Annotated in this window: 100 protein-coding genes and 4 pseudogenes (1 of these 104 running past the window's edge); 46 read left to right on the top strand and 58 right to left on the bottom strand. The window is 70.8% G+C overall.

Annotated features, from left to right (window positions below; genetic code table 11):
• Positions 1-333: the start of an alpha/beta fold hydrolase gene (locus BMW99_RS25770; protein WP_069462691.1), read on the bottom strand. Its footprint begins 498 nt before the window's first position; only the first 333 of its 831 coding nucleotides appear in the window; its start codon is at positions 331-333; its stop codon lies off the left edge, out of view.
• Positions 334-722: 389 nt separating this feature from the next.
• Between BMW99_RS25770 and BMW99_RS25765 the strand changes: the two genes are divergently transcribed.
• Genes BMW99_RS25765 through BMW99_RS41440 form a run of 3 tightly spaced genes read left to right on the top strand, consistent with a single transcriptional unit; the run spans position 723 to position 2,391 of the window.
• Positions 723-1,736 (top strand): aldo/keto reductase, encoded by a 1,014-nt coding sequence (locus tag BMW99_RS25765; protein WP_069462692.1) that lies wholly within the window; start codon positions 723-725, stop codon positions 1,734-1,736.
• A 56-nt stretch (positions 1,737-1,792) separates the two neighbouring features.
• Positions 1,793-2,209: an SRPBCC family protein gene (locus BMW99_RS25760; RefSeq protein WP_069462693.1), complete on the top strand. Its 417-nt coding sequence runs from the start codon at positions 1,793-1,795 to the stop codon at positions 2,207-2,209.
• A gap of 32 nt (positions 2,210-2,241) precedes the next feature.
• Positions 2,242-2,391: a hypothetical protein gene (locus tag BMW99_RS41440; RefSeq protein ID WP_177226104.1), complete on the top strand. Its 150-nt coding sequence runs from the start codon at positions 2,242-2,244 to the stop codon at positions 2,389-2,391.
• 72 nt (positions 2,392-2,463) lie between these two features.
• On the opposite strand, the gene BMW99_RS25750 is transcribed toward BMW99_RS41440, so the two are convergent.
• On the bottom strand, positions 2,464-3,522 hold the full coding sequence (locus BMW99_RS25750; RefSeq protein ID WP_245791623.1) for an HTH domain-containing protein: 1,059 nt from the start codon (positions 3,520-3,522) through the stop codon (positions 2,464-2,466).
• Between the two features lie 384 nt (positions 3,523-3,906).
• Between BMW99_RS25750 and BMW99_RS25745 the strand changes: the two genes are divergently transcribed.
• The 5 genes from BMW99_RS25745 to BMW99_RS25725 all read left to right on the top strand — a co-directional run bounded on the left by BMW99_RS25745 (position 3,907) and on the right by BMW99_RS25725 (position 12,729).
• Complete coding sequence (locus BMW99_RS25745) at positions 3,907-7,869, top strand: S8 family serine peptidase (protein ID WP_069465231.1); 3,963 nt, start codon at positions 3,907-3,909, stop codon at positions 7,867-7,869.
• 149 nt (positions 7,870-8,018) lie between these two features.
• A complete protein-coding gene (locus tag BMW99_RS25740) occupies positions 8,019-8,690 on the top strand; it encodes a peptide deformylase (RefSeq protein ID WP_069465230.1) in 672 nt (223 codons plus the stop codon).
• Positions 8,691-8,916: 226 nt separating this feature from the next.
• Complete coding sequence (locus BMW99_RS25735; protein ID WP_069465229.1) at positions 8,917-11,094, top strand: glycoside hydrolase family 2 protein; 2,178 nt, start codon at positions 8,917-8,919, stop codon at positions 11,092-11,094.
• Positions 11,095-11,197: 103 nt separating this feature from the next.
• A complete protein-coding gene (locus tag BMW99_RS25730; RefSeq protein ID WP_069465228.1) occupies positions 11,198-12,136 on the top strand; it encodes an oxidoreductase in 939 nt (312 codons plus the stop codon).
• Positions 12,136-12,729 carry a TetR/AcrR family transcriptional regulator gene (locus BMW99_RS25725; RefSeq protein WP_069465227.1) on the top strand — a complete coding sequence of 198 codons (594 nt, stop codon included), beginning with the start codon at positions 12,136-12,138 and terminating at the stop codon, positions 12,727-12,729. The genes BMW99_RS25730 and BMW99_RS25725 overlap by 1 nt, the downstream gene beginning before the upstream one ends.
• Before the next feature lie 6 nt (positions 12,730-12,735).
• On the opposite strand, the gene BMW99_RS25720 is transcribed toward BMW99_RS25725, so the two are convergent.
• The 4 genes from BMW99_RS25720 to BMW99_RS25705 form a co-directional block, all read right to left on the bottom strand.
• Positions 12,736-14,325 (bottom strand): GMC family oxidoreductase N-terminal domain-containing protein, encoded by a 1,590-nt coding sequence (locus tag BMW99_RS25720; RefSeq protein ID WP_069465226.1) that lies wholly within the window; start codon positions 14,323-14,325, stop codon positions 12,736-12,738.
• A complete protein-coding gene (locus BMW99_RS25715) occupies positions 14,322-15,008 on the bottom strand; it encodes a DUF5987 family protein (RefSeq protein WP_245791622.1) in 687 nt (228 codons plus the stop codon). The genes BMW99_RS25720 and BMW99_RS25715 overlap by 4 nt, the downstream gene beginning before the upstream one ends.
• A 5-nt stretch (positions 15,009-15,013) precedes the next feature.
• Positions 15,014-15,637, bottom strand: coding sequence for a hypothetical protein (locus tag BMW99_RS25710; RefSeq protein WP_069465225.1), 624 nt, complete (start codon positions 15,635-15,637; stop codon positions 15,014-15,016).
• Positions 15,638-15,739: 102 nt separating this feature from the next.
• Positions 15,740-18,304, bottom strand: a complete 2,565-nt coding sequence (locus tag BMW99_RS25705; RefSeq protein ID WP_069465224.1) for an FG-GAP-like repeat-containing protein — start codon at positions 18,302-18,304, stop codon at positions 15,740-15,742.
• A 371-nt stretch (positions 18,305-18,675) separates the two neighbouring features.
• Between BMW99_RS25705 and BMW99_RS25700 the strand changes: the two genes are divergently transcribed.
• Complete coding sequence (locus BMW99_RS25700) at positions 18,676-20,691, top strand: hypothetical protein (RefSeq protein WP_075017617.1); 2,016 nt, start codon at positions 18,676-18,678, stop codon at positions 20,689-20,691.
• A gap of 302 nt (positions 20,692-20,993) precedes the next feature.
• Positions 20,994-23,420 carry a TIGR03767 family metallophosphoesterase gene (locus tag BMW99_RS25695; RefSeq protein WP_069463421.1) on the top strand — a complete coding sequence of 809 codons (2,427 nt, stop codon included), beginning with the start codon at positions 20,994-20,996 and terminating at the stop codon, positions 23,418-23,420.
• 78 nt (positions 23,421-23,498) lie between these two features.
• Here the strand turns inward: BMW99_RS25695 and BMW99_RS25690 are convergent, their stop codons facing one another.
• A complete protein-coding gene (locus tag BMW99_RS25690) occupies positions 23,499-23,951 on the bottom strand; it encodes a hypothetical protein (RefSeq protein WP_218108411.1) in 453 nt (150 codons plus the stop codon).
• Entirely contained in the window at positions 23,948-24,337 is a 390-nt protein-coding gene (locus tag BMW99_RS25685; protein ID WP_218108410.1) for a MarR family winged helix-turn-helix transcriptional regulator, read from the bottom strand. Before BMW99_RS25685 ends, BMW99_RS25690 begins: the two co-directional genes overlap by 4 nt.
• A 208-nt stretch (positions 24,338-24,545) precedes the next feature.
• On the opposite strand from BMW99_RS25685, the gene BMW99_RS25680 reads away from it, so the two are divergent.
• Positions 24,546-25,010: a DUF5709 domain-containing protein gene (locus BMW99_RS25680; RefSeq protein WP_069463419.1), complete on the top strand. Its 465-nt coding sequence runs from the start codon at positions 24,546-24,548 to the stop codon at positions 25,008-25,010.
• Between the two features lie 215 nt (positions 25,011-25,225).
• Here the strand turns inward: BMW99_RS25680 and BMW99_RS25675 are convergent, their stop codons facing one another.
• From BMW99_RS25675 to BMW99_RS25660, 4 genes are all read right to left on the bottom strand, one after another.
• Entirely contained in the window at positions 25,226-25,663 is a 438-nt protein-coding gene (locus BMW99_RS25675) for a TIGR03618 family F420-dependent PPOX class oxidoreductase (protein ID WP_069463418.1), read from the bottom strand.
• Positions 25,664-25,812: 149 nt separating this feature from the next.
• Positions 25,813-26,988 (bottom strand): MFS transporter, encoded by a 1,176-nt coding sequence (locus tag BMW99_RS25670; protein ID WP_176735474.1) that lies wholly within the window; start codon positions 26,986-26,988, stop codon positions 25,813-25,815.
• A 284-nt stretch (positions 26,989-27,272) separates the two neighbouring features.
• Positions 27,273-27,596 (bottom strand): GNAT family N-acetyltransferase, encoded by a 324-nt coding sequence (locus BMW99_RS25665; protein WP_069463416.1) that lies wholly within the window; start codon positions 27,594-27,596, stop codon positions 27,273-27,275.
• Complete coding sequence (locus BMW99_RS25660; protein WP_069463415.1) at positions 27,593-27,859, bottom strand: DUF2630 family protein; 267 nt, start codon at positions 27,857-27,859, stop codon at positions 27,593-27,595. Before BMW99_RS25660 ends, BMW99_RS25665 begins: the two co-directional genes overlap by 4 nt.
• A 469-nt stretch (positions 27,860-28,328) precedes the next feature.
• On the opposite strand from BMW99_RS25660, the gene BMW99_RS25650 reads away from it, so the two are divergent.
• The 4 genes from BMW99_RS25650 (at position 28,329) to BMW99_RS25635 (ending at position 32,088) form a co-directional block, all read left to right on the top strand.
• The gene (locus BMW99_RS25650) at positions 28,329-28,799 is read left to right on the top strand and encodes a YbhB/YbcL family Raf kinase inhibitor-like protein (protein WP_069463413.1); all 471 of its coding nucleotides are present in this window, start codon (positions 28,329-28,331) and stop codon (positions 28,797-28,799) included.
• Positions 28,800-28,973: 174 nt separating this feature from the next.
• The gene (locus BMW99_RS25645) at positions 28,974-29,747 is read left to right on the top strand and encodes an SDR family NAD(P)-dependent oxidoreductase (RefSeq protein WP_069463412.1); all 774 of its coding nucleotides are present in this window, start codon (positions 28,974-28,976) and stop codon (positions 29,745-29,747) included.
• Between the two features lie 130 nt (positions 29,748-29,877).
• Positions 29,878-31,335 (top strand): MFS transporter, encoded by a 1,458-nt coding sequence (locus BMW99_RS25640; protein ID WP_218159314.1) that lies wholly within the window; start codon positions 29,878-29,880, stop codon positions 31,333-31,335.
• Between the two features lie 126 nt (positions 31,336-31,461).
• The gene (locus BMW99_RS25635) at positions 31,462-32,088 is read left to right on the top strand and encodes an isochorismatase family cysteine hydrolase (RefSeq protein ID WP_069463410.1); all 627 of its coding nucleotides are present in this window, start codon (positions 31,462-31,464) and stop codon (positions 32,086-32,088) included.
• Between the two features lie 173 nt (positions 32,089-32,261).
• Here the strand turns inward: BMW99_RS25635 and BMW99_RS25630 are convergent, their stop codons facing one another.
• The 3 genes from BMW99_RS25630 to BMW99_RS25620 form a co-directional block, all read right to left on the bottom strand.
• Positions 32,262-33,530, bottom strand: coding sequence for an MFS transporter (locus BMW99_RS25630; RefSeq protein WP_107451555.1), 1,269 nt, complete (start codon positions 33,528-33,530; stop codon positions 32,262-32,264).
• Positions 33,531-33,642: 112 nt separating this feature from the next.
• On the bottom strand, positions 33,643-33,933 hold the full coding sequence (locus BMW99_RS25625) for a type B 50S ribosomal protein L31 (protein WP_069463409.1): 291 nt from the start codon (positions 33,931-33,933) through the stop codon (positions 33,643-33,645).
• 43 nt (positions 33,934-33,976) lie between these two features.
• Positions 33,977-34,675 carry an SDR family oxidoreductase gene (locus BMW99_RS25620; protein WP_069463408.1) on the bottom strand — a complete coding sequence of 233 codons (699 nt, stop codon included), beginning with the start codon at positions 34,673-34,675 and terminating at the stop codon, positions 33,977-33,979.
• 274 nt (positions 34,676-34,949) lie between these two features.
• On the opposite strand from BMW99_RS25620, the gene BMW99_RS25615 reads away from it, so the two are divergent.
• From BMW99_RS25615 to BMW99_RS43150, 3 genes are all read left to right on the top strand, one after another.
• Positions 34,950-35,798 (top strand): alpha/beta fold hydrolase, encoded by an 849-nt coding sequence (locus BMW99_RS25615; RefSeq protein ID WP_107451554.1) that lies wholly within the window; start codon positions 34,950-34,952, stop codon positions 35,796-35,798.
• A 213-nt stretch (positions 35,799-36,011) separates the two neighbouring features.
• Entirely contained in the window at positions 36,012-36,782 is a 771-nt protein-coding gene (gene ppgK / locus BMW99_RS25610; protein ID WP_069463407.1) for a polyphosphate--glucose phosphotransferase, read from the top strand.
• Complete coding sequence (locus tag BMW99_RS43150; RefSeq protein ID WP_079138387.1) at positions 36,779-37,126, top strand: transposase; 348 nt, start codon at positions 36,779-36,781, stop codon at positions 37,124-37,126. Before ppgK ends, BMW99_RS43150 begins: the two co-directional genes overlap by 4 nt.
• Before the next feature lie 26 nt (positions 37,127-37,152).
• On the opposite strand, the gene BMW99_RS25600 is transcribed toward BMW99_RS43150, so the two are convergent.
• The 9 genes from BMW99_RS25600 to BMW99_RS25555 all read right to left on the bottom strand — a co-directional run bounded on the left by BMW99_RS25600 (position 37,153) and on the right by BMW99_RS25555 (position 46,093).
• Positions 37,153-37,818, bottom strand: a complete 666-nt coding sequence (locus tag BMW99_RS25600) for a hypothetical protein (protein WP_069463405.1) — start codon at positions 37,816-37,818, stop codon at positions 37,153-37,155.
• 731 nt (positions 37,819-38,549) lie between these two features.
• Positions 38,550-38,978, bottom strand: coding sequence for a VOC family protein (locus BMW99_RS25590; RefSeq protein ID WP_075017615.1), 429 nt, complete (start codon positions 38,976-38,978; stop codon positions 38,550-38,552).
• A 163-nt stretch (positions 38,979-39,141) separates the two neighbouring features.
• Positions 39,142-39,891: an SDR family NAD(P)-dependent oxidoreductase gene (locus BMW99_RS25585; RefSeq protein ID WP_069463403.1), complete on the bottom strand. Its 750-nt coding sequence runs from the start codon at positions 39,889-39,891 to the stop codon at positions 39,142-39,144.
• A 139-nt stretch (positions 39,892-40,030) separates the two neighbouring features.
• Positions 40,031-40,378 carry a UBP-type zinc finger domain-containing protein gene (locus tag BMW99_RS25580; RefSeq protein ID WP_069463402.1) on the bottom strand — a complete coding sequence of 116 codons (348 nt, stop codon included), beginning with the start codon at positions 40,376-40,378 and terminating at the stop codon, positions 40,031-40,033.
• 177 nt (positions 40,379-40,555) lie between these two features.
• Positions 40,556-41,416, bottom strand: a complete 861-nt coding sequence (locus BMW99_RS25575) for an enoyl-CoA hydratase/isomerase family protein (RefSeq protein WP_079138386.1) — start codon at positions 41,414-41,416, stop codon at positions 40,556-40,558.
• 64 nt (positions 41,417-41,480) lie between these two features.
• On the bottom strand, positions 41,481-41,909 hold the full coding sequence (locus tag BMW99_RS25570; RefSeq protein WP_069463401.1) for an OsmC family peroxiredoxin: 429 nt from the start codon (positions 41,907-41,909) through the stop codon (positions 41,481-41,483).
• Positions 41,910-42,196: 287 nt separating this feature from the next.
• The gene (locus tag BMW99_RS25565; protein WP_069463400.1) at positions 42,197-43,843 is read right to left on the bottom strand and encodes a Na+/H+ antiporter; all 1,647 of its coding nucleotides are present in this window, start codon (positions 43,841-43,843) and stop codon (positions 42,197-42,199) included.
• A gap of 140 nt (positions 43,844-43,983) precedes the next feature.
• Positions 43,984-45,390, bottom strand: coding sequence for a dihydrolipoyl dehydrogenase (lpdA, locus tag BMW99_RS25560; protein WP_107451553.1), 1,407 nt, complete (start codon positions 45,388-45,390; stop codon positions 43,984-43,986).
• A gap of 70 nt (positions 45,391-45,460) precedes the next feature.
• Positions 45,461-46,093 carry a cysteine hydrolase family protein gene (locus tag BMW99_RS25555; RefSeq protein WP_069463398.1) on the bottom strand — a complete coding sequence of 211 codons (633 nt, stop codon included), beginning with the start codon at positions 46,091-46,093 and terminating at the stop codon, positions 45,461-45,463.
• A 217-nt stretch (positions 46,094-46,310) separates the two neighbouring features.
• Here BMW99_RS25555 and BMW99_RS25550 point away from each other — a divergent pair, with 217 nt between their 5' ends.
• Entirely contained in the window at positions 46,311-46,919 is a 609-nt protein-coding gene (locus tag BMW99_RS25550; protein WP_069463397.1) for a TetR/AcrR family transcriptional regulator, read from the top strand.
• A gap of 35 nt (positions 46,920-46,954) precedes the next feature.
• Here the strand turns inward: BMW99_RS25550 and BMW99_RS25545 are convergent, their stop codons facing one another.
• Genes BMW99_RS25545 through BMW99_RS25525 form a run of 5 tightly spaced genes read right to left on the bottom strand, consistent with a single transcriptional unit; the run spans position 46,955 to position 52,342 of the window.
• On the bottom strand, positions 46,955-47,662 hold the full coding sequence (locus BMW99_RS25545; protein ID WP_069463396.1) for an alpha/beta fold hydrolase: 708 nt from the start codon (positions 47,660-47,662) through the stop codon (positions 46,955-46,957).
• A 14-nt stretch (positions 47,663-47,676) separates the two neighbouring features.
• Positions 47,677-48,921, bottom strand: coding sequence for an MFS transporter (locus BMW99_RS25540; RefSeq protein ID WP_407640318.1), 1,245 nt, complete (start codon positions 48,919-48,921; stop codon positions 47,677-47,679).
• Between the two features lie 50 nt (positions 48,922-48,971).
• Complete coding sequence (locus BMW99_RS25535; RefSeq protein WP_069463395.1) at positions 48,972-49,811, bottom strand: enoyl-CoA hydratase/isomerase family protein; 840 nt, start codon at positions 49,809-49,811, stop codon at positions 48,972-48,974.
• A 52-nt stretch (positions 49,812-49,863) separates the two neighbouring features.
• Positions 49,864-50,667 (bottom strand): alpha/beta hydrolase, encoded by an 804-nt coding sequence (locus BMW99_RS25530; RefSeq protein ID WP_069463394.1) that lies wholly within the window; start codon positions 50,665-50,667, stop codon positions 49,864-49,866.
• A gap of 43 nt (positions 50,668-50,710) precedes the next feature.
• Positions 50,711-52,342, bottom strand: a complete 1,632-nt coding sequence (locus tag BMW99_RS25525; protein ID WP_218108408.1) for an FAD-dependent oxidoreductase — start codon at positions 52,340-52,342, stop codon at positions 50,711-50,713.
• Positions 52,343-53,825: 1,483 nt separating this feature from the next.
• Here BMW99_RS25525 and BMW99_RS25520 point away from each other — a divergent pair.
• Complete coding sequence (locus BMW99_RS25520; protein WP_069463392.1) at positions 53,826-54,320, top strand: winged helix-turn-helix transcriptional regulator; 495 nt, start codon at positions 53,826-53,828, stop codon at positions 54,318-54,320.
• A 19-nt stretch (positions 54,321-54,339) separates the two neighbouring features.
• Here the strand turns inward: BMW99_RS25520 and BMW99_RS25515 are convergent, their stop codons facing one another.
• Positions 54,340-56,325, bottom strand: a complete 1,986-nt coding sequence (locus BMW99_RS25515; protein ID WP_218159313.1) for an ATP-binding SpoIIE family protein phosphatase — start codon at positions 56,323-56,325, stop codon at positions 54,340-54,342.
• A 470-nt stretch (positions 56,326-56,795) separates the two neighbouring features.
• On the opposite strand from BMW99_RS25515, the gene BMW99_RS25510 reads away from it, so the two are divergent.
• Together BMW99_RS25510 and BMW99_RS25505 are read left to right on the top strand one after the other, a co-directional pair.
• Positions 56,796-57,806: a lipocalin-like domain-containing protein gene (locus tag BMW99_RS25510; RefSeq protein ID WP_069463390.1), complete on the top strand. Its 1,011-nt coding sequence runs from the start codon at positions 56,796-56,798 to the stop codon at positions 57,804-57,806.
• A gap of 80 nt (positions 57,807-57,886) precedes the next feature.
• Complete coding sequence (locus BMW99_RS25505; RefSeq protein ID WP_075017613.1) at positions 57,887-58,168, top strand: helix-turn-helix domain-containing protein; 282 nt, start codon at positions 57,887-57,889, stop codon at positions 58,166-58,168.
• 142 nt (positions 58,169-58,310) lie between these two features.
• Here BMW99_RS25505 and BMW99_RS25500 read toward each other — a convergent pair whose 3' ends face one another.
• Positions 58,311-59,081, bottom strand: coding sequence for a hypothetical protein (locus BMW99_RS25500; RefSeq protein ID WP_141726113.1), 771 nt, complete (start codon positions 59,079-59,081; stop codon positions 58,311-58,313).
• 101 nt (positions 59,082-59,182) lie between these two features.
• On the opposite strand from BMW99_RS25500, the pseudogene BMW99_RS25495 reads away from it, so the two are divergent.
• Positions 59,183-59,443, top strand: a pseudogene (locus BMW99_RS25495) (thiolase family protein); the annotation flags it as partial.
• Between the two features lie 44 nt (positions 59,444-59,487).
• On the opposite strand, the gene BMW99_RS25490 reads toward BMW99_RS25495, so the two are convergent.
• Complete coding sequence (locus BMW99_RS25490; RefSeq protein WP_069463387.1) at positions 59,488-60,975, bottom strand: MFS transporter; 1,488 nt, start codon at positions 60,973-60,975, stop codon at positions 59,488-59,490.
• 145 nt (positions 60,976-61,120) lie between these two features.
• Between BMW99_RS25490 and BMW99_RS25485 the strand changes: the two genes are divergently transcribed.
• The 6 genes from BMW99_RS25485 to BMW99_RS25460 all read left to right on the top strand — a co-directional run bounded on the left by BMW99_RS25485 (position 61,121) and on the right by BMW99_RS25460 (position 66,674).
• Positions 61,121-61,687, top strand: a complete 567-nt coding sequence (locus BMW99_RS25485) for a TetR/AcrR family transcriptional regulator (RefSeq protein WP_069463386.1) — start codon at positions 61,121-61,123, stop codon at positions 61,685-61,687.
• Between the two features lie 514 nt (positions 61,688-62,201).
• Entirely contained in the window at positions 62,202-63,866 is a 1,665-nt protein-coding gene (locus BMW99_RS25480) for a sensor histidine kinase (protein ID WP_069463385.1), read from the top strand.
• A gap of 145 nt (positions 63,867-64,011) precedes the next feature.
• Complete coding sequence (locus BMW99_RS25475; protein WP_069463384.1) at positions 64,012-64,425, top strand: roadblock/LC7 domain-containing protein; 414 nt, start codon at positions 64,012-64,014, stop codon at positions 64,423-64,425.
• Positions 64,422-64,820, top strand: a complete 399-nt coding sequence (locus tag BMW99_RS25470) for a DUF742 domain-containing protein (protein WP_069463383.1) — start codon at positions 64,422-64,424, stop codon at positions 64,818-64,820. Before BMW99_RS25475 ends, BMW99_RS25470 begins: the two co-directional genes overlap by 4 nt.
• Positions 64,801-65,409 carry a GTP-binding protein gene (locus tag BMW99_RS25465; RefSeq protein ID WP_069463382.1) on the top strand — a complete coding sequence of 203 codons (609 nt, stop codon included), beginning with the start codon at positions 64,801-64,803 and terminating at the stop codon, positions 65,407-65,409. The genes BMW99_RS25470 and BMW99_RS25465 overlap by 20 nt, the downstream gene beginning before the upstream one ends.
• Positions 65,406-66,674, top strand: a complete 1,269-nt coding sequence (locus BMW99_RS25460) for a cytochrome P450 (RefSeq protein WP_069463381.1) — start codon at positions 65,406-65,408, stop codon at positions 66,672-66,674. Before BMW99_RS25465 ends, BMW99_RS25460 begins: the two co-directional genes overlap by 4 nt.
• 50 nt (positions 66,675-66,724) lie before the next feature.
• Here BMW99_RS25460 and BMW99_RS25455 read toward each other — a convergent pair whose 3' ends face one another.
• Entirely contained in the window at positions 66,725-67,939 is a 1,215-nt protein-coding gene (locus BMW99_RS25455) for a cytochrome P450 (RefSeq protein WP_069463380.1), read from the bottom strand.
• A gap of 457 nt (positions 67,940-68,396) precedes the next feature.
• Between BMW99_RS25455 and BMW99_RS25450 the strand changes: the two genes are divergently transcribed.
• The 3 genes from BMW99_RS25450 to BMW99_RS25440 all read left to right on the top strand — a co-directional run bounded on the left by BMW99_RS25450 (position 68,397) and on the right by BMW99_RS25440 (position 71,105).
• Positions 68,397-68,990, top strand: coding sequence for a hypothetical protein (locus BMW99_RS25450; protein WP_069463379.1), 594 nt, complete (start codon positions 68,397-68,399; stop codon positions 68,988-68,990).
• A 56-nt stretch (positions 68,991-69,046) separates the two neighbouring features.
• Positions 69,047-70,006: an ADP-ribosylglycohydrolase family protein gene (locus BMW99_RS25445; protein ID WP_075017612.1), complete on the top strand. Its 960-nt coding sequence runs from the start codon at positions 69,047-69,049 to the stop codon at positions 70,004-70,006.
• Between the two features lie 322 nt (positions 70,007-70,328).
• Complete coding sequence (locus BMW99_RS25440; protein WP_079138381.1) at positions 70,329-71,105, top strand: YqjF family protein; 777 nt, start codon at positions 70,329-70,331, stop codon at positions 71,103-71,105.
• A 63-nt stretch (positions 71,106-71,168) separates the two neighbouring features.
• Here the strand turns inward: BMW99_RS25440 and BMW99_RS40845 are convergent, their stop codons facing one another.
• Positions 71,169-71,465, bottom strand: coding sequence for a hypothetical protein (locus BMW99_RS40845; RefSeq protein WP_079138380.1), 297 nt, complete (start codon positions 71,463-71,465; stop codon positions 71,169-71,171).
• Between the two features lie 259 nt (positions 71,466-71,724).
• Between BMW99_RS40845 and BMW99_RS25435 the strand changes: the two genes are divergently transcribed.
• The gene (locus tag BMW99_RS25435; protein WP_069463376.1) at positions 71,725-73,662 is read left to right on the top strand and encodes a S9 family peptidase; all 1,938 of its coding nucleotides are present in this window, start codon (positions 71,725-71,727) and stop codon (positions 73,660-73,662) included.
• A 70-nt stretch (positions 73,663-73,732) separates the two neighbouring features.
• On the opposite strand, the gene BMW99_RS25430 is transcribed toward BMW99_RS25435, so the two are convergent.
• The gene (locus BMW99_RS25430) at positions 73,733-74,125 is read right to left on the bottom strand and encodes a winged helix-turn-helix transcriptional regulator (protein ID WP_107451552.1); all 393 of its coding nucleotides are present in this window, start codon (positions 74,123-74,125) and stop codon (positions 73,733-73,735) included.
• Positions 74,126-74,278: 153 nt separating this feature from the next.
• On the opposite strand from BMW99_RS25430, the gene BMW99_RS25425 reads away from it, so the two are divergent.
• Positions 74,279-75,142 (top strand): SDR family oxidoreductase, encoded by an 864-nt coding sequence (locus tag BMW99_RS25425; protein WP_069463374.1) that lies wholly within the window; start codon positions 74,279-74,281, stop codon positions 75,140-75,142.
• Positions 75,143-75,305: 163 nt separating this feature from the next.
• On the top strand, positions 75,306-75,971 hold the full coding sequence (locus tag BMW99_RS25420; protein WP_069463373.1) for a Type 1 glutamine amidotransferase-like domain-containing protein: 666 nt from the start codon (positions 75,306-75,308) through the stop codon (positions 75,969-75,971).
• Positions 75,972-76,129: 158 nt separating this feature from the next.
• Here the strand turns inward: BMW99_RS25420 and BMW99_RS25415 are convergent, their stop codons facing one another.
• Entirely contained in the window at positions 76,130-76,903 is a 774-nt protein-coding gene (locus BMW99_RS25415) for a class I SAM-dependent methyltransferase (protein ID WP_069463372.1), read from the bottom strand.
• Between the two features lie 355 nt (positions 76,904-77,258).
• Between BMW99_RS25415 and BMW99_RS25410 the strand changes: the two genes are divergently transcribed.
• From BMW99_RS25410 to BMW99_RS43145, 4 genes and pseudogenes are all read left to right on the top strand, one after another.
• Complete coding sequence (locus BMW99_RS25410; protein ID WP_069463371.1) at positions 77,259-77,996, top strand: flavodoxin family protein; 738 nt, start codon at positions 77,259-77,261, stop codon at positions 77,994-77,996.
• Between the two features lie 220 nt (positions 77,997-78,216).
• Complete coding sequence (locus BMW99_RS25405) at positions 78,217-78,900, top strand: NADPH-dependent F420 reductase (RefSeq protein WP_069463370.1); 684 nt, start codon at positions 78,217-78,219, stop codon at positions 78,898-78,900.
• Between the two features lie 396 nt (positions 78,901-79,296).
• A complete protein-coding gene (locus BMW99_RS25400) occupies positions 79,297-81,081 on the top strand; it encodes a SpoIIE family protein phosphatase (protein ID WP_107451550.1) in 1,785 nt (594 codons plus the stop codon).
• A 147-nt stretch (positions 81,082-81,228) separates the two neighbouring features.
• A pseudogene (locus BMW99_RS43145) lies at positions 81,229-81,370 on the top strand (IS5/IS1182 family transposase); the annotation flags it as partial.
• A 65-nt stretch (positions 81,371-81,435) separates the two neighbouring features.
• Here the strand turns inward: BMW99_RS43145 and BMW99_RS25395 are convergent.
• The 6 genes from BMW99_RS25395 to BMW99_RS25370 form a co-directional block, all read right to left on the bottom strand.
• A complete protein-coding gene (locus BMW99_RS25395) occupies positions 81,436-83,067 on the bottom strand; it encodes a YncE family protein (protein WP_141726112.1) in 1,632 nt (543 codons plus the stop codon).
• Positions 83,068-83,248: 181 nt separating this feature from the next.
• Positions 83,249-83,986, bottom strand: coding sequence for a response regulator transcription factor (locus BMW99_RS25390; protein WP_075017611.1), 738 nt, complete (start codon positions 83,984-83,986; stop codon positions 83,249-83,251).
• Positions 83,987-84,006: 20 nt separating this feature from the next.
• On the bottom strand, positions 84,007-86,661 hold the full coding sequence (locus tag BMW99_RS25385) for an ABC transporter permease (RefSeq protein ID WP_075017610.1): 2,655 nt from the start codon (positions 86,659-86,661) through the stop codon (positions 84,007-84,009).
• Positions 86,658-87,353, bottom strand: a complete 696-nt coding sequence (locus tag BMW99_RS25380) for an ABC transporter ATP-binding protein (protein ID WP_075017609.1) — start codon at positions 87,351-87,353, stop codon at positions 86,658-86,660. The genes BMW99_RS25385 and BMW99_RS25380 overlap by 4 nt, the downstream gene beginning before the upstream one ends.
• On the bottom strand, positions 87,340-88,038 hold the full coding sequence (locus BMW99_RS25375) for an ABC transporter ATP-binding protein (RefSeq protein WP_069465061.1): 699 nt from the start codon (positions 88,036-88,038) through the stop codon (positions 87,340-87,342). Before BMW99_RS25375 ends, BMW99_RS25380 begins: the two co-directional genes overlap by 14 nt.
• A complete protein-coding gene (locus BMW99_RS25370; protein ID WP_069465062.1) occupies positions 88,035-88,706 on the bottom strand; it encodes a hypothetical protein in 672 nt (223 codons plus the stop codon). Before BMW99_RS25370 ends, BMW99_RS25375 begins: the two co-directional genes overlap by 4 nt.
• Before the next feature lie 114 nt (positions 88,707-88,820).
• Here BMW99_RS25370 and BMW99_RS25365 point away from each other — a divergent pair, with 114 nt between their 5' ends.
• Positions 88,821-90,110 (top strand): sensor histidine kinase, encoded by a 1,290-nt coding sequence (locus BMW99_RS25365; protein ID WP_069465063.1) that lies wholly within the window; start codon positions 88,821-88,823, stop codon positions 90,108-90,110.
• Here BMW99_RS25365 and BMW99_RS25360 read toward each other — a convergent pair.
• The 5 genes from BMW99_RS25360 to BMW99_RS25340 form a co-directional block, all read right to left on the bottom strand.
• Positions 90,012-91,478, bottom strand: a complete 1,467-nt coding sequence (locus tag BMW99_RS25360) for a sensor histidine kinase (protein WP_069465064.1) — start codon at positions 91,476-91,478, stop codon at positions 90,012-90,014. The genes BMW99_RS25365 and BMW99_RS25360 overlap by 99 nt on opposite strands.
• Positions 91,475-92,152 carry a response regulator transcription factor gene (locus tag BMW99_RS25355; RefSeq protein ID WP_069465065.1) on the bottom strand — a complete coding sequence of 226 codons (678 nt, stop codon included), beginning with the start codon at positions 92,150-92,152 and terminating at the stop codon, positions 91,475-91,477. The genes BMW99_RS25360 and BMW99_RS25355 overlap by 4 nt, the downstream gene beginning before the upstream one ends.
• Positions 92,153-92,201: 49 nt before the next feature.
• The gene (locus BMW99_RS25350; protein ID WP_069465066.1) at positions 92,202-94,364 is read right to left on the bottom strand and encodes an MMPL family transporter; all 2,163 of its coding nucleotides are present in this window, start codon (positions 94,362-94,364) and stop codon (positions 92,202-92,204) included.
• 206 nt (positions 94,365-94,570) lie between these two features.
• Positions 94,571-94,918 (bottom strand): DUF1707 SHOCT-like domain-containing protein, encoded by a 348-nt coding sequence (locus tag BMW99_RS25345; RefSeq protein ID WP_075017608.1) that lies wholly within the window; start codon positions 94,916-94,918, stop codon positions 94,571-94,573.
• A 9-nt stretch (positions 94,919-94,927) separates the two neighbouring features.
• Complete coding sequence (locus BMW99_RS25340) at positions 94,928-95,491, bottom strand: ArsR/SmtB family transcription factor (RefSeq protein ID WP_079138657.1); 564 nt, start codon at positions 95,489-95,491, stop codon at positions 94,928-94,930.
• Between the two features lie 439 nt (positions 95,492-95,930).
• Between BMW99_RS25340 and BMW99_RS25335 the strand changes: the two genes are divergently transcribed.
• The gene (locus tag BMW99_RS25335; protein ID WP_069465068.1) at positions 95,931-99,812 is read left to right on the top strand and encodes a S8 family serine peptidase; all 3,882 of its coding nucleotides are present in this window, start codon (positions 95,931-95,933) and stop codon (positions 99,810-99,812) included.
• Between the two features lie 136 nt (positions 99,813-99,948).
• Here the strand turns inward: BMW99_RS25335 and BMW99_RS25330 are convergent, their stop codons facing one another.
• Positions 99,949-100,284, bottom strand: a complete 336-nt coding sequence (locus BMW99_RS25330) for a GNAT family N-acetyltransferase (RefSeq protein ID WP_069465069.1) — start codon at positions 100,282-100,284, stop codon at positions 99,949-99,951.
• Positions 100,281-101,300, bottom strand: coding sequence for a pirin family protein (locus tag BMW99_RS25325; RefSeq protein ID WP_069465070.1), 1,020 nt, complete (start codon positions 101,298-101,300; stop codon positions 100,281-100,283). The genes BMW99_RS25330 and BMW99_RS25325 overlap by 4 nt, the downstream gene beginning before the upstream one ends.
• A gap of 119 nt (positions 101,301-101,419) precedes the next feature.
• Between BMW99_RS25325 and BMW99_RS25320 the strand changes: the two genes are divergently transcribed.
• Both BMW99_RS25320 and BMW99_RS25315 read left to right on the top strand, forming a co-directional pair.
• The gene (locus BMW99_RS25320; RefSeq protein ID WP_069465071.1) at positions 101,420-101,923 is read left to right on the top strand and encodes a carboxymuconolactone decarboxylase family protein; all 504 of its coding nucleotides are present in this window, start codon (positions 101,420-101,422) and stop codon (positions 101,921-101,923) included.
• A 169-nt stretch (positions 101,924-102,092) separates the two neighbouring features.
• A complete protein-coding gene (locus BMW99_RS25315) occupies positions 102,093-102,536 on the top strand; it encodes a tetratricopeptide repeat protein (RefSeq protein ID WP_069465072.1) in 444 nt (147 codons plus the stop codon).
• A 198-nt stretch (positions 102,537-102,734) separates the two neighbouring features.
• Here the strand turns inward: BMW99_RS25315 and def are convergent, their stop codons facing one another.
• Positions 102,735-103,409, bottom strand: a complete 675-nt coding sequence (def, locus tag BMW99_RS25310) for a peptide deformylase (RefSeq protein ID WP_075017607.1) — start codon at positions 103,407-103,409, stop codon at positions 102,735-102,737.
• A gap of 185 nt (positions 103,410-103,594) precedes the next feature.
• A complete protein-coding gene (locus tag BMW99_RS40840) occupies positions 103,595-105,277 on the bottom strand; it encodes a hypothetical protein (RefSeq protein WP_176735375.1) in 1,683 nt (560 codons plus the stop codon).
• Positions 105,278-105,714: 437 nt separating this feature from the next.
• On the opposite strand from BMW99_RS40840, the gene BMW99_RS25300 reads away from it, so the two are divergent.
• Positions 105,715-108,483, top strand: a complete 2,769-nt coding sequence (locus tag BMW99_RS25300) for a glycoside hydrolase family 130 protein (RefSeq protein WP_143080564.1) — start codon at positions 105,715-105,717, stop codon at positions 108,481-108,483.
• 157 nt (positions 108,484-108,640) lie between these two features.
• Here the strand turns inward: BMW99_RS25300 and BMW99_RS25295 are convergent, their stop codons facing one another.
• From BMW99_RS25295 to BMW99_RS25280, 4 genes and pseudogenes are all read right to left on the bottom strand, one after another.
• A complete protein-coding gene (locus tag BMW99_RS25295) occupies positions 108,641-109,075 on the bottom strand; it encodes a hypothetical protein (protein ID WP_069461928.1) in 435 nt (144 codons plus the stop codon).
• A 2-nt stretch (positions 109,076-109,077) separates the two neighbouring features.
• Positions 109,078-109,557 (bottom strand): MarR family winged helix-turn-helix transcriptional regulator, encoded by a 480-nt coding sequence (locus BMW99_RS25290; RefSeq protein WP_069461929.1) that lies wholly within the window; start codon positions 109,555-109,557, stop codon positions 109,078-109,080.
• A 72-nt stretch (positions 109,558-109,629) separates the two neighbouring features.
• Positions 109,630-109,731, bottom strand: a pseudogene (locus tag BMW99_RS40245) (IS5/IS1182 family transposase); the annotation flags it as partial.
• A gap of 181 nt (positions 109,732-109,912) precedes the next feature.
• A complete protein-coding gene (locus BMW99_RS25280) occupies positions 109,913-110,788 on the bottom strand; it encodes a MurR/RpiR family transcriptional regulator (RefSeq protein ID WP_069461931.1) in 876 nt (291 codons plus the stop codon).
• 76 nt (positions 110,789-110,864) lie between these two features.
• Between BMW99_RS25280 and BMW99_RS25275 the strand changes: the two genes are divergently transcribed.
• The gene (locus BMW99_RS25275) at positions 110,865-112,178 is read left to right on the top strand and encodes an MFS transporter (protein WP_069461932.1); all 1,314 of its coding nucleotides are present in this window, start codon (positions 110,865-110,867) and stop codon (positions 112,176-112,178) included.
• Between the two features lie 269 nt (positions 112,179-112,447).
• Positions 112,448-112,576: pseudogene (locus tag BMW99_RS43140) on the top strand (helix-turn-helix domain-containing protein); the annotation flags it as partial.
• On the opposite strand, the gene BMW99_RS41800 reads toward BMW99_RS43140, so the two are convergent.
• From BMW99_RS41800 to BMW99_RS25260, 3 genes are all read right to left on the bottom strand, one after another.
• The gene (locus BMW99_RS41800; protein ID WP_069461933.1) at positions 112,532-112,726 is read right to left on the bottom strand and encodes a hypothetical protein; all 195 of its coding nucleotides are present in this window, start codon (positions 112,724-112,726) and stop codon (positions 112,532-112,534) included. The pseudogene BMW99_RS43140 and the gene BMW99_RS41800 sit on opposite strands and share 45 nt — an antisense overlap.
• Before the next feature lie 370 nt (positions 112,727-113,096).
• Positions 113,097-113,516, bottom strand: coding sequence for a PPOX class F420-dependent oxidoreductase (locus BMW99_RS25265; protein ID WP_069461934.1), 420 nt, complete (start codon positions 113,514-113,516; stop codon positions 113,097-113,099).
• Between the two features lie 1,068 nt (positions 113,517-114,584).
• Positions 114,585-114,860, bottom strand: a 276-nt coding sequence (locus tag BMW99_RS25260) for an ATP-binding protein (RefSeq protein ID WP_177226103.1), incomplete at its 5' end; no start/stop codon positions are given.

Raw genomic sequence — 114,860 nt, 5'->3', positions numbered from 1 at the left:
GACTCCGAGGTAGCGCGCGATCTCACCGCCGCCCATGGAGTGCCCGGCCAGGTCGACGTCGGTCAGGTCCAGCGCGGTCAGCAGCTTGTCCAGGTCCGCCGCGAACGTGTCGTACTCGTAACCGGTGACCGGCTGGCTGGAGCGTCCGAACCCCCGCCGGTCATACGTGATCACCCGGCGTCCCGCGGCGAGCAGCGCACGCTCCTGCCGCTCCCAGGCGCGGCCGCCGAGAGGGAAGCCTGCGATCAGCACGATCGGCCGACCCGATCCATGGTCCTCGTAGTACAGCTCGATCGGCCCGGAGTTCTCCTGGCCGACGGTCACGAAGGGCATGACATCTCCTTGGAAGGTCTCGCGCATCTCCGGCAGGAAGTCGGAACATCCCGCAACCGGGGCATGAGCCATGGGAGTCCTGATGAGCGCCATTGAGCCTCCGGCACCCGCATCAGTCGGCCACCGCAGTACATAACAACGCTAGAACTGCTCCTGGTTGGCAGCAACTCGACCGTCCCGTCCCACTTTCTCCGCTCATACCGCACGGATATCCATGGATGTGGCTCCCCGTTCAATTGCACATCAGGGGACGGCCGGCTCCGTCGTCATGAGAGCCACCTCTTGCCCCTTTCGGGTGGACGCACGGCAGGTCAATTCCTCGGGCGACCCCTTCTCACGGTGGCGCTGTTAGCTTTCCACCCTGTCCCATCCCGAGAGCGAGGGACCTCATGAACCTCAGTCAGCTTCTCCCCGCACGTATCGGTTTCGGGACAGCGCCGATGGGCAACATGTTCCGCGCTGTCCCGGACGACGAAGCGGGCGCCACGTTGGACGCGGCCTGGGACGACGGCATCCGGTACTACGACACGGCTCCGCTCTACGGTGCGGGCCTGGCGGAAATCCGCCTCGGCGGCCTGCTGTCCGGCAAGCCGCGCGACAGCTTCGTGCTCTCGACCAAGGTCGGTCGCGTGATCCTGGACGAGACGGAGGACGGGGCCCGCGACCTGGGGGAGAAAGGCGGCTCCCTGTTCGAGCACGGCCGGCCCAACAAGATCCTTCACCAGTGGACGGCCGAGGCGACCGAGCGTTCCCTCGAGGGCAGCCTCCAGCGACTCGGAGTCGACCGCCTCGACATCGTGTGGGTGCACGACATCGCGCAGGACTTCTACGGCGATCTGTGGCTGCAGAAGTTCGAGGAGGCCCGCACAGGTGCCTTCAGGGTCCTGTCCCGGTTGCGGGACGAGGGCGTCATCAAGGCGTGGGGACTGGGCGTCAACCGCACCGAGCCCATCGAACTCACGCTGGAGCTGGACGAACCGCGGCCCGACGGGTTCCTCCTGGCCGGCCGGTACACCTTGCTCGACCACGCCCACGCCCTGGAGCGGCTCTTGCCCATGGCCACGGAACAGCACGTCGGCATGGTCGTCGGAGGCCCCTACAGCTCGGGCATTCTCGCGGGCGGAACCACCTTCGAATACCAGGCCGCGCCTCCGGCCGTCCTGGACAAGGTCGCCAAGCTCAAGGAACTCGCGGCACGGCACGGCGTGGGCATCAAGGCAGCTGCCGTCCAGTTCTCCCTCGCCCATCCGGTCGCCGCGGCGGTGATCCCGGGCGCCACCAAGCCGAGTCGCATCGCCGAGGACCTCGCCGCTCTCAACGAGCGGATCCCGACCGCATTCTGGCGAGACCTGCGGGCAAGCGGCCTGGTCAGCCCCCTCGCGCCGCTTCCTGACGGTGTGTGAGTAACGGGAGCGGAGATCCCGCCCCGAGAGCAGTCGCCCCACGCGCAAGGAGTCTCATGGCATCCACCTCCGTGAGCCGGACCATCCCGGCCAGCCCCGCCCGTGCCTGGCACACCGTGGGCGGCTTCGGGTCCCTGCCCGACTGGCTGCCGTACATCCCCGAGAGCACCCTCGAAGAGGGCGGTCGCGTACGGCGCCTGAGGGACCCCGACGGAGGCGCCATCGTCGAGCGCCTCGTGGACTTCAACGAAACGGAACGGCACTACAGCTACACCATCCTCGAAGCACCGTTCCCGGTCGTCGGGTACGTCTCGACGCTGCGGGTGCACAGCGTGGTCGGCGACGCCGGCCTCTGCGAAGTGGAGTGGTCCGGCAGGTTCACTCCTCAGGGTGCGACCGAGGAGGAGGTGATCGCCCTCTTCACCGGTATCTACCGCGACGGCCTGGAAGCCCTGGACCAGGCCCTCCGCTGATGCTCCGCGTCCCCAGCCGTGTCCTGGGCGGCGTGGAGGACCTTGGCTGCCTCGTTGAGCCAGGCGACCTTCCCGGGGTCGTGGTGGTCGACGATCACCGCGGACAGGCCCGACGCGCCGTCGCCGATGACGGTGACGGTCTCAGCGCGCTCGACGCCGGCGGTGTGCTCGCCGCCTCCTGACCCGGATCGCACCGAACAGGCGGCCCGGCGACGGCCGCGGGGGGTCGGCGGCCCGGGGTCGGTGGGCCGGGGTCAGCGGCCCGGGGTCAGCCAGCCGCGCTCCTGGGCGAGCAGCGCGATCTGGAAGTGGTTGCGCGCGCCCAACGCCGTGCCGATGTCGCTGATGTCCTTCTGCACGGTGCGCCGGCTCACCCCCAGCGTGCGGGCGATCGTCTCCTGCTTCATGCCGAGCGAGAGCAGCCGCAGCACCTCGCGGGTCCTCGGGTTCGGCGTGTCGGCGGCGGGCGCCGGCGGCACCGGGCGGGACCCCTGTCCCCAGGGCACCCCGTGCCCCCACAGGCTCTCGAACAGCGCCGCCAGCACGTGCAGCAGCGTCGGGGAGTGCACCAGCAGCGAGCCGGCCGCCGCGTCGTCCCGCCGCAGCGGCATGATCGCGGTGCTGCCGTCGAAGATCACCAGCTTCATCGGCAGGCCCCTGGACAGCCGCACCGCGCCCCCGATCTCGACGCCACGCCGCGCGGTCTCCAGCGACACCTCGTCGGTGAGGGTGTCGCTGTCGTACACCGACCGGAAGCGCACTCCCACGCGAATCGCCGCGGCCTGCACGGCGAGCCTGTCCGGCACCCCGTCGACCGCCGCCACGTACGGCGGCATCACCAGGTGCAGCACCTCGTGCCGGGCCGCACGCAGCTGATGGACGTAGCGCGCGGTGACCCGTTCCTCGGTGTCGAGGATCTCGAACTGGTCCGACGCGAAACGGTGGTTGGTCACCGAGATGTGCACCTCGTGCAGCAGTTCGGCGTGGGTCTCCAGACTCGCCAGCTCCTCGCGGCGGCGGGCCAGCAGGCTGCCCAGCGCGGGGCGCGGCGGGCTGGCGCTCCAGCGGGCCCCGCGCCCGCTGACCCGGACGGCGAGCAGTTCGGACTCCAGCAGCCGAAGGGCCCGCGCGGCAGCGGCCGTCGACGTGCCCAGGGCCGCCGCCGCCTCGGCGGGAACCGTCTCCGGGTGCCCGACCAGGTACTCCAGGATCCGCCCCGCCAGCGGTGGCAGCCCCAGGCCGCTCCAGGGGACCTGCGGGATCTGCGGCACCTGCGGCTCCGCGGCCATCGGGCGGCCCCTGCTGTCGTTCACCGGTGGGAGTGCAGTGATCCTAACCCCGTTCCCCCGCACACGAGTTCGGCGGGGGGAGCGTTCCCACGGCGTCGCGACCGGGCCCGCAAAGTGGCGCTATCCGGGGCGTTCAGGGGTCAACTGCCCGCCGGTGCACGGCTCCCGCGCCGCTCGCGCATCGCGCCAAAGCGCAACTGCGCTCAGCCGCACCGGCATTCCCTTGTCCCCACCGGCACACCCGCCGCAAGGTGATCAGCGACCTTCCGCCGAGCACTCTGGTACACCGCCACGCCAACCCCCGTGTCCCCGGCGTTCGCGGCGGAGGGGACCGGCAGGAGCTCCCCCCACGCAGACGGACCCGCACCCGCGCCGCCACCGAAGTCCTCCCGCGCAAGGAGCACGTTGATGCACCGACATGTCAGAGGGGCAGCCGCCGCGCTGGCTCTGCTGGTCCCCCTGGTGACGGCCGGCCCGGCCGTCGCCGCGCACGCCGGCGAACCCGCGCCGGCCGCACCCGCGACCCACCACCTCACCCTCGCCGACGGCTCGAAGGTGGTCTGGGCCGACGACGGCACCGGCACCCTCACCGACCCGCAGGGCCGCACCCGCGCCTTCCCCGTGCCGCGCTCGGCCGGCCGCACCGGGCTCGGGGCCACGATCACCCCCTCCACGACGGCGATGACCGCCCGCGCCCAGGTGAGCCGTGCCGCCTCGTACGTCCTCGGCGCGAAGTCGGGCGCCGCCGCCCAGCAGGCTCCCGTTCAGGCGATGAACACCGGCCCCGTGAAGCTGCCGACCGCCGCGAAGGCCGCGCTGCGGCAGGACGCGCGCCAGGCACCCCAGCCCGGCTCGACCACCGGCCTGCCCGCCAACGACGGCCTGAGCACGTCCTTCCAGTCCGCCCTCAACGCCCAGGGCGTGGACGCCGCCAGCGCCTTCGTGGACGCGGACACCTACCTGCACGCCCTGCCCGGCGCCGGGCAGATCGTCACCAACGTCTCCGTCGGTGACCTCACCGACCAGTCGATGGCCGACAACGGTGACGACTACGTACGCGCCTACGGCCCCACCACCGTCGTCCGGAACGGCCAGCGCTACCTCGACGAGCCGTCGATGCCGCTCATCCCGACCTACACGGCTGACAACGATGGCACGCTGGATCCTCTGGGCTCGGCCGAGGGCGAGGATCCGAACCTCGGCGAGGTGCTCCTCGACTTCTCGATGATGGCCCCGCTCCCGCACGACCGGCAGCGCCCCGGCGCCACCGGCAGCGGCGCCACCGACCTGCTCGGCATCGCCCCCGGCGCCCAGTACCGCCTGGTCGTGCCGCAGGAGGCCAGCTACGCGGGCATCGCCGCCGCGCTGAAGGCCGCCGCGAACCAGAAGCCCCGGCCGAACGTCATCACGGCCAGCCTCGGCTTCGGCACCGACGAGCAGATCGGCTTCCCCGGCCGCTACCTGGAGGACGACCCGACGATCCGGGCCACCCTGACCTCCATCGTGAAGTCCGGCATCGCCGTGGTCGTCTCCTCCAACGACGGCACCCGGCTCGCCCTGCCCGTCTCCGTCGGCCCCGACGGCGGCAGCACCCCCACGGACACCACCACCAAGGCGAGCGCCCAGACCGACATCGACGACGTGGAGCCCACCACCACGCCCTCGAAGGTGGTCGACAGCGGCGTCATCGCGGCCGGCGCCACCACCACGGACGACACGCTGAGCTCCGCCGACACCAGGCAGGGCGTCTACCCGACGACCCGCTACAACGGCTCGGCCGCCTACTCCTCCGGCTTCGGCACCCGCGTGGACCTCGCCGCCCCCGGCGACGACCTGCCGTCCCTGATGCACGTCTGCACCTCGAACCCGTGCGCCGCGCAGGACGTCGAGGTCGTGCTCAACGGCGGTACCTCCGCCTCGGCACCCGAGATCGCCGCCGCCGTCGCCGACGTGCTCCAGGCCGCCAAGGCCACCCACCAGGACCTGACCCCGCGCCAGGTCCGCGACCTGCTGGTGTCCACCGGCAGCCCGATCGCCCAGCCGCCGCAGGCCGACCAGCCGCTCACCATGGGCACCCAGCTCGACGTCACCGCCGCCGTGGAGAAGGTCCTCGCCAAGCGCTACCGCATCGCGGCCCGGCCCGTCCGGCTCTCCGTCGCCCAGCGGCAGCTGCTGCCCACCGGCTCCGGCACCGCCTTCACCGAGTCCACCGACCCCGCGGCGATCGACCTGTCCGGGCCCGCCGACGGCAACGGCACGCCCACCGGCCAGAACGCCGTCTCGCCGATCACCCTCGGACTGGACATGACCGGCGACCGCGGCGGACTGACCTACCGGGTCCGGGTCGGCGGCGCCTCCTTCACCACCGGGCAGCCGAGCCTGCGCCTGACGCCCGCGCAGATCCTGGGCGCGGCCCACCTCCCGCTCGCCTCCGGCACCGCCCGCAGCGTGCCCGTCACGTTCCAGGCGCTGCGCGGCGGCGAGGTCGTCGGGCAGCTCTCGCAGACGCTGACCTTCCTCGCCGACGACGGCACTTACGCGCAGGCGCTCGCCCCCGCGGCCCCCGGCGCCACTCCGCTCGGCCGGCCGGTCACCGTCTCCTACGACCTGACCGGCGTGCGCGGCGTGGACAGCCCCCGCCTGGTGCTCTCCTCCGTCGGCCACTACACGCCGAGCGCGGCCGTGGACGACTTCAACGTCCAGTGGTCCGCCCCGCTCACCGCGACGAAGGGCACCGTGACGATCCCCGCGTCGGCCTTCACCGCCGGCGGCGCCGGACTCTACGGCGTCGGTGTCGAACAGGCCGAGATCGCCGGGGTGCTGCCGGTCTACGGCGACTTCCGCGCCCTGCGGATCGGCCCCGCCGCCGACCAGCGGCCGACCGCCCCGCTGCTGACCACGGCCGGCTACACCGCGGCCCACGCCGCCGACACCGCCCGCAGCACCCCCAGGGCGACGGTGAGTTGGGACGCGAGCGGGGTGTCCGGCGCGGACGGCGCCGCGTTCGAGGTGATGTCGCCCGGGCCGACGCTCTACGGTTCCCTGAACACCGCCACCAACCAGAACGGCAGCCGCCGTGACGACGACGGCTTCAACCACGCCTCCACGCTCACCGTCAAGCTGCCCTCGGTGAAGGGCCGTACCGTGCTCGACCTCGCCGCCCTCGGACTGCCCACCGGGCTTCAGTACCCGGTGCGGGTGCTCGCCACCCGGCACGGCTCGCCGATCGGCCAGGCCTCCCCGACCTCGTTCCTGCAGTACCGCGACGGCGACCAGCTGACCGGCACCGTCGAGAGTTTCACCGTCTCCGGCAGCAAGGCGCTGATCTCCACCGACGCCTTCACCTACACCGGCGGCACCGAGGTGTTCCACCTGGACCGCTCGGCCACGACCGGCTACGACCTGGCCACCGGCACCCTGGGCGCCTCCGTCGCCGAGTCCACCGACGGGCAGACCATGCAGGAGGTGCTCGGCACCGACCCGGCCAGCGGTCACGCCCTGATCATCCACACCCCGTTCGCCGGCTCCACCGCCGAGATCGACGTGGAGAACCCCGCCACCGGGGCTCCCGTGAAGGTCACCGCGCTGTCCGACCTGATCGCCGGCAGCGGCTACCTGGAGGGCGGCACCGTGGACGCCGTCCGCCACCGCGGGCTGGTCACCACCTACGAGCCCGACAGCGGGCTGAGCCGCCTGTGGCCCGTCGACATGACCACCGGGCAGGTCGGCACGCCGCTGGCGCTCAACCCGCACAACCTGTACCGCTCGTACAACAGCGTCTCGGTGGACGCCTCCACCGGTGAGGCGTTCGTCGCCACCGGCGGCACCATGGGCGCGTGCCTGGGCGGACGTGTCCCCTACGGCGCGGTCGGCGCGGACTTCACCACCGGCACCGTCACCGCCGTCACGTCGCTGCCGCTGTGCGTCTCGGCGCTGCTGCCCGACGGCAAGGGCGACAAGCTCTACGGGGCCGTGGGCGCCGCCCAGCCCGATGCCGAGAGCGGCACCTTCCCCACCAGCACCTGGCTGACCGCCGACCAGAAGACGCTCACCACCGCCGCCACGGCCGACACCGGCACCCGCGGCCCGGTCTGGCCGGCCCTCGACACCGCCCACCGGGTCGCGGTGGAGGCGAGCCTCTACGAGAAGGGAGTCGAGACCGACAACAACGCCATGAGCGAGATCACCGTGCTGGACCCCGCGACCGGCACCGTGCTGGCGCGCCACCCGGTGGCCAACCTCGTGAACTCCACCGTCGCAGGCTCCAACTTCGACTTCACCGGCCGTCAGGGACTCTTCCTCGACCCGGGCACCCGCACCGGGTGGGTCGTGAACGGCTGGGGCACGGGGCTGGAGCAGTTCTCCTACTGACGTCCGCACCGGGCGTGTCGTGACGCGCGTGGTGCAGCCCCGCCCTTGGCGGGGCTGCACCACTGTCACGACACGCCCGGCCGGCGGAACGCGCGGCCCCTCGCGAGCGGGCGGGCAGGCGGTGACGGAGCTTCTGCGATTCTGGATCAATGCAAAGCGACGCACTCAACGATCTTGTCGACGAACTCCTGTCCGCTCCGGGGCCACTGGCCATCGTCCGCGCGGGCGTCCCGGTGCTGCGCCGGCCGGCACTGCGGTACGAAGGTCAGCTCGGCACGGAGCGCCTGGCCCGTCTCGTCGAGGCGATGAAGGAGTGCATGCGCGCCGCGCCCGGAGTGGGCCTGGCGGCGCCGCAGATCGGGATCCCCCTGCGGATCGCGGTGATCGAGGACCCGGTCGACGTGCCTGCCGAGCTCCGGGGCACGCGCCCGGAGGTGCCCGCGGAGGTGCGGGCGGCGCGGGGCAGGATGCCGTTGCCCTTCCGGGTGCTGGTCAACCCGTCCTACGAGCCGGTGGGCGAGCGCAGGGTCGCGTTCTTCGAAGGATGCCTGAGCGTGCCCGGCTTTCAGGCGGTGGTGGCCCGGCCCGAGCGGGTCCGGCTGCGCGGGGAGGACCAGAACGGCACCGGCGTGGACGAGGAATTCTCCGGCTGGCCCGCCCGGATCGTCCAGCACGAGACGGACCACCTCGACGGCACCCTGTACCTGGACCGCGCCGAGACGCGCTCGCTGGCGACCCACGAGGCCGTGGCCGAGCTCTGGCGGCAGCCCACGCCCGCCGCCGCGGCCGAGGCGCTCGGCTTCCCGCTGCCGGAGCAGTGACCCGGGCGCCCACCGACAGCAGGCACACCACCCGCCCGCCGCCCCGACGTCGACACGTCACGGCGGCGGGCTCTTCCGTGCCCGCCCTCTGGACTCCGGCCCACCACTTGGCTAGGTTCACACCGGGATTCGACCCTTTGAATCTGGTCCATGTATGTGGACAGCTGTATGTGGACGACGTGCGACCTCTCCCGGCCCCCCACCTTTCCCGGATGCAGGTGACGAGATGTCAGACCTCCCCTCACGCAGGCAGATACTGGGTGGCGCGGCCGCCGGTGTGGCGGCGTCATTCGTCGGCGTACCCGCCGTGCCCGCCGCACACGCCGCCGACGGTGCGACGCGCCCGTCCCGCCGTACGCCGGCCGCTGCCACGGGTGGCACGACGGCCGCCTACTCGGCCCCCGACCCGCGCACCCGACTCGACCTCGACACCGGCTGGCGGTTCGTCAAAAGCGACGTCAGCGGCGCGCAGGCGTCGAGCTTCGACGACTCGGCCTGGGCGGCGGTGAGCACCCCGCACACCTGGAACGCCACCGACGGGGCCGACGGCGGCAACAACTACTACCGCGGCGTCGGCTGGTACCGCCGGCACCTCACCGTCCCCGCCGGCCTGGCGGGACGGATGCTCTTCCTGCAGTTCGCCGGCGTGAACCAGGTGGCCGACGTGTGGGTCAACGGCGTCCACCTGGGCCAGCACAAGGGCGGGTACTCCCGGTTCCGGTTCGGCGCGACCGACGCCCTGCTGCCGGGGAAGGACAACGTCATAGCGGTCAAGGTGACGAACGCGGCCGACCCGGACATCGCCCCGCTGAGCGCCGACTACACCTTCGCCGGCGGCATCTACCGCAACGTCAGCCTGTGGGCCGTCGACCGGCTCCAGGTCCAGATGCTCGACTACTCCGGCCCCGGCATCTACCTGCGGCAGAGTGCGGTGACCACCGCCTCCGCGACCGTGGGCATCACCGCCAAGCTGTGGAACAACAACACCGGCGCGAGCAGGTCGGTGGCGGTCCGCACCGTCGTCGCCGACGCCGACGGGACGGTCGTCGCCGACCGGACGAGCGCCCCCCAGTCCCTCGCCGCGGCGGCCGGCACGCAGCTCACCCAGTCCGTCACCGTCACCAACCCCCGCCTGTGGAACGGCCGGAGCGACCCCCACCTCTACAGCGCCACCGTCGAGATCCACGACGTGACCGGCGGCGGGGACACGGTCACGGACGCCGTCACCGAACCGCTGGGGCTCCGCAGCCTCGCCGTCGACGCCGCCACCGGGTTCTCGCTCAACGGCCGGAACCTGGCGCTGCGCGGGGTCAACCTGCACCAGGACCGGGCCGGGAAGGGGTGGGCGATCTCCGACGCCGACCACACCCAGGACTTCGACCTCATCGAGGAGATCGGCGCCGACGCCATCCGCATGGCGCACTACCAGCACGACCAGAAGGACTACAACCTCGCGGACGAGCGGGGGTTCGTCGTCTGGGCCGAGATCCCCCTCGTCAACGCCACCACGAACTCGGCCGCGTTCACCGCCAGTACCGAGAACCAGCTCCGCGAGCTGATCCGGCAGAACTACAACCACCCGTCCATCGCCTTCTGGAGCATCGGCAACGAGCAGAACAGCGACGACACCCCGACCAACACCCTGCTCGCCGCGCTGGCCGGCATCGTCGCCGCCGAGGATCCCGACCGCCTGTCCACCTACGCCTCCGACCTCGGCGACACCGCGGGCGTGGGCAAGCACACGCAGGTGTGCGCGTGGAACAAGTACTACGGCTGGTACGGCGGTTCCAAGGACGGCAACCTCGGCAGCTGGGCCGACGGTCTCCACGCGAGCCAACCCGCCCTGAAATTCGGCGTGTCCGAATACGGCGCGGGGGCCAACACGACCCAGCACGCCCTCGACCCCGCCGCTCCGGCCCCCTCCGGAAGCTGGCATCCGGAGGAGTACCAGGCGCTGTTCCACGAGGCGGCCTGGAAGCAGATCGAGGCCCGGCCCTTCCTCTGGGGCACCTTCGTGTGGAACATGTTCGACTTCGCGTCCGACGGCCGCAACGAGGGCAGCCAGCCCGGCATCAACGACAAGGGCCTCGTCACCCGCGACCGCGTCACGCGCAAGGACGCGTTCTACTTCTACAAGGCCACCTGGTCCACGGCGCCCACCCTCTACATCACCAGCCGCCGCTGGGCGCAGCGCACCGACGCCGCCACCCAGCTCAAGGTGTACTCCAACGCCGCGCAGGTCACGGCCAGCCTGAACGGCGTCTCCCTGGGCACGGTCACCGGCAGCGACCACGTCTTCGTCTGGAACGGCGTGACCCTGCGCCAGGGCCAGAACACGGCGTCCGTGACCGCCACGATCAACGGCACCCCGTACACCGACACCGTCACCTGGACCCTGGCCTGACGGGGCCGCACGCACGGGGCCGTCCGCGGGGCGCGGGACGGCCCCGTTTGCGGGCAGGCGCACGGCCCCGTAGGATGAATGAACATTCATTCGGAGGTGTGCGATGACCTGGACCGCGACCGACATCCCCGACCAGCACGGCCGCACGGCCGTCGTCACCGGTGCCAACGGCGGGCTCGGACTCGTGACCGCGAAGAACCTGGCCGCGAAGGGCGCGCACGTGGTGATGGCCGTGCGCAACCAGGAGAAGGCGGCCGCCGCGGTGGAGGAGATCCGGGCGGCCGCCCCGGACGCCTCGCTGGAACCGGTCGCGCTCGACCTGTCCTCGCAGGCGTCCGTGAAGGAGGCCGCGGAGCGGATCCTGGCCGCCCACGACCGTCTCGACCTGCTGGTCAACAACGCCGGGGTGATGGGAATCGCCGAGGCGCGGACGGCCGACGGCTACGAGATGCAGTTCGGCGTCGACCACCTGGGCCACTGGACGCTGACCGCGCTCCTGCTGCCCGCGCTGCTGCGCACGCCCGGATCCCGCGTGGTGACCGTGACCAGCACCGCCCACCACATGGGCCGCTCCGTCGACGTCGCCAACCCCCATCTGAAGGGCCGCTACGGACCCTGGCGCGCCTACGGCCAGGCGAAGCTGGCCAACTACCACTTCGGGCTCGGCCTGCAGCAGGAACTCGAACGGGCGGGCGCGCGGACCATCAGCCTGATCGCGCACCCGGGCCTGTCCGACACCGACCTGCAGACGGTCAGCGTGGAGGGCTCGGGCGGCGGGGTCTCCCAGCGCTTCTTCCACGCCATGGCCCGGCACACCGGCATGTCGGCCGACGACGGCGCGCTGCCGCAACTGCGCGCCGCCACCGACCCGTCGGCCAAGGGCGGCGAGTTCTACGGTCCGGTGTTCGTGAACAACGGCGCTCCGGTCCGCAAGCCGGTGCTGCGCCGGATCGGGATGGACGGGGCCGTCGCCAAGCTCTGGCAGGTGTCCGAGCGTGAGACCGGCGTCGCCCTCGACCCGCGTGCCCCGGCCGGTCCGTGATGGCGGCGACCACCGACCGCGCGGCCACCGACCGCGCGGCCACCGGCCGGGCGGCCGCCGTCCGCGCGGCCCTGCGCGGCCTGGTGGCGCGCAACGGCTTCCACGGTGCGTCCATGAGCGCGGTCGCCCGCGAGGCCGGCGTGGCCACCGGCACCGCCTACACCTACTACGCCTCCAAGGACGAGCTGGTGCTGGCCGCGTACGGCGAGACGAAGGCGGCACTCGGCCTCGCCGCCACCGCCGGCCTGGACCCGGACGCCCCCGCCGAGGAGCGGTTCCACGCCCTGTGGCTGGCCTGTTACCGGTACTTGAAGGCCCACCCCACCCACGCGCAGTTCCTCCTCCAGGTGGAGCACTCCCCCTACCGCGCCGCCGCCCACGCGTCCGCCCTCGCCGACGCGAACGACCCGCTGCCGGCCCAGGTGGCCCTGCCGGACGTGGCCGCGCGACTGCTCCCGCTCCCCCTCGACGTGCTCTACGAGCTGTCCCTCAGCCCGGCCGTCCGCCTCGCCTCCGCCGGTACCGAACTGGCCCAGGCCCAGCTCGACGAGATCGCGGGCGCCTGCTGGCGTGCCGTCAGCCGACCGGGCTGACCCTCGCTACGGGCGCGGCAGCGGCGCACCGTAGGTGACGTCGACCGCCGCTTCCCTGGCGCGGAACACGATCGCGGGGACGGCGCGTTCCGCGAGGGCCGCGATGGTCAGCGACGGGTTGACGGTGAGGGACGCCGGGACCGCCGAGCCGTCGGTGACGAACAGGCCGGTGTGGCCCCGGAGTTCGTGCGTGTCGCTCAGCGCGCTGCCGGCCGGGTCGTCGCCGATGCGCACTGAGCCGATGGGGTGGGCCGTGACGGTCCCCGCCACGTCCTCGGACCAGGGGCGGACCTGGGCCAGTCCGTCCTTCTCCAGGATGGCGCGCAGCGCGTCGTCCGCGGTGTTCCATCCGCCGCGCGTGCGGGCGGTGGGGTGGTAGGCCATGGTGCCCCTGCCCAGTCCGGGGGCGAGGCGGAGGAAACCGCCGGTGAGGGGCGGCGGGCCGAAGGTCCCTTCGTTGTCGTCCTCCGTCATGGCCAGCAACGTCAGCCAGGACGGCCACCTGCCGCGCAGAGAGCGTTTCGCCACACCGAACCAGTCGGGTGCCGAGGCGGTGCGGGCCAGCAGATTGGTCAACGGCGGGAAGTAGATCTGCTGGAGCATGAAGCGGCTGTACTCGGGGGCCGCCGGGTCCAGGTAGTCGTACGTGGCGGCGGTGATCGGGCGGCCGATCGGCAGACCCTCGTATGCGGCACCGTCGGGCCGGGACAGGCCGAGCAGCGTCCGCACCTTGGTCTCGTCGACGTCGGCGACGCTCACGCGGTCTCCGTTGCCGGAGAAGTAGCGTCCGACGGCCGGCGGTATGCCGCCGAGGGGCAGCGCGGACCGCTGGAGGATCACCGGACTGCCGACGGCTCCCGCGGCGAGGACCACCACTTTGGCGTGGATGACGCCGACTTCGGCCGTGCAGCTGTAGTCGCCCGGGTCCAGCACGGTGTAGGCGGCGGCGTACCGGTAGCCGGATTCCGTGCTGGGGCCGAGGAGTTGCACTTCGTGCAGGGGGCGGATCACGGCACCGTGGGCCTCGGCCCCGGGAAGGTAGTTCAGCAGCATCGAGCGCTTGGCGTCGAAACGGCAACCGGACAGCATCCAGTTGCAGTTGGTGCAGCGACCGGTGTCCACCGCGACCGGCACGGGGTTGCAGGTGTGGCCGGAGCGCCGGCAGGCCGCGGCCAGGACCCCGCCGGCGTAGGAGACGTCCTGCCAGCCGGTCCTGGCCACGGGCAGCGCCTCCTCGACCCGTTCGTACCAGGGGTCGAGCGCGGCCCGGGTGAGCGCGGCCGGCCAGATCCGCCTGCCGAGACTGCCGGACCGTTCGAAGGCGAAGGCGGGCGCGCGGAGCGAGGCGGCGAAGTAGACGACGCTGCCGCCGCCGACGCAGTTGCCCGCCACGACGGAGATGCCGTCGCCCTGGATGACGTCGACGATGCGGTTGTAGGTGCCCAGGCGCATCGAGTGGGCGAAGTCCTCGGCCGCCAGGCGGGGCCCGCGTTCCAGGACGGTGACCCGGGCGCCGCCGGCCGCGAGGTGGTAGGCGGGGATGGCGCCGCCGAAGCCGCTGCCGATGACGAGGACGTCGGTGGTCTCCTCGCTCATGCCGGGCTCCCGGACGCCGTGGTTGCGGGGTGGGTGTCCGCCAGGGCGCGTCCGTAGGAGAACTGCGGGAAGCGCCACAGTCCGTCCGCGTCCGGCGGGGGGAAGTGCAGCCAGGCGAGGCCCGGATGGGCGGCTGCCACCGCCTGCGCGGTGTCGAGCGTGGCGGCGGTGTCGAAGGCCAGGCCGGTGACGAGGCCGAGGATCTGCCACACGGGGCGGTCGGGCGTCCCGGGCCGGAACAGTCCGGCGACCAGATCGGTGCGCTGGGCGAACGACAGGCCGACGAAGGGCGGGGACGTCACCGGCAGCAGGACGAGGTGGTCCAGTGCGTAGGCGACGGCCCGGGCGTCGAGCAGGGCGGCGATCTCCGGCAGCAGGGGCGCCAGCGGCAGGTCAGGGGACGTGAGGACGTCGACCACCCCCGCCTGGACCGCTCCCGGCCCGGTGACGGCGCCCGCCACGGCCAGGTCGCCCGGGTACCGGCGCTGCCCGGGGATGAGGGTGTCGGCGAAGGCTTCGAGGGTCTGCGTGGTCCAGCTCTCGCCGGCGGCTTCCGCCCGGCCGCCCGTGGAGCCGAGCGCGTCGGCCGCTCCGGGACGGATCACCTGCCCGGCGGCCAGCGCCGTCAGCGTCGCGGTCAGCGCTGTGACGACGTCGCGTCGCCGCATGTCCCGTGAGGTCATCGGGGTCACCCGGCGAGCGCGCAGGTCAGGTCGAACGGCAGGTCCACGGTGCCCCCGGTCTCGCCGGGCGCCTGGCCGTAGGCGTCGAGGGCGTCGGCGACGTGCGGAAAGCCGCTGTCCCGGAGGGCGAGGGCGGCGTCACCGATGCCGACGGTCCGCCCGTCGATCCGGAAGTTCGCCAGGCGGGCGCCGGCGTGGCCGCCGGACTTGTCCCACCAGTACTGGCCGTCCCAGGCCACCAGGGGCGTCGCGCCGGACGTGGTCTGCACGCTCCAGTGGTCCTTCTGGTAGTACCGGCAGGTCGGGAGCGCGATGGCGAACCGGGACGGCTCGGCGAGCAGGAACGTCAGGGCGCCGCCGTCGTCGAAGGTGATGTCGCGCTTGCTGTACTCCACGCAGAGCGGGTTCACGAACATCAGCCACAGCGGCGGCTGTTCCCCCTCGCCGAAGGTGTGCCACGCGCAGGTGGCGGCGAAGTCCGGCTCCCGGAACGGTGCCAGGACCGAGCGGCTCGCCGTACCGGCGGGCCGGGCCGCGGCGGCGGGCGCGCCGGCGGACAGCACGCCGGCGCACGCCGCGAACGTCATGGTCAGGGCGGTCAGCGTGGTGCGGACGCGTGGCAGTGACACAGGAACCCTCCTGGAAGCGGAACGTGCGTGGAACCGGGTCGTGGAGCCGTCGCGCTCAAAGGGCCGTCGGGCGGTGCCGCGGGCGGAACACCGGGGTGCCCGTCATGTCCCGCTCGTGGCCTGCGCGTCCGGACTCGACGGGTCGGGGGTGTGCGCGGGGGCCGATGCCCACCGGTCGAACCGGTCGGCGGCGGCGTTGGTGATACGGAAGGTGCCGTCCCCGCTGGAGAAGGCCACCGGCAGGGTGTACCACCACGGAGTGTCGGGGCCCCGGACGAGGGCGATGTCCGTCCGTCCGTCCCCGTCGAAGTCGCCCACCCGTGCCTTCACTCCGGGGACGGCCGCCCAGCCGGCGAAGTCGACCGACGACGCGTTGGTGACGCGGAACGTGCCGTCGCCGTTCGAGAACGCCACCGGCACCGAACCCCAGCCGCCGCCCCCCACCAGCGCGAGGTCGGTCCGGCCGTCGTGGTCGAAGTCACCGCTCACCACCTGCGCCCCCGGCACCTGCGCCCACCCGGCGAAATCGGCCGAGGGCGCGTTCGTGACGCGGAACGTGCCGTCCCCGTTGGAGAACGCGACCGGGAGGGTGTACCACCAGGGGGTGTCGGGCCCCGGGACGAGGGCGATGTCCGTGCGGCCGTCCCCGTTCACGTCGCCCACCTCGATCCTCGCTCCGGGGACGGCCGCCCAGCCGGCGAAGTCGACCGACGACGCGTTGGCGATGCGGAACGTGCCGTCGCCGTTCGAGAACGCCACCGGCACCGAACCCCAGCCGCCGCCCCCTACCAGCGCGAGGTCGGTCCGGCCGTCGTGGTCGAAGTCACCGCTCACCACCTGCGCCCCCGGCACCTGCGCCCACCCGGCGAAGCTGTCCACGGACGCGTTGGCGACCCGGAACGTGCCGTCCCCGTTGGAGAACGCCACGGGCACCGAACCCCAGCCCCTTCCGCCGACCAGCGCGATGTCCGACCGGCCGTCGCCGTCGAAGTCGCCCACCTGCGCCTTCACACCGGGCAGGGACGCCCACGCGGCGAAGTCGCCGACGCCGGAACGCGTGTCCCGGAACGTCCCGTCGCCGTTCGAGAACGCCACCGGCAGGGTGCTCCAGCCCTGCGCGCCCAACGCGGCGAGGTCGGTGCGGCCGTCGCCGTCGAAGTCCCCGGTGAAGGTCCGGGCTCCGGGGGTGGCCGCGAGGCGGGGGAAGTCGCCGGACGCGGCCTGGTCCGTGGAGAAGGTTCCGTCACCGTGGGAGGAGGCGACGGGCAGGCCCTGCCAGGTGTCCGAGGCGCTGAGCGCCAGGTCGGTGCGGCCGTCGCCGTCGAAGTCGCCGCTGGAGACCGTCGCGGTCGCGGTGGTCGACGAGACGCCCTGGCCCGGGTTGACGAACACCCCGCCGGGATAACCCACGTCGCACAGGCCGTCGTTGTCGACGTCGCCGAGCGAGACGTCCGCGAGCCTCGTCGTCGACTGGTCGAGGTACACCCAGCGGCCGCCGAGCGCGCTGGACTGGTACCACCAGGTGATGCCGGTGGCGATGAACGCGTCGTCGGTGCCGTCGCCGTCGAAGTCGCAGTACTTGCGCTGGTCGCCGGTGTACGAGTCCAGGGTGTTGGCGGACTGGTGCAGCCCGGTCTCGGTCTGGTCCAGCGCCGCGTGGAGGGGCAGGATCGACCCCACCCAGAGGTCCTCGTGCTGGAAGACGTTGTGCGACACCGTCATGCCGATGCTGGGGGTGCCGCGGAGTTTGACGCCTGTGCCGTTGGTGTACCAGACGGTGTTGTACTCCACGTCCATGTACTCGCCCGCCGAGCCGCACTCGTAGCTGCACGACGAGTCGCTGCCGTGCATGTCGATCTCGTGGGTGTGCCAGACGTAGGAGTTGTCCCCGCCGCCGCCCCAGATCAGGTTGCGGTACGCCAGGTAGCCGTCGCCGGCCGAACCGTCGCCGGTGATCGCGTGCCGGTTGTCGTCGAACACGTTCCGCTCGACCAGGGCGTAGGCGCCGTGGCTCGTCTCCACGCCGTAACCGGCGCCGTGACCGCAGCAGATGGTGCCGGTGGGGTGCTGGTTGTGGTGGATGTAGTCGTCGTGCACCCACACGGTCCGGGCGTTCTGCAGGCCGATCCGGTTCTGGCCGTCGACGATGCTCACCGCGGCTCCGCGCCAGTGGTCGATCTCGCTGTGGTCGATCTCCACGTTCACGCTGGAGTCCACCCGGATGCCGTCGGAGTCGCTGGTGCCGACCGCCGAGAAGGGATCGTCGCTCTCCGCGCCCTGCAGCCGGATGCCGCTGATCCGCACGTCGTCGCTGTGCGTGCCGGCGCCGTCGTTCCCGACGCTGAGGAGGAGGGACGGGAAGGAGGTCGTGAACAGCCGTGGTCCCTGCGGACGCAGCGTCCGGTCGCCCAGGATCCGGACCCCGGGGGCGACCGGCAGGGACTCCCGGCCGGTCAGGTCGAGGTCCACGTTCCCGGCGATGTGCACCACGGCGTCCGGAGTGGCGATCGCCTGGACGAAGAGGTCCTGCTGGTTGTCGGAGGTGATGGAGAACGCCGGTGCCGCGGCGGACGCGGTGGTCGCCCCCGGACCGCCACCGAGCGCGAGCCAGAGCGCGAGCGCCACGGCGCCGCCGAGTGCGGAGCGCCGATGCCCGAAAAAGCCCACGGCTGAGTCCCCTTCGAAAGGAATGGGCGACAGGATGTGCCGCTGCCAGGTGGGCGTTCCGATGCGTGCCGTCGCGGGACGTGGCGTGCCGTCGGGTGCCGTGGCGTGCCATCGCGCCCGCGCACCTGGTGTGCGGCATGCGGCGGTTCCCCCGCCGAGGGGCGCTGCGCTACCTTGTTCGGCGTCCTCCGCCTGTGGCAAGGCCACCGATCACGACCGACACGGCGGTCCGGCCGGCTCCCCCTGGCGCTGTCGAGTGCACCCAGGAGAGAAGTGCCGCCGTGAACGATGCCGAAGCGCCGGCGCGGAACGTGCCGGGTCCCCCCGGGCCGGACGCGCGGCCGGACGTCGAGCCGGACGTGAGGCCTGACATGAACCGGCTGCCGGAACTCCGGACGCTGCTCGACGAGGGGACCCGTGCCGTCGTCGAGGACGGTGATCTGCGGTCGGGCCGGGACCGGTTCGACCGGGCCTTCCGGATCGCCGAGTCGGCCGGCGACGCGGGGGCGATGGCGGTGGCCGCGCTGGGCTTCGGCGGCCTGTGGGTGCACGAGCACCGCACGGTCACGGCCTCGGTGCTCCTGGAGTCGCGGATACGCCAGGCGCTGGACGTGCTGGAGCCCGAGTCGTCGCTGGCCCTGCGGCTGCGGATCCGGCTGGCCGGGGAGGGCGACTACCGCCGCAGCGACCATACGGCCGTGCTGGCGCTGCTCGAGGAGGCCACGGCGCGGCGCGCTCCGCTGGCGCGCGCGGAGGCGCTGAGCCTCACCCATCACTGCCTGGTCGGCCCCGAACACGGCGCGCTCCGCCGGAAGCTGGCCGCCGACCTCGTCGCGGAGAGCTTCCGCACCTCCCGCCGCAGCGATCTGCTGATGGGCCTGCTGTGGCAGACCGTCGACATGTTCCTCGACGGCGATCCGCACGCGGAACGCTGCCTGGCCGAACTGCGTGAGCTGCTGACCGAACGGGACCACCTCGCGGTGGGCTTCGTGGCGAGCGCGATGAGCGTCATGCTCGCCGTCCGTGCGGGCCGCCTCGACGAGGCCGAGGAGCTGGCCCGCACCTGCGCCGAGCGCGGGATCGCCGCCGGCGACGTCAACGCGACGGTGTGGCAGGCCGCGCAGCTCGTGACCGTCCGCTGGTACCAGGGCCGGGTGGCGGAGCTGGTACCGCTGCTCGGCGATCTGGTCAACTCCCCCACGCTGAGCGCCGTGGACGATCACGCCCTGGCGGCGCTCGCGGTCGCCGCGGCGACGGCCGGGGACCGGCGCAGGGCGGTCGGCGCGCTGGCCACCCTGTGCGGCGGCGACCTCGGCGACCTGCCCCGGTCGAGCAGCTGGATGGTGACGATGCACGGTGTCGCGGAGGCCGCCTACCTCCTCGACGACACCGCCACGGCGGCGCGGGTCTACGAGCTGCTGAGCCCGTACGGGCATCTGCCCATGGTGGGCAGTCTCGCCGTCGCCTGCTTCGGCTCGGCCCACCATGCCCTGGGTGTCGCCGCGTTGACCACGGGAGACGTCGACCGGGCCGTGACCCATCTGCGGGACGCGCTCCGGCAGAACCTGGCCTTGGCGCACTGGCCCGCGGCCGCGGCATCCCGCGACCGGCTCGCGCTGGCGCTGGAACGGGCCGGGCGGCCGGAGGAGGCCGACGCCGTCCGGGCCGAGACGGACGTGCTCGCGGGAGAGGCCACGGCGCCCCTGCCGGGGGGCGACGGACTCGGCGGAGGCGGCGGACTCGCCCGTGCGGACGGGCAGGGCGGGGGCATGCGGGGCGCGGGCAGGCTCGTCGGGGACGGATCCCGCGGGGACGAGCTCGGCGGCGACGGGCCGAGCGGGGACGAGCGCCGACCGCCCACGGCGGTCTGCACCCGGCTCGGCCGCAAGTGGCGGATCGGGCTGGGTGATCGCAGCGTGCTGGTGGAGCACAGCGTGGGGATGCTCCACCTGGTGGTGCTGATCGGCAATCCGCGCCAGGAGATCCGGGCCGTCGACCTCGTGGCGGGGCTGGCCGCGCTCAACGAGGCCGCTGAACGGCCCGCCCTGTCCGGACAGCCGGTGCTCGACCGGGTGGCGGCGCAGCAGTACCGGTACCGCCTGGCCCGGCTGCGTACGGAGCTGGACGAGCTCACCGCGGGCGGCGACCCCGACCGGGCTGCCGTCGCGCGGGCCGAACACGACTGGCTGGTGGGCCAGTTGGCGGGCGCCACCGGCCTGAGCGGACGTGTCCGCACCTTCCCCGAGGGCGAGGAACGCTCCCGGGTGGCCGTGAGCAAGGCGGTCCGCCGGGCCATGGACCGGATCGCGGCGGCCGACTCCGCGATCGGGGCACACCTGCGGCAGGCCGTGCACACCGGGATCCGGTGCTCCTACTGGCCCGAGTGACGGCCTGTCAGGATCGCTCCGCGATCCCCTCGTCGGCACTGGCCGGGGCCCGACCTCCCGGTGTTCCACGGACGTTCCGTCACCGTGACACCGGCGTTCCACATTCGGCACATATGGCCGCAAGGCGAACCCGCGATGGCCGAAAGATCCGCAGAGGCTGAGTGGCTCAGCCACCTCTTGCGCAGGACGTCCGGGGTGCCCCATCCTCTCCATGCCACGCCGCCGCGTCCCACCTTCACGCCGGTTCGGACTGGCATCCCCTCTGCCTTCCCGCGCGCTACCGCGCCGCGATTGGAGTCGAAGTGAACCTGTCCCGGCGAAGTCTTCTGGCGGCGGGCACCCTCGGGGTGCTCGTCACGGCTCTCGACCCCCTCGGCCGCGCCTGCGGAAAGGCGGCCACCGCCGCGGCCGCCACCCCTCAGGCGGGGCCGGCGGTGACCACCTTGGACCGCACCCTGGTGCGCACCGACCTCGGCAACGGATACTTCGGCATCACCACCGGCCCCGGCGAACCGCACCTGGTCCGCCGCCTCTTCCCGAGCGGCACGCCGCCGCAGATGACCCGCTCGCTGATCGCCTTCGCGCAGATCTCCGACATGCAGATCATGGACCAGAAGTCACCGGCGCGGGTCGAGTACCTGGACGAGTACGACGACGCCGGCGCCCCGCACTTCGCCAGCTGGGGCACCGACTCCGCCTACCGCCCGCACGAGATGCTCTCGGCCCAGCTCGCGGACTCGATGTGCCGGGCGGTGCAGCGCGTCGGCAGCGGCCCGGTGACCGGTCTGCCCCTGAAGCTCACACTGGTGACGGGCGACGCCGTCGACAACGCCCAGTACAACGAGACCCGTTGGTACATCGACCTGCTCGACGGCGGCACGGTGCAGCCGGACTCCGGCATCATCGGCGGCGGCGACCAGAGCGTGTCCGGCGGGGTCCGCGGGCCCGACGCCCGGTACTGGATCTGCGAGGACCAACCCCAGTTCCAGGGACCCAAGTACGCGAACTTCCCGACCGTGCCCGGCCTGCTCGGCGCCTCGCGCAAGGCGTTCTCCGCCAACGGCCTGGGCATGCCCTGGTACGCGGCCATCGGGAACCACGACCTGCTCGTGCAGGGCAACGCGGACCTCGGGATGGTGGACTTCTTCTCCGAGGACCTGCTGAACCACATCGCCGTCGGCTCGTCCAAGATCGCGCGCGTGACCGGCCTGCCCGATCAGCTCGGCAGCACGCTGTCGGCCCTGGAGGACGTGCTGGAGTCGGTGTTCACCGGGGACTTCTCCATCGAGAGCCACACCGTGAGGGCGGACGCGAACCGGCGGTTGCTGAGCAAGAGCGAGTTCATCCAGGAGCACTTCACCACCGCCGCCCTCCCGGGACCGGCCGGCCACGGTTTCGGCACCAGCGGCGGCAACGGCTACTACGCGATCCCGTCGGGCCCGGACGACCTGTTCCAGTTCCTCTGCCTGGACACCGTGGACGAGACGAGCTTCGGCGCCGACGGCATCATCGACGACACCCAGTTCGCCTGGCTGGAAGCGCAGTTGAAGGCGAACAGCTCCCGCTACCGGCCCGACCTGACCAGCGGCACCTTCGTCGCCAACCCCGGCGTCCAGGACAAGCTGATCGTGCTGTTCTGCCACCACACGCTCGCCACCATGACCAAGGACAGCCCGGGACGGCAGGGCCCCGCCGTACGCGACCTCCTGCTGCGCTTCCCCAACGTGATCATGATGGTCAACGGCCACACCCACGCCAACAACCTGTGGCCCCACGTCGTGGAGTTCGACGACACCGGCAACCGCAACGGCTTCTGGGAGGTGAACACCGCCTCGCACATCGACTGGCCGGTCCAGAGCCGGCTCATCGAGGTCGCCGAGGGCGACGGCGTGCTCTCCCTCTACACCACCATGGTCGACGCCGACGCCCCGCTGAGCTTCGGCGGAGACATCAGCACGCCCGCCGGTCTCGCGTCCCTGGGCCGTGAACTGGCCACCAACGACCCGCAGGAGGTCTCCCGCGGCATCGATCTGCGCCGCGACGGCGAGACGGCTCCCGGCGACAACCCCGCGCAGAACCGCAACGCCCAGCTCCTGATGCCGTGCCCGTTCCCGCTGTTCTCCGTACGCCCGGTCGCACCGGTCAGCCGCGACCTCAACGTCCCGCTCGACGGCGCCCGTCAGATCGCCCTCACCGCCACCGGAGCGGTGGGTGCGGTGACGTGGTCGGCGCAGGGCCTGCCGCCCGGACTCTCCCTCGACCCGGCGGCCGGGACGATCACCGGGATCCCCACCCAGGCGGGCACCTACACGGTCACGGCGACGGCGACCGACAGCCTGCCGGAGAGCACCACCACGACCTTCACCCTCACCGTCGTGGCGTACGAGTCCTGGACCACGATGACCGACCACCGCGTCCTGGCCATCCCCGACCTGTCCACCGTCTACCGCGACGCGCCCAACAGCGCCGCCGGCTTCGCGTCCGCCAGCTCCTTCGTCCATGTCGACATCACGCACACGTATGTGGGCGACCTGATCATCAACCTCATCGGCACGTCCGGCCGTGTCTACCCCTTGCGCTACCGGCTGGGCGGCAGCGCCGACAACATCGACGAGAGCTACGCCGTGGACCTGTCCTCCGAACGTCGGGCCGGCCTGTGGCGCCTTCAGATCACCGATGCCGCGGCCCAGGACTCCGGGAAGCTCAATCTCGTGACGTTCTCCCTCTGACGGCAGTTGACGTCAGAGGCGCCACTGGCGAACGCCGGAGGGGCCCCGGGCAGGACCGGCGTGCTGCGGCCGCGAGCCTCAGCCGCCGGCCTGCTGCCAGGGGAACGGATCGAGGTCCGGCTCGACCCAGCCGGTCCTGGCGCGGTCACTGGCCAGGGTCGAGGACCGGTAGAACCGGGCGAGCAGCCTCTTGTCGAGCAACGCGGGGTTCCGGTCGGCGAATTCGGCGAAGTCGGCGGCGTCCGACTCCCCGGCGTGGTGGCCCACCAGTTCCACCCAGGCCCGGCTGACGGTGACGTGGTACTTCTGCGGAGCGCCCGCGTAGCGCGCGGTGCGCTGGATGCCGTCGCTCACCAGGCCGACCGCGGCGGCGGTGCCGTGGCGCCGGACGGCCAGCCAGGTCAGGTGGACGTGCTGGCGGTGCCCGAACCGCTCGGCGGTCGCCATCACCTCCTCCATCAGCTCGGCGAACGGCGACGACTCCTCGTGGCCGCCGTGAGCGGTGTGCGGGCCCTGGTCCTGTGGAATCACGGCCCCTCCTCGACCAGCGCGTCCAGGACGGCGTGGAAGCCGGCGAGCGCTTCCGCGGGCAAACCGTCCAGCGCGCGGTTCTCGATGCCGGCCAGGGTCCGGGTGATGACGGCGGCCGTCGCCCGCCCGGAATCGGTGAGTTCGATGAGCACCGAGCGGCGGTCGCCGGCCCGCGTCCCGCGGGTGATGTGGCCGCGGCGTTCCAGCCGGTCCAGCACGCTGGTCAGCGTCGTCGGGCGGGTGCCGACGGCGGCTCCGAGCTGGGAGACGGTGCGCCCCTGGCCGTCGGCGAGGTTGGCCAGCGCGTTGATCTCGGAGCCCGTCAGGTCGAGGTCGACGAGTTCGGCGGCGATCAGCTGCAGGGTGGCGTGGGTCGCACGCTGCAACGCCAGGAGTGCGGACCGACCCGGTCGTACGGATTCGGACTTCATGCTTTCGGATATTACGATATCGGAGCATCGACGCCAAGATGCCGGCCCGGCCGCTCGGGGTCGGGCGGCGGTTGGGGCCGCGGCGCCCGTTCGTGGCCGTGACCTCCTACGCTTTCCGATGGAAGGCCGTCGAGCTGACGGCCCGAGTCACGATGGAGCGCGCATGACCGACGAAGTGATGGGTGACGAGGTCTACCAGCCGGACGGTTCGGAGGTGCAGGACGACGCGGGCGTGCTGGACGCTTCGGACACCCTGGACTACCGAGCGGGCGCGGAGGCCCTGGACGAGGGCTACTCGCCGCCGGAGCGGCCGTGGGCCGTGGAGCACACGGGCGTGACCGCGGCGGAGGCGCGGCGCGGGGAGACGCTGGCCGAGCGTCTCGCGGAGGAGGTGCCGGACCTCGGCGTCCCGTTCGGCGACGGCATAGGCGACACCTGGGACACGGACGGCGAACTCCTCGACGACGAGGTCGGCGACGCCCGTGCGGGACGTCTCGTCGCCCTGGACGAGGGCGCACACGCGGTCACCGACTCCGACCTGTTCGCCTCCGACCGGGGCCTCGACGGCGCCGGCGCGTCGGCGGAGGAAGCGGCGATGCACGTGATCCCGGAGTCCGAGAGCTTCTGACCCGGCCCGCGGGCGGGGCGCGGGGACGTCAGCCGTCCCCGCGCCCCGACGCCCGGTGCGGCCCGAACTCCGCCGAGTTCATAGGCTGCCGGCTGGCCCACGCGCCCTGACGCCAACCCGGCCGAGGCCCGGTTCGGCCCGAGACCCGGTTCGGCCCGCTGCGGCAGTTCACCGTCGCCCGCCATTGAGCCCGGCGAACCTTCTCCGTCATGGCCCTAGCTGGAGTAGATCCGTGAGGGTGTGATCAGGACGGCGGTTCGGCGCTGCTCGGTCATCACCCGGTCGTATTCCTCCCAGTTGTCATGATGTCCTCCCGCAGCAGTGAATATCTGCCGCAGCAGCCCTGGCAGGGCCTCCGGTTGCAGCCACGGCCGGGGGTCGTCGGGGCCTGCCAGTTCCGCGGTGCCCTCGACGGTGGCCCACCGCGTACCGTGCCGGAAGGTGGCGCCGAGCTGTGGCCGGGCGCGCAGGTTGCCGAGTTTCACCCGGCCGGATGTGACGAACGCGAGCACCTGCCGGCCGCTGTCGGGGTGGACCAGAATTCCGGCATTGACCAGGGACGACTGGATCGTGAGGTCAGCGCGCAGGGTCGAGACCACCGCCAGGTAGTCCTCGCGTTTGCCGATGGATACAGCTTCTTGCAGGCGTGTCATCGCTACCTCTTCGGGGCCGGCGCGGTCTTCACCGCAAATGCCGGGAGTACTGGGAGTTGGAGGGATCCGTGTCCTGCCGGGGTCGGAGCTCGGCGGCGCTTTCAGGTGGCGCCGCTCCTCGCAGGCTCCCGTGCAACCCCTTGCGATGGTCAGGCGACCGATTCCGTCAGTTCGGCCGGCTCGCCGGCTTCCTCTGGCGTTCCGCGGTCCTTGAGCACCGTGCCGATGGCCAGGAGCGCCGATACGGCGACGATGGCGGCCCCGATCCAGGTGACCGACCCCACCCCGAGGGTGGAGACGACGACTCCGCCGAACACCGACCCGCCGGCAATGCCGAGGTTGAACGCGCTTGCCGCCAACGATCCGGTGATGTGCGCGATTTCCGGGGCTGCTCGCGTGGCGAGGTTCTGCAGTACCGGGCCGAGGCCGAAGCCGGTGGCGCCCCACAGCACTATCACGACCACAGCACCCACTTCGGTGCGTCCCGCGAAGGTCATGGCCAGGAGTACCAGCGCCAGAATGGACAACCCCGCCGCGGCGGAAACGACGGGCCACCGATCGGCCAGGGGCCCCGCGGCGAAGTTGCCGATCGCGGCCGCCACTCCGAAGACGAAGAGCAGCACGCTCAAGCTCGACTGGGGGAAGCCGGAGATCTTCTCGAGGAACGGTGCCACATAGGTGTACGCGAGGATCTGGCCGCCGAAGCCCAGGAGGATGGTCACCAGGGCCACGACGAGCCGGGGGCGTGCGAGCGTTCGCAGTTGCTCGCCGAGTGCCACGGCCGGCGGCGGCGCCGTTGCGGGCAGGAGCAGCACGTCGGCGGCCAGCGCCAGGGCGCCGAGTCCGGCCACCGCGAAGAAGGGGACGCGCCAGCTGAACGCATTGCCCAGGAAGGTCCCCAGAGGCACGCCGATCACCAGAGCGATGGTCAGGCCACCGAAGATCGCTGCGATGGCGCAGGCGCGGTGTTTGTCGTCGACCAGAGTGATCCCCAGAGCGATGCTGGAGCTCAGGAACACCGCGTGGGTGAATGACGTGAGCAGGCGGAAGACCAGCAGCAGCCCGAAGTTCGGCGCGAGGCCCGCCAGGACGTTGCCTACGACGAACAGTGCCATCAGGCTCACGAGGAGCTTCTTGCGCTCTGCTCTGGCCGCCACCGCCGTCAGGAACGGTCCGCCGATCGCGATCCCCAGCGCGTAGCAGGTCACCAGGAGCCCTGCCGTGGAGATGCTGACACCAAAGCTGCCGGAAAGATCGGGGATCAGCCCGACGACGACGAACTCGGTGGTACCGATCGCGAACATGCTGACCGCCAGGGCGATCACGGCTATAGGCATGGTGGACCCTTCGGCGGGACGGGCCCTTCACCTCTCTTGGCGCTGGCCCGCATGAGATCGGTCAGGCAGCGAAGCCGGCCGCGGGCTCCTCGAGCTGCGGCATCGGCAGCCGGCGGCGGGCCCCAGAAGACGGCAGTGCGCCGTCAATAAGGACACCTGAGTTTGTTTCTACAATCTAGCATGCTCGCGGGCGGGCAAGCGCGACGTTCTCCCGCCGCCCGCGTTCTCCAGGCATCCTTCAGCCCTGTCCGCTCAACCGGCCGGACGAACCGCTAGTCCTTCACGCGACTGGCCGGCACGTAGAGAATGTCCTGGTAGGCGGGGTGCCGGTCGATCCAGCCCGCGACGAAGGGGCAGACCGCGATCACCCGCAGATCCTCGGCGCGCGCCTGGTCCAGCGCGAACCGAATCAGGGTGGAGCCGATCCCGCGGCCCTCCCAGGCGTTCTCGACCTCGGTGTGCACGAAGGCGATCACTCCGGGCCGGCGCAAGTAGACAGCGCGTCCGACCATTTCGCCGTCGACACGCGCTTCGTACTGCCGCTTCTGCTGATGGTCGGTGACAACGATGGCCTCGGCTGCCTCACCCGCGGTCACGACTGGTACCCCTCGACGGTCGAGGAGGGGCGAACTCGGGCGCCACCCGGGTTCTCTCCCACGTCGGCCAGGGCGCGGCGCTGGCGCAGCAGGTCCCAGCACTGGTCGAGTTCACGTTCGAGCGCGGCGAGGCGCTGACGTTCCGTCGTGCCGTCGATGCCACCGCTTTCCATCAGGGCGCGCAGCGTTTTCTCGTCTCCGACCATGGCACTGATGCGGCTGAGTATGGCCTGTTCGGCGCTGGTCTCAGGTGGCTGCTGCATGGAAACCTCCGGGTCCGGGGCCGTCCACGGGTTCGGGCCGGCCTTCCGCGATGATCGTCAGGGATCGAGTGCGGCGGTCACCGTGATGCTTGACGCTGAGAGCCTTCGAGATCGCGCACGTACGTACGGCCCGTTCCGCGAGTTCCCGGAACCGCCGCTGCCTCACATCGGGCAGCTGCGCCTCGACGGTCATGCGCACGCCTTCGATTTCGGTCCGGGCCGGGACGGGACCCGGTGAAGCTCCCCGCTGGCTCATCAACCTGGCGCCATGATCCTCATCTACAACTCAGGCTAAGCACCCAGGGAAGCCATCGCAAGTCCATTCCTCCAGCGAGCCGACTCATTTGTCGTGGCGCGGGTTGACCTGTAAGTTGATCTGAGTCGTTATTCACGACTCAGACTCTGGCATGGAGCCACGTTGGCGTTCACCCGCGGCGGGGTCTGCCACCTCCCCGAGAGGACGTCTTCGATGGACGCGCCCAAGCTGAACCTCGGCGACCTCGACATCACCAGCCCGGCCTTCGGTCATGGCGAGCGGATCCCGCAGCGCTACACCGACCTCGACCGTCCGGTACCCCCGCCCCTCCGGTGGACCAATGCGCCTTCCGGGACGGTGTCGTACGCCCTGGTCATGCACGATCCCGACGCGCCGCTCACCTACGGCTTCACCCACTGGGTCGTCTACGGAATCCCCGCGGGCACCACCCAACTGGACGACGACGGCGCTGCCTACACCGCCGGGATCAACTCACTGGGCCAGCCCGGATACTTCGTGCCGCTGCCCCCGCCCGGCCGCAGCCACCACCACTACCACTTCGACCTCTACGCGCTCGAGGGCGGGCTGAACCTCAGCCCGGGCCTTGACCGCGCGGGCCTCCTGGCGGCTGTCGATGAGCACATCATCGAGCAGGCGCGCACCGTGGGTGTCTACAGCCGGTGACCAAGCGGGAGTCCACTCGGCCTGGCCGCTCATGGCCTGAGGGGTGCAACCAGATGCAGGCATGGCAGAAGGCCGAGACGACCCTCGCTTCCCCCGATCCATTGCTGCAGGGCCTGCCGAGCTGAGCGGGCCTGCCCGTGTCGCACATCTCCTCGGCAAGAAAGGCACACACCGATGTCCTCCTCGTTCAGTGGTAAGACCGCCCTCGTGACAGGTGCCGGACGCGGCATCGGCCGCGCCGTCGCCACCGCTCTCGCGGACGCAGGGGCCGACCTGGTCCTCCTCGCCCGTTCCAAGGAGCAGCTCGCCTCCGCGGCGGACGAGATCCGTGCCAGGGGGCGCAGCGCTGAACTGGTGGTCGCCGATCTCTCGGACCCGTCGCAACTGCGGCAGGCAGGCCGCGCCGTGATGGAAGCCGGCGGCGTCATCGACATCCTCATCAACAACGCGGCGACGGTGGCCCCCCTCGGGCCCACCGAGCGGCTGGCCCCCGAGGAGTTCGTGTCCTCGCTGGTCCTCAATGTCGTTTCCGCGGCCGCGCTGAGCAGCGCCGTGCTGTCGGGCATGCGGGAACGGGGCTGGGGCCGGATCGTCAACCTCTCCTCGGGACTGGCCGCCCGGCCGGCGAGCATGCCCGGTGGCAACGTCTACGTCAGCACCAAAGCCGCGTTGGAAGCCCACACCCTCAACCTGGCGGCCGAGACCGGCGGAACGGGCGTCACCGTCAATGCCTACCGGCCGGGCATCGTCGACACCGCGATGCAGGCGTGGATCCGCGAGCAGGATCCGCGGCAGATCGGTGACGAGCTGCACCGACAGTTCGTCACCTCCTACGAGCAAGGCCGGCTCATCACCGCGGAGCGGTCCGCAGCTTCCCTGTTGGGCCATCTCGGGACCGAGGACAACGGCCAGGTGTGGACGGTCGGCTCGTCACCCACCGCCTTGTGAAGCGCGAGCGCTGCGGCAATGCAGGGCCTCGGGAGGCCGTCACCGCTGGGTGCCGAACCCTGGGCCCTCGACGCCTGGAGGGGTGATGGGTACTACTGAGGCGACCGCGCTGCAGGAGGCGGGAGGAGGCGTGGCGCTGGCGTCGGCCAGAGGCCGATGGCTCATCGCCACCACCGCGCTGGGGTCCGGAATCGTTTTTCTCGACGGTTCGGTGGTGAACGTGGCTCTGCCCGCCATCACCGATGATCTGGGCGGCGGGTTCTCCACCCTGCAATGGGTGCTCGACGGATATCTGCTCACCCTGAGCGCCCTGCTGCTGCTCGGCGGTGCGCTGGGAGACCGCTACGGGCGCAGGCGGCTGTTTCTCGTCGGCCTGGTGGTCTTCAGCGCCGCATCCGTGGCATGCGGGGCCGCGCCCTCGGCCGGAGTGCTGGTGGGCGCTCGACTACTGCAGGGCGTGGGCGGTGCGCTGCTCGTACCTGGCAGTCTCGCCCTGATCGACGCGGTGATCCGCCCGGTTGACCGCGGGCGGGCGATCGGCGCCTGGGCGGGTCTGTCGGGGGTGTCCACTGCGTTGGGCCCGCTGTTGGGCGGCTGGCTGATCGACGCCGCGTCCTGGCGGTGGGTGTTTCTGATCAATGTGCCCCTGGCTGCCGCCGTGGTACTCGCGACCGCCCGGCACGTGCCGGAGAGCCAGGCCCGGAATGCGTCACGTCTCGACGTCGCCGGGACGATCGCGGTCACCACCGGGCTGGCCGGTGTCACGATCGCCCTGATCGAGGTGCCCACCCGGGGCTGGACCGTCTTCACCACGGCGACGGGTGCGTCCGGGGCGGTCCTGCTGCTGGCGTTCGTCGTGATCGAGCATCTGCACCCGACTCCACTCCTGCCGCTGTCCCTGTTCCGCTCCGCCCAGTTCACCGGAGCCAACTTGGTGACGTTCGCCGTCTACGCGGCACTCAGCGGCGGATTGTTCCTGCTGACGCTACAGTTGCAGCTGTCACTGGGGTATTCGGCCCTGGCCGCAGGACTGGCGACGTTGCCGATCACCGTGGAGATCCTGCTGCTGTCGAGCTGGATCGGCGGGGTGACCCAGCGCACGGGTCCCCGGATCCCGATGACGCTGGGCCCCGTGCTGGCCGCGGCCGGTTTCGTCTTGATGTCGCACATCTCGCCGGGGTGTTCGTACCTGCCGAACGTGCTGCCGGGCGTCCTGGTCTTCGGGCTGGGCCTGGCCTTCACCGTGGCCCCGCTGACCTCCGCCGTACTGTCCGCCGTCAGCGACGAGCGGGCGGGCGCCGCGTCGGGAGCCAACAACGCCATCTCACGGGTGGCCGGGCTCGTCGCCATCGCCGTGCTCCCCGGCGCTGCAGGCATCGACGTGAGCGGCGCCGACTCCCTGGCGCAGGGATTCCGGTCGGCCATGCTGATCGCAGCTACGGCGTGTCTGGCCGGTGGGCTCATCGCCGCGCTGACCATCAGCCGGGGCTGCGACGCACGTGGCCCCGTTCCCGGCGTCCAGCTCGCGTGCAGGCCGCCGACCGAGCCGGGGCGGGACGACGAGGCAGCCGGGCTACGGCAGGGCTGATGTCACCTGACGAGTTACATGATGAGCAACATGTTAAGCTCATTTAAATGACGACCCTCATAAATGTGAGACCCTGCCGGGTCATCACCGTCGGAGGGTCCCCCTCTGCGAGAAGAGAACTCCGTCATGGCAGAACAGCTGCGCTACGACACCGGGACCACGGGCCTGGTGCTCATCGATCTCCTGAATGAGTTCCTGGCCGACGACGGAAAGCTGAACGCCCGTATCGCCGAAATGGTCAGGAGCCAGGACCTGGTCTCCCAGCTCGGTCGCCTGATCGCCGGAGCCCGGGTAGCCGGTGTCCCGATCATCTACGCCCCTCACGGCCTGGACGAGCACAGCTTCGACGACATCACCTACCTTCATCCGAGCTTCACGAGGGCGCTGGAGAACAAGGCGTTCTGGAAGGGCACCACGGGAGCGGACTTCTACCCACCGCTGCGCCCGCAGGCCGGCGAGACGGTGCTCACCCAGCACCGGATGTACGACTCCTTCATCGGCACCGATCTGCAGGAGCAGCTTCACGCGCAGGGGATACAGAAGATCGTCTTCGCCGGACTGACATCGAGTGCGTGCATCGAGGGGACCGGCCGCCACGCTCTGGAAGCCGGCTACCACGTCACGTTCGTCGCGGACGCGGTCGCGGACTTCACCCAGGAGGAACACCGCGCTGCAGTGGACCTGGCCTACCCGGTGTACGGGCACGAGACAGTCACCGTCGACCAGTTCCTGGCAGCTGTCGGTCCGGCGTAGCCGAAGTCCCCGGCCCGCGGTCCGCGTGCCCGGGGTAGCGCAGAGCCCGTGGCCGACAGGCGTGCCTGTCGGCCACGGGCTTGCCGGCTTCGGCCTCACGCTGCCGAACGGGCAGGAGTCAGATGGCGCCGGCGGGGGTGGGTGTTCACCGGGTGCTCGACCCTGAAGCGTCCTCAGGTCCGTTCGGGCACCTGGATCGGATCGTGCGGCACATCCCTGCGCTGGTGCTTGCGGTCGTGCCGGGCAGCAAGAGCCCAGACCACGCTCCCGCAGACGATCAGCATCGCCCCGAGCGCGCCGACCAGTCTCATGCCGCCGGCGGTGAAGGCCGCTACGCCGCTGAAGGAGCCGGTCGCGCCGCCGGCGAACACGCCGACCATGAACAGTGCGTTGGCAGGTGCGGGATGATCGGCATGGGATGTCAGGACACGCCGTTGAGCCGCGGTCTGGATGAACTGGTTCGCTCCGGTGGCCAGGAACACCGAGACGGCGAAGAGCGGGATGACGTCGGCGTCGAGAGTGATCGATGTCGTGGCGGCCAGGAAGACCAGGAGGAAGGTGCCGGCGATCGCAAGCTCGCTCATCCGTCTCGTGAACCGGAACGCCACAGGGCTGGCCAGGCCTGCCGCCATCCCGACGAGACCGAAGAGGCCTGCGTGTGCGGCCGACCAGGCGTGTCGGGATCCTGTCAGGTGCAGCACCATGGCTGCCCACAGTGCGTTGAAGGCAGCGAAGACGAAGAACTGCATCAGCACTGACTCGCGGGTGGCACGGCTTGTCCGCACCGAGTTCAGCGTCGACCCCAGCAGGCTCCGGTAGGCGGTTCCCGGGCTCGTGGCCTGCGCCGGGTGCAGTGCGGCACGCAGCGCCAGCAGTACGGCAAGGACCAGGACAGCGAAGAGCACGACCACCCAGCGCCAGCCGACGGCCGTCACGAGCAGCCCGGCCATGATGCGGCCGCCGAAGATTCCGACGGTCAGTGAACCCACGATCGTCGCCACGGCGCCGGCGCCCGCACCCGGCGGCGCGAGCTTCGGCGACGCGGCGATGATGACCTGGGCGATGTTGGCCACCAACCCCACGACCGCGAAGCCCAGTGCAGCTCCCAGTACTCCGGGCATGACGGCCGTGGCCAGCAGCGCCACGGTCAGCAGCAACGACTGCACGGTGACCTGGCGCCGTGGTGCCACCCTGTCGGCGAGGGGGACGAGGAAGAAGATCCCCAGGGCGTAGCCCACCTGAATGACCGTGGGGAGGATGCTCGCCGCGGCGCTGGTCACTCCGAAGTCAGCGGCCATCGTCGACAACAGCGTCTGCGGCAGGTAGATCACCCCCACTGCGATCGCCGAACCCGCGGCGAGGGACAGCAGGTGCACAGACCAGGCCCTACCCGCCCTTGCGTCGGGCGGAGCCGTGTTCTTCGCCGCCGTCATGTCGCCCATACCGATGACCTCGTCCGTACGTCGTTGACCGTCATCTCCAGGGGCCGAGCACCCGCCGGAGTCGCTCCGCCCGACCTCGCGATCGAGGTGGTCCGGACGCTGTGCGCCTGTCTCACCCCTGGCGGTCGGCGCCTTCCGGGCTGCCGGGCTTGTCACCGGTCCTTCGGCCGTAGCGGCGTTCGAACCGCTCCACACGGCCGGCGGTGTCCAGCACGCGAGCCGCGCCGGTGTAGAAGGGGTGACTCGCTGAGGAGACCTCCACGTCGATGACCGGGTACGTGTTCCCGTCCTCCCACGCGATCGTCTTGGGCGAGTCCAGGGTGGACCGCGTCAGGAACGCGAGCCCTCCCACGCGGTCGCGGAAGACCACCTGCCGCGAAGTGGGGTGGATACCGGGTTTCATGAGCCCCTCCACCCCCACCAGGTTCCGTTCCGGGCGTTACGGGTCAGGCAGCCGGCGGGTACAGAAGGGCCACGCCGCCGGAGAGGTTTGCCTGGGTCTGGCGCGCGCCTTCGTCCGCGAGGATCTCGACGGCGCCCGCTTCGAGGGCGTCCAGCGACAGCGCCGCGATGACGGCGGGATCGCTCTTGGGGGCGTCGATGGAGCTGACCATGTCGGTGTTCATGTAGCCGACGTGCAGAGCCGTCACCTGGGTGCCCTGGCCTGCCAGCTCGTTGCGAAGCGCGCTGGTCAGGGACCACTGGGCCGACTTGGCGGCCGAATAGGCGCTGAACCCGGGATAGGTGAGCCACGACAGCACCGACAGGACGTTGAGGATCGCGCCGCCCCCGTTGTGCGCCAGTTGGGGTGCGAACGCCCGGCTGACCGCCAGCGTGCCGAAGTAGTGCGTCTCCATCTCCAGGCGGATGTCCTCAAGGGACCCGTCCGTCACCGACACCCCGGTGAAGGTACCTGCGTTGTTGATCACAAGAGAGATGCCGGTCGCCGCCTTGGCTGCGGCTTCCACCGAGTCGGGGTCCGTCACGTCGAGCCGCACCGGAACGACGCCGGGCACATCGATCGAATCCGGGTTGCGCGCACCGCCGTAGACTCGCGCGCCGCGGGCCACGAGCTGCTCGGCGAAGCGCTTGCCCAGGCCGCGGTTGGCACCTGTGACCAGGGCGGTACTGCCGTCGATCTTCATCGTTCCTCCACGCTGGATTGGTTACAGCAATCTAGCTCACTGGATTGTTATGGGCAACTCAGGCTAGAGTGGTGTCCTCTCCGTGTGCTGCTTGCTCTTCCACCGCCGCTACGGCGCGACGGAAGGAAGGAGAAGCAGCGCACCTGAGGAGTGCGGGACTCGGCCGGTTCGGTCAGAGAAGTCCCAACGCCGCCGGCACTCAGCCACAGAAGTCCCGACGCGACGGCGGGCCCGAAGGGGAACACGCCGTCCACATCACCATCGGAGTTGCATCATGATGCGACGCATCACCAAGCGTTCCGCGGTCGTGGCCGCGGGCGTAGCGCTGGCTGCCGGGCTCACGCCGCTGGCCGTGGCGTCCTCGCCCGCGCACCACGCGCCGACCGCTCCGAAGCCGACCGTGGTACTGGTCCACGGCGCCTGGAGCGACTCCTCCAGCTGGGGTGGCGTGATCAAGCGCCTCCAGCACGACGGATACACCGTCGACGCCGCGCCGCTCCCGCTGCGCGGTCTGGCCAGCGACTCCACCTACGTGTCGGACTACCTGAAGACCATCTCCGGTCCGATCGTCCTGGTGGGCCACTCGTACGGCGGTTCCGTGATCACCAACGCCGCGCGGGGCAACACCAACGTCAAGGCGCTGGTCTACATCGCCGCCTTCGCCCCGGACGCCGGCGAGACCGCCGGAGGACTGTCGGCGAAGTTCCCCGGCAGCCACATCACCGACGACCCCACGGCACCGGTGCCCACGGCTCTGAACCCGGTTCCCTACACGCAGGCGGACGGGACCACCGGCATCGACCTGTATCTCAAGCCTGATCACTACCGCGATCTGTTCCTGGACAGCTCCGTCAGCGACTCCGACGTCGCAGCTCTGGCGGCCGAGCAGCGGCCGATCACCGTACAGGCGCTCAACGAGCCTTCGGGGGCTCCGGCCTGGAAGACGATCCCGTCCTGGTATCTGGTCGCCGACCAGGACCACGCGATCCCGCCGGCCGCCGAGCGTTTCATGGCGCAGCGCGCCCACGCCCACACGGTCGAGGTCAACGCCCCGCACGTGGTGGCGCTGACCGATCCCGGGGCGGTCAGCAACCTGGTCGAGCAGGCTGCCGGAGCGCACTGACGGTCCGAGGACCGACGCTCCCAGGGGACATCCGGTCAGCTCCTGGGACGCGGCGGAGCCGTGGGCGCCTCCACTGCGCATGACAGCCGCGGACCGCGCGGCTGCCGGAGGCGCCCACGGCACTCGAGGGGAACCACACCGCCGGCGCTCGGTGGGGGCGAGGCGCCCCCGTCGCAGAGCGGCCGGATCGAGGGCAAACGATCGTGGAGAGCCATGCAGGCGTTCGGCGTTGACATCGGCGGTACGGGAATCAAAGGCGGGCCGGTCCACCTGGGCAGTGGGACCCTCTCAGCGCAGCGGTACGAGATTGCGACCCCGCATCCGGCCGACCCGTCCAGCGTCGTCGAGGGGGTACGCAAAGTCGTCGAGCACTTCGGCTGGCCGGGCCCGGTCGGTGTGGCCTTTCCGGGAGTGGTGATCGACGGCGTCACGCGCAGCGCAGCGAACCTCGACCCTCGCTGGATTGGCCTGGACGCGGCCGAGCTCATCTCCCGCCGCCTGCGGACGCAGATTGCGCTGCTCAATGACGCCGATGCAGCGGGGATGGCCGAGATGACGTACGGCGCCGGCAGAACGCAGTGGGGACGAGCAGGCTGGTCCTGGGCGTCCGGGCGGGGACCGACGATCGTCCTCACTTTGGGCACGGGTATAGGCAGCGCGGTCTTCGTGGACGGCGTGCTCGTGCCCAACACCGAGTTGGGCCACCTGGAACTGCACGGCCACGACGCCGAGAGACGTGCCTCGGCGAAGGCACGGGAAGACGGTGACCTCAGCTGGTCGCGCTGGGCACGCGGACTTGAGACCTACCTGACGCACCTGGAAGGGCTCTTCTCCCCCGGGCTCTTCATCATCGGAGGCGGCATCAGCCGTGAAGCGCGGATGTTCCTGCCGCTGCTGGGCCGTGTCACAACCCCGATCGTGCCCGCGGAGTTGCACAACGATGCCGGCATCGTCGGCGCGGCCATGGCTGCCGAAGACCTCTGAGAGGGCGGAATGCGAGCTGCTGCCAGTCCCGGACCGGCTGCCAGTGGGACTACCTCCCGCACGACCTTCCGCCGGGTGCCGCCGTGAAGTACCACTTCTACCCGTGGCGCAACGACGGCACCGACCAGGTCATTCACGACCTGCTGCGCTGGCAGATCCGCGAGAAGAGGGGCCGATTGGCCGACCCCAGCCTGGTGGCGCTCGACACCCAGAGCCTGCACGCACCCCGCCACGACCACAACCGTCCGCTGTGGCGCCTGGGGCCACTCGCTACTTTCCACAGTTCAGAGCATGATCAGCGTTTGAGGCGTGTTGCCGCGGCAGGTGCGGGCCAGGGGGCGTAGCCACCTTCGGTCTCGGGCAGAACCGATCATTTGTCCGTTCTCCTGAGTGCCTGGGGCGAGGTGGTGAATCTCCGCCAGACCGGGGCACGGTGGTTGACGCCGAGGAAGTTCTGGAAGTCCCAGTAGACGCCTCCTTCAAGGCGGCCGTACCCATCGCTCGGACGGACGGGACTGTTGAGAGGGTCGTGCTCGTCCTCCCAATCGATGTCCTCGTGCCCGGGGTCGTCGATGCTGTAGTGGGTCAGATAGCCCCGGGCATGCTCGATATCCAGATCCAGAGCCGGGAATTGGGCCAGCAGGAGGTCGGGGCGCCCCTGGCACGGAAGATCGCCGAAGAACGAGCCAATGATGCCAGTCTCCTGCTGGAACTGGTCGATCGCTCTGCCGTGGTGGAACAGCTCGCAGCCCCAGAAGTCATCGTCGTAGATGAAGACCAGCAGCCCCGGGCAGTCGTAGACGCGTGAAACGCGAAGCTGGGCGCGTCGGCGCAGGTCCCACTCCCAACCCCGGGTCCATTTCAGCACGGTCCAGTCACCGCGCCGCTCGTGCAGGGCGTACGAGTCGAGGTTGACGTCGTGAACGTCCTCCTGTTTGAGCGTGTGCTCCTCCTGGTGCCAGAACTCCTCCAACGCGGCGTACACCTGCTCGTGATCGACGCCGTAGAACAGATTGACGCGCTCGAATGTCCCCATGTGTGCCCCCGAGGCATGTGGTCGGCGCCGACGGCTGGCGCTCTCGCCTGGCAGTGTCGCAGCCGCCCGGCTGGAGCTGGTGACCGGTCCGCTGGCGACGTCGGCCGATGCTGCGGATGCCGAGACCCGCCACGCACCCATGAACTGCACAAACGCGCCTGCCCAGAACGCCCAGACAACCAGCGCAGCAACTCCCTCCGCGCAGCGAAACGGACATCACCTCACACCCCGCCCTCCGAGAGCCGGCCATGCAAGGCGAGGATGCCTTGCGATCCGCTCTGGAGGCGGAGGCCGCAGGAATGCGCAGGGCCGACGGCGCCGGCCTGCGGACGGGGCTTGCGCCCATGCTGGCAGCGGTGGATCGGACGTTCCCGACGGCTGTGGTCGCGGATGAGCTGGCCTCGGCCGTCGCCGAGGGGTTGGCGCACGGTGCGTGCGGCTGGATCGACGACGACCTGGCATTCCTGGAGCCCTGGGGCTTCCTCCTCCAGGACGTGCAGGTACCGGCGTTCATCCGGCAGGGCGCCCAGGACCTCATGGTTCCCTTTGCACACGGCCGGTGGCTCGCCGCCCACATCCCGGGGGCGGATGCCGAGTTGGACTCCGGACAGGGGCACATGTCGCTGGGGCTCGGGGACTTCAGCCCTGTACTCGACAAGCTCACGGCGTCGTGGCGGTCGGGGTTCGCGCCCGGTTGCCCTGCCGGGCGCGGGCAGCCCGCAGCGTGCACGTCACGCAGCGTCGGGACCTGGAGCGCCTCCCGAGGACCACAACTCGATCTGTATTCCGTCGGGGTCTTCCAGTGAGATGAACCGGGAGGCCCCGAAGGTCCGCACGGGAGAGTGCTCCACCCCCAGGAGGTCGAGCCGGTCCATCCAGGCTGAAAGCTCCTCCTGGTCCAGCACGGTGAGCGCCACATGATCGAGCCCGGTCCTGCTCGGGTCGAACATGTCTCCCGACCGGTCGTAGGGTTCGTGAAGCCCGAGTAAGACACCGGAGCGTGGGTGCCGGACAAGGATGCGGGGGTGGCGCTGCACGGTCGGCGGCTCCTCGATGCGCATCACACGCTCGAATCCGAAGACTCTCCCCCACCATGCGGCCGCGGCTTCCATGTCCCCGACGGTGAAGGCGATGTGCGCGACGCCTTGGAAGGTGACCACTGAACTCCTTGCGCCAGGATCGGGGGCTGTCCGCGTTCGGCCACAGGCAGGCGACCTCTTCACGAGGTCGCCTGCCTGTGGCCGAACGGGGCTCGGCTGCCCCAGGAAGGACACGTCGGCCCGGCTCCTGCGGTGGGTGGCCGGTCCGAACTGCACGGTTGCATCAGATGACGGTGAAGCCACCGTCCACCGAGAAGATCGCTCCGTGCACGAACGAAGCGTCGTCGGAGGCGAGGTAGGCCACAGCGGTGGCGATCTCGTGCGGCTGTCCGACCCGGCCGGCCGGAAGTCCTTCCGCGAAGGACTCGATGGCGCCCTCTCCCATCGCTTCGGTGCCGGCGGTGTGAATCGGACCGGGGCTGACCGCGTTGACGCGGACTCCTCGGGGCCCGAATTCGGCTGCCCATGCCTTCGTGAGCAGGTCGATGGCAGCCTTGCTCGAACCGTAGAGCCCGGCGCTGGGAAGGCCCTTGACCGCCGCTCCGGTGGTGATGTTGATGATCGCGCCTCCGCCCCGCTCGGCCATCCCCGGCGCGAGGTCGCCCACGAGCACGTAGGGCGCCTTCACGTTCACGTTGTACATCCGGTCGAAGGCTGCGTCGGTGAATTCCGTGGTCGGGCCGAAGGTGTAGATGCCGGCGTTGTTGACCAGGATGTCGATCCTGCCAGTGACGGCTGTGGCCTGCTCGGCCAGGGCGTGAGCGCCGGCGGAGTCGCTGAGGTCTGCGGATATGAAGTCTGCCTTGCCGCCGGCGGCACGTATCCCGGCGACGACGTCTTCACCACGTGCCGGGTCCCTGCCCGAGACGATGACGTGAGCGTCCAGTTGAGCCAGCGCCTCGGCGATCGCGCGTCCGATCCCGCTGGTGGACCCGGTTACCAGGGCGGTTGAGCCGGTGAGCCGTGAGGTCATGAAATGCCCTTTCCAGGCTGAAGGTGTCGATGGGCGGCGGGCACCGCACCGAAGTTCACTGAGTCGTCCACACCGGCCCGCGGAGCTGTACGCGCGCAGCTTCAGGACCCCGACTCCTCGTGAGGGGAGAGCGGCCGCCTCAGGCGTGCAACTTGAACTCCCAGTCGGCGGGGACCCTGCCGGCGGGACCGGGCACGGGCTGCGTGACCGGATGCGACTGTGGGGGTGCCAGAACCGGCCCGTGGACGGACCTTTGGGTGAGGTAGTCCCAGAACCAGGACTCGCCCGGTTCGAAGCTCTGCATGACTCGGTGACCGGTCGTCCGCCAGTGATTCTGCGCATGCTGGGAAGGGGAGTCGTCGCAGCAGCCGACGTGCCCGCATTCAGCGCATCGGCGCAGGTGGAACCACCAGCCCCCGGACTCCTCGCATTCGACGCAGCCGCTTCCCGAAGGCGCCGCCGAGGGATTGATCCCGTTGTCTTCCATGCTCAGTGTTCCTTCGATGCGGGTGGTGAGAAGGGCTGGGTGGTGACGCGGGGCCGTCCGACGCCGCCGAGCGTGGTTGCGGGCCTATCGGCATGACGTGCCCTCATAGGTCCGCAACCTCCGGACGGCCCCGCGCGATCTGAAACGCCGTGCCTGTCATCTCCGGCACGGGGCGGGTCAGGACTCGGACACCGGCTTGGGGAAGGTGCGGCCCATCTCGGCGCCGAGGTTCCTCTCGATGTGGCTGTTCTGCTGCAGCCCGCGCTCGAAGAGCTGGGCGTTGATGGACTGGAACTCCGGACGGGCGGCAGCGGCCCAGAAGGCGTCCGACTGCCGGGGGAAGACGTCCTCGACGGGAAGGGTGAGCTCGTTGACGAAACTCTTGATGTCCACCAGGACCCGTCGGTCCCATTTGGAGACCCGCGTGGCGTAGGAGTCGACGAACGTCTCGAACGACGCGTCGGGGATGGCGCGGTTGACGTAGCCGTACCGCTCGGCGAGTTCGCCGTTGAAGTCCTCACCTCCGAGCATGATCTCGAAGGTGCGTCCGCGGCCGACCAGTTCCGACAATCGCGCCGTGGCACCGCCGCCGGCCACCGCCGTGAACCCGACTTCCATCTGGCCGAGGACGGCCTTCTCGAGGCTGGCGAAGCGGATGTCGGTGGCGAGGACGAACTCGCTGCCGGCTCCGCGGGCGATACCGCGGATGGCGCTGATGGTGACCACGGGGAGCTTGGTGAGGCGGACGAGGATGTCGACCCACGCCGCGTAGCCCGTCGTGCCGGGCAGGGCCTCGGCGATCGCCGGGTCGGCCGCCAGGTCGTAGTGGGCCAGGAAGAACTCCGGGTTCGCGCTGTCGAAGACGACGACCTTGACGGTGTCGTTGTTCTCCAGTTCGGTGAGGAGCTCCTTCAGGTCACGCATCAGGTCCGGGCCGATGACGTTGACGGGCGGGTTGTCGAAGGTCACCCGCCACAGAGTCGGGGACGTCTCGGTGAGCGTGAAGTGGGTCGGCTTGTAGTCGTTGGCGAACGGCATGAGTGCCCAGCCTTTCTGAGTGTTCGGTTCCCCCTGCGGAGCCGTGGGCGGCTGCGGAGGCTGATCAGTTGGAGAGGGTGGCCTTCAGAGTGATCTCCACGGAGAGCGCCTTGGAGAATGCGCACCAGGCTCGCGCGCCCTCGGCAATCTGCCGGAAGGTGTCCTCCGTCGCCCCCGGGATCGTGGCGTCCGTGGTGATGTGGACACCCGTGATGGCGGGCCCGTGGTCGTCGGTCCCCATCGTCACCTCGACCGAGGTGTGGACGGATTCCACGGTCAGGCCCTTCTGGCCCGAGATGTTGGCCACCGCATGGTTGAAGCAACCGGCGTGCCCGGCTGCGAGGAGTTCCTCGGGGATGGCTCCGGGCGCGCCGTCGAAGCGGCTGGCGTAGGTGTACGGAGCGTTCGGCAGGGTGTCCGTGGTGGCGGTGGAAACCGTTCCCTCGCCGTCTCGGAACGCGCCGCGCCAATCGGAAGTACCGACAACGATCATCTTTCTTTCCTTTCCTCGGATACCTGCAAGTCCTCAGACCCCATATCTGAGTTGCTCCAACAAACCTAGCAGGCTGAGTTGTCTCCGACAACTTGGCTGTGGACACACGTATCCTCAGGTGCCCGGCGCCTGCGCTGTCCCGCACCCGGGACCGAAAAGCAGGGGATGGCCCCAGGCCAGCGGTCGACTTTGAAGAGCCTTATTCCTAAGGGGGGTTGGGGCAGTGGCCTGTATTTGTGTACGGGTAGCCTTCAGGCAATCTGCCGCAGCTGTGTGTCAGAAGTTTTTTATCCGTCGACGGGCTCTCGTCGTGGAGATTTCTGGCCCGGTGCCGGAGAGCCGCCCCTCGGGCCGCCAGAGGTCCCGCCGCCGTGTGCGGCCGCATCCCGTCGTTCCAGCCACATCTCCTCGGTGTCCAAGGTCTCCTGTACGCGGCGCAGCACCGCGTCGTCGATGACACGTGCATCCCGCAGCGCGACCAGAGCCGTCCTCTTGGCGCTGAGCAGGGTGTGGCGAAGTTCCTGCTCGGTGTGGTGGGCCGATTCGTTGTCCGGACCCAGCAGCTGAGCCTGCTCGTGCAACTCCCGCTCCAGCCGCGCCACTACTTCCCGAGGGACACCCAGGCGCGATGCCTGGTGCGGCAGTTCATCCAGCGCGACCTCCAGGACGCGGTGGCGCGCGAGTCGCTCCTCGTCGCCTTCGGCGAGGTCGGATCGCAGCCGGGACCAGCGGATCACCGCGGGGAGGCTCTGCCCTTGGAGCAGCAGCGTGCCGAGGATGACGGCGGCCGTGGTGAAGACGATCACGTCCCGGCCCCGCAGGACTGCTCCGTCCGCGGTGAAGCTCGGAACGGCCAGTGCGGCAGCCAAGGAGACCGCTCCACGCACTCCGCCCCAGGCCACCGGTAGGCGCTGTCTGCCGGCGAACGGTCGAGGGTGTGCGTCGCGCTGCCCGCGAACCGCATGGACCACGAGCGGTACGGTGTGGATGTAGACGAGTCTGGTGACGATCACTGCCATGCAGACCGCGGCTGCCAGCAGGCACGCCTGGCCGAGTCCGAGCGAGCGAAGTCCGCTGACGGCATTGGGTAGTTGCATGCCGACCAGCACGAACAGCGAGCCGTTCAGCAGAAAGGTGGTCACGTCCCAGAAGGCCAGGGTCTGGATACGGCTGCTGGCGGTCACCAGCAGGGGGCTGGCGCGGCTGATCAGCAGCCCGCTCACCACCACCGCCAGAACCCCTGACGCTCCGGCAAGTTGCGCGGGTAGGTAGACCGCGAAGGGGGTCAGTGCGCTGAGCCCGCTCTCCAGAGCGCGGTCCTTGATACGCCGCCGTACCGCGACGACCAGTGCACCTCCCGCCGCCCCGATGGCCAGGCCGCCGGCGTAGCTGAAGACGAATCGCCAGATCGCCTCGTCCCAGTGCGGCGAGTGACCGCCGGCGGCGATCTGCGCGGCGACGGCGAAGACCACGAGCGCTGTGCCGTCGTTGACCAGGCTCTCGGCCCGCATGGTGGTCAGGGTGCTGCGGGGCATGCCTCGTGCCACGCTCGCCACCGCGGTGGCGTCGGTGGGAGCCAGTACGGCGCCCAGGACGAAGGCCATCGGCCAGGCCATGCCGAAGGCGTGGGCCGTTCCTGCCACGGTCAGGGCGGTGGTCAGGACCAGGCCTACGGCCAGCGTGACGATGGTCCGCAGGTTGGCGAGGATCTGGCGGAGCGAGATGGTCAGCGCCTCGGCGTACAGCAGCGGTGGCAGGAAGATCAGCAGCACCAGGTCGGGCGGCAGGCGGACGCTCCGGAATTGGGGAACGAGCCCGATCAGGACTCCGCCCAGGAGCAGGAGTACGGGTTCGCTGGCGTGTATGCGGCGGGCTGTCCAGGTCAGCGTCAGGACTGCGGTGAGCAGGATGACGGTGATCTCCAGTCCCCTCATGGCCGTCACCTCCGATCTCGCCGGGCGCGTCAGTGCCGCACAGACGATTGCCGTCGTTCGCGGGGCCCGCGGTCGCCGGGCTGTTGGTGTTCCGGGAAGGTGGAAGGTGTGGGGACTTACGAGTCCGGTGGGCTGAACCGTCAGAAGTCGATCATGTGGCCGGCCAGCCCGTGGACGGCCTCCTTGACCGCCTCGCCCAAGGTGGGGTGGGCGTGAACGTTGCGCGCCACCTCGTGGACGGTTAGGTCCCACTGCTGCGCCAACGTGAGTTCCGGCAGCAGTTCGGTGACTTCCGGCCCGATCAGGTGCGCGCCGAGCAGCTCGCCGTGGCGTCCGTCGCTGATCACCTTGACGAATCCGGCCGGTTCACCGAGTCCTTGGGCTTTGCCGTTCGCGGTGAAGGGGAACTTCGCGACCTTGATGTCGAACCCCATCTCCCGGGCCTGTGCCTCGGTCCATCCGAAGCTCGCGATCTGCGGCTGGCCGTAAGTGGCCCGCGGGATCATCACGAAGTCCAGTTCCATCGTCTCCGCGCCGCCGATCGTCTCGGCGGCGATGACGCCCATGGCCGAGGCGGTGTGTGCCAGCATCAGCTTGGCCGTGACGTCGCCGATGGCGAAGATGTGCGGGTTCGAGGTGCGGCCTCGCCCGTCCACCTCGACGGCGGCGCGCTCGGTCAGGCGCACACCGGTGTTCTCCAGCCCGTAGCCGGTCACCCGCGGCTGGAAGCCGACGGCCTGCAGCACCTTGTCCGCTTCGAGTACCTGCCGCTCGCCCCGGCGTGTGATCGTCACGCGTACCTTGCCCGCCGGGTCGCTGTCGTCGATCTCCTCGACCCGAGTGGACGTGAGCACGTCGATGCCCAGACGCCGGTAACGGCGGCCCAGTTCGGCGGAGACCTCGGTGTCCTCGAGGGGAACGATGCGCTCGAGGAACTCCACGATCGTCACCTTCACCCCGTAGCTGTTGAGCACGTAGGCGAACTCCACGCCGATCGCTCCGGCACCGGCTATGACAACGCTTGAGGGAAGCGTGTCGGACAGGATCTGCTCCTCGTAGGTGACGACGCGGTCGCTGCGTGCGGTGCCGGGCAGCAGCTTCGTGGTGGCACCGACCGCGAGGATGCAGTGGTCGAATGTGAGGGTCTGCACCCGGCCGTCCGGCGAGGTCACCCGCAGGGTGTGGTCGTCGGTGAAGAATCCGGCGCCGTCGTACTCGGTGATGGCGTTCTTCTTCATCAGGTAGTGGACACCGGCCACCCTTCCGTCGGCGACCTTCCGGCTTCGTTCGTACGCCTTGATGTAGTCGAGACCGACGCTGCCTTCGACACGGATACCGAAGGCCTCGGCCTCGTGCGTGAAGATGTGCGCCAGCTCCGCGTTGCGGAGCAGTGCCTTGGAAGGAATGCACCCCACGTTCAGGCACACGCCGCCCCAGAACCGCTCCTCGACCACCGCCACGCGCAGCCCGAGCTGGGCGGATCGGATGGCGGCGGTGTATCCGCCGACTCCGGCTCCAACAACTACTACGTCGAAGTGCATGTCCAGACCTCTGAGTTCACGGTTTCGCGCGGGCTGCCGGCGATATTCACGGCTGCTGGTACTTTTCGGGGCCCGTTCAGGCCGTCACTGCGGGCTCGACACCGGCGAGGAATGCGTCGATGGTGGTCACCGCGTGGCCGAACGTCGGGTAGGAGAGGTCGACCGCTGCGCGCTGAGCTGCTTCGGTGAACTCCGCCACGGCGTCGGTGAGGTACGTGACGTGGTATCCGGCCTCGAGGGCGTGCCGCCCTGTTCCCTCGACGCAGGTGTGAGCGGTCAGGCCGGCCAGGACGACGCGCTCGATGCCCTGCGCCTTCAGTTGCTGGTCGAGGTCGGTCCCGACGAAGGAGTCGAACATCCGGTGGTGGCTGATGACGGTCTCGCCGTCCCGGGGCCGCAGCGGCTGGTAGAAGTCGCCCCCGTAGGAGCCCTTCCAGAACACCTGGTTGTCCAGGGCTCCCTGGAACACCGGCAGCAGGGACGTGACGTCGTCGAAGCTGTGCTCGTCGATCCCGTGCGGGGAGTAGAAGATGCGCACGCCCCGCTCGCGGGACTTCTCGATCAGGTGCGCCAGCCGGGCGGTGAGGTCCATCTCCTTGAGCATGGGGGCGATCAGGCCGTTGAGCTTGCCCTCGTCGGCGAGGAAGTCGTTGAGGAGATCGACCAGGACGAGGGCAGTACGTTCGGCCGGGTAGGGGGGAGTGGTCATGGTGGATCCCTCTTTCCGTGAGAGCTTCGTTCGAAGGTTTTCGTCGGGCTGGGCCCGAGAGCGGCTGGTGGGCGCCATGTCGGCGGTGAAGAGCGACCAGGCCGTCAGTTAAATGTTCGCCATCATGTATAGCTTTAACCATGACATGTAACATTTATTTCCGTCAAGGCAGAATGCCGGGCTGGCCGAAAGGCAGCCGCTCGTCCCGGAGGTTGCGATGCGCGTCTCCCGTCAGCAGGCCGCGGCCAACCGCGAACGCGTGCTGGACACCGCCGGCGAACTGTTTCGTCTGCGGGGTCTGGACGGGGTGACCATCGCCGACATCATGAAGGCCGCGGGCCTGACCCACGGCGGCTTCTACCTTCAGTTCGCCTCGAAGGAAGCCCTGGCCGAAGAGGCCTGCGCGCGCGGGGTACGCGAGAGCGTGGCGGCCCTCTACGAGTCCGCCGTCGGCCCGCCGGACACCCCTGCGGACGGCGGCAGCCGCCACGACGCGCTGCGGCGCGTCGTGGACGACTACCTGTCCGTTCATCGCCGCGAGGATCCGCACGACGCCTGCACGGTGGCCGCTCTGGCCGCCGACGCCTGGCGCGGTTCGCCCCAGATGCAGGAAGTGTTCGCCTCCGGCGTCACCGGCATGGCCCTGGCCATGGGATCGGTCACCGGCGACCCGCCCGCCGAGGGCGTTCCCGCGGCACCGGACTTCCCCGCGCTGGCCACGATGATCGGCGCCATGGTTCTCTCCCGGGCCGTGCACGGCTCGGATCCTGCCCTGTCCGACCGGATCCTCGAAGAGACCAGGCAGCGCCTGATCGACGGCGACTGACCGGGCCGGCCGGTGAGCGACCCCCGCGGAGCGGGTCACGAGGCCGAGGCCACCGCTTCGATGATCACGTCCGCGACCTCGCGCGACCGCGACACCGCGATGGAGTGGGAGCCGCCCTCAAGCACCGTGGCCTTCGCGCCGATCTTCGCGGCGGTCGCCTTCTGGTACTCGGGGTTGATCGCGTTGTCGGCGTCCGGGATGACCCACCAGGTGGGCAGGCGCTTCCAGGCCGGCTCGACCGACAGCGGCTCGCCGAAGGCGACACCGGATGCCGGGCGCTGGTTGGCGGCGCCGGCCGCGGCTTCCTGTGCCGTGACGTCGGCGGCGAAGACCGAGCGGTACTTGTCGACCTGCAAGGTGAACTCGGGAACGTCGCTGCCCGGGTAGCTCCAGGGCTGCAGCGCGTCGACCAGCTCCGAGGGCGGGAAGGAACTCGGGGCGTCCTGCGCGTTCTCGCCCTTGTCGAGGCCGAAGGCCGCCACGAACACCAGGGCCTTGACGTTGTCGGCGGAGCTTCCGGCATAGGTGACGACCGGACCGCCGTAGCTGTGGCCGACCAGGACGACGTCGCCTTCGGTCTGGGCGGCGGCGCTGGCGACGTACTCGCCGTCGGCGGTCAGACCTCGCAGCTGGTTGGGGATCGCGCGGGCGCTGATGCCGGCCTCGCGGAGGTGGGCGATGACCTTGTTCCAGGCGGAGCCGTCGGCGAAGGCTCCGTGGACGAGAAGGACGGTGGCGGACATGGTGGGTTTTCCTTTCAGGAGGAATGCGGGTCGTTGAGCCCCGCGGGCAGCGGAGTTGCCACGACGGGCTGCGCGGGTGGCGCGGTGCGCAAGGTGGCGATCAGTGCCGTGAGGGCGAGAACGGCAAGGACGGCAAGGAAGCCGGTGGCGGTGTCCCGCAGGCCGATGTGCGTGTCGATCACACCGGCCACGACGACGGGCACGGAGAAGGCCGTGTACGCCACGACGTAGATCGCCGAGACGAGCGCGGCCCGGTGTTCGGGGGCGGCCAGGACGACCAGGCTGCGGAACGCTCCGAGGTAGCCCACGCCGAAGCCGACGCCGGCAACGACCGTGCTGGCGTAGAACAGACCGGCGTCGGAGACACTCAGCGCGACGACGGTCAGGGCCGGGCCCACGGTCAGGCTGATGCAGCCTGCGATCATGCAGGTGCGGGCAGACCACGAGCGCAGTGCCGCAATCGACAGCGCTCCGGTGCCGCAGAGCATGGCCGGGACACCGCCGCCGAGCAGGTGGTTGTGGCTGTGGCTCAGGTCGCCGGCCAGGGACGGCCCCAGGGACAGGTACAGCCCGCCCAGGGCCAGTGTGGCGGCAAGGCACGGCACGGCCGCCAGGAACGTGGGGCGTGCCTGCTCCGGGACGGCGATTCCGCTCCACAGCCGCGGTCTGGTGCGGTCGGTGATCGTCTCGTCGACACGGAAGCGCACTCCCGCCAGCAGGACTCCGGCCACCAGCAGCAGGACGATGTACACCAGCCGGTCGGGATGGGGGGCGTACTCGACCAGCGCCCCGGACCCCAGGGCGCCCGCGCCGAGTCCGCCGGTGGACACCAGGGCGTTCACCAGCGCCGCACGGCCGGGTCGTCGGGCCGGTTGCAGGTCCAGCAGGGCGGCCGAAACTCCCGCGCTTGCCAGGCCGGTCGCCGCGCCCTGCGCCACCCGGGCCGCCAGCAGCCATCCGACGCCTGTGGCTGCGATGAAACACAGCAGGCTGATCACCTGCAGAGCCAGTGCCAGGAGGACGACCGGCTTGCGGCCGATGGCGTCCGACAGGGTGCCGAATGCCAGCAGGGCGGCGAGCAGTGCCACCGCGTAGACGGAGAACACCACGGTCAGTGTGATGGCGGAGAAGCCCCAACGGGCGGCGTAGACGCCGTACAGCGGTGTGGGCGAGCTGGCAGCGGTCAGCGAGAGGCCCAGTACCGCTGCGACGGTCCAAAACCCTCGCGGGCTGGTGCCCGGCCGAGCGCCCTTGGGTATCGGTATCGGTTGCGTGGCGGCGTGGCGTGCCGTCCGGTGTGACCCGGCCATCAGTCCGCGGCCTCGAGGTCGCCGAGCGTGGTGCCCAGGTCGAGTTCCGCCGGGCTGCGGGTCTGCAACCCGCGCCGGAACAGCTCGGCAGCCCGTACCTTGACGTTGTCTCCGCTCACGAGGTGCTGGAAGACGGCCGCGTCGGCTCGCACCGCGGCTGGTTCGGGCAGAGTGATGTCGTTGATCGCGGCCTTCGCAGCGATCACCGCATCACGCGGGAACCCTGCGATGCGTTGTGCGGTCGACGCCACGAAGTCGTCGAGTTCGGCATCGGGTAGGGCGCGGTTCACCCATCCGTAGCGCTCGGCCAGGTCCGCATCGAAGTCGGCGGAGGTCAAGACGGCTTCCAGCGCCCGGCCCCGGCCGAGCAGTCGGGACAGGTGCTGGAGTGCTCCCGCACCCGGAGGCGCGCCCATTCCCACTTCGATCTGGCCGAGTACGGCGTTCTCCCGGGATGCGAAACGCATGTCGCAGGCCAGAGCGAACTCGCTGCCTGCTCCCCTGGCCCGGCCTCTCAGCTTGACGATGGTGACCGCCGGGACCTGGCTGACGCTGCGGAGCAGCATCCCCAGCGAGGCGTCTCCGGGTCCGCCGGCCTTGGCTGCCTGCGCGGTGTACGCAGGAACCTTGGTCAGGTCGACGTGCGGGATGAAGAAATCGGGGTCTGCGCTGTCGAACACCACGACGCGCGGTGATCCCGGCTGAGCGAGGTCGCCCAGGAGCGTCACCAGGTCCCGTACGAGCTCGGGGCCGATGAGGTTGATCGGGGGCGCGTCGAATGTCGCGTACAGCACCCGGCCGTCCAGGCGGGTGGTGATCGTCTCGAACGAGGATGTCATCGCATGTGTCCTGTCGGAGGTTCGTCGAACGCCCTTGGCCGGGCTGGTGTGTTCAGAGCCGGTGCTGCTTGAGCCACTGCAGGGTCGCCTGCGCGATCTCTTTCCAGCCGCTGTCGACGGTCAGGGAGTGGCCGCGGTCCTCGAACTGCAGGAGTTCGGTCACCGCTCCGGATCGGCGGTACTGCCGGTAGGTGGCGCGGGTGGTCACATCGGGCACGGTGTGGTCCGCGGTGCCGGAGATGATCAGCAGCGGTCCGCGGGTGTCGTTGGCGGTGCTCACCTTGGCCTGCGAGCGGGGCGAGAAGTTGGCGGTGGCCGCCTGGAAGACCGGGCGCGCCGGCCCGGGAACCGACCACTTGCCGTGCAGTTCGTCCGACTCGCCCTGTGACAGTGCGTTGCCGAAGCCGTATCGGAATGCCTCCCGGGTCAGCGACACCGCGCGATGCAGATTCGCCGGGTTGCCCATGGCGGGCAGCGCGGACCGTATCTGGGCCAGGGGCAGTGGGCGGACGCCCTTCATCTGCGCGGGGTCGATGGCCACCGCGCCGGAGACCAGGCCTTCGCCGAGCAGTTTCTGTGCGATCAGGCCGCCGAAGGAGTGCCCGACGATGACAGGGTCGCCGTCGAGGGCTCCGATGATCTTCCTGAAGTGGTCGGTGGCGTCGTCGATACCGATGTCGGCGACGAGTTCGGGGTGCGCCCTGGCCTCCTCGACGGTGTCCGGCTCGCCCGGCCAGCCCGGTGCGATGGCCTCGTAGCCCGCGTCGAAGAACAGGTCCAGCCAGGGGCCCCAGCTCGAGGCGTGGAGCCACAGTCCGTGGATGAAGACGACGGGGGTGCGTGCTGGTGTGGTCATGGAGTGTCCTCGTGATGGTGACGGTGGTTGCGGCCCTGGTGGGTCATGTGGGCATCGTGGTCAGCGACATGTGTACCGAGCGGATCGCGCTGGCGCCCTCGCCGACGGCCGCTGCGACACGTTTCATGGAGCCGGCGCGGACATCGCCGGTCGCGAACACTCGCGGCAGGCTGGTCTCGAAGGGCAACGGCCGGCGTCCCAGTTCGGCCCACGGCCCGCTCAGGGCCGCGTCCTGAACACTCACGTCGGTGAGGATGAACCCGTGATCGTCCATCGCGACGCCCTCCAGCCAGTCCGTGGCCGGGCTTGCGCCGATGAAGCAGAACAGTCCCCGGCACTCCAGTTCCGTCTCGACCGGGACGTCCTGCCCGTTGCCGCTCACGGTGATCGCCTCAAGGCGGTCACCGCCGTGCAGCCCGGTCACCTCCGTGGAGGTGCGCACGGTGATCGCGGGATGGGCGGTGATGCGGTCGGCGAGGTAGGAGGACATGCCCGCTCCGAGGTCGCCGCCACGGACGATCAGGGCGACTTCGGCACCCCGCCCCGCGAGGTACAGGGATGCCTGACCGGCGGAGTTTGCTCCGCCGACGACGGCGACCGGATGGGGTCCGCAGGCGCGGGCCTCCAGTTCGGTGGCGGCGTAGTAGATGCCGGCCCCCTCGAAGTCGGTCCATCGAGTGAGTGGCAGGGACCGGTAGCTGGCGCCGGTGGCGATCACAGCGGCCCGGCTGCTGATCTCGGTGCCGTCCGCCAGCACCACCCGCAGCCGGTCACCGGTCGCGTCCAGTTCCGCGACCTGGCACGGGCTGGCGATGCGCGCGCCGAACTTCTGCGCCTGCACCACTGCACGGCCGGTCAGGTCCGCGCCGCTGATGCCGGAGGTGAAGCCGAGGTAGTTCTCGATCCTGGAGCTGGCCGCTGCTTGTCCGCCGGAGGCCACGGAGTCGAGCACCAGGGTCTGCAGTCCCTCCGAGGCGCCGTACACCGCTGCGGCCAGTCCGGCCGGCCCCGCGCCGATGACCACCAGGTCCAGCGTCGTTCCCGCCGTGGGTCGGTAGGACAGGCCCAGGTGGTCGGCCAGGTCCGAGGGAGTGGCCTGCCGCAGCACTGCTGCAGGCGTGATGACCAGGGGGAAGTCGTCCGCGCCGGCTCCCACCGCTCCGGCAAGGGTCGCACCGGAGGGCGAGTTCGCCTCCACCCACGTGTGTGGTTGCCGTTGGCGCGCGGCGTAGGTGCGCAGCGCCATGGTCCCTGCCGACAGATCGTGGCCGACGATGACCATGCTGTCGGCCGCAGCATTGGCACGCAGGTCTTCGCGCCGGGCGAGTAGCGCCCGCAGAACGACGTCGGACAGGTCCGGGTCCTCGTCCATCAGCCGGCGGAAGGGCCTCGTCCCCACGCGGTAGACCGCTCCGGGTGCCGTTACCCGTGCACTGAGATAGGTGGACTGGCCGGTGAGCAGATTCAGTTCACCGCTGAACTCCCGCGCGCCGTAACGGGCGACCACGGCCTCCTGCACGTCGGAGGTACCCGGCCGGAAGATCTCGATGCCACCGGACTCGACGAGGATCATGTCACCGGCCGGTTCGCCCACCTTGAAGAGCACGTCACCGGCCTCGGTCGTCTGCTTGATGCCGTAGGCCCGCAGCCGGGCCCACTGGTCATCGCTCAGCACCGGCCTTGCTTCCCTTGCTTCCCTTGATTCTGGCGTCGACATGCATCTGCCCCTCTGGTTGCCTCACTCGGATCACGCCGTCCCGGCACCGAATTCCGCGCACGGCTGACGTCGTGATGACCGGCACTGTCATGCCGCCGGCCAGGAATGATCGATCAAACAGCCAATGGACTTTTACGGGTCCCCGATCACGTGACCTCGGGACATCTCGCCATCACTGACGGCCTCGTGACTTCTCGCGGCGTCGCCACGGCACCACCCCGAAAATGCGCCGCCACCGCCACGTGCGGTAAATGTGCAGCCAGACGCATATCAGCGCCCGGCCCACCGATGCGGAGGCCGTACGGACGGTTCCCGGATCGTTTCCAAGGGCCGAAAGGCCTCAGAGGTTCCAATCAGGTCGTACGCGACATCGGGTTCCATGAGGCCCACTCCGAACGGGGGTCGGTCAATTCAGCGTTGCGGACGCCCGATCAGGGCGTCGCGCCCGTGGAGCGCCGACTCCCGGTGCATGCGCACCCGGGCCACCCTCCGTAACCACTGCGTGACTTCCGTGGCTTCACGTGGGACGACGTGCGTCCGACACCCACTGAGTCTGTCACGACAACCTAGCATGCTGAGTTGGAACGGGCAATTTAGGCCCACCTTGGTTCCGGCCGCCGATCCGGGCCTCCAGAAGGCCCTCGCCGTCGCGCGGAGGAGCCGGGAGACCACCCCCGTCCGCACGTTCAGACCACAGCGTTCCGTGCCCTTCTCCTCGCCTCGCAAAGCTCACACAGGAAAAATTGCGGGCTGAATTCTCACTTCAGTGGTATGTCATCCACAATTGCCACGACCTGTGCCGAAGCGTCCCACGACGAGAATCGTCCTGGATACTCACTCCGCGAAAGCCGACCGCCGCGCCGCCTTCAACATGGCGAGGGGAAAGCCTGACTCCCTCGGACGGCCAGACGAATGAGGAAAAGTCACCTGCGATCCATTCTGCGTTCTTTACGTATGCAGCGCCGGAGTCGATTTCGACGCGACAAGAGAGAGGGAATCCGCAAGCGCTCACAGGGAAAGCGGCATCTTTGCGCCCCCCTCGCACCGCCGGGCCCCACGGTTGACCGTCGGCGGGTCCGATCCCACGCCGCGACACCTCACGCCGCAGGCCAGACGGGCTACGGCAGCCCGCGGTCGACCCCGCCAGGGCTGCGCGACCGGCTCGCCACCGCCCGGCCCCAGACCTATTACCGGCCACCCCGCGAATCGCCATGAGCGGGAAAGGAGGCAGACTCCTCGCCCCTCACTCGGCCTACGGCCCACAGCCCGAGTCGCCCGGCTCCATGCCCGAGCCGCCCCGGGTGAGTACACAGGGAATGATCGCCCGGGCATTGGGCGAACCTGGCCGACTCCCAGAGGTTTTAAATGTTCCTCGTCATGTATAGATGAGGGTTAGCGACATCACCTGGATCGGCGCACAGAACTCAGGTACGATCGTTTCATGGCTAGTTCGTGGATGCATGACTCCACTTGTTCGGTCTCGAGGAGTCTGGGAGTTCTCGGCGAGAATTGGACTCTTCTTATCCTGCGCGAGGCCCTGACCGGTACCACGCGGTTCGCCGAGTTCCGGTCCGCTCTGGGCCTGGCCGCAGACGTGCTGAGTCGGCGGCTGGCTACGCTGGTGGAGTACGGCGTGATGTACAGGGAGCCGTACCAGGAGCCGGGCAGCCGTACACGCTACGAGTACCACCTCACGGACGCGGGGCAGGAGCTGGAAGTGGTGCTGGGAGCCCTGCAGCAGTGGGGCGACAGGAACCTGCCGCGGCCTGAGGGCCCGAGCATTCAGCGCCGTGCGATGCGCACCGACCGCCCGGTTCACGTGGCCTTCATCGACGACCTCGGGTACGAGGTGCCCTGGGCGGATGTCCGTGCCGTCAGGACCGACGTGTACCCCGAGGAGGACTCCGAGGGGGAGAGCGCGGACCAGGCGGGCTGAGTGCCGCCGCACAGCCCCGTCACGTGCTCAGGTGTCGGCCGCGCTCAGGATCAGCAATCGGCAGCTCGAACCACACGGTCTTGCCGCGCCCGCCAGGAGAGTTGCCCCAGGCAGAAGCCAGTGCCGAGACGATCACCAGCCCGCGGCCGCCCTCGGCCTGGTCCTCCTCCCGCGGAATCGTCACGGCCTGGGCGGGGTGTGGGTCGCTGTCCCGGACTTCCACGCGCACGCGCTCGGGATACCGGCGCACGTAGACGTACACGTCGCTGTCGCCGTGGACCAGGCCGTTGGTGACGACCTCGGACACCAGCAGTTCCTCTTCGTCGGCCATGTCGGCCAGGCCCCATCCGTCCAGCCACTGCCTGAGCAGGGCGCGGGTGCGCTGGGCTCCCAGCAGGTCACGACGGTGGATCTTCAGCTGGCGTACGTTGCGCCGGGCCTCGGCGGAGGGCCCCTCGTACCGCGCCAGCAGCAGCGCGGCATCATCGGCATGCTGGACGTGCAGGTCCTCGAAGCCGCCGATGAGCTGATCCGCGAGGGACTCGAGGTCCCTTTCGCCGGCGAAGGCGGCCTTCACCGCCTCTGGCCGCAGGTCGCCCGCGAAGTCGACCAGCCCGTCGGTGAAGCAGGCGAGCAGCGCACCCGGCTCCAGCTCCAGCTCGGCCGCCTCGTAGCGTGCACCGGCCTCGATACCCAGGGGTATTCCGACATCGAGGCCGGAAAGGGGGACGGCGGCGGCGTTCGTGAAGATGAGCGGTGGTGGATGGCCTGCGCTGGCGATCTGGGTCCTGCCCGTGTCCGGGTCCAGCCATACGCAGCAACAGGTGGCGAACAGGTCGGTGTCCAGCCCGACCAGGAGTTGGTTGGCCCGGGTGAGCACCGCCGCTGGATCGTGGCCCTCGGCGGCGTAGGCGCGTACGGCGCTGCGCAGTTGTCCCATCACCACGGCGGCGGCCGTGTTGTGGCCCTCCACGTCGCCGATGACCATGGCCACGCCCCCGGCGGGGAGTCCGATCAGGTCGTACCAGTCGCCGCCGAGCTCGATCCCGCTGGTGGCCGACGCGTACCTGCTGGTGCTGACGACGCCTGCCGGCTGGGGCAGCATCCTGGGCAGCAGCGCCTGCTGCAGGCCCTCGGCCAACTCGTGCCGCGCCTCGTGCATCTGGGTGCGCTCGACCGCCTGTGCCAGCACTGTTGCCAGTGCGGTCAGCGTCGCCTGCTCGGCGACGATCTCCTTGTGGCGCTGGTCGAACGCCATCGACAGCGCGCCCACCGGCCGGTCGCCGACCAGCAGGGGCAGGACCACCCAGAAGCAGTCGTCATCCGACGCCTCATCCGGCAGCCTGCCACGGACGCGGGGATCAGCGGTGGCGTAGAGAGTCTGCCGCTGCCTGGCAACCGCGTCCGTCTCGGGCGTGCTGCGTCCCAGGGGCACACCGTTGGCGGTACGCAGGAACTCCCTCGCACAGCCTGACGCGCCGGCCAGGTACAGCCGGTCCGCGTCGATGAGGCTGACGATCGCGGCGCTGGCCCCGAATCCGCTCATCACCCGCTCCATGGCCAGGTCGACGGCGTCGCGGGTGCGAGTCACCCCTGGCAGGAGGATGGCCAGCTTGTGGAGGTGGTAGATCAGCGGGGCGGTGGCGGAGGTCATGCGTCCGCCGTCGGCTGCCTGGTCGTCGACTGCCACCACGACGGGCACTCGGGGAGGCTCTGGTGCTTGACCGCGGTCGGCCAGCTCTTCAAGACCGGCCGTCAGGTCGGCCGCGATCTCGGCCAGGCGCTCGAGTTGTGCCCTGTCGGCCCCACCGTGGGCGCTCAGCCAGAACGCGGTGATCGTCCCGAACCGGTGGGTTGCGGAGAACAATGGCGCTGCGGCTGCTTGATACGGCAGGGGCGCGAGCACCGACAGGTCCGGGTGGCCTGCCATGATCTCCGTCGAGTGGGCCGTTGCGACCCGGCCGGTCCGCCAGGCCTCGGCTGACGGATAGACGTCGTCGTCCACCGAAACGCGCTCGACGGAGCCGACTCCCAGGGCAGTCACAGCCACCACGGCCGCCCGCAGCTCAGGCGTCCCCGGAACGCGGAGGAAGACGGTCGCGGCTGCGGCACCGACCTCATGCACCAGCCCTCGCGCCGCTGAGAGCAGGAACTCCTGGCCGTCTCCTGCGCCGTCCACGCCTCCGAGACGGCGTGGGGGGTCGCTCGGATCCATTGGCATCGCCGCCCGGCCGGTCAACGTCGCTGTACCAGCCCAGGTTACCGCCGGGTCCGCTCCCCCGCCGGGCACCGCTTCGCGGGCGTCGTGCAGTCAGCCCGGTCAGGCGGCGACCACGCGACAGCCACTGAGTTGTCCATGAGGATTCAGAGGGTTACTCTTTCGTAGCTGCATGGCTTCGCGGCTCACCTCGGCCACCGACAACCCGGAGAGCCGGTCCGCGAGGACGTCGTGCGCGACCAACCGGTGGGAGAGCGGTGAAACACACAATCGACGCCGGGACGCTGGCGGGCAGCTGGCGGCTCAAGAGCGTCACCGAACACCACGGGCACGGGGAAGCCTCAAGGAACGCGTACGGCAGCGAGGCGTCGGGGATGATCAGCTACTCCCCCGACGGATTCATGTCCGTCGTCATCCGTGGCAGGCGCGAAGGACGTCCGCTGACCATCGCCTATGCGGGACGGTACTCGACCGGTGCGGGGGTGCTGACGCACCTGGTGCACGTCGGCATCCCGCCCTTCGACTCCGATCAGAGGCGGTACGCCGAACTCATCGACGCGGACACCTTGCGGCTGTCCACGGCTCCCTTGGACCAGGCCCGTTTCGAACTCACCTGGCAGCGCGTGGCAAACGGTGCCCCCACCCGCCCCGAGGTGTGGGCGGTGGCGTGGAAGGCCCTGGACGCCGAGGTGGCGCGTCGGCTTGCCGAGTCGTCCGACGGCGAGCGAACCGTGTTCAGCGCCGGCGTCGCACAACGCCTCCTGCGGGCGCACGAAGCACTGCCCCTGCGCGCCCAGAGGTCCTTCACCTTGAGCCTGCGCCCTCTGCTGAGCGCGGTGTGGGCAGGCGCCCTGGGTGACACTTCCGCCTTCGGCGCCGTCAAGAGCGGGCTGGGAACGTTCTACCTGAGCGAGTACTGCCACAACGACGGGACTGACGGACCGGACGACGCGCGGGAACCCGCGGCGGCAGCCATTCTGCACGCCGCGCGCGCGTACCTGCACGGCTGCACCGACTTCGCGCTCTTCACCAGCGGTGAGGCGCTTGAAGCCGCCCCCCGACTTCCCGGAGACGAAGGAGGGTACGCAGAGGACCCCGACGAATTCCGAGCCGAGGAACTGCGCCGCCAGCTCAGGGACTTGGACCGCATCACCGCGTATGCGACGGATCTGCGCGGCGCCCGGTTCGGGCTGGCTTCGTCGAGGACGGCCCGTCTGCGCACCGAGCTGCAAGATCCACTCTCCCGGCCGGACGACCTCACCCCGTGACCGTGCAGCCGTCGGATCGGGCCCGTGAGCCCGAGAGGTCAAAGAGGTCCACATCGTCGAAGCAGAACGAGGACTCACCCATGGCAGGAAGACCGTCCGCCGGTCAGGAACAGCACCTCAAAGGTGCACGGCTGGGCATGCGGCTGCGCACCCTGCGCGAGGAACGAGGGTGGACCCACACACAGCTGGCCGATGCCGCGGGGGTCTCACGCCGGACACTGAAGCGGATCGAGATCGCCGGCTCAGCCGCTCCCGGCCTGTTCACGATCGCGGCTCTGGCGGACGCGCTCGGTGTCACGGTCGATGCCCTGGTGGCCTACGCGCACGGGAGCGGCACCGACGACGGCGCGACCGGGCAGTGACGGGGCGGCATGGCCGGGTCGCGGACGCCGTGGTCTCGGGGCACGGTACGTCTCCAGCGCGAGATCGCCGGCCGCTCCGGCCTCGGACCGGTTCGAGCGTTGGGGCGGATGGGTGCGGTTGGTCGGTGAAAGCGATGACCGATCAGGCGCGGATGGCTCCGCTCCAGCGCGCCCGCTGAAAGCGATCGCAGGTGACGGTGACGAGCAGGCCCACCGCTGCCCCGACTCCGACAGCCGGGCCGAATGCCGCGTGGAGGCCGTAGGCGAGGACCCCGGCGTCCGCGCCCGCGAGGACACCGGTGATGACACCGATGCTGCCGGCAACGGTGAGCGTCATCTGGAACACCTGCCGGCCCGGCGTGAGCATGGTGGCCGACTGCTCCGCTCCGGCCTCCGAGGCGACCAACTCGGCGAGTTCCGGAGCCAGCGTCACGTATCGCTGCCGAAGTGCGGTGATTCCGAGGTAGTACTGCCAGTCGTCGATGGCGAGCTCCACGCAGCGCAGAAAGGTCACGCCGCCCAGGAAGCTCAGGCACGAGAGCACCAGCACGTCGAACAGGACGGTACCTGGAGCGCGGCCGGACGATGTGCCGTGGAATCCGATCGCGATCAGCCCGGCCGACACCGCGCCCAAGAAGATGCTCGCCCGTCCGTTGGCCTCGCCGATGGTCGCGGCACGTCGCGTCTGCAGGTTGTAGTGCTCGGTGGTGAGCAAGGTGACCATGACCGACAGGTCGGCGCTCGGGGTGGAAGCAGCCTGCTCATCGTGGTCGTCGCCTGGCCCGCTCATGTGCTCACCACAGTGGGCGGCAGGTTCACGTGGCCGCAGGTCGGCTCTGCGTCCTTCACTTCTCGCGTCGGCATCGTCGGTTCCCTTGTATGCAACGCGCCCAGGCGCGAAGGTCGTTTTCATTGTGCCAACGGGCGGCACGAAGCCCGCCGATTTGACCGCCTGGCCCGCGTGTTCCGACGGCAGCCGCGCCCGGCCTCGCTTCGAGGGCGCGAGCACAACGGATCCGAACCGAGGGCGAGGTCCCCTCCGGCAAGGCGCAGGGTGCGCTCGCCGGGGTGCACCTGGTCGATCGGCACGCGTACGCCATCCGCACGCTGGTCGAGCGGACCGGCATCGAACCGGCACTCGTCGACGACGTGATCGGCGGTGCCGTCGGCCGGATCGGGCAGCAGAGCTTGAACACCACACGCTGGATCGCACTGGCTGCGGGCTTGCCGGAGTCAGTACCGGCCACGACTGTCGACCGTCAGCGCGGCAGCAGTCCCTGCACAGCGACGGGTCGGCCGCCGAGCTGGTCACCAGCGCGTCAGGTGATCCTCGTTTGGTTCGGGCTGTTCGGAGCCGCCTCGCTCAAGGTGGTGACCGCGGCTGGCTCGGTGGAACGCCGCGGCCCCGCGGGGCCTTGCGCCGGCTTGGACCCCGCCAGCCACAGGCCGGTGAACACGGCGGTGGCCAGCGTGACGGCGCCGGCGACGAGGAACGCGCTGTCGAGGCCGGTCTCGAAGGAGGCGCCGCCGGACTGCCGCGCGCGGGCGACGGCTCCGAGCAGCGCCACGCCGAGCACGGCACCGATCTGCCGGGTGGTACTGCTGACACCTGAGGCGAGGCCGCCGTCCTGCGGGCTGACGGCTTGGATCGCGGCTCCCGTCAGCGGGGACATCGTCAGGGCGAAGCCGGTACCGACGAGTCCCAGCCGCCACCACACGTTTCCGTACCCGGTGCCGGCGTGCACGGTACCGAGCGCGAGGAGTCCCAGGCCGGCCAGGGCCAGGCCGGTGGTGACCACGACCCGGAAGCCGTGCCGGGCGGCGAGCCGGCCCGCGTACGGGCTGACGATCACCATGGCGAGGGAGACGGGGAGGGTCTGCAGGCCGGCGCGCAGGATCGAGCTGCCCTGGACGTACACGAAGAACTGGGAGAAGAAGAACGACGAGCCCATGAGCGCGAACCCCACCACGACCATCGCGGTGTTGGACACGGTGAACAGGCGCTGACGGAACAGGCCGAGGGGAAGCATCGGAGCGGAGCGACGCGCTTCGACGGCGACGAGTGCGGCGAGGAGGATCGCTGCCGCGCCGAAGCTGCCCAGGATCACCGGCGAGGTCCAGCCGCGTGCACCGCCCTCGATCAGTCCGTAGGTCAGTGCCCCCACCGTCAGAACGGACAGCACCGTGCCCGGGATGTCGATCGCGGGGGCGCCCGGCTTGTGCGACTCGCCGAGGTGGCGCAGGCCGACCAGCAACAGGGCCACACCGATGGGCAGATTGACCAGGAAGATGGCGGGCCAGCCGAAGGCCTCGGTCAGCACACCGCCGGCCACGGGGCCCGCGGCCAGCCCGATTCCGCTGAGTCCGGCCCACAGGCCGATCGCCTTGACGCGTTCCTGCGGCGCGGGATAGGCGGCGGCGAGCAGGGCCAGGGAGGCGGGGCTCAGCGCTGCGGCCCCGATGCCCTGCAGCACCCGGCCGGCGATCAGCCAGCCGAGGGAGGGCGCGAGGCTGCACAGCACCGACGCCGCGGTGAAGGCCGCCACACCGGTCAGGTACACCCGCTTGCGACCGAACCGGTCGGCGAAGACACCGCCGGACAGCAGCAGCATGGCGACCAGCAGGACGTACGCGTCGACGATCCACTGCAGACCGGTCAGTTGGGTGTGCAGCCGGCGCTGCATGTCGGGCAGCGCCGCCCCGACGATCGTGTTGTCGAGAAGGACCATGAACTGGCCCAGGCAGGTCACCGTGAGCAGTACGGCCCGGTGTGACCGTCTCCCGACGGTCGCGTGCGACGCGGACATGGGATCCCCCTCCATCGTTGGTCGCACCTGGCCGTGGCCGAGGCGGATGGCGACACCCTCGCCCTAACGCAGCCAGGAACTGCGTTAGATGATCGTAGGGCGCACCCTGCCGCAAACGCAAGCGGGAGCTGCGTTAAGGTGAGGCATGAACGAAGGACAGCCGGCGCGGCGCCCCGGCGGGCGCAGTGCACGGGTCGGCGCGCAGGTGCACCAGGCCGTCACCGACCTGATCAGCGAGCGCGGCTACGGCAACTTCACCGTCGGCGACGTCGCGGCCCGCGCAGGCGTTGCCGACAGCAGCGTCTACCGCCGGTGGGGCAGTCTGGAAACCCTGCTCACCGATGTGGCCCTCACGCGCCTCAACGCGCGGTCGCCGATGCCCGACACCGGGAGCCTGGCCGGCGACCTGCGCGCCTACGCGGCCCAGGTGGCCCGCGAGATCACCGGACCCGATGGGCCGGCAGTACTGCATCTCGCCGTCGCCCTGTCGAGCACCGGTCAGCAGGGCCTGCGGGCCGGTGACATCCTCCGTGCCGACCGCATGCGGCAGTTGCAGTCCATGCTCGATCGCGCCCACGAACGTGGTGAGCGCGCACTCGACGCGCTCGACGTGCTGGACCACATCCTGGCCCCGATGTACATCCGCGTCCTGTTCGGCATCGTCCCGCTCACGCCGGACTACATCGACGGGCTGGTCGGCCGATTGCTGTGACCCCGGCCGTCGAGGGACACCTCAACTGACCCTGTGGGGCGACCGGTACGCTCCCGCGGCCACGGACGCCATGCCCAGGAACCATGCAACCCGCAACGGTGGCAGGTCGGTTGCGTCGCGTGATCTCCGGATCACTGCGTCCGCCCGGCCCCCCGGCGCCTCCGCCGGAACCGGGTCCGCGGCCATGACCGCCACGTGCACTCCAGGAAAGCAAGGGAGTTGGGGACCTCGGAGCCGGGCGGACGGGGAGCCGGGGAGGTGAACCGGAAGCCGTCGGCGCGCGAGGTGTCCCGGGCTGGGTAGGATCATCGCGCCCCTGGGGAGCGGTCAGGTCTGAGCTCGCCGGTCAGGCTCGACAGCGCACCCTTTCGCTCTCGTGTCACGGCATTTGCGCGGTCTGTGGCCCGGCCCCTGATCCCTTCTCGTTGTCCCGCTATCGTCCACCGAGGACCATCAGATGTCAGTGTCTTCTCCTCCAGGTCGGCCGGCTGGTCGGCCGTCCCTCGCCAGGCCGTTGGCCGTCACCGGGCCGGTGGTCGCGGTCTGCGCCCTGGCCTGCGCGGGCCTCGGGGCCGCCGCTCCCGCGGACGCGCGGAGCTGGGTGCTCGGGGTGTCCGTGACGTGCGGGGTCCTGCTCTCCGCCGCGGCCGGCTGGATCGCCACTGCCGCCGGACGCGCGCACGACCTGCGGCAGGCGCAGCGGACAGCCGAGTCCCGGGGCCTCGAACTGCGAGCCGAGGCGGCCCGGTTGCAGCAGGATCACGACGCGGAGGAGCGTCGCGCGGCGGAGCTTGCGGCGCAACTGGAGGCCGCCCGCGCCGAACTGGCGCGTACCCGCAAGGAGATCGAGCGCCTGAGCGGCCGGCTGAGCGAAGTGGACGCCGATACCCTGCGGTTGGTCGACGAGGCCATCCCCGAGCTGATGAAGCAGCTCGACGAGGGTGCGTCCGCGGCCACCGCGATGGCCGGGACGACCAAGCTCGACAGCGCCGGGCACCAGAAGGTGCTGGAGGTCTTCGCCACCCAGCTCTCCCGCGGTGAGCGCATGCGCACCGCGACCCTCGCCGCGTGCGCCAACGCCGCGGGCCGGGTCCAGGCCCTGTCGACCACCATGCTGGCCGACCTGCGGGAGATGGAGAACCGCTACGACCAGGAAGTCCTCGGCGACCTGCTGAAGCTCGACCACGCGACGGCGCAGGCCGGGCGGCTCGCGGACAGCATCGCGGTCCTCACCGGTGGCCGTTCCGGGCGGCGGTGGACCAGGCCGATCGTCATGGAGAGCGTCCTGCGCGGCGCCATGAGCCGCATCAGTGCCTACCAGCGCGTCCGCCTGCACTCGACGAGTTCGGTGGCCGTGGTGGGCCACGCCGCCGAGGGCGTGATGCACGCCCTTGCCGAACTCATCGACAACGCGACGAAGTTCTCGCCCCCGACGGAGATGGTGCACGTCTACGTCGAGGAGCTGACCACCGGGGTGATGGTCACCATCGAGGACGCGGGCCTGGTGATGAGCCCCGCCGCCCTGAACCGGGCTCAGTACGCCGTCTCCCACGACCCGTTGAACCTGGGCACGCTGTCCGGCACCCGCCTCGGGCTCGCCGTCGTCGGCGGCCTGGCCCGCAAGCACGGGCTCAGCGTCCACTTCCGCCCGTCCTCCCGCGGCGGCACGGGCGTGCTGGTCCTGATCCCGCAGCAGCTCATCACCCGCCTGCGCGAGGAGGACGCACAGCTCGCCGACACCGCCGCACCCGCACCCGTGCCCGCCTCCGCAGGCGAGACGTCCGGCGCCGCAGACCGGGACGTTGCGGGAGACCGCGGAGCGGACCCGCACCGGCGGTCGGGGGCCGCCGAGGGCGCCGTCCGCCCGGATGCCGTGGCGGCTCCTGACGCCGACGCGGCCGCTGCGGACACCGACGCGGCCGAGGACGACCTGTACGTCCTGCCCAAGCGCGTGCGCGGCCTGACCATGTCCGAGGCCACCCGCCCGCAGGCCCCGCTCGAGGAGCCGGCGGACGTGCCGCGCCCGCGCATCGACCTCGGCGCCCGCTTCGGTGAGTTCCGCGCCGCGAACCAGCGTACGGACCGGACGGACCCGGAGGCCGGCGACCCGGCCACGCCCAGCGCCGGCCCCGCGGACGACGACAGCACCGCCGCCGCCGAAGGCGGCACCGCAGGCTGAGCCGTCGCACGCCCGAGCGCCCACCGCGTGCGGCCCCAGGCCTCTCCCGGCCGTTCCGTTCACCGATCGCCACATCCCACAGGACAACAGATTGGAGGTAGGGGCACCCCCGTCCGGGCCATGACCCGGAACCGCCCCGACCGCGATGCAGACCACCGAACACAACCTGGACTGGTTGCTCGAAGGACTCCTGGAGCGCACTCCCGGTACCCGGCACGCCCTCGTGCTGTCCAGGGACGGCCTCAAGTTGAGCCACTCGGCCGCCCTGAGCCTCGACCAGGCCGACCAGCTCGCCGCCATCGCCTCGGGGATCCAGAGCCTGTCGCACGGCGCCTCGGTGGAGTTCGGGGACGGAACGGGCGGCGTCCGGCAGTCCATGACCGAGTTCCACGGCGGGCTGCTCATCATCGTCGAGGCCGGAGAGGGCGCCCACCTCGCCGTCGTGGCCGCTCAGGACGCCGACGCGGGACTGGTCGGGCACAACATCAGCGAACTCGTCGAGCAGCTCAGCGACTACCTGAGCGCGCCCCCGCGGCGCACCGGTGACGAGTCGGCATGACCCGTCGGTCCGTCGACAGCGAGAACCCCGACCGGCTCTACACCGTCACCGGCGGCCGCAGCCGCACGGACGACACCCGGCTGGACCTGGTCGCCCTGATCGTCGCCGAGTCCGAGCCGACGGCGGGCATGCAGTCCGAGCACGTCAGGATCCTGCGGCTGTGCCAGTCACCCGTCGCGGTGGTGGAGCTGTCCGCCTACCTCGAACTCCCGGTGAGCGTGGTGCGCATCCTGCTCTCCGACCTGCTCGACGCGGGCAAGATCACCGCCCGCCACCCTCGCACGGGAGCACGCAGGGGCACGAGCCAGGCCGCCTTGACCGGATTGGCCGAATTTCCTGAATTGCCCGAATCCGAACTTCTGAAGCAGGTGCTCGTTGGACTCAAGAACCTCTGACCCGAACGCCCGGACGCGGTTGGCCAGTACGGCGGACAACGGCCTCAAGATCGTGATCGTCGGCGGGTTCGGAGTCGGCAAGACCACGATGGTGCGCTCGGTCAGCGAGATCCGGCCGCTGAACACCGAGGAGACGATGACCCAGGCGGGCGTCGGCGTCGACGAGACGACGGGCGTCGAGGCCAAGTCCACCACCACGGTCGCCTTCGACTTCGGCCGGATCAGCCTCAACGAGCAGATGGTGCTGTACCTGTTCGGCGCGCCCGGCCAGGAGCGCTTCTGGTTCCTGTGGGACCGGCTGTTCTCCGGCACCCTGGGCGCGGTCGTCCTGGTCGACCCGCGCCGCATCGCCGACTCCTGGTACGCCATCGACCGGCTGGAGCACCACGGCACCCCGTTCATCGTGGCCCGCAACAACTTCGGCGACCCCGTGCACAGCCTCGACCAGATACGGGACGCGCTCACCCTGCCGGAGGACGTCCCCCTGATCGACTGCGACGTGCGGGAGCGGGAATCGAGCAAGAACGTCCTGATCGCCCTCGTCGACCACCTCTACGCCCTGTCACACGCCCGGGAGAAGAACCAGTGACCGACCAAGCCGCCGGCGCACCCCCCTCCGCGGGACCTCCCGCAGGCTGCCCGGCCCACCCGGACGCCGTGGCACTCAGCGGCCTGCCCTTCCAGCAGACCCCGGCCCGGCTCTACCAGGACATGCGGCGCCGGCACGGTCCGGTGGCCCCCGTCCTCCTCGACGGCGGAATCCCGGCGTGGCTGGTCCTCGGCTACCGCGAACTGCACTACGTCACCACCAACGACGAGCTCTTCGCCCGGGACTCGCGCCGCTGGAACGCCTGGGACAGCATCCCGCCGGACTGGCCGCTGATGCCCTTCGTCGGGTACCAGCCGTCCGTGCTGTTCGCCGAGGGGGCCGAACACCAGCGCCGGGCCGGCGCCATCAGCGACGCACTCGTCGAGGTCGACCAGTTCGAGCTGCGGCGGCACTGCGAGCACGTCGCCGACGACCTCATCAACGCCTTCGCCGGGCGCGGGCAGGCCGACCTGATGGCCGACTTCGCGCACCCGTTGCCGCTGCTGGCCGCGATCTGGATGTGCGGCCTGCCGGAGTCCGAGACCTCCGACATGGTCAAGGACCTGACCACCTCGCTCGACGCGGCCGAGGGCGAGGACCCGGTGGCCGCCTACCTCCGGGTCCAGGCACGGATCCAGGGACTGCTGGACAGCAAGCGCGCCGCCCCCGGCCCGGACGTCACCTCCCGCATGCTCGCGCACCAGGCCGGGCTCGCGGACGAGGAGATCGTCCAGGACCTCATCTCGGTGATCGCCGCGGCCCAGCAGCCCACCGCCAACTGGATCGGCAACGCCCTGCGGTTGATGCTCACCGACGACCGCTTCGCCGTCACCATGTCCGGCGGGCGCGGGAGCGCGGGACAGGCGCTCAACGAGGTGCTGTGGGAGGACACCCCGACGCAGAACTTCATCGGCCGCTGGGCCACCCGCGACACGCAACTGGGCGGCCGGCACATCAAGGAGGGCGACTGCGTCGTCCTCGGCCTCGCCGCGGCCAACACCGACCCCGAGGTCCGCCCGGACGCTCTCGGCGGTGTCGCCGGCAACAGCGCGCACGTGTCCTTCAGCCACGGAGAGCACCGCTGCCCCTACCCGGCCCCCGAACTCGCCGAGGTGATCGCCAGCACGGCGGTGGAGGTGCTGCTCGACCGCCTGCCGGACGTCTCGCTGTCCGGGGCACCGGAGGAGCTGGCCTGGCGGCCGTCGGTGTGGATGCGCGGCCTGGACGCCCTGCCGGTCCGCTTCACCTCGGCCTACGTGGTCTGAGGCCCCGGGGGCGGGTACCGGGCCCCGCCCCCGGTACCCGCCCGATCAGGTCACGCGACGTCGAAGCTCACCCGCACCGACGCCGGACCGCGCGTGAACACCCCCTGCTCGGACGGGTCGGCCTCGTCGGCCAGCCGCAACCCGGGCAGTGCGTCGAGCAGTTGGTTGACGCCGACCTCCACCTCCGTCTTGGCCAGCAGCGCCCCGACGCAGAAGTGCCGGCCCAACGCGAACGCCAGATGGTCGGCCGCCGCCGAGAAGGCGTTGACGGCGTTGAGGTCGCTGCGGAAGATGTCGAAGTGGTCCGGGTCGGCGTACCGCCGCTCGTCACGGTTGGCGCTGCCTATCAGGCAGGTGACGGTGCTGCCCTTGCCGATGACCCCGCCGCTGACCGGCACGTCCTCGGCGACCTGGCGCATGATCATGTGCACAGGCGGGGTGAAGCGCAGGGTCTCGGCGAAGGCCCGCGGGATCAGGCTCCGGTCGGCCTGCACCGCGGCGAGCTGGTCGGGGTGCCGCAGCAGGTTCGCGAAGACGCTCGCGATGGCCTTGTCGGTGGTCTCCCCGCCGGCCGCCAGCAGCAGGCTGCAGAACGCCTTGATGTCCTCGTCGCTCATCACGGTTCCGTCGACCTCGGCCACGCACAAGGCCGAGAGCAGGTCGTCCCCGGGGTGGGCGCGCCGCTCCTGGATGATCGGCAGCATGTACTCGGCGAACTCCTGCCGGGTCCGCTCACCGGCGGCCGCGACCTCGGGGTCCTGGCTGAGGTTGCCCAGGAAGGCGATCACCGCGGTGTACCAGCCGTGGAACTTGTCGTGGTCGGCCTTGTCCAGGCCGAGCATGTCCGCGATCACGTTCACCGGGAAGCGGGTCGCGTACTGGCTCACCAGGTCCGCCGAACCCGTCTGCCGGAAGCCGTCGATCAGCTCCCGGGAGTTCCGCTCGATCACCGGCAGGAACTTCTTCTGCAGCTCCTTGCCGCGGAAGGCCGGCGCCACCAGCGCCCGGCGCACCGCGTGCTCCCGGCCGCTCATCTGCAAGATGGTGCGCCCGTGCACCGGTTCTATCTGCCAGGAGTAGTTGTCGGTGGTGAAGACGCTGTCCTTGAAGGCGCGTTCGACGTCCTCGTACCTCGAGATGATGTAGCTCTGCATGGCCTCGTGCCAGACCAGCGGAGTGCTCTCCCGCATGATCTGGTAGTTGCCGTAGGGATCCTGCGCGAACTCCGGCGACAAGATGTCCTGTGCCTGTCGGGCCACGGACATGAGACTCCTCTGCTGAGCGGGACGTGTGATCACGCTCAGGTTAGGCAGGAACTGCATGGGAACTCCAGTGCAGTTGGCCGTGAGTTCGCCCCGCCCCCGAAGGCAGGCGCGATCACCCGCGGGATGCCCGCGCCCGGCAAGGCGTCTCGCCGAAGAGGCCTTTGGGGCAACGTCCATGACTGGCCGTCAGACACCAGGGTCGCGCGCCCGCCTGCACCGGAGGCGCACACCGCCGGCGTTGCCGCCCGGGACGAGGCACGCAGGTGCCGGGCGTCGATGAGCCCGGCGCCGCGGAGGCGGTGCAGCGATCCGTTCAGGGGAGGCCGAAGCCTTCGCCTTTCCGCGGGTCCGCCGTGCTGCGTTGGTCTGTTCCGGCCTGGACGACTGGGGCCTGCGAGGGGGCGTCAAGGACGGCGACAGCTGAGGACGTCAGGAGCCCTTGGTCCAGAATCAGGGGATGGACGTTCCCAAGCTGCTCGAAGCCGCGACTCTGCTCGTCCCCGAGGAGACCGCCACGGAGAACGACATCACGGTGCGGGACGTCTGGGATTACCTCAGGGCCGACGAGTGGGAGGTGGCCCTCCAACTGCTGGAGGAACTCGGCGACGTCCGCTCGCTCCCGGTCAGCTTCTGGGAGACCCTGGCCACCGCGGCTGAGCAGATGCGGTGGGAGCGGAGTGCGGCCTGGTGCCACTGGCGCTGCTACGAGACCCGAAACGGCATCATCCGAGCCGACCTCACGCTGCGGCCGGCCTCCGAAGCCCGACGGCAAGTCCCCTTCGACGGTGCAGGAGTTCTGCGACCGATGTGGAGCATCGGACATCGCACCTCGACCGGCGAACCCGCCCTCGACGTCGCCCGGCTCTGGGTGGAGTTCATGCCCTTCCTGGGGCCCGGAGGGCAATCCTCGGTACGGCTCGCTCCTCTCGACCCCTCGCAGTGGCAGCACCTTGAGCCCGGACAAGTGATCACGATGCACGAGGACAGATCCGTCGCCGGAACGGCCGTCATCCTGGAAGTTCGACGCCCGGGGACGGCCGGCACCGAGTAGGGCGAAACGGCGTTGGTGCCCGCGCGGCCGTCGCGCAACGCGGATAACCTGCGCGGATGAAGCGGGTTCAGCGGGTTCAGCGGGCCGCCGGCGCGATCGTCGGCTCAGCGGTGGGTGACGCTCTGGGCGGCCCCTTCGAGTTCGGTCCCCCAGGAGCGTTCTCCGCGCGGTTTCCCGCACCAGGTGCCGGTGGCGAGATGAGCGGAGGCGGTGGCTGGGACCCCGGCGAGGCCACCGACGACACGCAGATGGCCGTCCTGGTCGCGGAGTCCCTGCTGGAGCGGGGCGGACTCGATCTCCCGGACGTCTTCACCCGCTTCCAGCGGTGGGCAGCATCAGAACCGAAGGACATCGGCCTGCAGACCGAAGACGTCCTGACCAACGGCATGCCCTGGGACCTCGCCGCCGCCATGCACTTCCAGCTCAACCAGCGAGCAGCGGGAAACGGCTCCTTGATGCGGGCATCGACCTCCGCGGTCCACTTCGCGGCCGCCGGCCGGCAGGCCACCATGGACGCGGCCCGCCGCATCGCCGCCCTCACCCACGGCGACCGCGCGGCCTGGGAAGGTACCGCGATCTTCCACGAACTCATCCGCGTCGCGCTCGAGGACACCGACCCCCTCACCGCGCTCCCGGACGTCCTGGCGCTTGTCCACCCCGACCACCGCGACCGCTACTCCACCGTCCTCGCGCCCGACTGGCACCCCGATCAGGCGACGGAGTTCAACGGTGCCGTCTGGCCCTGCCTGGGCTCCGCCGTCTGGGCCCTGCGCACCACCACCAGCTTCGAAGACGCGATACGCGCGGCCATCGACCTCGGCGGTGACACGGACACCGTCGCCGCGGTGACCGGCGGCCTCGCAGGGGCGTACTACGGGCTGGCTGCGATCCCCGCCCACTGGACACAGCCGCTGCATGTCCCCCTCCCAGGATTCGACGGACGAGTACTGCGCCTGGCGGACCTGCTCCACCTTGCACACCGCCTCGGAACAGGGCTGTCGATGAGACAGGTATGACAGCCCGCACGGACGGCGAGGCCTTCGTCCCGCATTTCGCGGTCCTCAAGCGGAATCGATGCGTGAACGATGCAACTGGCGGAGCCGGCGCGCGCCGGCGGACACTCGCCACATGAGCCGTTGGCCCGGGCTGCTCGGCCGCAGGGACGAACGAACCCTCCGTTGCCGGCACCGCACGCAAGGCGAGGCGGTGCCAGAGGCCGAGGTGCCGCCCTATCCGGCGGATTCACTCAGGAAATGCGAAGAGTCGCCATGAGCGTGCTGAACGCAAGCCTGCCCGAATACGGCGTCGCGCAGCGAGCCGTGACCGAGAACTCGCCTCATGGCTGAGTGCCCGAGCCGCCACACCGGGCCGGCTGAGGCGACGGCCCGGAACTCCCCGCTCGCCCTCAGCCATGTGCTCTTCCGCCAGTCATGGCATGACGTCGTCTTCCTGCACTGGGAAGCCGATCCCTACGAGGTCGCCCGGTTGCTTCCTTCCGGGACCTACCCCGACCTCTTCCACGGCCGGACGTTCGTGGGCCTGGTCTTCTTCGCCATGCGGAACCTCGCGTTCGGGCACGCACCACCGCTGCCCTACGTCGGTGCCTTCACGGAGGTCAATGTACGGCTGTACAGCAGGGACGCGCTCGGGAGGCGGGCGGTGGTGTTCCGTTCCCTGGACTGCGACCGGCTGCTGCCCGTGCTCGCCGCGCGGGCCGGCTTCGGCTTGCCGTATCGCTGGTCGCACGCATCGCGACGGTGGCACGACAACAGGCTCGTGTACCGGTCCCGCGGACGCCGCGACGGCAGCCGCGCGGGAGGGAGCGCCTGGATGGAGGTCGGCGGCAAACCCGCCCGCACACGGCCGATGGACGACTTCCTCACTCAGCGCTGGGGCTTGCACGAAAGCGTCAGGGGACGCACGTATTACCTGCCCAACACCCATCCGGCATGGACGTTCCTCGACTGCGAGTTGCTGGGCTGGAACGCCTCCGTGGTCGGGGCGGCCGGACTCGCCGAGCCGCTGGACCATCCGGTCAGCGTCCTGTACGCGCCCGGGGTGCCCGTCCGGTTCGGACCACCCGTCCGGCTACCTGGACGGACGGACGTCCCATGAGCGAAGGGAATCAGCAAGGCCTCTCCCGCCCTGGCTTCGTCGGCCTTCGCGATTGTGGCGCCGTCAGCCGTGGTGGCCGCCGCCGTCGAAGCCGCCGTGATGGCCGCCACCGTGACCGAAGCCGCCGTGGTGTCCGGTGTGCCAACTGGAACCGTGGCTACGGTGATGGTGATCGTGGTGACCGGCGTCGCCGACGGGGAAGGCCGTGGCGGATACGTCGACGTCGTTCCTGTCGCCGAAGGACCGACCTGGCCAGGCGCGGCGCCCGAGCCCGCGTGCCAGCCTCCTCGCGATGCCTACTGCCGCAACGACGACGAGCAACCCGACGATCCAGATGATCGCTGGTGCGGTGGAAATCATCGCGCCCCCCAATGTCGACCTGCCGGTTCTCAAGGATCGATCCGACGGTGGGCGGTGTCACGGGACTTGATGCACTTCAGAGCTTGGCCGGTCCCGAGCGCCCCCAGCGGCCGCCACCGGCAGGACGCCGCACGCCCCGTGGGGCGTCAGAGTGCTGCCGCAGTGCATCCGTAAAGCGCCGCGACAGGTGACACGTTGAAGGCCCAGGATGTGCGGGTGTCCTGGGTCGGGGTCGCGGAATGGGTGGTGGGCGTGTCATATGAGTGAGGGCGTAGTGGAGTTGACGGCGGAACTCCTCGTGGACAGCGCCGAGCCGCGATGCCCGGTGATCTCCCCGGACGGCGCCTGGGTCGCCTATGTGGTGGCCTCGGCCGGTCGGGGTCCGGACCCGGTCAGCGCACTGTGGGTCGCCGCCGCCGATGGGGGCTCACCTCCGCGTGAGGCGGCCCGCGGTACGGCGTGCGAGGGTGTTCCGAGGTGGGCGCCGGACTCGGCGTCGCTCTTCTTCCGGTCCGACGGGCAACTGCACCGCGTCGGACTCGACGGCAGCCGGTGCGAGGCCCTGACGGCCTGGCGGGGCGGGATCGTGGACCACTGGCCGCTCGCGGGCGGCGAGCTGGTCGCCGTGATCGCCGCGGATGAGCCGAGCGAGCAGGACGAGCGGCGGCAGGCCGCGCGCGACGACGCGATCGTATGGGGAGCGGGGGCCGCCCCCGGCCGGTTGCGCCTCCTGCACCTGGGTACGCGCGAGCTGCGGGTGCTGGCGGAGCTCGGCGACCGGCACGTCGTCGAGGTGGTCCAGCGACCGGACGGTGGCCCCCTGGCGGTCGTCAGCTGGTCCTGCCCGCAGTTCGATCCCGGCGTGTTCACCGCCGAGTTGCACGTGATCGATCCCGCGACCGGGGCGCTCCTCGATCTGGGTCGGACGGGGCTGCTGGCGAACTCACCGATCTGGTGGAGCGTCCGCGATGTCTGGCGGGTGGCCTACCTGGCGGTGACCCCTCCTGGTCTGGTCGGCGGACTCGCCGTCTTCGACGTCGCCCTGCCCGAACCGGGTGCCGCTCCGGAGGAGCATCGCAACCTGACCGCGGGCATGGACGTCTGCCCGACCGAGCTGGTGCAGGTCGGGAACGGGACACCGTTGGCGCTGTTCGCCGACGGACTCGACACCGCGATCTACCGGCTCGACCCCGAAGTCCGGCGCTTCGTGCGGGTGTTCACGCGCGACGGCCGGGTCGATGCGCTGACCGCCAGCAGTTCGGGTGAGGCCGTCGCCGCGCTGGCGAGCACGGCCTACGAGCCGGGGGACGTGCACTGCGGGCCTCCCGGCGGTCCGCTGGTCCGGCTCAGCGACACCGGACCGGATCTGCGCCGGGTCAGATGGGGCACCCAGGAGCGCCTCTCCTACAAGGCCGGCGACGGCCTGGACCTGGACGGGCTGCTGATCCTGCCGGTCGACAGGAGCCGGCAGGACGGCCCGTTCCCGCTCATCACCCTGGTGCACGGCGGCCCCTACGACCGGTACCGCGACGACTTGAACACCACGTGGTTCTCGGCCCAGTGGCTTGCGACCGCGGGATACGCGGTCTTCCTGCCCAATCCACGGGGCGGTCAGGGACACGGCCACGCGTTCGCGGCGGCCGTCGCGGGCAGGGTCGGCCTCGAGGAATGGACCGACATCCTCACCGGGATCGACCTGCTGGTCGCCGACGGGGTCGCCGACCCGGACCGGCTCGGAATCGACGGCTGGAGCCACGGCGGCTTCATGGCCGCCTGGGCGGTGGGCCAGACCGACCGGTTCAAGGCCGCGCTGGTGGGCGCCGGGGTCACCGACTGGGGCATGCAGGCAGCCACAGGCGAGGAGGGAGTCCTGGAATCGGGACTCGGCGGCAGCGTCGGCTGGGAGGGGCCCGGCCCGCACCTCCACGACCGGCGCAGCCCGGTCTCGTTCGCCTCGAAGGTCACCACCCCGGTGCTGATCCTGCACGGCCAGGACGACACGAACGTTCCCCTCGGGCAGGCGACGTACTTCCACCGCGCGCTGTGCCGGTTCGGCGTCGCGCACGAGTTCGTCGTCTACCCCCGCGAGGGACACCTGATCATGGAGCGCACCCACCGGATCGACGTACTCCGGCGCACCCGTGCGTGGTTCGGGCGATGGCTCGGTGCCCCGGCTTCGGACGGCGACCCGATCTGACCCAGCGGCCCCGGTCTCGTCGGGGCGGCCGTCCATGACCGGACCGCAGGCCGCCGATCACCCGGTGCGCTCAGTTGCGGTCGTCGTACGCGGCGCGGGCGGTGATGACGTCCTCGACGTGCAGCACGGACCACTCGGTGAGCGCCTTCAGCGGTTCCCGCAGCGTCTGGCCGAGCGCGGTCAGCTCGTACTCCACGTGCGGCGGCACCTCTGGGTAGACGGTCCGGCTGACCAGCCCGTCGCGTTCAAGGGTGCGCAACGTCTGGGTGAGCATCTTCTCGCTCACACCCGCCAGCGCCTGCCGGAGCCGGCCGAACCGGGACGTCCCGTTCCGGCCGAGTTCGCCCAGCACGAGGACCGCCCACTTGCTGCCGATCTGGTCGAGCAGGTCCCGCGACGGGCAGCCGCGCTCGTACGGATCGAATGACGGCATGGGCCCCGTCACGTTCTCGACAGCAGCCACACGGCTCACCTCGATGCTATCGGTGGGGTAAGTACCCTACCAAGAAGTGGCTACTCCCCAAGAGAGAGTGTGCAGGTCATTCTGTTTTCCATCCCGCCGCGGACGGACCGTGGCAGGCGTGCGAGGCACGCGCGGAAGGAAGGAACGACCATCATGCCGATCGTCGTCACCGGAGCCACCGGCCAGTTGGGCAGACTCACCGTCGAGGCACTGCTGCGGCGCGGGATCCCGGCCGCGGACATCATCGCGACCGGCCGCGACATCGCCAGGGTCAAGGACCTGGCCGACCGAGGCGTCACGGTACGCCGCGTCGACTTCGCGGATACCGGCAGCCTGGCCGAGGCGTTCAGGGGGGCGGACCGGCTGCTGCTGATCTCCGCCTCGGTCCCCGTGGGCGAGCGGGTCGCCCACCACCGCCGCGTCATCGACGCCGCGGCGTCCGCGGGCGTGTCGCTCGTGGCGTACACGAGCACGACGCACGCGGACACGGCCACCACCGTCATCGGCGCCACGCACGGCGAGACCGAGGAGTATCTGCGGGACCGCGGAATCCCCAGCGTGCTCCTGCGCAACGGCTGGTACCTGGAGAACTACACCAGCCAGCTGCCGCAGATCCTGCGGAACGGCGCGGTCGTCGGCGCCGCGGGCGAGGGCCGGATCAGCGCCGCGTCCCGCGCCGACTACGCCGAGGCCGCGGCGGTCGTCCTCACCACCGAAGGCCACACCGGCGCCGTGTACGAGCTCGGCGGCGACGCGTCCTTCACCCTCACCGAGCTCGCCGCCGCGATCTCCGCCGCGGCCGGACGGCAGGTCACCTACGCCGACCTCCCGGTGACCGACTTCGCCCAGGTACTGGCCGCCGCGGGCCTACCCGCCGAGCTGGCGGAGGTCCTCGCCGACGCCGACCTCGGCATGAACCGCGGCGAGATGTACACCGACTCCGGCCACTTGCACCGCCTGATCGGCCGCCCTCCCGTGACCCTGTCCGAGGCACTCGTGGCCGCGCTGGACCACTGAGGTCGTACCGTGATGCGAGCGGGCCGCTCACGTGCGTCCGGTCGTCGGCCCGGTCTCGGCGAGGCGCATCGGACCTTGACGGGGCGTTCGCAATGGTGTTCGGTTTTCGAGGCGAGGACGCGGCGCGCCGCGCCGGGCAGGACACCGACGAAAGGCAGGCACGATGAGGCTCCTCCTCACCTCCGCCGGCATCAAGAACGCCACCCTCCACGACGCCCTCGTGGACCTGCTCGGCAAGCCCCTCGCCGAGGCCGACGCCCTGTGCGTGCCCACCGCGACCCACGCCATGCCGGGTGGGCCCGCGGCGGCCTGGCGGCAGATCAGCGGACGGGCCAGCACGCCCCTGACGGAACTGGGCTGGAAGTCGATGGGGGTGCTGGAGCTCACCGCGCTCCCCAGCGTGGACCCGGAGCTGTGGGTTTCCCACGTCCGGGCCGCGGACGCCCTGCTCGTCGGCGGCGGCGACCCCCTGTATCTGGCGTACTGGATGCGGCAGTCCGGCCTCGCGGACCTGTTCCCCTCCCTCGACGACACCGTCTACGTCGGGGTGAGCGCCGGAAGCATGGTGCTGGGCCCCCGCGTCGGCGAGGAGTTCGTGGAGTGGCGGCCGTCCACGGGCGGCGACGCCACGCTCGGCGTGGTCGACTTCTCGATGTTCCCGCACCTGGACCACGAGGCCCTGCCAGCGAACACCATGGCCGATGCGGAGAAGTGGGCCGCGAGACTGTCGGCACCCGCCTACGCGATCGACGACCAGACCGCGCTCACGGTCGTCGACGGCGCCGTCGAGGTCGTCTCCGAGGGGCACTGGAAGCACTTCGCGCCCTGAGCCCATTGAGCTCCCCGAGTTCCCTGAGCTTCCTAAGCTTCCTAAGCTTCCTAAGCAGCGGCACCGCCGTGGCCTGCCGGCAAACCGCGCCGCACCGGAAGGGTGCGGTGGACCACGGGGCAGCCGGCGGCCCGCTGCTCGGTGGCGTCAGCGCGAGGTCAAGCTGGTGAGGTGCCGCGCCAGAGGTGGGCGCCGGCGGCGAACACGATCGGGTCCATGGTCGACAGCTCTGCTCGTACTCGGGCTTCGAACTCGGTCCGGGCATCCGCCGGAAGGGCGTCGATGAAGGCGCGGGAGCCGTGCGAGAGCCCCCAGTTCCAGAACGTGTCGGCATCGCGGACGGGAAGACGCTGCTCGATGGCGCTCTCACTGACGCTGGTGAACCCCGCCGTGGCGAGGAACTGCTCCCCGTCCAAGGGCCGACTGAGCCGTCCTTCGCCGACGGGTATCAGGGGCTGGAACTCGCAGAAGAGGGCACCGTAGAACTCCCACTCACGCGCGTCCTCGACCCCGCCGGGGACGGAGAAGGAGAACACCCCACCGGGAGTGAGGACTCGACGGATCTGCTGGGCTGCCGCAGCCGGATCATCGAGCAGGTGGACGACGAATCCCGCACAGACCAGGTCGAAGGAGCCGTCGGGGAAGTCCAGTTGGTGAGCGTCCATCACGCGCGCTTCGTGAACCCGCGGGTGCTGGGTCGAGATCCGCTCGATCATGCCAGGGGCGCAGTCCACCGCTGTCACCTGGCAGCCGCGGGCGAGCGCGGCGGCGGTCAGGGCGCCGCGCCCGGCGCCCAGGTCGAGGACACGGGTCCCACGCACCGGAGCAAGCCACTCCATGTGCTGTTGGCCGAACCCGGTGAAGAACGGCAGTACCTCGTCATATACCGACGCCACCCGGTCGAAGAGGGCGACAGCTCGCGCTGCGGTCATGGCCGGTCATCCTGGCAGAGCGACAGATGGGTCCGCACACCCATTTCGCTACTGGGCGCTCGCTCCGGGGCGGCCGGCACGCCTGCTCCGTCGCAGTTCGGGTGGCGGACCATGTCGGGCCGCTCCCGCCGACAACCTGGCGACGGTCTCGCAGCCGAGCTGGGGGACGCCCAACCACGGCCCGCCGCAGCACCGTTCGACAGGCCCGGCACATTGGCGCGAGCTGGGCGGCGCCGCACGCGGCCACCCGGGTGAATGTCGGACTTCGCGCCGCGTGACCGAGGCGGACGGCGCGCGCCCGTCACCCAGGATGACCGGAGGTCCGTCCGCGCTCCGACTCTTCAAGGGAGATCCCGTGTCGACCACGCCCGCCGGCTCCGACGCCCCACCGGCCCGCTACAGCGACCTGCGAGCTCTGTACTTCAACTGCACGCTCAAGAGGGGGCCCGAGCGCAGCCACACCCAGGGCCTGATCGACCGCAGCGCCGGCATCATGCGCGAACAGGGCGTCACCGTCGACGTCGTCCGGGCCGTCGACCTGGACATCGCCACCGGTGTCTGGCCGGACATGACCGAACACGGCTGGCCCAGCGACGCCTGGCCCGCGCTGTTCGAGCAGGTCATGGCGGCGGACATCCTGGTCGTGGCCGGCCCCATCTGGCTCGGCGACAACGGCTCGGTCACCAAACGCGTGATCGAACGCCTCTACGCCTGTTCCAGTCTCCTGAACGACGCCGGCCAGTACGCCTACTACGGGCGGGTCGGCGGCTGCCTGATCACCGGCAACGAGGACGGCATCAAGCACTGCGCCATGAACGTCCTGTACAGCCTCCAGCACCTCGGATACGTCATCCCGCCGCAGGCCGACGCCGGATGGATCGGTGCGGCCGGTCCGGGACCCTCTTACCTCGACCCCGACTCGGGCGGCCCCGACAACGAATTCACCAACCGCAACACCACCTTCATGACCTGGAACCTCCTCCACCTGGCCCGCATGCTCAAGGACGCCGGCGGAATCCCGGCCTACGGCAATCAGCGCACGACGTGGGACGCCGGCTGTCACCGGGACGCCGAGAACCCCGAGCACCGCTGACGGTCCCCTTCGCCACGGGCCGTTGAACCCCTGGTACCGGGTGCGCCGGCGCCGCGTCGCCGCACCCCGGACCGGGGCGCCGGGCTCGTCGCCGAGCCGGCCCCGCGGTTCACGACGCCCGCCCGGCAGCGGCCGGGTCCCCTCCCCGTCCGGGCGACTCGGGATCACCCGGACGGCGGCACCGCGGAACAGATCGCAGGTCGGCGAAGTTGCGACCAGCATGGCAACTCTTGGACTCATCGGCAGTGGATCCATCGGCGGCACCCTGGCCCGGCTCGCGGTCGACGCGGGCCTGGACGTGGTGCTCAGCAACTCGCGCGGACCGGAGACGCTGGCCGACCTCGTCGCAGAGCTCGGGCCCCGGGCCCGTGCGGCCTCGCCGGCGGAGGCGGCGGCCGCAGGCGACTGGGTGGTCGTGACGATCCCGGTGAAGGCGTACCACCAGGTTCCGGTCGAGCCACTGGTCGGCAAGACCGTCCTCGACACCGGCAACTACTACCCCGCCCGCGACGGGCAGATCGCCGAGCTCGACTCCAAGGAGAAGACGGACAGCGAACTGCTCCAGGGCCACCTGGCCGGAGCGCACGTGGTGAAGGTGTTCAACAACATCTTCTTCAAGCACCTCGCGGCCCTGCCCCGTCCCGCCGGCGCCGCCGACCGCACCGCCCTCCCGATCGCCGGCGACGACCAGGACGCCAAGCGCAAGGCCACCGAACTCCTCGACATCCTCGGCTACGACGCGGTGGACGCAGGCCCGCTCGCCGAGGGCTGGCGCTTCCAGCCGGGCACCCCCGTCTACGGCCCGCCGTACGCACAGGACCCCACCCAGCCGATCTTCGACCAGCCCGCCGGCCCGGCGTCCGCCGCGGAGATCACCACGCTCCTGGCGGCGGCAACCCGCTGACCGAGGCCCGTCACCCGGCCGCCGCAGCCGCCGAACAGCGGCGGCCGGGTGACCCTCCGCTCTTCCGGCCAACGCCTCCTGAGCACACGCCACGCTCGGCCTCGCGTCGGCGCGGCTCACCGGCTGACCGGCTGACCGGCTGACCGGCTGACCGACGAACCCTCAGCTGACGGAAGCGACTGCCGGACAGGAAGGGTCGCGGACGCTGCCCGAACCGACCGACGTGGCCGATGTCCTGCGTTATCGTTGCCGGACATTCAAGGTATTTGACGTCACCGGCGTCAGCTTCGGGAGCGCACAGTGGCGGGTTCAGCCGATGGGCCCGAATCGGAGCGGGCACACGGGCGGCTCGGGGCGCTGCGGGAGACGGGACTGTCCGCGGCGGCGGACGCGGGGATGGACCGGTTCGCTCGCCTGGTGGCCGCGGTGCTGGGCGTTCCGGTGGCGTTGGTGTCGCTGGTGGAGTCCTCCCGGCAGGTCTATCCGGGCATGGTCGGCCTGGGCGAGCCCTGGGCGGAGCGGCGTCAGACTCCGCTGACGCATTCGCTGTGCCGGCACGTCGTGGCGTCCGGCCGGCCGCTGGTGCTGGCGGAGGCGCGGGAGGACACGCTCACCTGCGACAGTCTGGCCATCCCTGATCTCGGTGTGGTCGGTTACGCGGGGATGCCGCTGACCGACGGCGACGGGCACGTGCTGGGGTCGCTGTGTGCGATCGACACCCGACGCCGGCACTGGACGGACCGGGAGCTGGGCCTGCTCCAGGATCTGGCGGCGGCGTGCAGCGCCGAGTTGCGGCTGCGGATCGCCTCGCGCCATCGGGAGGCCGTCGCCTCCGACATGGCCGAGGCCCGGGCCCGCGCGGACGACACGGCGGCACGGTATCGCACCGCTCTGGACCGCTCACAGTTGCTGCTGCGGGCGGCGGACGCGCTGGCCGACACCACCGGTTTGGTCGAGGTGCGTCAAGGGGTGCAGGACCTGGTCACGGGCGACCTCAAGCCGAGCTACATCGGGCTGGTCCTGGCCGAGGGCGACCGGCTGCGCAGGATCGTGACCACCACGGAGCACATCGACGTCGAGCACGTCTACGAGCGGTACGGGCTGGACGACGCATGGCCGACGGCGCGGGCCGCGCGGGAGAACCGGACTGTCACCGTCCAGGGTGATGCGGACCTGGCCCGGAACTACTCTCCCGAGGCGCTGGCCGCCTTCCGCAGGTTGGGACTTCACACCGCGGTGTGCGTGCCGCTGCCGGGCGCTCTCGCCCCTTTGGGTGTGCTCGTCCTGGGCTGGGACCAGCCACACGAGATCGACGTCGTGGAGCAGGCGCTGCTGGCGTCCCTGGCCGGCTACACCGCCCGGGCCATCGAGCGGGCCCTGTTCGTCGACAACCGGGTGAAAGTAGCCCGGCAGATGCAGGAGGCGATGCTCACCGACCTCCCCGTCGTCCCGGGCCTGGAGCTGGCAGCGCTGTACCGGCCGGCCGCGCAGGGCGACCTGGTGGGCGGCGACTGGTACGACGCGTACCTGCTGCCCGCACCGGTGCGTCAGGGCGAGGGCGCCGCCACCGCCGGCACCGTGGCGATCTCGGTGGGGGACATCACCGGTCACGACATGCACGCCGCCACCCTCATGGGACAGGCCCGCAGCATGCTCAGGCAGGCCGACATCGACCTGGCCGGCCAGACACCCGCACGCGTGGTGAGCGCCTTCGAACGCGCCAACACCCATCTGGGCGTGGACGCCAGCGGTTCCCTCGTCCACGCACACCTGCGTCCCTGCCCCGGAACTGATCAGCGGGCCTGGGAGCTGACCTGGACCAACGCCGGCCACCCCCCTCCCTTGATGGTCACGCCCGAAGGTGCCGTGCACCGCCTGGACCAGCACGACGTCCTCGTCCATCCCCGGCTGGGCACCATGCCGCGCACCGAACACCGGCAGGTCCTGCCGCCGGGCAGCATGGTCCTGCTCTACACCGACGGCCTGGTCGAGCACCGCGGAACCGACCTCGACCACGGCATCGACGAAGCCGGCCGCGCCCTCGCCGAGCACACGCACACTCCGCTGCCCGCCCTGCTGGAAGTGCTCGCCGACCATGTCGGCGGCCCCGACCCGCGGGACGACATCGCCATGCTGGCCCTGCGCGTCCCCCACCCCCCGGACACCACCCGCAACGAGTAGGGCGGCCGGACCAGGGAGCGCAGCCGGACCGAGGCGGGAACCTTCGTCGCGCCCAGCGCCATGACCGTCGACCAACTCCTCGACGTGCTGTGGGAGCGGATCGAGCCGCTGCTGCCGCGGCGGGAGAGCCGATTCCGGTATCCGGGTCGCATCGACGTTACCCAGCTCATGCCGCTGATCGACGCGATCCCAGTCATTCGCGGTCGGCGCGGGCGCCCACGGTCGACCAGAGGCGCTTCCGTCCGGTGGCGGCCGCGGTCTCGAGCACCGCGCCCGGGCCCGGGCCCGCCCGAGCTGGACGGGAAACCCCAGCTCGGACGAGGCCGGAGCCATCGCCTGCGGTGCACGAGTTCGTCAGGCGACCACCTGCACCGTTTGTGAGACGGAGCTGCCGTTGTACGCGTCGTCACCGGAGAAGGTGACGGTGTAGACGGCGGGACCCGCCACTACGGGGACGTCCGCGATCTGGAAGGTACCGTCGGCGGCTACCGTGCGCCGACCGATGAGCGCCGGGACCGGGCCGCTGCCGTCTTGGCGGGTGACGGTCACGATCGCGCCCGCGGGGATCGACTGCACCGCGCTGAGTCTGCCGTCCATCTTCAGCTTCCTGCCGACCTTCGCCCGGTCCTCGAACGCGAGGTACAGCGTGGTGTCCGCCTTCGTGTCCGCCGTGACGGTCAGTGACGTCGACGCCTGCGCAGGCTGGTGCCCCGCGTCGCCGTCGTAGGAGACCTGGTAGGACACCGCGCCCCCGGCGGTGACTGCGTCGGTGAAGGAGAACGTGCCGTCGGGGGCCACGATCGCGTCCGGCAGCGCCAGCCCTCCGAGATCCGCGGCGTCGGTGCGCGTGACGTGCACGCTCTGCCCGGCGGCGAAGGGCGCCACCGACGTCAGCGAACCCTGCACGGTGAAGGGGGTTCCCGAGGTGGCTCCGGACGGGGCCGTGAGGTCCATCGCGGTGTCGCCCCGTTCGGGGCCGTAGAAGACGTTGAGGACCGGGTCGATTTCGCCCTGAGTGGTAGTGCCCCCGGAAGCCGCGTACAGCCGGGTGCCGTCCGTGGACCACGCGAGACCGCTTCCGTTGACCGGCGGAGCGTACGTCCGCCGCGGCCCGGACTCGCCGGGCACCAGCACGGACACCCCGGCCGAGGGCACGGACCAGTAACTGAAGCTTCCGACCGCGACGGTGCCGTCATCGGCGACCGCCACCGCCGACGCGGGGTCGCTCACGGTCAGCGGCGGGCCGTCGGGCTGCAGATCGGAGAGGCGGTAGTACTGCACCGAGGTTCCCAAGGGGATCACGACGTCCTTGCCGTCGGCGGTGACGGCGGCGTCGTAGAGGAGCGTGCTGAAGTTCTCGTTCTCCTCCTTCAGCACCGGGGTGGAGGTGGTGACGTCGAAGACGCCGAGCCCGCCGTTGCCGCCGTCACCGGTGACGACGAGCTTGTTCGGGTCCGCGGGATCGGCCAGGACGTTGGGAGCCCCGGCCGTCCAGAGCCCCTCCCACTCCCGGCTCACCGTCGGAGTCTGCGCCCGCACGTCCACCGAACCGATACCCGAGTCGGCCGGGCTGTAGATCTCCCGGTAGCTGAACCACAGACGGCCGCCCGCGAACGCCAGACGCTCGGGGGCGACGTCCGTCTGGTACAGCGCGGTCTGCTGGAGCGTCGTGGTGCTGACCGCCGAGATCGTACCCTGTTCGGCGTGGGCGATGTACAGGGTGCGGCTGTCGGGCGACAGGGCCATCCCGGTGGCGCTGGGCTGGTTGTCGATCGTGCCGACCGGGTTGCCGTCCAGGTCGAAGACCTCGACGTACGGTTTCTGGCCCTCGGTGCTGAGGTAGACGTGCTGGTTCGTCTCGTCCAGCAGGATGCGCGGTGACGGCGTGGCCGTGTCCGCCACTGCCTGCGTCGCCGGCAGCACGGTCAGTGCGGCTCCCGCCAGCACTCCAGCGGACAGGGCAAGCGTGATCTTCTTCAATCGCATGGAACCCCCCAGAAAGTTGACGTGCGGGCACGTCGACGGAGCTTCGACCGATTCCGTCGATCTCCGCGCCCCCCAAGCCGCGCTTCCCCAAGCGCGGCCGCACGCACTGTAGTTGACGGTTCATCAGCGATCAAGAGCGGCGGAACACGAGGTCGGCCGGACCGCGTGGGGGGCTTCCTTGTCAGTCCGGGGGCGGTTCGAGCCGGTAGCCGTGCCCGCGGAGGGTGGCGATGTGCGGCAGGCGGGGCTGCTCCGGGTTCGTTTCCGCTGCCTCCAGGCGCCGACGCAGGGCGGCCATCGTGACGTCGAGGGTTTTGGTCGGTCCGAACCAGTTCGCGTCCCACACCTGCGCCATCAGCTCCTCGCGGGAGACCGCGATGCCGGGCTGCCCGGCGAGCGCCGCCAGCAGTTCGAATTCTTTGGGGCGCAGGGCGACTTCACGGCCGGCCGCCAGGCAGCGGCGTGCGGCGGGGTCCACGGTGAGATCGCCCACCTGGATCGGCCGGCGCGTGGTGTGGGCGTCGGCCGGCCTGCGGCGGAGGTGGGCTCGCAGGCGGGCGAGCAGCACGCTCAGGCTGAAGGGCTTGACGAGGTAGTCGTCGGCCCCGGCGTCGAGGCCGGCGATGACGTCGATCTCGTCGCTGCGCGCCGTGAGGATGACGATCAGCAGGTCGGGGTGGTCGGCCCGCAACTGCCGGGCGACATCCATCCCGTCGATGTCCGGGAGCCCCAGGTCCAGCAGGACCGCGTCGTGGCGACGGTGTGCGGCCTCGGCCAGGCCGTTGGCCCCGGTGCGGGACCAGTTCGCCGCGTAGCCGTTTCCCCGCAGCCCGGTATGGAGATGGCGGCCGATCACCTCGTCGTCCTCGATGACCAGGACGCTGGTGACGGCCGGGCCGTAGGGGCTGTGCGCTGGCATGCCAGGAAGCGTACGTGCACTCACAGTTCGCGCAGCTCCTCGACGGGTGGACGGGTGGAGCCGCGAGCGCTGCCCAGCGTCGCGAAGACGATGGCCGCAAGAGCGACGCCGCCGGTCAGGGCGAGGTAGGCCCAGGGCACGGCGACGGCTTCGGGCGGCGGGTCGAAGACACCGGTGAGCACCTTCACCAGCATCTGCGAAAGCGCCCAGCCGATCACCGCGCCGCCGAGCAGGCCGCCGGCCGCCGTCACGGCGGCCTCGCTGTGCATCAGCCCGCGCACCTGGCGCCTGCTGGCGCCGAGGACCGTGGCGATCGCGAAGGTGCGCCTCCGCTCGGCGAGTCCGAGGACCAGCACGATGCCGCCGGCACCGGCGGCGAGCAGGACCGCGAAGAACAGCTCGATGCGGGTCAGCCCGGCCAGGTCGACGGAGGTCAGGCTGGAGCCCACCGCGTTGCGGGTGCGGGTGATGTCGGTGACCGTCGCCGCGGTGCCGAGCTGGGCCCGCACGCGGTCCCCCACCTGCTTCTGGTGGGTGCCGCCGGTGTCGAGGAGAAAGGCGCCGACCGCGGCACTGCCGGTCGACGCGGCGACGTAGGCCGCGTTGGCGACGAGGAAGCTGTCCTTGGGGGCGGTGGGGAACTCCTTGACGACGCCGGCGAAGTGGAACGGGACGGTGCGCAGGGCCCTGGTGCGGGCGTCCTGCAGCCGCAGGTTGATCAGGTCGCCCGTGTTCAGTTGGAAGTCGTGGACGGTCTCGGCGCTCACCAGGAGCGAGTCGGGCCGTGCCTGCAGGGCCGCCATCAGGTCGTGGGCGGTGCCGCCGGCGAAGTACGCGTCCTGGAGCGCGCTGACGGACCCGACGCTGGTGGGCCGCACCCCGTACAGGTCCTGCAGGTCGGACCCGACGTACGCGAACCGGTGCTGGAGCGGCTCGACATGACGCACTCCGGCAACGGTTGCCAGCGCGGGCGCGGCCTCGGGGCCGGCCGCGGCACCTGGCGGCTCGGTCACCGTGACGTCCGCGCCATTGGACAACTGGGCATCGGCCTCGGCCTGTTGCCGGTAGGTGGCGTTGAACGCGGCGGTCGAGACGGCGAAGGACAGTGCGAGGGCGAACAGCACGACGGAACGGGCCAACGGACGGTGCCGGCGGGTGATGCCGGCCGCCGCGGTACCGGCGAGCGTGCCGCTCAGCGGACGGGCGAGGCGGGTCAACAGGCCCCTGCCGTGGCGGAGGGCGAACGCGGTCACGCGCCACAGGACGAGGGCCGAGCCGAGCCACAGCAGCGCCGGGCCCAGGAACGCCCAGTACGACACGGAGATGCCGGCGACGCCTTCGGGGGCGAGGACCAGCGCGTAGTTGTTGCCGCTGGAGGCGCGGAAGACCAGCAGCGACGCGGCGAGCATCACGATGTCCAGGCCGCGGCGCATCCACAGGGGCGAGCGGTCGCGGCGGCCGACGCTGCGGCGTGCCTGGGCGACGGTTGCCGCCCTGAGATCGCGCACTGCGGGTACCAGGACGACCAGCAGCGCCACGCAGAGGCCGAGGGCGAAGGCGGTGCCGGACCACAGGGCAGCCGAGGGGGCCGTCGCTCCGAACGAGGCCGTACCGAACGCGGTGCGCCCGGCGAGCGCGGCCAGGCCGAGGCCGAGCAGCCCGCCGGCGGTGCCGACGAGCAGGGCCTCCAGCGCGGCCAGCGTGCCGACCTTGCGCGGCGGCAGGCCGCGGGTGCGCAGCAGGGTCTGCTCGCCCCGTCGCCGGTCCGCGCCGGCGCCTGCCACGGCGGCGGTGAGCAGGGCGGCGAGAATCACGCCGGGGGCGCCGAGGAAGAGAAAGAGGATCTGCGCGTACAGGGCGTCCTCACGGGCCGAGCCGAGTGCCGCGCCGAGGTTGTCGCCCACCGTCGCGCCGCCGGCGCTGCGGACTTCGAGGTTGTGGGCGGCACCGGTGACCACGGTGTAGGCGGCTGCCGGGTCCGAGGGCAGCCGGGCGTTGCGGGCCACGTGGATCTGTGTGGTGACCGTGGTCGGTCCGGCAGCCTTGGTCAGCCGGGTGAAGGCGGCCGTCGGGAGCAGGATCACATTGTCGGGGGGCGCGCTGGGCTGGGTCCGGGCTGGTGCTCCGATCTTCTGGAACAGGGAGTCGGCCTGGGGCAGGTCGACGATTCCGTCGACCTTCACCCGGGCGGTGGGTGCCCCGGGCAGGGCGATGGTGACGGTGTCGCCGGGCGCGGCGTGAAGGTTGGCCGCGGTCTGCTGCGCGAGTTCGACACCTCCGGGAGTGCCGGTCAGTTGGCGGATCTCCTGCGGGAAGGCGGAGCTGTATCCGTCGGGCATGCCGAGGGCCACGCCGGGTCCGGTGTTCTGCAGGGAGCCGCCGGCCTGTGCCTGGAACCCGGAGGTGCGGGCGAAGCCGACCGGCAGGGCGGCCTTGACGCCGGGTGAGGTGCGTACGGTGTGCAGCACCGTTGCCGGGTCGGCGCCTGATTGGACCTCCACCTGCCAGTCGACGGCTGTCGATCGGGCGGCCCGCGCGGTCATGGTCGACTTCGACGCGGTCAGGAACGCGCCGAGGGCGGCCGCGAGGGCGACCGCGAGCGCGATGCCGAGGGCGGTGGCCGCGAGCCGTCCGGAGCGCCGCCGGATCAGGCCCGCGGCCCAAGTGATGATCATGACTGTGGTCCTCGGGTGCCGTGGGGTGCCAGGAGCCGTCCTTCGTGCATCTCCCGCCGGACGGCGAGACGTTGGGCGACGGCGGGGTCGTGCGTAGACAGGACGAGTGCCGCGCCGAGCATGTCGACGGCGCTGAGCAGGACGTCGACGACGTGGTCGGCGGTGGCGCGGTCGAGTTGTCCGGTCGGCTCGTCCGCGAGGACGAGCCGGGGGGCCTGGGTGAGCACACGGGCGATCGCTACGCGCTGGGCCTGTCCGCCGGACAGTTCCTCGGGCAGGCGTCGTGCCAGGCCGGCGATGCCCAGGTCGTGCAGACTGGCGTGCGCGCGCTGGTGCGCCCGGCCTTCGGGCATGCCGGCCAGGACCAGCGGCAGGGCCGTGTTCTCGACCACGTCGAGTGCCGGGATCAGGCTGGGGCCCTGGAACACGACGCCGATCTGCCGGGTGGGTGCCGGCTGCGCGGGCGGGGTGGGGAGGGCGGGCCAGGACACCTGTCCGCCGCTGGGGCGTTCCAGTCCGGCCAGCAGGTGCAGCAATGTGGATTTCCCCGATCCGGAGGGGCCGACGACGGCGGTGCGGTCGCCCGCCCTGACCTGGAGGGTGGCGCCGTGCACGGCGACCACGGTGGTGGGGCCACGACCGTAGGTGCGGGCCGCGTCGCGGGCGTCGACGAGGACGTCAGCGCTCGTCATCGAGGATCCTTCCGTCGTGCAGGCTGATCACCCGGTCGGCGATCCGCAGGGCCTGCCGGCTGTGGGTCACCAGCAGCACGCCACGCGAGGTGTCGCAGTGGGCCCGCAGCAGGTCGAGGATCCTGCGTTCGGTCGAGCCGTCGAGTTCACCGGTGGGTTCGTCGGCCAAGAGGACGTCGGGGGCGTTGGCGAGGGCCACGGCCAGCCCGGCGCGGGCCAGTTCGCCCCCGGAGAGGTGCCGGGGCAGGGCGCGGGCGCGGTGTGCCAGACCGGTACGGTCCAGCAGTTCGGTCATGGGCTGGGTGCTCCTGCCGCGCGCGGCACTGCGGGCGAGGCGGATGTTGTCGCGGACGCTGAGGTGCGCGATGAGGTTGCCGGACTGCGTCACGACCCCGATGCGCCGGGCCCGCAGGCGGGCCCGTTCGCTTTCGGGGCGGTGGCTGAGGCGTTCGCCGGCGATGTGGACGGTGCCTCCTGCGGGCTCGTCAAGGCCGGCCAGGCAGGCGAGCAGGGTGGACTTGCCCGATCCGGAGGGTCCGATGACGGCGACGGTCTCGCCGCGCGCGACGTGCACACTGACGCCACGCAGGGCGAGGGTCTCCTCCTCGCCGGCTCGGAAGAACCGGTAGAGGTCCCGTGCGTCGAGGGCGTGGCCTCCCGTGGAGGCGGCGGTGGTCTCGGTCATCGCCAGGCGAGGGAGTCGGTCACGATCCGCCAGGGGTCGACGTTGTCGGCTCCTACGGGACCGGACAAGGTGAGGTCGACCTCGCGGCCCGCTTGGTGGAACGCGTAGCGTTCGAAGGCGTCGTTGACGACCTTGCCCGTGACGGGGTCGGCCGCCGCGTCGCCACGGTAGGTCAGCAGGACGGCCTGCCCCGCCTCGCGGGTGATTGCGGAGACCTTCGGCGAGGTGAAGTTCGCGACGGCCTGCCGCAGTTGGGGAACCACGGTCGCGGTCACATTGCTCGGCGTCGGCGCCGCGCCGACGGAACGGGCCTCGATCCGGATGCGGTTGAGCTTGTCGGTGAACGTCGTCACCGCTCCGGCGTCGGTGCGGGCCCATCCCTCGGGGACCTTGACGGTGAAGCCGCCGCCCGCGGGGCTGAAGGCCACATAGGCCTGGTTGTCCGGGATGTCGCCGGCCGGGTTGGACTCGGCGGCCGGTGGAGCGGACGCGCTCGTCGGGGAGTCGGCGGTAGCGCTCGTCGCGGAGGCGGTCGCAGCGGTCGCGCTGGTGCTGCTGGTGTTACTGGTGGCGTGTGTCGAGCCGCCCGAGGAGCCGCAGCCGGCCGTCATCACCGCGGCGAGGACGAACCCGGCTGAGGTCAGGAGGAGTTCGCGTGGCGTGGTCATACCGCAGACGCTAGGAACCCGCCGGTTAGCGCCAGGACCAGCGTGGGTGAGACGACGGTAAAACCTGGGGCCGGCCGGTGGGGGCCGGTCGCGCGGCGCCCGCATGATGGGTCCATGAGACAGCGTGTGGCGCGCGTGGCCGTGGCGGCCGTCCTGCTGGCGCTCGTCCTGCTGGCGCTGCCGCTGGCCGTGGTGATCCGGTCCGCCGCCTTCGACGACGAGCGGGGCAGGCTGGAGCGTGACGCCCTGGCCGCCGCGGTACGCGTGGGCCCGGAGTTCTCCGCCGGCGACCCGGTGGAACTGCCCGCTCCCCCGGGCGGCACGCAGGTGGGCGTGTACGACGCGGGCTTGCGCCTGCAGGCGGGGGCCGGCCCGCGCACCGGGGACGCGGCGACACGGCGGGCCGCCTCGCGGGCCGCCGTCAGCGAGCACACCGGCGGGCACATCGTGGTGGCCGTCCCCGTGTCGAGCAACGAGCAGGTCATCGGCGTCGTGCGGGCAGCCGACGACGCCGGGAACGTGTGGTCCCGCGTGCTGGCGGCCTGGGCGCTCCTGTCAGGGGTGTCCGCGTTCGCCCTCGCGGTCGCGATCCTCGTCGCCCGGCGGCAGGCCCGCGCACTGTCTGCGCCGTTGGAGAACCTCGCCTCGGTCTGCCAGGACATCGCCGACGGCGACCTGACCGCCCGCGCGGCGAGCAGCCACATAGCCGAGATCGACCAGGTGGCCCGCACCCAGAACGCCATGGTCGCCGAGCTGGCACGTCTCCTGCGACACGAGCGGCACTTCACCGCGAACGCGTCCCACCAGTTGCGGACACCGCTGGCCGGACTGCAACTCGGCCTGGAGACCGCGCTCACCACGCCGGACGTCGACCTGCGCGCGGCGGTCGAGGAAGCCCTGGCCCGGAGCGGACACCTGCACCACACGATCGACGAAGTCCTGCGCCTGGCCAAGGCGGAGAACGATGCCGGAAAGGGCGCCGGCGCCACCCGGCCGGCCGCGGTCCTGCTCGATCGCGTCGAGACCCGCTGGCACGGCGTCTTCGCCCAGGAGCAGCGCCGCCTCGCCATACGTCTCGTCCCCGGCGTGGAGGACCTGCCGCTGCCCGACCGTGCCGTCGGCCAGGTCCTCGACGTGCTGCTGGACAACGCCCGCGTTCACGGCAGCGGGCGCGTGGACGTGACCGTGCGGGAGGCCAGTGGCGCGCTCGCGTTCGACGTGGCCGACGAGGGCCGGATGACCTTCCCGCCGGCCGGACTGTTCGACCGGGGGGCGACGACCGGGGAGGGCGCCGGAATCGGCCTGTCACTGGCCCGGGACCTGGCCGAGGCCTCCGGCGGCAGGCTCTCCCTGGCCAGCTCCTCCCCCACCGTTTTCACGCTGCTGCTGCCCTGCGACGGGTGAACACGGCAACGTGACCACGGCCAGCGCCCCGCCGCCCGTCGCCCGGTCGAGCATGACCGTCCCGCCGTGTTGCGTCGCGATCGCCCTGGCGATGGACAGCCCCAGCCCGCTCGAACCGCCGTCGCGGCTACGGCTGGTGTCCAGGCGCACGAATCGGTCGAAGACGCGCTCGCGGTCCTCTTCGGGGACTCCGGGTCCGTCGTCCTCGATCTCGATCCGCACCCGGTCGTCCGGGGTCTCGGTGATGCGGATGACGACGCGGTGGCGGGCATACCGGACGGCGTTGCCGAGGACGTTGCGCAGGAGGCGGCTGAGGTCGTCCGGAGCACCGATGACCACCGCTGTGCTTGATGCGGGCTCCACGGTGATGGCGATCCCGAAGTCCGGTGTGCTCGTGCGTGCGTCGTCGACCAGTTCGCCGAGGACCACGGGAAGCCGCCGGGCAGGCTGCCGGTCGTCGCCCCGGGCGAGGGCCAGCAGTTCCTCGGCCAGCGTTTCCAGACGTTGTGACTGGCGCACGGCCCGCCGGGCGATGTCCGGCCAGGGGGCGACGTGCTCGTGGGCGAGGCCGACCTCCAGCGTCGTACGGATCACCGCCAGCGGGCTGCGCAGTTCGTGTGAGGCATCGGCGACGAACCTGCGCTGACGCGCGGCGGAGTCCTCGAGCCGGCGGAGCATGTCGTTCATCGTGCGGGCCAGGTCGCCCACCTCGTCGTGAGTGCCGGGGTCGGGAACGCGTCGTGCCAGGTCCGCTGCGCTGATGGCGGTCACGGTGCGGCGGATGCCCTCCACCGGCCGCAGCGCGCGGCCGACCACGAGCCAGACGGTGCTGCAGGCCAGCAGGAGGATGCCGGGCACGCCGACCAGGAGCAGGCGGGCGAAGGTCTCGTTGATCTGGCTGAGGAGTTCGGTGCTGGTGACGGCGATGATCGTCACGCTCGCGCCGTGCACGACCACTCGCGTCCCGATGGCGCGGGCCTCGCCGCTGACCGCGGCGTCCGCCGCCGGCTGCCGCAGCGGGGCGGCGGCGCCGGCGGGCAGGGTGTAGACCGGGCCCTTTCCGGCCAGCGGCGGTGTCGACGCGAGGACGGTGCCGTCGGAGGCGATCACCTGGGCCTGCGCGTCGGCGTCGAGGGCGGACCCGCGGAGCGGGTGGGGCCACGTGCCGCCCTGCCCGGACTGCGCGACCTGCGCGGCGTAGGTCCGCAGCTGGTCGTCGACGGTCCGCTGGGCGGACCCCGTCTGCAGCAGGTAGAGGATCACCAGGCCCAGGGTCACGGCGATCGTCAGGGCGAGCCCCGCGACGGCGGTGACCCTGGTGCGCACCGTGCGCAGCCCGATCCGGCGGCCGGTGCGCGGGCCGTTCACGGGAGGTCCTCTCGGACCACGTAGCCGCCGCCGCGGACCGTCTCGATCACGGGCGGTCCGCCGGGCGTCTCGATCTTCCGCCGCAGTCGGTGCACGTGCACCTCGACCACGGACGGCCCTCCGTCGAAGTTGACGTCCCAGCAGCGCTCCAGCAGCTCGGACTTGGACACCACGCGGCCCTTGCGGCGCAGCAGATGTTCGAGCACGGACACCTCCCGAGGGGTCAGGCCCAGGTCTCGCCCGTCGCGGGTCACGGTGCGGCCGGCGGGGTCCAGCACGAGGCCGGCGGCCGCGAGGACCGCCGGCCGTGCTCCGAGGCCGCGGCGGGTCAGGGACCGCAGGTGCGCCAGCAGCACCGGGTAGGAGAACGGTTTGGCCAGGTAGCCGTCCGCGCCGCTGTCCAACCCTTCGGCGTGGTCCAGGTCCTGGTCCATGGCGGTGAGCATCAGAATCGGCATCCACAGTCCCTGGCCTCGCAGGGTGCGGCAGACCTCGTACCCGTCCATGGCCGGAAGCATGACGTCCAGGATGATCACGTCGGGCGTGGTCTCGCGGGCCTTCCACAGCCCGTCCACCCCGTTGTCCGCCACGTCCACCACGTAGCCCTCCGCCTTGAGACCCCACGACAGGGACGCGGCGAGGTCGCGGTCGTCCTCGATCATCAACACGCGCATCCGTTCAGCATCCTCCTGCGCCCTGCGGGTTCCTCAGCCGCTCAGCCGCTCAGCCGCCCACCCGTGCCCGGACCGGTGCGGGCATCTCACCCTCGCCGGTCGAGCGGGCGACCCGCAGCAGCCGCGCGAGGGCGGCCGGCAGCCACCAGTTCCAGTCGCCCATGATCGCCACCAGGGCCGGCACCAGCAGGGTCCGTACGATGACGGCGTCGACGAAGATCCCGACGCCCAGCCCCGTGGCGATCATCTCCACGACCACGTCGGGGGCGCTGGACAGGGACGCGAACGAGATCGCGAGGATCACCGCGGCGCACGTGACCAGCCGGCCGGTCCGGGCGAGGGCGCCCACGATCGCCTGCCGGGTGGAACCAGTGCGGTCGTACTCCTCGCGCATCCGGGCGAGGATGAACACCTCGTAGTCCATGGACAGCCCGAACAGGAACGCGAAGGTGATGATCGGGATCCAGTTGCGGATCGACCCCGTCGCCGCCACCCCGTAGACGGCATGCGAGCCGAACCCGTGCTGCCAGAACAGCACGAGGAACCCGAACGAGGCGCCGAGCGAGACCAGGTTGACCACCACCGCCTTGACGGCCAGCGTCAGCGACCGGAACTCGCGTGCCAGCAGGAGCAGGGCGAGCAGCGAGATCACTGCCAGCATCAGGGGGAAGTTGCCGTACACGGCCCGGTTGAAGTCGACGTTCTGAGCGGTGTTCCCGCCGACCTCCACCCCTCCGGGGACGCCCGCGAGCGCGGCGCGTACGCGCGCCACGGTGGCCCTGCCCGCCGCCGTGCTGCCCTCGTCTTCGGGGATGGCGGTGATCAGCGCGTCGCCGCCGCTGCGGAACGCCGGAGTCGACGGGGCGAGGACGGCGTGGATGCCCGGCGTCCGGCGGGTGATCCGCACGACGTCCCGCACGGCGCTCGGGCCACCGTGAGAAAGGATCTGTACCGGGAAGACCACCGCGCTGGGCACTCCCTGCCTCTCCAGGCCGTGCAGGGTCGCAGCGGCCCGGCTCTGGCCGCCAAGGGAGTCCGCCCGCGGCTGACCGGTGTTCATGAACAGGGCCGGGACCGCCAGGCACACCACGACGAGCAGGCCGAGGCAGCCGGCCGCCCAGCGGTGCCGCACGATGGCACGTGCCCACCTCTCCCATCCGGCGCTGTACGTCGTCGATCCCTTGCGGACGCGGTGCTTGTCCAGTGCCGGTCCCCACGCCGCGAGGATCACGGGCAGCAGCGTGACCGCGGAGGCGATGGCCACCAGCGGGATGAGCATGCCGCCGACACCGACGCTGCGCAGGAACGGAACCGGGAGGATGACCAGCGACAGCAGTCCCGCCGCGACCGTCAGTCCGCTGAGCACCACCGCGCGTCCGGCCGTCGGGCCGGCCGCCAGGATCGCTTCTTCGTTGCTGCGCCCCGCTTCGCGTTCCTCGCGCCAGCGGGTGACGAGCAGCAGTGAGTAGTCGACGGCCACGCCGAGGCCCATCACGGCGACCAGGTACTCCACCAGGAAGCTGACGTCCATGGCGTAGGTGACACCCAGGATGAGCAGGAACGTCGTCAGGATCGCGGGAACGGCGATCAGGAGCGGCACGACGGCCAGGGCCGAGCCGTAGACGAACAGCAGCACCGCCAGCGCCCCGGCGGCTCCGATGAGCGTCTCCACCAGAACGCTGGGGCCGCCGCCCGAGCCCGCGCTGGTGGACTGGATCTGCTCGAAACCCGTCACCGAGACGGTGACGCCCGCGGGCGCCGCGGCCTTGAGGGCGGGCTCGATGCGGTCCATCACCCCCGCTCCGGGCGGGGTGTCGGGATTGGGCATGTCGAACACCGCCCACGTGGTCCGTTTGTCGGCGGACACCAGCGCGGTGTCATGAGTGTTCGCCCAGTCCGCCACGGCCAGGTGGCCGGCCTTGCCGGCGGCCGCGAAGGTGCGGGCGGCCATCGCCTGGCCGGCTGCGGTGTCCATGCCCCGGCCTGCGGGAAGCGTGAGGACCCCGAGCGTCGGCTGCTCGTTGCCATCGATGCCGAAGCGCTGGAGCAGGTGGTGGTTGGCGTCGTAGCCCGCGGTGGCCGGGGTGGCGAAGGAGTGCGAGAGGCGACCGGTGGCGTGGCCCACCGTCAGACCTCCCAGCACGGTCAGCGCCAGCCAGGCCAGGACGACGAACAGCTTGTTCTTCAGGCAGAGTCGGGTGATGGCGTTCACGGCATGAGTCCCCAGACGGCAGATTCGGTGTCTGCGGGAAGTCTCGGGACGCGGTGCTTACAGAACGCTTTCACCAGTGGCGCGCGGGCAATCCGCCCCACCCCCTGCCAGGCCCCAAAGCGCCGCTTGCCACCACACCATCCCCTGACGGTGGCGACTTGAGCCTGCCCACGGCAGGCGATGTCATTTCGCGGCGAGTGTGGACGTCACCTGGCGCTGGCCCGCGTGGTCAATCGGCGTGCCGCGCGTTGGCGGATGAGCCAGTAGACGAGCGCCGCAGGTGGCGAGACACACAGCAGGACGATCAGCAGGCGGGAGTCGATCACAGGACTGGGTGGCGCAGGTTGTTGCGCCTCGCCCGGCAGGTCCGCCAGGAGGGCACGGAGTTGCTCGCGGGTGCGCGCTTCGTAGGCCGCGACCACGCGTTCCTCGAGTTCGGGAAGTGTCAGGCGGCCGACTGCGTAGTGGTGTTGGAGTTGCGCCTCAACCTGGTGGCGTTCGGCGTCCGAGGCTCGTAACGCAGGGCCGGTCGCGTGCTCCTCGCTGTCATTCATGGCGGCCTCTCAGACGGGGGCGTCCGGGCATGGGCGGTCCTGCAGGTCGACGACCGCGACGACCACCCGCGTCCAGACCCCTGGGGCGTCGCCGTCGCCGAATCGGGTGGCGAGCTGGTCGATGTGACCGCGCAGCTCGGCGAGTGCCTCGTCGGTCAGTCGCAGCGCACCACGATGCAGGGCGATCTCCCGGTGGCCTCCGGTGTGCTTGGACCGGTAGGCAGCGTTGATGTCGGCCCGGGTGGCGTCCAGCATCGAGCCGAGAAACTCCGCCATCTCCTCCGGGTTCGCGGTGTCGCCGGGGGGTTCCGTCACCGCGGGGGTATAGACCCGCTCGACCTTGCCGCGGGCCAGCGGCCGGTATTCGGCGATCTCGATCAGCCCGGCCCGTTCGAGCTGATTGAGGTGGTAGTAGAGCCGGTCGGCGGGAAGATCGACATGGTCGGAGAGTTCGCGTGCGGACTGAGGCATCTCCCACAACGCCTCCAGGAGCCGGATGCGCAGGGGATCGGCGAGCGCCTTGTGCACCCCGCGCCATCGCCGGGTCGATGTACCGGATCCCTGTGTGCTCATCGATCCCCCTTCATTGTACTGATCTCCACTTGCTGGAAAACACTACAACCAATAGGGGGACGCGGCCAGTTGGCGTTTCTGATACGGAGTCAGGCGGGAGGTGTCCGTCCCGAACGGGCCCGGTGCGATGCATGGGCGGCGGCCGCGCCAGCCGGCCGGGGCGTGCTGGGTTTGTGCCGTGAACGGGAGTGAACCGGCGTGCGGAGCGGGCCTGTTCCAGCGCTGTCTCTCGTGATCGCCGAGCTCCAGCAGGCGGTGGCGGACCAGGCCCCGCGCCCGGGACGAGCTGCGCAGCCACACGGCTCGCACTCCGCCGGAAAAGCAGGGCGGTTACAGGCAGTTCAAGGCTTTGTCACGCCACATCCCTACGTTGTGATCAGTTCCACCGCCCGCCGACTCTGGAGACAACGTGAAGCTCCCGTTCGCCCGAAGATCCGCTGTGACGATCGGGGCCGCCCTCGTCGCCGCGCTGATCACCCCCGTGCAGGCCCACGGCGCCGCCCCGCCGGCGGCGACGCCGGCCGCGGCGGGCGGCCCGCGGCCTGCACCGGTCACCGTGACGCTGATCACCGGCGACAAGGTGACGGTGTCTCCGGGACCCGACGGGTCGGTCCTCTCGGTGGACGCCGTCAAACGCCCGCCGGGCGCCACCGGTTCGGTACGCACCTCCGTCGAGGACGGGGACACCTACGTGTTCCCCGACGAGGCCATGGCCTATGTCGCGACCGACCGGCTCGACAAGCAGCTCTTCGACGTCACCCAACTGATAGCCCAGGGTTACGACGACGCGCACAGCAGTGAACTGCCCTTGATCGTCACGCAGTTGAAGGTCCCGACCGGCCTCAGGTCCGACGTCGCCAAGGGCCGGGCCGCCCAGCCGCCCGGCCTGGATCTGCCGGGGGCGGAGACCACGCACAGCCTTCCGTCCGTGCACGGGGAGGCGGTACGGGCGAAGCGGTCGCAGTCCGCCGCCTTCTGGACCGCCCTCACCGGCACCGCGCGGCAGACCTCCCGGCTGCCGGCGGCGCCTGGCGGTGGGACCGCGGACACCGCGCCGTCCGTGGCCGCCGCACCGTCCACGGATGCCGGGCGGTCCACGGATGCCGCACCGTCCTTCACCGCCGGTGTCGACAAGGTGTGGCTCGACGGCAAGGCGCAGGCGACCCTCGCCGACAGCACCGCCCAGATCGGCGCCCCCGCGGTATGGGCCGGCGGCGGCACGGGGACCGGGGTCCGGGTCGCGGTACTGGACACCGGGGCGGACCTCACCCACCCGGACCTGGTGAACCGCATCGTGGCGTCCAGGAACTTCGTCCCCGGCACCGACATCCTGGACCGGGCGGGCCATGGAACCCACACCGCCTCCACCGTCGCGGGTACCGGCGCCGCCTCCGACGGCAAGGAGCGGGGGGTCGCCCCCGACGCCGATCTGCTGGTGGGCAAGGTCCTCGGCGACAACGGGTCGGGCCCGATGTCGGGGATCATCGAGGGCATGGAGTGGGCGGCGCGGACCGAGCACGCCAGGGTGATCAACATGAGCCTGGGCACTCCGGTCTGGCACACCCAGGACGACCCCCTGAGCCAGGCGGTGAACGAGCTGACCGCCGAGACGGGCGCGCTCTTCGTCATCGCCGCCGGCAACACGGGCAACAGCCCCTACAGCGTGACCGCACCGGGAACCGCGGACGCCGCGCTCACCGTCGGGGCCGTGGACGCCTCCGACCACCTCGCCGACTTCTCCGCCGCCGGGCCGCGCATGGACGACGACGGCCTCAAGCCGGATCTGACCGCTCCGGGCGTGGACATACTGGCGGCACGCTCGCAGTACATGAACGACGGAGGCGACGGCTACTACCGCTCGGACAGCGGCACCTCCATGGCGGCGCCGCACGTCGCCGGGGCGGCGGTCCTGCTGGCGCAGAAGCACCCGGAGTGGACCGGGCAGCAGATCAAGGACGCGCTGATGAGCAGCAGCGTGCCGACCCCCGGCTACAGCCCCTACCAGGCCGGCAGCGGCCGGCTGAACGTGGCCGCGGCCTACTGGCAGGACCAGATCATCGCGACCGGATCGGTGGACGCGGGGCTCGTTCCCTGGTCGACCGACCCGCAGCGGAAGCGGATCACCCGGCAGATCACGTACACCAACACCACCGACGCCGCGATCACGCTGGATCTGTCGACCGACCACGGCGACTCGCCCGCCGGGGTGTTCACCCCGGCCGCCGACCGCGTCACCGTACCGGCGCGCGGATCCTCGACGGTCGACATCGTGGTGGACCCGAACGGGCTGGCCCCTGGCCAGTACGCTGCCCGGGTCACCGCGCGCTCCGCGGACGGTGAAGTGCACACCGCCGTGGGGGTCTCCGTCGAATCGGAGAAGTACGACCTCACCATCCACCTCAAGGACCACGCCGGCAAGCCGTTGAGCGGCGACGTCGAGATCACGGGCGCCGACGGGAGGACCGTCGACAAGTGGGTCCAGGACGGGACGCTCACCAGCCGCTGGGCCCCCGGGTCGTACACAGCCGTCAGCACGGTGGACGTGCCGGGTCTGCACGGACCCCACTCCCTCGGTTTCGCGCTGCTGACCGTTCCCGAGTTCGACCTGACGGGCGACCGGGACATCGATCTCGACGCCTCGCGGATACGCCAGGTGAAGGTGGCGACACCCGAGCCGGCCACCATCGCGACCAGCAGGATCGACGTCTACCGCTCCTTCACCTCCCGGACGCCCACGCCCGGCGACCAGCAGGCTCTGCACGAGAACTTCTGGCCCTCGGCCGTCTACGACAGCCTGTGGGCGCTCCCCACCAAGGGCAAGGTGGCCAAGGGCAGCTTCGTCTTCACCACGCGGATCCGTGCCGTGCAGACGCCGCTGAAGATCACGTACGGCGGGCACAGCCTCGATGACGCCCTGGTGGTGCAGCCGGGTACCCCGCTGCTGCCGGACGGCACCACCCGCCTGGACGCCGTCTTCGCAGGCAGCGGCCTGCCGGCCGACTACACCGGCCTGTCCGCCGGCGGCAAGGCCGTGGTCGTACGGGCCGGTGACACCGCGTTCCCCACGGATCAGGCCGCCGCGGCGCACGCCGCCGGTGCGGCGATGCTCCTGGTGGTCAACGACGGCGACGGCCGCGGAGTCGACTGGTACGGCGACGCCGACGGCGCGACGACCGGGCGGATCCCGGTCGCCTCGGTCACCTTGGACGAGGGAGAGGCGCTGATCAAGAGGATCACCTCAGGAAAGGGCGGCGTGAAGCTGGCGGTCGAGGCGCACCCCGCGCCGAAGTACCTGTACGACCTGGCCGACTACCACCTGGGAGGGGTGCCCGACGACCCCTCGCCCGCGACGGATCCCCGCAGCCTCGCCCGTGTCGAACTCGACTTCGCCCCGCCGCACGGCGAGCAGGTCGTCGAGAGCCGGGAGGACAGTCCGCAGTACGAGTACGGGCCGGCCGCCAACCCGCACGCCGTGTGGGGGATGGTGCGGGTCGCCAAGTTCCCGCCGACCCTGGCCGCCCCTGGCGGGCGCACCGACTGGGTCTCCGCCGGACCCGGCGTCACGTGGCAGCAGTACGCGAGCATCGACGGCTGGCAGTCCAACACCGACATGCGGTCCTTCCCGCCGGGCAGCGTGCAGAAGGACCGCTGGTTCGGCCCCATCACGCGGCCGCGGCTGACCAGCGCCGAGATCCCGTTCCGTGGCGGGCCCGGCATGAGCCTCTTCGTCACGGGACCCGCGGGCGACGCGGGGTCGGCGCACAACGCCTACTCCAGCCTGGTGTCGGGGACGTTCTCGCTCTATCAGGGCGACACGCTGCTGACGCAGCGCAGAACCCAGGACGCGCCCACGCTCGACGTCTGGGGCCTGTCGCCGCAGGAACTCCCGTACCAACTGGTCGCCGACACCACGGCTGACCCCGCGTTCGGCCCGTACTCGCCCACCACCCACACCGAGTGGGACTTCACCTCCGGCGCCCCTGAGGGCGTGGACGCCGAGGCCGTCCCGCTCGCCCAGCTGGACTACGGAACCGACCTCGACCCCGAGGGGCGGGCGAAGCGCACCTCGGACTTCTCCCTCACACCCCAGGTCCTCGGCAGCGACTCGCCCCGTGACGCGATCTCCTCGGTCACGTTGGAGGTTTCCTACGACGACGGGGCCACCTGGCACCGCCAGGACCTCAAGGAGAAGCAGGGCACCTGGACGACGACCCTGAAGGCTCCGCGCCGGGCGGGCTACGTCTCCATCCGGGTCACCGCCAAGCAGCGCAACGGCGGCGGCGTCACCCAGACCATCACCCGGGCCTTCGGCCTGAAGTGACACCCCGAGGGGCCGGTGTCCGGCGCGTCCACGCGCCGGACACCGGCCCCTCCGCCGTCATCCGGATCGGCTACGAGGACGGGAACGATCAGCCGTCGACGAACCGCCGGCCGCGGCCCCACTCCGCAGGGACACCTCAGCCGATCTGGGTACGGAGCCAGTGCCGGATGTCCGGCGTCACCGGGTCGGTGATGTCGGAGAACTCCTGGTGCTTCCGCAGGAACCCGGCCACGTAGGGGCAGACGGGCACGATGCGCATCTCCGATGTCCGCACGTCGTCCAGAGCCTGCTGGACGAGCACGGAGGCCAGGCCCTGTCCGGCGAACGCCTCGTCGATCTCGGTGTGGAAGAAGACCCGCTGCGCGTCGCGATCGCGATACTCGGTGAACCCTGCGAGCCGGCCGCCGACCAGGACCTCGTAGCGGTGCCGCTGATCAGCGAGTTCCACGACCGGGGCGGTGGACGATGTCATCGGGCGCCTTCCTGGGACGGGCGCGCCGGGTTCCGGCGCGGGGTGAGGGTGGCGTTGGGCAGGACGGGTGCGGGGATGCGGTCTCCCTCGTAGCCCTCGACGCCGCCGAACCGGCTCGAGTTCCGCTCCCATGCCTGACGGGCCTCGGCGATCTCGTCGTGGTCGCGCCCGATGAAGTTCCACCACATCACGATGGGCTCGTCGAAGGGTGTCCCACCGAGCAGGATCGTCCGAGCCGGGACGTCGCCGGTGTTCGTGAGGGTGAGCGTCTCGGTCCCGGGAGCGTGGTAGCCCAGTTCGGCCGGGCGCAGCGGCGTTCCCGCCATGCTGACGTTCCCGCTGTCGACGAGGAGGCCGTGCTCGAAGCACGGGTCGACCGCGAGGCTGGTGGTCGCGCCCGGGGCCAGGACGAGCTCCGCGCCCACGAGGGGCGAGAAGGTGGGTACCGGCGAGGTGTCGCCCGCCAGGGAGCCGAGAAACACCCTGGCTTCACCCCCTCCGACCGGGACGGGCCGCGGGACATAGTGCTGAAAGTTCCGGCGGGCCTCACGATGGTCCGACGGGAGGGCGACCCACAGCTGCACGCCGTGCAGGACCGTGGTCGCCGCGGTGGAGACCTCCGAGTGGCAGATGCCGTGGCCGCCGGTCATGAGGTTCAGTTCGCCCGGCCGCACGTACGCGCGGGTACCCAGACTGTCCCGGTGCTCGATCTCCCCGCTGAACAACCAGCTCACCGTTTGCAGCCCGGTGTGCGGATGCGGCCCCACGTCCATCCCGCCCGACTCGGCGACGTTGTCGGGACCGTAGTGGTCGGCAAAGCACCAGGCGCCGATCGTGGTCCGGGCCCGCTGCGGCAGCGTGCGCCGCACCGTCATGGCCCGAGGGCCGCCCAACGGCACATCGCGCGCGGACAGGACCTCCACCCGCGCTTCCACCCGCGCTTCCCGCCGCGCCACACCCTCGTCCGCCCCGGCGCCGCAGCGCCACTCGGCGGGGTCGGTCTCGTTGTTGCTCACCGTACGACGCCTCCCTCCATACGATTGCACGTTCAACTATTATGCACTCGAGGGCGTGCCGGCGGGACGTGCGGGACGCCGAGGAGCGGCCGGCAGCGGCTCGCTGAAGAGGAGTGCGGATGGATGACGTGGCGCGGGAGAACGCACGGCAGCGGGTCTTCATCGACAAGCAGAGTCCGGGAGCGTACCGCTCTTTCCGCGAGAGCGCCGCCGTGGTCCGTTCGGTCGCCGCGGACGCCGGGCTGGAGCGGATACTCGTCGAACTGATCAACCTGCGCGTGTCACAGATCAACGGCTGCGCCTACTGCCTGTCCACCCACACCACGGCGGCGTTGGAGGCCGGCGAGGATGTGCGGCGGCTGGGCGTGCTGCCGGCGTGGCGCGACACCGAACTCTTCAGCCCGAGTGAACGCGCGGCCCTCGCCCTTGCGGAAGCCACCACCAGCCCCTCGGACGCCACGGCGCAGGAAGCCGCCTATGCATCCGCTCGCGCGGTCCTGACCGACGACGAGATCTCCGCGGTCATCTGGGTGGCGATCACCATCAACGCCTTCAACCGCGTGTCCATCCTCAGCAAGCACCCGGTGCGCCCCCGCCCTGTGCGGTCCCACCCCGCACCATGACGCACGCGGCGGCACCCTCCGTGGGGAGGAGCGGTCGCCTGACCTGCGAGGACACGATCTTCGGCAGGCGCCGGACCCGGGCGGAATATCGGCCGGTGCCCGACGGTTGGTGCCGGCAGGCGGGGTCAAAACCCGACCCCTGCCCCCGGCCCCGCGAGGAAGGACCGCCATGAGCGACAGGTTCAACAGTTACCGTCCCGACGGCGAGGCCACCGCCGATCGCTGGGCGGGCGCTCTGCACATTTTCGACGGCGCCGACGTCCGCGACGGTGCGCCCGTGATGCGCGAGGAGACCGCGGCGGAGCGGTGGGAGCGGGCCGGGCTGCTCTTCGAGGAGAGGAGCTACGCCGACGCGGCGAAGCTCCTTGCCGGCATCGTCGCCGAGTTCCCCGACCAGGTGGCGCCCCGGCTCCTGCTGGCCCGGGCGTACTACCACTCCGCCCAGTTGCGGCGCGCCGAGGAAGAGCTGCGCACGGTGATCGACCGCGATCCGGTCGAGCACTACGCCCACCTGATGCTGGGCCGTACCTTGGAGCGACAGGGCCGGGACACGGAGGCCGCTCCGTGGCTGCGCATGGCAGGTGCGCTGTCCGGCGAACCCGCCTCGAGGTAAGCCCGCCCGGGCCGGCACGCCCCAGCGGCAGCCGGTACGCAGACCCGTCCACCTCAGCTGCCGTTGTCGGTTTCCTGCACAGCGCGTGGTCCCACCGTGGTCCCGGCCTTCGGGGCGTCCGGCCCGCCCCGTTCCCCGTGGGTCCCCCTCGCTCGCCCCCCCAGACGGGCAGGCGACGGGCACGCGCTGTCCGGCGGACTAGGGCGCCTTCTCGACTGCCCCGATGGCCTCGGCACGCTCGACCCGGCGGGCGAACACCCCCTCCATCAGATCCTGCATCTCTTCCAGCACGCGGCGGCGTTCGCGCTTGGTCAGCCGGTCGAGGTAGAGGAGGCCGTCCAGGTGGTCGGTCTCGTGCAGCAGGCAGCGCGCGAAGTACCCCGTCCCCTCGATCACGAGCTCGTTGCCGTCCTTGTCCCGGCCGCGCACCACCGCCCTGGCCGGGCGGTTCACATCGAAGTGGGGGCCGGGCACGGACAGGCAGCCCTCGCCGGCCTCCAGCAGGCGGCGCTCCTCCGGGTCGGTTCCCTGCTCGACCACCGGGTTGAGGATGTGGCCCACGTGCCGGACGCCGTCGTCGTCCTGGCAGTCGTAGACGAACAGCCGCAGGTCGACGTCGACCTGGTTGGCGGCGAGTCCCGCACCCTCGGCCACGTACATGGTGACGAACATGTCATCGATCAGCCGGGACAGCTCCGGAGTGCCGAACTCCGCGGACGCCGACTTGCAGGGACGTCGCAGGATGTCCTCACCGACCACCGTGATGCGCAGGACCTCGCCGCGCGACGCCTCCGGGGCCCGCTCGGGGTAGCTGCCCTCCACCGGCGCACCCTGGACGAGGACCCGGTGCCGGGTGACGGGATTCGTTGCCATGATCGCGAGTACCCTCCGCAGTATCCTGCCGCCGGTTACCGCGAGTGACCGACTTCGCCGATTCGGCGACAGTACCCTACCCGGCCCGGACTCCCCCAAGAGCCTCCTCCATCACGGGAGTTGATCGAACGTCAGCAGGAACCCGGCCCCTCCGGCACCGCGACGTAGCGGCGGCGAGTTGCCGGTCAGAGCCGGCGGCGGCGCCGGACCGTCACCGCGACGGTGCCCACGAGCAGCAGCATCGCGGCCGCACCGGTCACGGGGAGCGTCGCGCCCGAGCCGGTGGAGGCCAGCGAGCCGTCGGGCGTCAGACCGCCGTTGGACGAGGACGCGCCACTGCCACCCGTCGCTCCGCCACCGCTTGAGGTGCTCCCACCCGAGGCGGAACCGCCCGACGTGGTGGAGCCGGAACCGCCTGACGTCGGGGAGTCGGACGTGGTGGAGCCGGGCCGGGCGACGGTGATCGTGGCCGTGTCGTTGGCCAGGTTCACGTCATGCGTGGGCGCCTCGGTGGAGGGCACGACCCGCACGGTGCCGACCGCGCCCTTGGTGGCGGCAGGGACCAGCCGGTCGATCCGCAGCGCGAACCTCAGCACGAACTGGCCGTGGAGACGCAGTGGTTCACGCATCGCGCAGCGGTAGGCGCCTGATGTCCGCCGTACGCAGAGTGGTTCGGGTCCGGGTGAGGTGCCCGGGGGTGAGGCGACCACCGGTTCGGTCGTCACCAGGCTGACGCCAGCGGGCAGGGTGACGTCGAACGCGCCGTCGGCACCGCTCTGGGTGAGGCTGCCGGGGCCTGCGTTGCGCACGCCCAGGCTCAGCCGGACGACGTCGCCCCTCGTGCCGTGCAGGGTGCCTCCGATGGCCTGGTAGTCGGCGTGCTGGTCGGCGACGACGTGCAGCCAGCCCGCCGTCAGTCCGGTGTCCTGGGCGGCGGACCGGTGGAGTGTCAGCGGGGGGCCGTCACCGGTCACATAGTCCGCGGGGTCGAAGTCCTGTGAAGCCAAGACGCTGCCGGCCGGCCTGATGTCGTAGGTGATGAAGCCGTCCATCAGGGGCGTGCGGGTCCGGTAGGACAGTGGCCTGTCGGTGGTCCACACCTGGCCGGGGGCGATCTCGTCGGGGAAAGCGCACCAGAAGTCGTTGCGCGGCGCGGGCGGGTAGTGGCAGTTGGCGGGCCGCTCGCCGGTCAGCGCGAACGCCCGGGCGTCGGCGGGGGTCGTGGTCGTGTCGGAGGTGTGGAAGTGGAGCGTGAAGCCATGGCGGGGACTGGCGTCACCGGTGTTGGCGATGACGGGTGAGAACGGCACGAGGGTGCCCGGCGACGCGGCCCGGCGTTCCGGCAGGACGGCGGTCAGCAGCGAGGGGGTGCCGATCACCGCCCGTACGTGGGCGGTTGCGCCGGTGCCGCCGGCGGTGGAGGCGGTCACCGGCACGTCGGCCTCGAACTGAGCGTCGGCACTGTCGGTCGCCAGCAGATGGAAGGGGCTGAGCCGGGTGACGGCCGGAGCGAGGTCGCAGGTGACCACGAGTTCCTGGGCAGCGCAGCCGTCCTGGGTGTCCAAGTCGGTCATGACGACTCGGTCCGCCAGGGCCGATGCGTCGACGACGAGGTGCCGGGGGCTGCTGGTCGCCTGGCCAGTCGTGCCGATCCCGATGATCAGGGTCGACACGAACGCACCGTTTCCGGCCGCCCCCGCCTCCACATACAGGGTCGGTGTCACGTCCAGTTGCAGGGCCGGTGTCGCGGCGAGTGCGGACGGCGCCGCGCCCAGGGCCGCCACGGTCATGCCCAGGGCCCCGCAGGCCAGTGCCAGTCCTGCGGCCGCTGCGCGCCGTGCTTTGCTGGTTCCTCTCGCTTCTCTCATGGCCTTCCCCCTCGGGTGGGCGGGAGATCCCGCAATGTCCTGTCGCTGACAGGACATCTGACGGGTCGTCGGAGTTGCCCTGCCGTGACGCCGGAGTTCGCGTCCGGTGGCGGCGCGGAGGGTGCTCCGGGCATGGCCGGCTGCCACCCTCAACTCCCCGCAGGTCAGCCGGAGTGAGATCGGCGCCCGCCGCCGAACGAGCCCGGGCGCGCTCGGGACCGCCGAGTGGGACAGCCGGCAACTCGACTGCCGCGCACGGCCGTTGCGCACACAGGGGACCGCAGCCGCGATGCGGCGACCATGCCGCACCCCTTGACGCCGCCGACCCGCGGTGGAATCGTCCCGCCCCGACAACGTTGTCAGGATCGTGCCCACTACCGCGCAGCGTGATCCGAAGACCCCCGAGGCTTGTCGCGTCGACTTGAGAGGTTGGGAAAATGGTCGGTTTTCGCCTGTTCTCCGCGCACCGTCGAAGGAGGCCGGACGCACCCGGGCCGCGACGGGCCCGGCGCGGGCCCGTCGCGGCCCGGGTGCTCGCGTCGGGCGCGGTGGCGCTGGCCGTCGGCGCGGCGCTCGCCGCGGCGCCCACGGCCGCGGCGACGCCGAGCGGGGCCGCGCACCCGTCGCCGGGCGCAGCCACCGCGCCCGCGGCGGCGTCGGACACCAGCGCGGCGGGGAACTCCAGTTACACCGCGGCGAACCTCCCCGACTGGGCCATCGGCCCGTTCACCCGCAGCGCGGACAACCCGTTGCTGACGCCGAGCGGCAGCGGCTACGAGGCCGCCGACCTGTACAACCCGGGCGTGCTCTACCGCGGCGGGCAGTACAGGATGCTCTACCGCGCGCAGGGCACCGACGGCGGCCCGTCACAGATCGGCTACGCCGCCGGCACCGACGGCAGCCACTTCACCGAGGACACCGCCGACAACCCGGTGATCGGCTTCGACCTGGCTGGGCAGCAGTCCAAGTGCGGCCTGGAGGACCCGCGGCTGTTCGAACTCCAGGGCACCTACTACACGTTCTTCACCTCCGTCCACCCTAAGGCCGACGGCAGCTGCTACGGCTCGTACGACATTTCCGAGTCCACCTCGACCGACGGCGTCCACTGGAGCACCCCGTGGACGGTGGAGCCGAACGCGGGGAACAACAAGGACGCGGCGGTGGTCACCGACGCCGACGGCACACCGCGGAAGGTGAACGGCGAGTACGTCATGTACTTCGGCCAGGGCGACACCGGTACGGACATCGCGTACTCGTCGGACCTGCGCACCTGGCACGCGAAGGGCAGCAGCACCCCGCGCACGGCCGACCCGCTCGACGTGCACTACCCCAAGGGCTGGAAGCCGTACGAGGTGTCGGTGGCGGTCACCGACTACCAGACCGTGGTGGGCCGGCCCGCCAGCCAGAACATCGTGGTCTTCACCGCGGGGACGCTGATGGCCAACGGCCGCTGGTTCTACGCGATCAGCGAGGAGGAGTTCTCCGGCCAGGACCCGACGCTGATGCTCCACCAGCTCAGCGACGCGGTGCTCACCCCGACGCCGGACGTGCCCTACGAATGGAACGGGCAGACGCCGAAGACGGTGTGGACGAACAGCATCTTCTTCCACAACGGCCAGTGGATGATGTACTACGGCGGCGGCGACCAGGTCACCGCGCTCGCCACCGCGGGGCTGCGCCGGCCGCAGCCGGTGGCGTCGGGCGGGACCGTCTTCCAGACCGGCTTCGAGCACGGCCAGCCCGCGCCGGACTGGGTCGACGGCGTCGACACCTCGCCCGGCGGCGGGGGGATCGCCGGGGTCCGCGCGTACGGCAGCGCCACCGGCCCGGAGGCCAGCGCGCGCCAGGTTCTCGACCACGACGGCACCAACGCGCTGATGTACTCCGGCCAGGCCACCGGCGCGGCCGACGACCACGCCTACATGCGGCTGTTCGACCTCGCCGACCGGCCGGTGCGCACCGGCCGGAACACCACGCTGACGTACTGGATCTACCCACAGGCGCAGGGCAGCGCGGCGCCCGGCGTCAGCGGAGACAACAGCAGCTGCGTGGCACTCGACCTCGTCTTCTCCGACGGCAGCACGCTGCACGGCCTGCCCGGCTCCCCGCTCACGCCGGCCGCGCAGTGCGGCACGCTCACACCCGACCAGTGGAACCAGGTCAGTGTGGACATCGGGAAGGCGGCCGCGGGCCGCGAGGTGGTCCGCGTCGACCTGGGCTACGACCGGCCCGGCAGCAACGGCGGCTACCGCGGCTACGTCGACGACGTCACGCTCACCGACCACGCCACCGGGCCCGCGACGATCAGCGAGGTCTCGCCCGCGCAGGCGGCTCCGGGGCAGCAGGTCACCGTCACCGGCAAGGGCTTCGGCCCCTCCGCTCACGGCCGGCACCTGCTGCTGTCCGACAACGGTGTGAACTGGGGCGGCGCGCGCGACCTCGGCACGCTGCGGATCGACCAGTGGTCCGACACGTCCATCACCTTCACGGTGCCCAAGCCCAGCGGCCCGGAGGTCTCGACGTCCACGGGACCGGGGAACGTCTGGCGCGTCGAGCCGGGCAGCACGGCGAGCGTCGCGGTGGTGACCGGGCCCGGCGGGGCCTCCAACACCGGGCAGTTCACCGTCGGGGCCAGCGCCGCGCTGTCGGACTACGCCAACGACGTGGGCATCTCGCCGGACGGCAACCGCGGGTGCGGCCAGCTCGACAACGGCACCGACACCTACTCGGCGGACGCGCTCGCCGCGGCCACTCCTCAGTCCCTCACCCCCGGCGCCCACGTCAGCGTCGACGGGCTGTCCTTCACCTGGCCGCAGGCGCAGCCGTGCACGAACGACAACGTGCGGGCGCTCGGCCAGACCATCCTGATGCCGCACCGGTCCGGCGCCACCCGGATCGGCTTCCTCGGCGCCGCGACGAACGGCGCCCACTCCGGCACCGTGACGATCCACTACACCGACGGCAGCAGCGGCACGGCGACGCTGGCGCAGTCGGACTGGGGCACCGCGCCCGGCGCCGGGAACACGGAGGTCGCCGCGATGGCCTACCGCAACCAGGCGCTCGGCAAGCAGGACCACGCGTTCTACGTCGACGAGCAGAGCGTGCCCGTCGACCCGGCCAAGGTCGTCGCGTCGATCACGCTGCCCTCGAACAAGGACATCCACATCTTTGCGACGGCGCAGGACGGCACGCCGATCGCGGGATAGTCCGCCCCGGGGGGAGCGCCGCCCGGCGCTCCCCCCTCGGTCCCAGCTCCCCTGTCTGCCCTGCTCCGACGGCCCACTGCCTCACCCGACCCGTCGTCCCACCCAGCACCCCGAAAGTCGGTTCCACCGATGACGTCCAAGTCACGCTGTGCGGAGCCTAGTTGGCGAGCTCCGTGTTGGCGCGTTCGGTGATCAGGGTGAGTGCCCGGCCGGCGGACTCAAGGTCGGCGGCCGGGATGCCGCCGTACAGGCGCTCGGTGATCTCGCGGAGGGCAGTCTGGATCTGCTGCTGAAGGGTGCGGCCCGCCTCGGTCAGGTCGACCTGCACGGCGTCGCCGGGTAGGGCTTCCACCAGCTGCTTCTCGGTCAGTTCGGCGACGGTGGCCCTGGCTGCGGCCTCGTCGATCTTGAGCGCGCCGGTCATCCGGCTCACCAGGGCGTCGATGGAACCGACGCCGCCTGCAACGGCGTTGAGCACCACCGACTGGTTGAACGTCGTGTCGGTGCGGGACAGCGCGCGCTCCAGCAGGGCGCGGGTGGCGTAGTGGGCCTGGCCGATGACCTGGCCGTTGAGGGTGGGCGTGGTGGTCATGGCTACCTCTCTTCCTCGGATCGGTGGAACTGGTCGAGTGGCGCGTCGAGCAGGACGGTCAGCTCCTGGACGAACATTTCGCAGCGCTCGCTTCCCCGGCCACCGAGGGGCGACATCAGCTGGTCGAGCAACTGCTGGACGACGGTGATCGCACGGCCGGTGACCTCCCGCCCCTCGGCGGTGAGCACCAGCTGTACGGCGCGGGTGTCGGCCAGGTCCCGGTGGCGTTCGATCAGGCCCTCGACCTCCAGCGTGCGGGCCAGCTTGGAGATGTAGAGCGCCTCGAGGCCGGTACGGTCGGCGAGTTCACGCTGACTTGGTCGCAGTCCGGAGCGGTGCATCCCGTACAGCGAGGCCAGGAGTACGTACTTGGCGTGAGTGAGGCCCAGAGGTGCGACCGCGCGGTCGACAGCGACTCTCCACTTCAGCGAGAGCCGCCAGACCAGGAAGCCGGGGCTCGGGCCCTCGAAGGCCTTGCTCATGGAATATACGGTACATGGCTACTATAGCCATGGCTACTGTTTGCTTTGGGGCTCGCGCGTATACGTGTGCGTTCATGGGCGTCGGTACGGGCCGACTGTCCACCGGTGGGTCGTCCACGCCCGACGGAGCAGGCTACGGACGGCGATGATCGCGTCAGCGAGGTCGCAGAAGGCGCGCCTTCCCGTTCCCTGGACGAGGAGCACGAACTCATCGCCCAACTGGTGGCCTTCGCCGCGGGGAAGAAACCTCTGATCACGGTATAAGCACATCCCAGCGAGCAGCACCGTCCTTCACATGCGGGTTCGGTCACGGACGCTTGGCCGACCACGGTCGGATCCCTTACGGCCGTTCCCGTCAGACGAGCCGGCCGGCGGTGACCACCGACGCGAGGTCCAGGAACGGCGAGAAGCGGTCCGGATCGGCGAGGGCCAACGCCACGAAAATCGCGTCGACCAAAGCGATATGGCAAAGACGGCTGGTCATGGCCTCCAGTCGGAAGCCCTGTTTCGGTCCCCCCGCCACGAGTACGGCATCGGCCACCTCGGTCAGCGGCGAGCGGGCGAAGCTGCTGATGACTGCCACGTATGCCCCCGCCTGCTTGGCCACCTGGGCTGCCTGCAGGGAGTCCCGGGTCGCACCGGAATGGCTGATGAGCAGGCAGACATCGGAGGCGTCGAGCTGACGCGCCTGGATCTCCAAGCCGTGGCTGTCGGTCGGGGCGCTGACGATGAGTCCGAGCAGTTGAAGGCGGTACGCGGCGTCTTGAGCGGGGCTCATCGACGTTCCCAGTCCCACGACCAGAACGCGCCGGGCAGCGGCCAGCCGGGCCACCAGCTCGGCGAAAGCAGGCGCGTCGATCGTGGCCGCGGCGGTGTCGAGGGTCTCGGCGCTGAGGCGGAAGACGAGGCGAAGTGCTTCTTCTGGAGTCGAGCCGGCACCCAGCTCACGTGTCTGGCCGGCGGGGTCGGGCCGCCGCCGCGCCAGGTCGGTGAGCAGGCTGAGTTTCAGCTCGTGGAACCCGCTGAATCCGGCGGTCTGGCAAGCCCGCACCACCGTCGACGTGGCGGTTCGGGCCAGCGCCGCCACCTCTGACACCGACGCGTCGGCCACGACGTCGGGTTGCCCCAGGATCACGTCGACGACGCGGCGTTCGCTGTCACGCATCGCCCCGGTCGCAGCTCGGAGACGGGTCGCCACCTGCCCCCCGGTCGGGGCGTGGGCCGGGCTCATCCAGGCAGCTCAGTCGTAAGGAACACAGTTCGCCAATATAGCGAACTCATGGAATGAATTTCGCTAGTCTGGCCGGATGGCGAGCAACCTCCGCCCCGGGGCCTCGGGCCGCAGGCTCTCGGCGGACCGCGATCCTGGGGTCGCCGTCGTTCTGCGGACACGCTTCCTACGGGGGTTCGCTGACGGATTTGTCAGCATCCTCATGGCCCAGTACTTGAGCGCCCTCGGCTTGTCCCCGCTGCAGATCGGCGCCGTGGTGACCGGGACCCTCATCGGATCCGCCGCACTGACGCTCGGCGTGGGCCTTGGAGCCGGTCGCCGACAGTTCCGCCATCTCCTTCTGGCCGCCGCCGCACTGATGGCCGCCACCGGGGTCGGTTTCGCGCTCGCCAGCGCCTTCGGACTGCTCCTTGCGGTCGCGGTCGTCGGAACACTCAATCCGACGTCGGGGGACGTGAGTGTGTTCCTCCCCATCGAGCAGGCCTACGTGGCCGAGCGCATCAGTGACACGACCCGTCCACGTGTCTACGGGCACTACACGCTCGCCGGCACGCTCGGCGCCGCCCTGGGAGTCCTCGCCTCAGCCCTGCCAGGTCCCGCCAGCGACGTGCTCCATATCGGCGTGCTGACAGCGGAGCGAGGTGGCTTCCTCCTCTACGCCACCATCGCTGTGGGCCTTTGCCACGCCTATCAGCGCCTGCCGCAGGATGACCGCTCGCCCGCCCGCCGGCAACGCCGACCACTGCGCGAGTCGCGTCGCACAGTCGTGGAACTGGCTGCACTCTTCAGTCTCGATGCGGCCGGAGGGGGCTTCGCCATCCAGTCCCTGCTCGTGCTGTGGCTTCATCTCCGCTTCGGGCTGGGCCCGACCCCGCTGGCCGTCGTCTTCTTCGCCGCCAGCATCCTGGCGGCCACCTCGCTCCTCGCGGCGGGGCCCCTGGCTCAGCGCCTCGGCCTGGTCAAGACGATGGTCTGGACGCACCTGCCGGCCGACGTCATGTTGACCCTGGCCGCCCTCGCTCCGAGTGCCTGGCTGGCCGTGAGTCTGCTGCTCGGGCGCGCCGCGTGCTCGTCCATGGATGTGCCTGCCCGCCAGTCCTTGGTCATGGCGCTCGTGCCACCCGGCGAGCGAATGGCAGCAGCCGGAGTGACCAATGTTCCACGGGCCCTGGCGGCCGCCGCCACCCCGATTGCCGCCGGCGCCCTGCTCACCGTCTCGCACGCCGGCTGGCCCCTCCTGATCGGCGGGATCATGAAGATCACCTACGACCTGGCTCTTTGGAGGCTCTACCACCACGTGCCCGAGCGGAGCGGCGGTCGCCGGAAGGTCGAGGGCCATTCGCGGACTCCGGAGTCCGGAGGACCACCACTGGCTGAGGGGCACTCGTAGCGACCGGCCGGCCCGGACGCCGCTCCACTGGTTCGTGTCCTTGTCGAAGGCGTCGGCCCTCCTCGGCCTGCGATGCCGCAGCGTTCTCGGTGGGCCCGCCGGCGCTCCGCGCAGGTACCGCGCCGACCGCGGGCGCCGTCCCGGGTGCGGCGCCGCTGGTGCTCCGGCGGCGCCATCGCTGGATCCCTCGTCGTGACCTGGGAGAACTCCGTCAACGCTGCCCGAATTCACCCCCTGACGTGCGCGAGCCGGGACATTATGGTGGCCGCATGCTCAACACGTACCGCCTGCGCGTCCTGACCGCGATCGACCATGCCGGGAGCATCGCGGGGGCGGCACGCGAGTTCGGCTTGTCACCCTCCGCTGTCTCCCACCAGCTTGCCCAGCTGGAGAAGGAGGTAGGGGTCGGCCTGGTCGAACGGGGCGTACAGAGCCTGCGCCTGACGACGGCGGGACGGCGGCTGTCGCTGCGCGGACAGGAGGTGCTGGCGCTGCTGGACGCCGCCGAGAAGGACCTGCTGGCCCAGGCCCGGGCCGACTCGGGCCACTTGCGCATCGGGTTCTTCGCGTCCGCCGGGGTCCGGCTGCCGCCGCAGACGTTGTCGCGCTTTGTCCCGCCAGGGTTGTTCGGTGAGGCGGTGGCTCATGGTGCTTGCCAAGTCGGCCTAAGGGGTTCAACGCGGGGTGTGGAGAATGCTCTGTGGGACCGGCTCTCCGTCCAGGTGCAGGCGGAGGTGGACGGCCTCGTTTCGGCAGGGCGGAACGTGCAGGCCACTGCTGTGATGCGTGAGCGGTCCGGTCTGCCGGTGCCGGGTCTGCATGAGTGTGTCGATCTGGTGGATCAGCGGTTCAAGGTAGTGCGGCAAAGGTCGGCGGGATCGGCCTGCTCCCGACGCGGGCATCGGCAAGCAGGGCTCGTCAGCCGGGCTGCTCGTTGTCCTTCAGCGCACCCCATCCGTGCCAGCGGTCGATCTCGATCCACGCGCTGTAGCGGCGCCGGTCGCGCTGCCCGTAGTCCTTGCCCAGGTACTGGCGGGACAGACGGTCGATGCCGGACAGGTCGGTGTCCTCCTGCAGGTCGACGACGCGGCCGATGATGGTCACATGGGTGTACCAGCCGCCCTCGTCGAGCACCGTGAGCGAGACCCTGGGGTCGTTGCGCAGATGCTGGAGCCGGACACGCCCCTCGTCCATGTTGATGAGCACACGCCCGTCGTCCCACAGGTACCAGGTGGCCGCGGTCACCGGCTGGCCGTCCCGGCGCAGCGTCGACATGACGGCGGGGTTGGCTTTCTCCAGCATGGCGACGGCGGCTTCGGGCAAGGGCGGCTTCGACACGGGTCATCCTCCACGACGTACGGCGGGACGCTTTTCCATCACCAGCATGATTGCCCGGGGCCGCGCCGCGCGCACGCACCGCCCCGCGCGCAGCCGGGTCTGGTACTACGAACTCCGGACCTCGAAACTCCGAGAGCGCTGACCGGCCGCCAGCCGCTGCTGACCGTGACCGTCAGCCGGAACCAGCGCCGGACGGTGGCGGGCAAGGTGACGGTGACGGTGTTGTCCGCCGCCGGGTCGAAAGCCTAGGCAGCTGCGGACTTCACGGTGGCGAAGGTGGAGCCGTCGGCGCCGGCCTGCAGGGACAGCGTCTAGGTGCGGGCCTCCAGCCAGCCTGCGTCAGCGAAAGCCTGCCGTCCCTGCTTTCCAGATCATTTCGGAAACGCGCCACTGTTCCTACCCCGCACACGCGGGGACGACGTCACGGAGCCCGGGCCTGCCGTGCGGACCCGGCTCCGTCGTATGACCAGCCGCGCCCCGACGCGGCGCGCAGTGTGGGCACAGGCGCGACGGCCAGGACACGCGAAGGACCACAGCCGACGGCGAGGTCCCGGCCCGGACGGCCGCCCGGGTCACCGGCCGGCTCCGGGCCGCGGGCAGCGGCGTAGGCGGGCAGCCGGCCGGGGCGGGGGCTCGGGTCGCGGCCGGGGCGCGGCCAGCCCAGGCACGCGGTGGCGAAGGACCGCCGGACGATGGGGATCTCTGAAATCGGCAAGTGCCGCTCGTCGCCCCGCTCACTCCGGCTTTCAGAGTGGGGATGTTCAGCGAGCGAGCTGCGGTTCAGGAGTGGTGACGATCGTGGCGCCCTCATTGGTGGACTGGCCGCGGCGCACTGACCCCGGGCCGATGAGCGGTTCGCGGTCATGGGCCGGACGGGAAGGGCGCGGGCCTGGTTGTAGAGCAGCACGAAACGCTGCCGACGGCGAGCCCCCACGGCGCACGACGGACGCCCGGATCCCGGCATGGGTGCGGGCGGGGCGGGCCGCGGTGGGGCGGGTGTCGGCGACGCTTGAATCGTGACCCACTTCCGGCAGGTGAAAGTGAACCCCTTGCGTCAGTTGATGTTGGTCATTCCCCGGTGTTGGCGGCGGGAACCCGTCCGAGGTCGCGGCCGCGCATGCGGTAGCTGTCGCCCTTGAGGGAGATCACTTCTGCGTGGTGGACGAGACGGTCGATCATGGCTGCGGCGACGGTGTCGTCGCCGAAGACCTCGCCCCAGCGCCCGAAGGGCTTGTTGCTGGTCACAATCACGGACGCACGTTCGTAGCGGCCCGAGATGAACTGGAAGAACAGGTTCGCGGCCTCGGGCTCGAAAGGGATGTAGCCGACCTCGTCGACCACGAT

It is taken from the genome of Actinacidiphila rubida (assembly GCF_900110255.1).
GTDB classification, from domain to species: domain Bacteria; phylum Actinomycetota; class Actinomycetes; order Streptomycetales; family Streptomycetaceae; genus Actinacidiphila; species Actinacidiphila rubida.
Note: the sequence above shows the minus strand (reverse complement) of the source record. Positions and strands in the feature narration are given on the sequence as shown.

Coding starts and splice junctions, on each gene's coding strand:
- BMW99_RS25725 (WP_069465227.1), top strand. CDS start 12,136: ATGGCGGCGACCACCGACCGCGCGGCCACCGACCGCGCGGCCACCGGC.
- BMW99_RS25635 (WP_069463410.1), top strand. CDS start 31,462: ATGGCAGAACAGCTGCGCTACGACACCGGGACCACGGGCCTGGTGCTC.
- BMW99_RS25345 (WP_075017608.1), bottom strand. CDS start 94,918: ATGAATGACAGCGAGGAGCACGCGACCGGCCCTGCGTTACGAGCCTCG.
- BMW99_RS25490 (WP_069463387.1), bottom strand. CDS start 60,975: ATGTCCGCGTCGCACGCGACCGTCGGGAGACGGTCACACCGGGCCGTA.
- BMW99_RS25680 (WP_069463419.1), top strand. CDS start 24,546: ATGACCGACGAAGTGATGGGTGACGAGGTCTACCAGCCGGACGGTTCG.
- BMW99_RS40840 (WP_176735375.1), bottom strand. CDS start 105,277: ATGAGAGAAGCGAGAGGAACCAGCAAAGCACGGCGCGCAGCGGCCGCA.
- BMW99_RS25455 (WP_069463380.1), bottom strand. CDS start 67,939: ATGTCCGTGGCCCGACAGGCACAGGACATCTTGTCGCCGGAGTTCGCG.
- BMW99_RS25380 (WP_075017609.1), bottom strand. CDS start 87,353: ATGACGAGCGCTGACGTCCTCGTCGACGCCCGCGACGCGGCCCGCACC.
- BMW99_RS25630 (WP_107451555.1), bottom strand. CDS start 33,530: ATGGGCGACATGACGGCGGCGAAGAACACGGCTCCGCCCGACGCAAGG.
- BMW99_RS25625 (WP_069463409.1), bottom strand. CDS start 33,933: ATGAAACCCGGTATCCACCCCACTTCGCGGCAGGTGGTCTTCCGCGAC.
- BMW99_RS25720 (WP_069465226.1), bottom strand. CDS start 14,325: ATGAGCGAGGAGACCACCGACGTCCTCGTCATCGGCAGCGGCTTCGGC.
- BMW99_RS25315 (WP_069465072.1), top strand. CDS start 102,093: ATGAGCGACAGGTTCAACAGTTACCGTCCCGACGGCGAGGCCACCGCC.
- BMW99_RS25745 (WP_069465231.1), top strand. CDS start 3,907: ATGCACCGACATGTCAGAGGGGCAGCCGCCGCGCTGGCTCTGCTGGTC.
- BMW99_RS25340 (WP_079138657.1), bottom strand. CDS start 95,491: ATGAGCACACAGGGATCCGGTACATCGACCCGGCGATGGCGCGGGGTG.
- BMW99_RS25530 (WP_069463394.1), bottom strand. CDS start 50,667: ATGACCACACCAGCACGCACCCCCGTCGTCTTCATCCACGGACTGTGG.
- ppgK (WP_069463407.1), top strand. CDS start 36,012: ATGCAGGCGTTCGGCGTTGACATCGGCGGTACGGGAATCAAAGGCGGG.
- BMW99_RS25535 (WP_069463395.1), bottom strand. CDS start 49,811: ATGACATCCTCGTTCGAGACGATCACCACCCGCCTGGACGGCCGGGTG.
- BMW99_RS25555 (WP_069463398.1), bottom strand. CDS start 46,093: ATGACCACTCCCCCCTACCCGGCCGAACGTACTGCCCTCGTCCTGGTC.
- BMW99_RS25615 (WP_107451554.1), top strand. CDS start 34,950: ATGATGCGACGCATCACCAAGCGTTCCGCGGTCGTGGCCGCGGGCGTA.
- BMW99_RS25290 (WP_069461929.1), bottom strand. CDS start 109,557: ATGAGCAAGGCCTTCGAGGGCCCGAGCCCCGGCTTCCTGGTCTGGCGG.
- BMW99_RS25390 (WP_075017611.1), bottom strand. CDS start 83,986: ATGCCAGCGCACAGCCCCTACGGCCCGGCCGTCACCAGCGTCCTGGTC.
- BMW99_RS25370 (WP_069465062.1), bottom strand. CDS start 88,706: ATGACCACGCCACGCGAACTCCTCCTGACCTCAGCCGGGTTCGTCCTC.
- BMW99_RS25740 (WP_069465230.1), top strand. CDS start 8,019: ATGCAAAGCGACGCACTCAACGATCTTGTCGACGAACTCCTGTCCGCT.
- BMW99_RS25650 (WP_069463413.1), top strand. CDS start 28,329: ATGGACGCGCCCAAGCTGAACCTCGGCGACCTCGACATCACCAGCCCG.
- BMW99_RS25500 (WP_141726113.1), bottom strand. CDS start 59,081: ATGAAAACGACCTTCGCGCCTGGGCGCGTTGCATACAAGGGAACCGAC.
- BMW99_RS25505 (WP_075017613.1), top strand. CDS start 57,887: ATGGCAGGAAGACCGTCCGCCGGTCAGGAACAGCACCTCAAAGGTGCA.
- BMW99_RS25470 (WP_069463383.1), top strand. CDS start 64,422: ATGACCCGTCGGTCCGTCGACAGCGAGAACCCCGACCGGCTCTACACC.
- BMW99_RS25645 (WP_069463412.1), top strand. CDS start 28,974: ATGTCCTCCTCGTTCAGTGGTAAGACCGCCCTCGTGACAGGTGCCGGA.
- BMW99_RS25365 (WP_069465063.1), top strand. CDS start 88,821: ATGAGACAGCGTGTGGCGCGCGTGGCCGTGGCGGCCGTCCTGCTGGCG.
- BMW99_RS25675 (WP_069463418.1), bottom strand. CDS start 25,663: ATGACACGCCTGCAAGAAGCTGTATCCATCGGCAAACGCGAGGACTAC.
- BMW99_RS25565 (WP_069463400.1), bottom strand. CDS start 43,843: ATGAGGGGACTGGAGATCACCGTCATCCTGCTCACCGCAGTCCTGACG.
- BMW99_RS25475 (WP_069463384.1), top strand. CDS start 64,012: ATGCAGACCACCGAACACAACCTGGACTGGTTGCTCGAAGGACTCCTG.
- BMW99_RS25545 (WP_069463396.1), bottom strand. CDS start 47,662: ATGTCCGCCACCGTCCTTCTCGTCCACGGAGCCTTCGCCGACGGCTCC.
- BMW99_RS25385 (WP_075017610.1), bottom strand. CDS start 86,661: ATGATCATCACTTGGGCCGCGGGCCTGATCCGGCGGCGCTCCGGACGG.
- BMW99_RS25300 (WP_143080564.1), top strand. CDS start 105,715: ATGGTCGGTTTTCGCCTGTTCTCCGCGCACCGTCGAAGGAGGCCGGAC.
- BMW99_RS25275 (WP_069461932.1), top strand. CDS start 110,865: ATGGCGAGCAACCTCCGCCCCGGGGCCTCGGGCCGCAGGCTCTCGGCG.
- BMW99_RS25395 (WP_141726112.1), bottom strand. CDS start 83,067: ATGCGATTGAAGAAGATCACGCTTGCCCTGTCCGCTGGAGTGCTGGCG.
- BMW99_RS25400 (WP_107451550.1), top strand. CDS start 79,297: ATGGACCGGTTCGCTCGCCTGGTGGCCGCGGTGCTGGGCGTTCCGGTG.
- BMW99_RS25320 (WP_069465071.1), top strand. CDS start 101,420: ATGGATGACGTGGCGCGGGAGAACGCACGGCAGCGGGTCTTCATCGAC.
- BMW99_RS25405 (WP_069463370.1), top strand. CDS start 78,217: ATGGCAACTCTTGGACTCATCGGCAGTGGATCCATCGGCGGCACCCTG.
- BMW99_RS25735 (WP_069465229.1), top strand. CDS start 8,917: ATGTCAGACCTCCCCTCACGCAGGCAGATACTGGGTGGCGCGGCCGCC.
- BMW99_RS25420 (WP_069463373.1), top strand. CDS start 75,306: ATGAGGCTCCTCCTCACCTCCGCCGGCATCAAGAACGCCACCCTCCAC.
- BMW99_RS25445 (WP_075017612.1), top strand. CDS start 69,047: ATGAAGCGGGTTCAGCGGGTTCAGCGGGCCGCCGGCGCGATCGTCGGC.
- BMW99_RS40845 (WP_079138380.1), bottom strand. CDS start 71,465: ATGATTTCCACCGCACCAGCGATCATCTGGATCGTCGGGTTGCTCGTC.
- BMW99_RS25375 (WP_069465061.1), bottom strand. CDS start 88,038: ATGACCGAGACCACCGCCGCCTCCACGGGAGGCCACGCCCTCGACGCA.
- BMW99_RS25415 (WP_069463372.1), bottom strand. CDS start 76,903: ATGACCGCAGCGCGAGCTGTCGCCCTCTTCGACCGGGTGGCGTCGGTA.
- BMW99_RS25760 (WP_069462693.1), top strand. CDS start 1,793: ATGGCATCCACCTCCGTGAGCCGGACCATCCCGGCCAGCCCCGCCCGT.
- BMW99_RS25600 (WP_069463405.1), bottom strand. CDS start 37,818: ATGGGGACATTCGAGCGCGTCAATCTGTTCTACGGCGTCGATCACGAG.
- BMW99_RS25440 (WP_079138381.1), top strand. CDS start 70,329: ATGGCTGAGTGCCCGAGCCGCCACACCGGGCCGGCTGAGGCGACGGCC.
- BMW99_RS25295 (WP_069461928.1), bottom strand. CDS start 109,075: ATGACCACCACGCCCACCCTCAACGGCCAGGTCATCGGCCAGGCCCAC.
- BMW99_RS25715 (WP_245791622.1), bottom strand. CDS start 15,008: ATGACCTCACGGGACATGCGGCGACGCGACGTCGTCACAGCGCTGACC.
- BMW99_RS25550 (WP_069463397.1), top strand. CDS start 46,311: ATGCGCGTCTCCCGTCAGCAGGCCGCGGCCAACCGCGAACGCGTGCTG.
- BMW99_RS25280 (WP_069461931.1), bottom strand. CDS start 110,788: ATGAGCCCGGCCCACGCCCCGACCGGGGGGCAGGTGGCGACCCGTCTC.
- BMW99_RS25585 (WP_069463403.1), bottom strand. CDS start 39,891: ATGACCTCACGGCTCACCGGCTCAACCGCCCTGGTAACCGGGTCCACC.
- def (WP_075017607.1), bottom strand. CDS start 103,409: ATGGCAACGAATCCCGTCACCCGGCACCGGGTCCTCGTCCAGGGTGCG.
- BMW99_RS25700 (WP_075017617.1), top strand. CDS start 18,676: ATGAACCGGCTGCCGGAACTCCGGACGCTGCTCGACGAGGGGACCCGT.
- BMW99_RS25660 (WP_069463415.1), bottom strand. CDS start 27,859: ATGCAGCAGCCACCTGAGACCAGCGCCGAACAGGCCATACTCAGCCGC.
- BMW99_RS25570 (WP_069463401.1), bottom strand. CDS start 41,909: ATGATCGTTGTCGGTACTTCCGATTGGCGCGGCGCGTTCCGAGACGGC.
- BMW99_RS25620 (WP_069463408.1), bottom strand. CDS start 34,675: ATGAAGATCGACGGCAGTACCGCCCTGGTCACAGGTGCCAACCGCGGC.
- BMW99_RS25575 (WP_079138386.1), bottom strand. CDS start 41,416: ATGCCGTTCGCCAACGACTACAAGCCGACCCACTTCACGCTCACCGAG.
- BMW99_RS25520 (WP_069463392.1), top strand. CDS start 53,826: ATGGCTAGTTCGTGGATGCATGACTCCACTTGTTCGGTCTCGAGGAGT.
- BMW99_RS25330 (WP_069465069.1), bottom strand. CDS start 100,284: ATGACATCGTCCACCGCCCCGGTCGTGGAACTCGCTGATCAGCGGCAC.
- BMW99_RS25355 (WP_069465065.1), bottom strand. CDS start 92,152: ATGCGCGTGTTGATGATCGAGGACGACCGCGACCTCGCCGCGTCCCTG.
- BMW99_RS25435 (WP_069463376.1), top strand. CDS start 71,725: ATGAGTGAGGGCGTAGTGGAGTTGACGGCGGAACTCCTCGTGGACAGC.
- BMW99_RS25485 (WP_069463386.1), top strand. CDS start 61,121: ATGAACGAAGGACAGCCGGCGCGGCGCCCCGGCGGGCGCAGTGCACGG.
- BMW99_RS25765 (WP_069462692.1), top strand. CDS start 723: ATGAACCTCAGTCAGCTTCTCCCCGCACGTATCGGTTTCGGGACAGCG.
- BMW99_RS25450 (WP_069463379.1), top strand. CDS start 68,397: ATGGACGTTCCCAAGCTGCTCGAAGCCGCGACTCTGCTCGTCCCCGAG.
- BMW99_RS25425 (WP_069463374.1), top strand. CDS start 74,279: ATGCCGATCGTCGTCACCGGAGCCACCGGCCAGTTGGGCAGACTCACC.
- BMW99_RS25580 (WP_069463402.1), bottom strand. CDS start 40,378: ATGGAAGACAACGGGATCAATCCCTCGGCGGCGCCTTCGGGAAGCGGC.
- BMW99_RS25730 (WP_069465228.1), top strand. CDS start 11,198: ATGACCTGGACCGCGACCGACATCCCCGACCAGCACGGCCGCACGGCC.